The organism is Streptomyces sp. NPDC026589 (assembly GCF_040638385.1).
In the GTDB taxonomy this organism is placed as follows: Bacteria; Actinomycetota; Actinomycetes; order Streptomycetales; family Streptomycetaceae; genus Streptomyces.
In genome coordinates, this window is sequence record NZ_JBEZYG010000020.1 from 57672 (window position 1) to 157149 (window position 99478).

The window sequence follows — 99478 nt, forward strand, 5'->3', positions numbered from 1 at the left end:
GCGACGGCAAGCCGGTGTGGTCCCCGCGCACGCGGGGGTGGTCCCTTTCGCCGCGAGCCGGGCTCTGTGCCCACTCGGTGGTCCCCGCGCACGCGGGGGTGGTCCCGAAGCGGCCCACGCCAGCGGAGCCGGGCTCGCGTGGTCCCCGCGCACGCGGGGGTGGTCCCGTTCGTCCTGACCCCGGTTACCGGCGGCGGCGGTGGTCCCCGCGCACACGGGGGTGGTCCCTCGACGGCGTCCTTCTGCGGGGTCACCGAGGCGTGGTCCCCGCGCACGCGGGGGTGGCCCCGTACGCGGACTCGGACACGTACGTCCTCGGGCACGGTCCCCGCGCGTGCGGGGCCCATGGGAGTCAAGTCGTCCTGCCTCAGCGACGGGGGCTCCCCGCACGCCATGGCACCCCTTCTCCCCCGACCCCCTCCATGGCCGACGCTCCGCGAGTCGTCGACAACCGAGCCCGGCAACCGGACCCACCTTGATAGGCAAGTTGCTACTTGCCTATTGTGGAGTCATGGCGGACGATGTCTTCAAGGCCCTGGCCGATCCCACCCGGCGGCGCATCCTCGACGAGCTGACGGAACGGAACGGTCAGACCCTGTTTGAGATATGCGCGCGGCTGGCCACCAGACACGGTCTCGGCCTGTCCCGGCAAGCGGTCAGCCAGCACCTGGCCGTCCTGGAAGCGGCGGGCCTCGTCGTCACACGCCGCCAGGGTCGCTACAAGTTCCACGACCTCGACACCGAACCCCTTGAGCACATCGTCAGCCGATGGCTCGGGCCAAAAGCACCGGAGAGCACCCCATGAGGATCAACCTGACCAGCGTCTTCGTCGAAGACCAGGAAAAGGCCCTGCGCTTCTACACGGACGTACTGGGCTTCCGGAAGAAGCACGACGTGCCGGTCGGCGGCGAGGACCGCTGGCTGACCGTGGTCTCGCCGGAGGACCCCGACGGCGTCGAGCTCCTCCTGGAGCCGAACAGGCACCCCGCCGTGCGGCCGTACACGACGGCCCTGGTCGAGGACGGCATCCCGGCCACCGCCTTCGCCGTGGACGACGTACAGGCGGAGTTCGACCGGCTGAGCAAGCTCGGCGTGCGGTTCACCCAGGAGCCGACGGAGATGGGTTCCGTCACCACTGCGGTCCTGGACGACACCGTCGGCAACCTCATCCAGATCATGCACACTTCCTGACACCGCGCCCAGGACCGGCGCGGACCGGACCGCCCTCAGGGGTTCGGGTAGGTGAAGCAGACCAGGATCGTGCGGTTGGCTACCACCAGGGACCAGTACGTGCGCCGGTCGGACGAACCCTCCCTGCAATACTTGGAACCGGCGTCCGACGGGGCGCGGTAGACGCCGGAGACGACCAGGACATGGTCGTACGGCTTGGGTACGCGCTTCGCCCGGCAGTCGACGGCGGTGGTGGTGCCCAGCGACATGCCGTCACTGGTGTTGTTGCCGAGGATGCAGTAGCGCTCCACCCAGACCCGTTCCAGGCAGAGCTTCGCGGCCCCCGTGCGGGAGTGGTAGCTCCAGGACGTACGGCCCTTGCCCATCTCGCAGCTGACATCGCTGCCCCCGGTCCGCGTGACACGGAAGAGACCGGCACGCGTGGAGCCGCAGGAGACGGCCTCGGGCGGTACGTCGACATTCCAGGCGCTACCGGGCCCGGTGCGGTGAATGGGCAGACAGCTTCCCACCCGTACGCGCCGGAACGCCTCCGTCGTCGGGTCACTCACGGGCGGCTGCTCCACCGCACTGTCCCCGCCGGAGCCACTGTCCTCGCCGGAGCCGCTGTCTCCGCCGTCACCGCCCGAGCCCTCGTCATCGGCACCCCCGCTCCCGCTCCCGCCGCCGATGCTGACATCCACGCCCAGCTCAACGCCGGGGCCGCCACCCGAGTCTCCCGATTCGTCGCCATCCCTCGCCCCGGAGGAGGCAGGCGGCCGGCCGGAGTCCGCGTCCGGCCCCCCGCCTCCGCCCCCACCCCTGCGCCCGGACGCCCCGCAGCCGGCCACCGCCAGCAACACAGGCACCAGAAGCCATACCAACCACACCCGGAACGGCGCTCGCCGCGCACTCTTCATGGAAGACCCCCGTCTCAGAGCAGTGGCATCCAATATCCCACGTGCGCGTGTCGAACTGGCTTGCATTCGGGGGATGTTGAGCCTTCCGCGCCCGCCTCCTACCCCTCGCCGTCCGGCCGGACAGCTGCCACCTCCGCCCACACCGTCTTCCCGATCGGGTTCCGGGGCTCCCACCCCCACCGCGCTGCCAGGCACTCCACCAGGAACAGGCCGCGCCCCGACTCCTGATCGTCCGGCGGCAACTTCGGGTCCTCGGGCGTCCGGCCGAGCACGGCGTCCGAGACCTCGATGCGGAAGCGGCTGGTTGGACCTTCGTAGTCCACCCGCACATGGAAGTTCCGCCCCCGGAGCCGCCCGTGGCACACCGCGTTGGCGGCCAGCTCCGCCACCACCAGGGCCACCGCGCACGTGGCGTCCGTCATCGGCCCGAACCCCCAGTGACCCAACTGCCGCACGACGGAAAGGCGGGCGAGCCGCGCGCCCCGGGGCGTGGAAGGGAACTGCCGGGACAGGGAGCCGTAGCCGTTGGCTGTCAGCCCGAAGCCGCGCGGAACGGGCCGGACCGCTTCTCGCGTATCGGCCCCCTCCGCCTGCTCCGCTCTCTCCGTCTTCTCCGCCGTGGTCGTCCTCTTGCCGGTCATGCCGACCATCCGTTCACTCGACTCTCCTCACATCACCCACACGTGCGAGTTCCGTGACGTTCTGTACTCAAGAGTCGGCAGTGCGGCCTAGCCTCGGAAGGTGACAGCGCCTTACCTCGAAGGCCGTAAGGAACGGAAGTAGCGCCGTGGCCAAGCCCATTGACCCGCAGTCCTCCATGGCTGCGCTCTTCGGATCGCGCGTACGCAAGTTGCGTACGGCGGCAGGACTCACCCAGACCGACGTGGGCGCGCTCACGCATGTGGTCGGCAGCCGCATCGCCCAGATCGAGCGCGCGACCGGGGCGAAACCGACCTTGGAGCTGACCCGGGCCCTGGACAGGGAGCTGGTGGCGGACGAACTGCTGATCGATCTGTGGCCGTACGTGTACCGGGAGGCGTACCCGGACTGGTTGCAGGCGTTCATCGCGTACGCCGCCCGCGCGACACTGATCCGCGAGTACTCCTCACATGCCGTGCCCGGTCTGCTGCAGACCCCCGAGTACGCGCGGGCCCTGCTGAGCATGGGCCACTCGCTGCGGGACGCAGAACACTTGGAGGAGCGTGTTGCGGCCCGACTCGACCGCCAGGTGCGGCTGACCAGCCCAGACCGGCCGGAACTGTGGATCGTCCTCGACGAGGCCGTGCTCCGCCGATCGGTCGGTGGAGCGACCGTGATGCGCGGCCAGTTGGAGAAGCTGCTCTGCATGGCGGAGAAGCCCGGCATCACCGTCCAAGTACCGCCGTTCGACCAGGGCGCGAACGGCGCGCTGCCTGGTTCCCTCTCCGTACTGGTGATGCCGGACGGCACCGAGATCGCCTACACGGAAGGTGCGCACCACGGCCAGTTGACCGAGGAACCGGACGAGGTCGAACGGTTCGTCCTGATCTACCATCACCTCAGGGCGATGGCACTGCCTCCCCTGATGTCACTCGACCTGATCCGATCCGTGCTGGAGGTTGATTACCGTGCAGCGAGTATCCCGACTCGATCTGACCGCCGCCGCCTGGCGCAAGAGCAGCTACAGCAACGAGGAGGGCGGCAACTGCGTGGAGGTGGCGGACGGATTCCCCGGCGTCGTCCCCGTCCGTGACAGCAAGAACCCCCACGGCCCCGCCCTCGTCCTCCCGGCCGCCGCCTGGACCGCCTTCGTCGAAGCGGTCGCCGCTCACTGAGCATGTGTCCGCAGCCAGGCCCTGGCAAGGTTGTGCGCAACGATGCGGAGCCGCATACGGGAGACAGATCACGGTCGACAGATTTACTGATGGGCTCCTGACACCCACGGAGACCTCCTCGTACCTTGAGATCCCCTACACGACCCTCAAGAGCTGGCTGAACGAGAAGGCGGCGGGGGCCCCGCTCGTCCACGCTGTCGAGCCGACGCGGACGAGGCAGCCCTCCGTACCGTTCATCGCAGTGGCCGAAGCCCACGTGCTGCGGTCCCTGAGGACCTTGGGACTGCGGATGAGCGAGATCAGGGCGGCGGCAGCCGTACGGGAGGCCTTCGACACCCCGTACGGCCTCGTCTCCAAGCACATCGCCACGGACGGCGTGGACATCTTCGTCGAGCACGGTCTCGGGGACCTCCGCCGGGCCAGGGACGGCCAAGCCCCCATCCAGGAGGTCGTGGCGCAATACCTTCGCTACCTGACGTGGGAGGCGGACGACGACTTCCCGTCGAGTCTGCAGCTCAGCCAGTACGGGGAAGCGGTGCCGGTGGTGATCGATCCACGGTTCGGTCGCGGTCTGCCCGTGATCGCCGCCAATCGCGTCCCGGTTCAGGCCATCACTGACCTGTGGGAAGCCGGAGAGACCGTCGAGGACATCGCCTACGACTTCGACATGACCCCCAAGCAGGTGGGCGCACTATGCGAAGCCGTGGTGCGGCTTACCGCCTGAATTCTTCCTCGATTGCAACCTCGGACGCCGGGTCGCGGACGAGGAGTGGATCGACCACCGTTTCCGCCGGTTGTGGGTCCTGTTGTCCAAAGGCGGTCACATCAAGGCCCGCGACATCGAACGAACGTGGCCGTAGGCCGGACTGACCATCGGTAGTCGCCTTCCGTCCCATGGCTCCCAGGTCCGGCGCAGGCCAGGTGACTGACCTTTGGGTAACCACGCACTTCCAAGTCAGTTCTTGTATCGCGTTCCATCCTGCGTGAACAGTGTTCTGCATGAAGACGCGATATGAACGAATCAGCATTCTCGGCCTGGGAGCTATGGGACGAGCGCTGACGAGCGCGCTCCTCGATGCCGGTCGCGAGGTGACGGTCTGGAACCGTACTCCGGGGAAAGCGGGTGAACTGGTTGCACGGGGCGCGCGGGAGGCGTCGAGTCTTGAAGAGGCGATCAGCGTCGGCGATCTGACGGTTGTGTGCCTCCTGGACGACGCCAGTGTCCGCGCGACGCTCGCACCAGCCGTGCGGGAGTTGGGCGGTGGCACCCTGGTCAACCTCACCAGCGGCTCCGTACGGCAGGCGCGAGAGCTTGCCCGATGGCTCAAGGGGTACGGGGTGCACTTCCTGGCCGGCGGGATCATGGCCGTACCCGCGACGGTCGGGACGCAGGGGGCCTTCGTCCTCTACAGCGGTGCGCGAGACGTGTTCGAACGTGTCGCCCCTGTGCTCGGCTCCATCGGCCGTTCTCATTGGGTGGGCGAGGACCCGGGGTTCGCGGCGCTGTACGACATGGCCGCGCTGAGCGGCATGTACGGCCTGGGGGCCGGGGCCGATCACGCCGTGGCGTTGGTCCACGCGGAAGGCGGCGACGTCGAGACGTTCCGGCAGGAGGTGCTCCAGCCATGGATGGAGCAGATGCTGCCGATCAAGGTCGCCGGGGCCGACGCGAGCGAAACCGTTCCGGACGAGTACAACCCGGAGATGCAGGCGACCGGCCTGGAGAACATCCTCTCCGCCTCCGGGGAGGCGGGCGTGCCCGCGGATCTGGCCGGGCACCTGCGCGCCTCGCTGTGGCGGATGCGCCGTGCCGTTGACGCCAGTTGATCCCGCACCAGGAGCATCCACGAACAAGGGGGCAGCCCGGCTACCACGAGGCGGATGCGTAACCCGCCCTGCATCTGTGCCCTCGACGCCGCGATGGATGTCGTCGAGGGCAAGTAGAAAGCGCTGATCCTCTGGGCGCTGGACGAACGGCTTCGTCGATTCGGCGAGTTGCGCCGCAGCCTCCCCGGCATCAGCGAGAAGGTCCTCGCTCAGCAACTTCGCGAGCTCGAGGCGGACGGGATCGTCCGGCGGACCGTGTTCGAGGAGACACCGCCCCGAGTCGAATACGAACTGACCAAGGCAGGCGCCGAGCTCTACTCGGCACTCGAGGGTCTGGGAGATCGGGCGACCGGCGCATGCGCCAGCTCGACATCGTCCCCACCCACGGCAAAGAGCAGCCGAGGCATAAGAAGCTGGTTCTGAACTTCGTGCCGGATCAGGGCCATGGTCGGGGCGTTGGTGATGGGTTCAGGCGGCTTGTGCGAGGTGGTCCTGGGCGGTTTCCTGCGCCGGCGGCGTGGCCGGATGCCGCACAGCCGGCCCACCACGTGGAGCTACACGACGCGCCGCCGTCGCTTGGCCCTCCTCGGTCAGACGCGTGGGCCGAGGAACAGGCCACCGCTCGCGTCGATGATCTGACCAGTGACCCAGCGGGCGGCGTGGGAGGCGAGGAAGGCGACCACATCGGCTACGTCGTCGGGCCCGCCCAGCCGGTTGAGTGCCGTCATACCGGATATCTGTTCGGTGAGGCCCGGCGTGTCGAAGACAGCTCCGTTGGTCGCCGTCCTGGTGGCCCCAGGAGCGACCGCGTTCACCGTGATCCTTCGGGGGCCGAGTTGGACGGCGATGGTTCTGGTCATCGTCTCGATCGCGCCCTTCGTCATGGCGAAGGACGTCTGGGCCGAGTTGGCCATCCGGGTCGCCACCGACGAGACCGAGACGATCCGGGCGCCCTCGCTCAACAGAGGCAGCGCTCGCTCGATGATGAAGTACGGCGCTCGCACGTTCACCGCGAACAAGTGGTCGAACTCTGCCCGGGTCGTCACGCCGAGCGGGCCGGCCGGTGCGGCTGCCGCGTTGTTGACCAGGATGTCGAGCGGCCGACCGGCCAAGCCGGCCTCCACACCGGCGAAAAGTGTCTCGACGTCGCCGTCCACGCCCAGTTCGGCACGGACGGAGAAGGCGGTCCCACCGGCACGTTCGATCGCGTCGACCGTCGCGGCCGCCCCGCTCTCATCCGTGCCGAAGTGCACGATGACCGTGGCCCCTTCGGCTGCGAGCCGAGCGGCGATCGTCTGCCCGATGCCGCGCGACGCGCCCGTCACCAAAGCCGTTCTGCCCGTCAGATCACCCATGTCTTCACTCCATCCAAGTGTTAGTCACTAACATGATGGTAGTGTCTAGCACATGAGTGAGCGGCAACCAACCCTGCGGGAACGACGGCGATCCGAGACGCGGCGTCTGGTCCAAGCGCACGCGGTGCGGCTGTTCACCGACCACGGCTACGACGCGGTGACGGTGGCCGACGTCGCCGAGGCCGCCGGCGTCTCGGCCATGACCGTGTACCGGCACTTTCCCACCAAGGAGGACCTCGTCCTCATCGACCAGCCCGCCCAGCTCATCGCCGAGCAGGTCGCCGCGTCGCCCGCGACGCATCCCCTGGTGCGCCGCGTCGGCGGCGCGCTCATCGACGCGGCCACGGTCTTGACCGGCGACAGCGGGGACGAACCGGGGGCGAACGAGCGGTTCCTGCTGGACTGCCTCCGGCTCATGGTCTCGACGCCCGCGCTGCGGGCCCGGCACCTGGACAGTCAGTACGCGCTGCAACAGGCCATCGTCGACGCCCTCGGGGATGACGCGACCGATCCCGACGCCGCGTTCCGCGCCCAGGCGGCGACCAGCGCCTGCATGGCCGCGATGCACACGGCGCTGACGCGTTGGGCCGAAGACGACGGACACACCAAGCTGCCCGACCTGATCACACGGGCGCTCGCCGCGTCCTTCGGTGATGACGCCGTCGCCCCCTACCGGAAGGACTGAGGCGGCCCACGAACGCCCCTGGGGCAGGTCCGATCCGGCCGACGCCCCTGTTGACGGGGCTGCCGCCACCGAGCGACACGGACCCGGCGCCGTCTCCTGCCTCGACCATCGAACACGGCGCGGTTCCGGTGCCTCCCGGCGTGCTGAACAATCGCTGTCGACACTCGCACTCGTGAACAAAGCCAGACCCGAGGCCACTCAGAAGCGGCGCTGAGAAGCAGCTGCTTACTGGTGTCACTGAGCACTTACCGGTGACATCCCGGATCTACCGATGCCGCCTCGCCCTGTCGAACGGCACGGCGAGGTTTTCCAGATTGACTGAAAAGAATTCCTCCGTAGCTGCCGTCTCCGCTTCGCGGCTTGATTCACGGCTTCGTCCGAGGTCCATCGGTGGGTGCATCGCACACACCTGTGCACCGTCCGGCAGCCAGGTTCGCCCCGGCGCCCGCCCTCACGAGCGCGCCGCCTCGCAAGTACCACAACACCCAAAGCCCACTGGTCACTTCTCGACAAAATTACTCTGCCTACGGACTATGCCGCAGACCGGATCATCCGCCGCACAAGCATGTCTACGATGTGGTCAACCCCTGACAGGAAAGACCGCTTCCGCTTTCCTCCGATGCACCAAGGTGATCTGCACCTTCTCGGAGCGGCGCATACCTTCTGCCCGGTAGAACTGAGGGAACCGCATCCATGCCGAAACCCGCACCAGCCAGTCAGCACCGGCCGAGGAAAGCGCCGAGGGCCGCGATAGCCCCGCTCGTGGCCGTGTTGTCGGCGTGTGCCGTCGCCGGAGCCGTGGCAGCGACCCTGGCGCCCTCGGAAGCGCGCGGCTGGGTCGTGGCGGTGGTGCTCACCGCCTGGGTGGCCCTGGCCGTCACCCTTGCCACCGCTCACGGCGTCACCCGCCGGGCTCGGCGCTCGGCCTCGGCCAAGGGCGCGGAGGCCGAACAGCTCAAGGCCTCGCTGGCCGCTCTCGAAACGGACACGGCGCACACAGCCGACGTGGCGCTGCCCGCGTTGATCCAGCTGGTACGCGGCGGGGTGAAGGCCGCCGACGCCCTCGGCCGGGTCCCGTTGCCGCGCAGCCCGCGCCAGCGCAAGCTGCTGCACGTCCTCGCGACCACGGTCGAAGGGCAGGCGCAGCAGACCGCCGCGCTGCGGACGGAGAGCACCCGGGTCCACGACGAGCTGGGAGCGGAGAACGCACGGCTCCGTGAGGAGCTGCACGCGCTGACATCCGAGGTGGACCGGTTCACGCGTGAGACGCTGCCGGGCGTGGTCGCCAGGCTCCGTGACGGCGAGTCCGGCGCCACCGTGCAGTCCGAGGTATACCTGCCGGAGCAGCCGCTGCTGCGCGCGTCGGTCGAGGCGGTGCTCCGGGAGCTCGCCCTGAGCGAGCGCCGCGCTCTCGCGGCGACGACCGCGTCGGCCAAGGCGCTCAGCCGGGTCCAGGCGAAGTCCGTCAGCATGCTCGCCGATCTCCGGAACATGCAGGAACGTCACGGCGAAGAGGTGTTCGGGGATCTGCTGAAGCTGGACCACAGCACCTCGCAGCTCGGCCTGATGACCGACCGGCTGGCACTGCTGATGGGCGGCCGGCCGAGCCGCGCCTGGAACAGGCCGATCGTCATGGAGAGCATCCTGCGCGGCGCGGTCGGCCGCATCGCCGCCTACCAGCGCGTACGGCTGCACTGCTCCTCCAACGTCTCCATCTCCGGCTTCGCCGCCGAAGGCGTCATGCACCTGCTCGCCGAACTGATGGACAACGCCGCCAACTTCTCCCCGCCCATCGACGAGGTGCACGTCTACGTCGAGGAACGCGGCACCGGCATCGTCGTCACCATCGAGGACAGCGGTCTGAAGATGGCCGACGCGGCGATGCGACGGGCGGCGGACTCCGTCGCCGGCCGGACGACGGACCTCGCGACCCTCCAGGGCACCCGGCTCGGCCTCGCCGTCGTCGGACGGCTCGCGCTCAAGCACCGGATCAGCGTCAATTACCGCCCGTCCTCGCGCGGCGGCACCGGCGTGGTCGTCCTGCTGCCCCGGCATCTGATCGCGCAGGAGCCCCGGGAGAACCACCCGGCTCCGGTTCAGCGGGCGGTCGCCGCACCCGCCTCAGCCGCACAGGCAGAGGCGCCGGCCCCGACGCCGCCTGCGCCCGCCTCCCCGGCACCGGCCACACCGGCTTACCAGGCGCCTCCCGCCGCACCGGCTTCCCCGGCGTCTCCCGCCGCACCGCCTTCCCCGGCGCCTCCGGCCGCACCCGAGCCCACGCCCGTACAGCCGTCACCGTCCTCCACGCCGCCGCCCGTCACTCCCGCGCCCCTGACGCCCTCCGGCCCCGGAGCGGACGCGCCCACCGCCGTAACGCCTCCGGCGCCCGCACCGGCGGAGAACCACCTCGTGGTCCGTCCGCGCGAGCACGGGCGGGAGGCCGCAAGCCCGGCGGTGAGTTCCACCCCCGGCGGTCTGCCCGTACGTACCCCCGGCCGCACCATGGCGGAGGCGGACCGGGAGCGCGGCCGCCACCGCGGCTCGCCCGCGCCCGCTGCTCCGGGGGACCCGCGCGGCAACGCGCCGCGGACCTCACCGCCACGCAGCGCGGGACAGCAGTTCGGCGCCTTCCGGCGCGGCACCAAGCCCGCGAGCAATCCCGGAGGCAGTCCAGGCAGTCCCGGAGGCGCTCCCGGATATCCCGAAGGCAGGGCCGGAGACCCCGACGGCAGAGCCGAAGGACCCGACGGCGGGACCGTACCGCCGACCACCGCTCCGTAACCCGGAACGCCCATCCGTTCGGTGTCCGGTCACCGGACGCGCTCGCTCGAACACCCGAGATTGGAGGTGCGGGCCCTCGCCGCTCCCCCGGCGCCGCGGTCCCGTCACTCGTCATGCAGACCACAGACAACAGCCTCACCTGGCTCCTGCAGAGGCTCCTCGAGCAGACCCCCGGCACCCGGCACGCCCTGGCCCTGTCACGCGACGGGCTCAAGCTCTGCTGGACCGAGCACCTCACCCTCGACCAGGCCGATCAACTGGCGGCCATCTGCTCGGGCATGCAGGCGCTCGCCCAGGGCGCCTCCATCGAGTTCGGCGACAGCACCGGAGGCGTCCGGCACTCGATGACCGAGTTCCACGGCGGCCTGCTCTTCATCGTCGAAGCCGGTGAAGGCGCGCATCTGGCCGTCGTCGCCACGGAGGAGGCCGACCCCAGCGTGGTGGGCCACCAGATGACCGAGATGGTCGAGCAGATCGGCGAGCACCTGCGCGCCGCACCACGCGGCGAGGTGCCGAGGAGCGCGTCATGACCCTTCGCCCCGTCGACACCGGAGCTCCCGACCGGCTCTACACGGTCACCGGCGGACGCAGCCGCTCCGCGGACTCCTTCGACCTGGTGACCCTGGTCGTCAGCGAGTGCCGGCCCACCGCCGGAATGCAGTCGGAGCACGCGCGGATCCTCGACCTGTGCCGCCACCCGACCGCCGTGGTCGAGATCGCCGCCGAACTCTCGCTCCCCGTCACCGTGGTCCGCATCCTGCTGGACGACCTCCACGACATGGGCCGTATCACCGCCCGCCACCCGCGCTCGGCCGCATCGCCCAACGCGCTCCCCGACTCCGACCTGCTGAAGGAGGTGCTCCATGGACTCCGGAAGCTATGAGCTGCCGGACCGGCGCACGCCGCTGGCCGACGCCGCGGAAACCGGCCTGAAGATAGTCGTCGTCGGAGGATTCGGCGTCGGCAAGACCACGCTCGTCCACTCGGTGAGCGAGATCCGGCCGCTGAACACCGAAGAGGTGATGACGCAGGCGGGCGTCGGCGTCGACGAGACGGACGGCGTCGACGGCAAGACGACCACCACGGTCGCCTTCGACTTCGGGCGCATCAGCCTCAACGAGCGCATCGTGCTGTACCTGTTCGGCGCCCCGGGCCAGGAGCGCTTCTGGTTCCTGTGGGACCGCCTGTTCTCCGGCACGCTCGGCGCCGTGGTCCTCGTGGACACCCGCCGCATGGACGACTCCTGGTACGCGATCGACCGGCTGGAACACCACGGCACCCCGTTCGTGGTGGCGGTCAACCGCTTCGACGACGACCTCGCCCACCCCCTCGACGAGATCCGTCAGGCCCTGGCGCTGCCCGAGCACATCCCGATGATCGACTGCGACGCCCGGGTCCGGCGGTCCAGCAAGAACGTCCTGATCACGCTCGTCGACCATCTGCGCACGATGGCCATCGCCCGGGAGACGACACCATGAGCACCTCCAGTCCCTCCAGTCCCTCCTTCGATCCCCGGGCCCCCTCCGGCTGCCCGGTCGGTGCCGGTGGCGGCGCCGGCGCGGTGCGGCTGTCCGGAGCCTCCTACCAGCAGACGCCAACCGAGCTCTACCGCTCGCTGCGACGGGAGCACGGGGCGGTGGCGCCGGTCCTGCTCGACGGTGACGTTCCGGCCTGGCTGGTCCTCGGCTACGCCGAACTGTCCTATGTCACCACGCACGACGAGCTGTTCGCGCGGGACTCGCGCCGCTGGAACCAGTGGGAGACCATCCCCCCGGACTGGCCGCTGATGCCGTTCGTCGGCTACCAGCCGTCGGTGCTCTTCACCGAGGGCGACGAACACCGGCGCAGGGCCGGCGTCATCACCGAAGCCCTCGAAGGCATCGACCAGTTCGAGCTGGCACGCGACTGCCGGCGCATCGCCGACCGGCTCATCGCGGAGTTCGCCGGAAGCGGCCGGACGGAACTGATGAGCAGTTACGTCCACGCCCTGCCGATGCGGGCCGTGGTCCAGATGTGCGGCATGCCGGTGTCGGGCTCCGACACCCAGCAGTTGGTGGACGACCTGCGCATCTCCCTCGACGCCGGCGAGGGCGACGACCCGGTGGCGGCCTACGGGCGCGTCGGCGACCGGCTGCGCCAACTGGTCAAGGACAAGCGGGCGGCGCCCGGCACCGACGTCACCTCCCGCATGGTGACGCACGGGGCCGGCCTCACGGACGAGGAGATCGTCCAGGACCTGATCTCCGTGATCGCCGCCGCCCAGCAGCCCACCGCGAACTGGATCTGCAACACCCTGCGGCTGCTCCTGACGGACGAACGCTTCGCGCTGAACGTCTCCGGCGGGCGGCTCAGCGTCGGCGAGGCGCTCAACGAGGTGCTGTGGCTCGACACCCCGACGCAGAACTTCATCGGCCGCTGGGCCGTACGGGACACCCAGCTCGGCGGCCGGCACATCCGGGCGGGCGACTGCCTGGTCCTCGGGCTCGCCGCGGCCAACACCGACCCGGAGATCTGGCCGGAGAGTTACGTCGGCGCCGAGAACTCCGCGCACCTGTCGTTCAGCGGCGGTGAACACCGCTGCCCCTACCCCGCGCCGCTGCTGGCCGACGTGATGGCCCGTACGGCGGTGGAGACGCTGCTGGAACAGTTGCCGGACCTGATGCTGGCGGTCGAGCCGGCGGAGCTCTCCTGGCGTCCTTCGATCTGGATGCGCGGGCTGTCGACGCTGCCCGTCCAGTTCAGCCCGATGGCCCACTAGGGCGGGTCCGTCGGCACCGATTCGGTGCGAGCGGCCGGAGTCCGTGGCGGATCCGGCCGCTCGGGTCGACGTCGACGTTCCGGTCAGCCGGACAGTCGGACAGCCGACGTTCCGGTCAGCCGGACACCGGCGTGAAGCGGACCGGCAGGCTCTGCGGCCCCCGGGTGAAGACACCCCGCTCCACCGGGTCGAAGCCTTCGGCCAGCCGCAGATCCGGCATCGCGTCCAGCAACTGGCCCACCCCGATCTCCACCTCGGCCTTGGCCAGCAGAGCACCGACGCAGAAGTGCCGGCCGAGCGCGAAGGCGAGATGGTCGGCCGCAGCCGAGAAGGCGTTCGTGGCGGTCAGGTCCTCACGGAAGATGTCGAAGACATCGGGATTCCGGTAGCGGTCCTCGTCACGGTTGGCGGCGCCTATCAGACACGTGACGGTGGAACCCGCCGGTACGGTGCCGCCGCCGAGCGCCACCTCCGTCGCCGACTTGCGCATGATCATGTGGACCGGCGGCGTGTAGCGCAGCGTCTCGGCGAAGGCCCGGGGTATCAGGGTGCGATCGGCGCGGACCGCCTCCAACTGCTCGGGGTGGCTCAGCAGATTGGTGAAGATACCGGCGATGGCCTTGTCGGTGGTCTCGCCCCCGGCGGCCAGCAGCAGACTGCAGAACGCCTTGATGTCCTCGTCGCCCATCCGGACGCCGTCGACCTCCGCGGTGCACAGGGTCGACAGCAGATCGTCGCCCGGCGCCTCCCGCCGCTTCCGGATGATCGGCAGCATGTACTCGGCGAACTCGACGCGCGTACGCTCACCGGCCCGGGTCACCTCCGGATCACCGGAGAGATTGCCGAGAAACGCGATGACGGCCGTGTACCAGCCGTGAAAGCGCTCATAGTCGGACTTGTCCAGTCCGAGCATGTCGGCAATGACGTTGACAGGAAAGCGGGTGGCATAGTCGGCGACCAGATCGACGGAACCCGCATCGCGGAACCTGTCGATCAATTCGCGCGAATTGCGCTCGATGACCGGTAAAAACTTCTCGCGCAGGTCGCTGCCCCGGAAGGCCGGCGCGACCAGGGCCCGACGCACGGCGTGCTCACGCCCGCTGAGCTGGAGAATCGTCCGCCCGTGCACGGGCTCGATCTGCCAGTCGTAGTTCTCCGTGGTGAATTCGCCTTCTTTGTCCTTGAAGACGCGCTCGACGTCCTCGTAACGCGAGACGATGTAACTTCCGGTGGCCTCGTGCCACATCAGAGGCGTGTCCTGACGCATCAGGCGATACGCCCGATACGGATCTTTCTCGAACTCCGGTGACAAAATGTCCGGCGCTGGGACCGACATGCACACTCCCTGCTGAACGGGGAACGGATACGTGGGAACTGAACGCTTCCATCACCTCCTGAGAACACGCGTTCGTCAAGAGTTGCCACCCGTTGCGACTGCCGGGACTTTGCGACCTGCCGGTACCCGTTCAGTCCTCAGTCCTCAGTCCTCCGACGCCACCCGCCCCGTCAGCGCCGCCAGCGAGCTGCGCACATGCGCCATGTGCGCCTGGGCCTCCTCGCGGCCCTCGTCGTGCTCCCGCAGGATCCGCTCCGTCTCCCGCACCACCCGCTCCTCGCGGACCCGGGCCTCGGCCAGCAGCTCCGCCGCCCGCGCCTCCGCGTCCTCCTGGCCGTGCCGGGCCGCCTCCTGCGTGGCGGCGAGGTCCCGGCCCGCCTCCGCGAGCAGCGCCTCCGCCCGCTCGGTCAGCCCCGCGAACCGGGCCTCCGACGCCGCGTCCTCGGCGGCCAGTTCGGCCTCGGCCGCCTTGAGACGCTCCGCCTGCTCCTGCTCCTGGTGGGCCAGCACGCTCGCCGTACGGTCACGGATCGCCGCCATCGCGGAAGCGGCCGCCGCCCGCACCTCCTCGGCGTCCTGCCGGGCCGCGGCGAGCAGGCCCTCCGCCTCCCGGACCGCCCCGGCCACCCGCTCGTCGGCCGCCCGGTCCGCCGCCCCACGCACCTCGCCGGCCGCCTCGCGCGCCGCGTCCCCGGCCGCCCGGCCCGCCGCCTCGGCCGCGTCCCGCAGCGCCTGGCCCGCCGCGACCGCGTCGGCGTGCAGGGCCTCCGCCTCGCTCTCTGCCAGCGCCAGGATCCGCTGCGCCCGCTCCCCCAGCTCCGCGTAGTCCTGCACGGGCAGCGTCGCGACGGTCTCCGCCAGCCGGGCGGACTCGGCGAGCAGCTCCTCCACCCGGCCCGTCAGCCGGGCGAGCTCGGCGAGCGCCCCGTCCCGCTCGGCGATCAGGGTGGCCGTCGCCCGGTCCACCTGCTCCGGGCGGTAACCACGCCCCCGCACACCGACGACGTCGTACGCGGACACCGGTCCAGCACTCATCCCTGAAACCTCTCTCCGACCCGCCGACACGCTCTGCCACGCTCCGACACCCGTAACACGTCAAGGATGCGGCAATTGGTGCCGGAAGTCGGAATCGATCAGCGGCATTCCGGCCGGAAGCGACCGGCATCACAGATCCGGGCGAACCGGTGATCATCGGCCAGGCGTCCCGGTACACATCCCGGTGCACCCCGGTACGCAAGGAGGCGCCCGGGCCCTTCCGGGTCCGGGCGCCTCGTACGCGCTCGCCGCTCAGCTCCGCGTACGGCTCAGATCAGGCCGTCCCACATCTGCTCCAGCAGCACCGACCACCAGCTCTCCGGCGACGCCAGCGCCGCCGGGTCCAGCGCCACCAGCTGTGCCTGGAAATCGACGGTCCAGCGGCCCGCCTGCTCCGGGTTCAGGCCGAACCGCAGCCGCCACATCCGGCCCAGCAACGCCATCGACCGCACGAACTCCGGCAGCCCGGTGTTCACGAACTGCGGCGGCACCGACTGCCCGCCGGGGCCCGCCTCCACCGGCACCGCCACGATGTTCGCCGTCCCGTACTGCACACAGATCGCCCGGCCGAAGTCCGTGCCCATCACCAGATACGACCCCGCGTCCGGCGCGGGCCGCACCTGACGCTGCGCCGCCAGCTCGGCCAGCGTCGGCACCACCGGCTGCCCCGGCTGCGCCCAGAAAAACGGCCCGAAATCGGCGGGCAGCCCCGCCCACACCAGGGTGTGCGCGACGATCTCCGGCACCCCCTGACGGGACACCGCCCGCTGGTCGAACCGCAGGATGCCCTGCGGACCGAACGCCTGCGCCAACTCCTCGGCCACCGCCTCCGGCGGCAGCGCGGGCGCGGGCGGCATCTGCGGCAGCGGCGCCCGCACCGGCGCCGGCCGCGCAGGGCCGTCCGCGACCTGGTGCAGCTCGCCCTGGTGCGTCAGCAGATGCCGCATGCCCTGCTGCCGACTGGCGTGATCCGTGCCGTACGGAGCGACGCTGGTGATCCGCACCTGCGGCCAGGTCTCCCGGATCATCCGGGCGCAGTACCCGCCCGGCAGCTCACAGGACTCCAGCTCCGTGTGCAGCTCGATGACCTGCTGCGGCGGCACGTTCATCGCCCGCAGCTCGTGCAGCATCTGCCACTCGGGGTGCGGGGTGCCCGGCGCCGAACGGCGGATCAGCTGCTGCTCGCTGCCGTCCGGAGCCCGGAACCGCAGCACGGCCTGGTAGCCGGGGCCCACGGTCGGCTGACCGGTGGGCTGCTGCGGATAGCCGTACGCCGCCGGCGGCGGAGTGTGCCCACCGGGCGGCGGACCGGGCGGACCAGGCGGCTGCGGTACGGGACCGGGGGCCCCCACCGGCGAAGCGCCAGGGGCCCCGGGCGGACCAGGAGGACCCGGCGGCCCGACCTTCCCCGGAGCCGCGAACATCGTCTCCGCGTGGTGCACCCCGCCACCGGGAGGCGGCGTGGAACCGGGCGGCGGACCCGGCGGACCGGGAGGCTGCGGCGCACCCGGAACACCGGGCGGACCGGGAGGCTGCGGGACCCCCGGGGCACCGGGCGGACCCGGCGGCCTGGGCGCACCCGCGACGCCCGCACCGATGCTGCTCCCGTCGGCGAACATCGTCGCGGCATGGTGCATCCCCCCGCCCGGAGGCGGCGTGGAACCAGGAGGACCGGGCGGGCCGGGCGGGCCGGGAGGTCCGGGAGGCGGGGTGGAACCCGGCGGCGGACCCGGCGGTGTGGCACCGGGCGGACCGAGCTGGGACACGAGCTGCGTCGGGAGGTACCCGCCCGCCGGAGCACCGGGCGCACCCGGACCCGAAGGCGGCGGCGTCGCACCGGGCGGCATCCCCGGAACCCCCGGGGCACCGGGCGGCGGCGGGGTCGACGAACCGGCCCCACGAGCCCCGCGCGGCGGCGCGACCGCCTTGCTGGTGGCCGCGTCCGCGATGTCACCGGCCCCACCCGGGGGACCCTGGTCCGGGCGGAGCGCCTGCGCCACCTGCGTACGCGGCAGCTGACTGCCCCCGGACATCAGGGCCGTGGGCGCCTCCGCCGGGACGACCGGCGGCGGGGCCTCCTCGTCGTCCGTGCCCGACAGCGGCGGCGCGAACACCGTCGCCGGCAGCGGAACCGCCCCGTCGTCGGAGTCCGAGTTGGTGTCCGTACCCGCCCAGGGGGTCGCCCCCGCGGGCACACCGTCGGAGGCCGTGGGCTCGTGGGCGTCGCCACCACCGGCAGCGGGCCACGAAGCGGCGGAACCCCCGACGGAAGCGGGCGAGGAAGGCGGCGACGACACGTCCGCGACAGCGGAGGACACGGGCCCGCGCTCGGAAACGGGAGCGGAAGCCGGAGCCGGAGCGGAAACGGAAGCGGAAGCGGCAGGGGCGGTCGGCGCACCGGAGGCGGCCGCGGCCGCCTCCGCCGACTCCCGGCGCTCCGCACGATGATCCGGAATCCCCAGCTTGTCCGCCGCCTCCTGGAGCCACTCCGGCGGCGTCAACAGGAACGACGTCTGATTCAGATCCACCCGCTGCGGCGGCTCGGGAGCCGCGAGAGGCACACCGGCCGGAGTCCCGTACTCCTCCTCGTACCGCCGGATCACCTCACCCACCGGCAACCCCGGCCACAACGTCGCCTCACCGCTGTCCCGCGCGATCACCAGCCGCTGACGGCCCCCGTCCGAAACAGGGCCCTCCGCCCGGTCCTCGGCCCACACCACGAAACCCAGCTCGAACTCACGGACCCGCACCTCACGGTGCTGATACGCGGGCACGTCACCGTTGACCCACTCGTCCGCCCGCTCCTGCGCCTGCGCGAAAGTCACCACCGCGCTCACCCCTCCACCGGGACGGCGCGCGCGAAGCCACCGTCCACCATCAGGTTCGCCACGGTCTCCAACTCCGGCGGATTGCCCGCCAACCGCTGGAGGAAGGCGTCGAAGTCCGCACCGCAGGGCAGCAACAGCCGCTCCACACGCTCCTGGACACTCCAGCCGTCCTGGTCCCGGGCATCGTCGTACGGGCAGAACCACACCGAACCAGGGTCCTGGCCGCGCACCTTCACAGCGAGAATCCCGCCCTGGACGAACGCGACGCCCAGGAAATCCTTGGTGAAGTGGTCCCGCAGACACTTGTTCACGTACACCAGATCGTTCACCGCGGCCTCGTCACGCACCGTGAAGAACGGCTGGTCCACCAGCAGCCCCAGCTCCGCGTCCAACGCCGCGCCCACCGGGGCCGAACCGCCCGCCGCCTTCAGGAACGAGCGGTACGCACCCGGCAGCCGGTACCCGAGGTCCTCCTCGACACCCTGGACCTGCTGCTCGCTCACCGCGGCCGCACCCCTGGGCAGCCGGAAGTGCGCCGGGCGGGTCTCCTGCAACGGGCGGGTGCCACGCCGGTCCTGATCCACGTCCGTACCCGCCAGACCGCCGTGATGACGCAGCAGCGCCTTCACCTCGACCGGCACCAGCTCCATCCGCCGACCGCCCGGCACGTGATGCCAGGTCCAGCCGTGCGGGGTCGCCACCGCGGGAATCGTGTCCCACAGGTCGTGACCGCTCGCCGCCAACGCCGCGTTCGCCGACACATAGTCGGTGAGGCGCAGCTCATCGATACCGAAGCCCGGAGGCGGATCGGCGATCTCGGCGGCGGCACGCGCGTACGGCGAAAGAACCGGGTGGCCGCTCCCGTCCATCCGCACCCCTCTGGGGTGACGGGACGCCCGGACCGGGTCCGGGAAGTTCACGACCTGCCCGGCGTAGGCGGCGTTCGGTGGCGCGGCTTGCTGCCCGAGCCGACCTGTCGTCATGGCTGTTGCCCCCTGCTGCGTCCGGTGTTCCGCACAGCCTAAGCGGTGGGGCACCAGCGGATCCCGTCCCGCCGGAACCGTCACGAACGGTCACATTCGCGTGACGGTGAGGCGGCAGCCCCGCACCTCGGGGCGACACGCGGACACGTTTGCCCGACCCAGCTTCCCCACCACCTGGCACATTTGGCAGGCTGTCCCCGCAACTCGGGGGATTGCAGGGAGGGACGTCAGCACGATGCATTCCACACAAACCGTCACATCAGGGGATCCGCGCCTCAGCTGGAGCAGCACCGAAACCAGCCGTACGCCCCGACTGATCCACCGCCGCGACGGGATTCTCCCCGCCGTGGCCGCCGCGCTGTCCGTACGCGGCGAGACGCTGACCTGCACCGCCGGCAAGGGGGACCAGCCACCGGTGCTGCACCCGCTCGTCCAGGACTTCCTCGACACCCTCACCAGCGGCCAGCGCGAACGCTTCACCGGCCGCTGCCCCGAAGCCATACTGCTCTCACGCCAACTCACCGCCGCCGAGAGCGGGCGCTCCAAACGCGCCCAGCGAAAACCCCTGACCAACGGGGAAGCGCGCCGCGCGCTCAAACACTCCCGGCTCACCGCCCGCCGCATCCGCGAGGACGGCGACCCCCTCCACGGCAGCTACGCACCACCCTGCCGCTCCTGCTCCGCACTCCTGTCCCACTTCGGCGTACGCCCCGTCGACCTGACCTCCACCGGCACCGCGACCACCGCCGAGAAGGGCTGACCGCCCACCGATGCCCGACCGCCAGCAGCACTCCTCCACCCGATTCCCCGTCGCCGTCGACGCCGCCCTGCGCGAAGCGGGCTGGCAGCCCGGACGCTGGGACATCCGCCAGGCCGAGGAATGGGCCGACGCCCTGCGCTCCCACGCCTCACCGGCCGGCCACCAGCACGCGGTCTTCCCGGCCGCGGTCGAGGCCTGGGCGGAGTTCGGCGGCCTCCACATCACCGCGTCCGCACCCGGCCGGCAGATCGCGCCCGCCGCCGTGCGCATCGACCCGCTCAGCGGCCTCCACCTGGCGCGGACCCTCGCGGACCTCGGCCGCGCCCTGGAGACGGAGGTCAGCCCGCTCGGGGCGGAGGGCGAGGAGCAGGCCGTCCTGGCGATCGACACGGAGGGCCGGGTGTACAGCATCGACCACACGGGCGACTGGTTCCTGGGCCAGGACATCGACGAGGCCCTGGCCACCCTGGTAACCGGCACCCAACCGGCCCGCCTGACCTCCGCCTGATCCCGGCCTGCCCGGCCACCCCTCCGGCCCGTCCGGCGCTTGACGACGCCCCCGGCCACACCCTCCAGCCCGTCCGGCGCTTGAGGACGGAACCGTCGCCCGGGACGAACGGGCACCATCACTTCCGGGACGCGGAGAGGCACCATCGCTTCCCGGCCCCGGAAGGGTCGCCGCTCCCCACGCCCAGGGTTCCGTCCTCAAACGCCGGACGGGCTGAAATGTGCGGCCCTCCACACAAGCGGGCCGAAGCGGGCAGCCCACGCCGGGCAGGCTGAAAGGTGCGGCCCCACGCAAGCAGGCCGGAGGCAGCCCACACCGGACGAGCTGCAATGTGCGGCCCCACGCAAGCGGGCCGAAGCGGGGGGCCAACGCCGGACGGGCTGAAACGGGCGGCCCTCCACACGAGCGGGCCGAAGCGGGCAGCCCACGCCGGGCAGGCTGAAAGGTGCGGCCCCCACACCTCGGCTTCAGGCGTCGCCCAGCGCGTCCGGGAGCACCGCCGAAACCCGGAAGCCCCCCGCGTCCGTGGGACCGGACACGAACACACCCCCCAGCCCCAGCACCCGCTCCCGCATCCCCACCAGCCCGTTCCCCCCGCTCGGCAGCCCCGCGTCCGCCGCCGCCGAGTCCGAAGGACCGTTCTCCACCTGCATCGCGACCTCGGCCTCCCGATGCGCCAGCCGCACCCACGTCTTCGCGCCCGCCGCATGCTTGTGCACGTTCGTCAACGCCTCCTGCACCACCCGGAACGCCGTCTGCTCCACCTCCGGCGGATACGGCCGCGCCGCACCGTCCACCGACAGCTCCACGACCATCCCCGCCTGCCGCGACTGCGCCACCAACGCCTCCAGCTCATGCAGCCGGGGCCCGTCCTCCGACGCGACGGTGGCGGCGGCCGCGACAGCCGCCTTCCGCACCGACGCCAGCGGAACCGCCCCCGCGGCGGCCGGCGCGGTCAACGCGTCCCCCGTGCGCAACACCCCGAGCATCTCGCGCAACTCCGTCAACGCCTGCCGCCCCATGTCCCCGACCAGCGCCGCATTACGCACGGCCTTCGCCGGATCCTTCGGCGCGACCGCCTGGAGCGCCGCGGCGTGGACCACCATCAGGCTCACCCGGTGGGCCACCACGTCGTGCATCTCCCGGGCGATCCGGGTCCGCTCCTCCGTACGCGCCCACTCGGCCCGCTCCTCGGCCCGGTCCGCGAGCAGCGACAGCTCCCGCTCCAGCGAATCGGCCCGCTCCCGCAGGCTCTCCATCAGACGGCGCCTGGCCCCTGTGTAGAGGCCGAACAACACCGACGGGGCCGTGAGCCCCACCGCCATGAATCCGGACATCAGCGGGACGTACCAGTCCCCCGGCCCGAAGTCGGCCTGCTCGGCCACACTCTGCCGCAACCGCACCCAGGTGACGATGAACGTCCCCACCAACGCCATCCCCGCCAGCACGACGGTGATCCGGCGCGGCACCTCGGACGCCGCCAGCGTGTAGAGGCCCACGAGGGCCATCAGGAAGCCCATCTCGGCGGGCGTCATCGCGATCGTCACGAGCACCACGGCGATCGGCCACCGCCGACGCACCAGCAGCACCGAACCCGCCAGCAGTCCGAACACCACGCCCACCGGCACCGGCATCCCGGTGTTCCGGGCGAACTCCACCCCCTCCAGGCCACACTCCAGCGCCGACACCAGCGCCAGCCCCACGTCCAGGGCGACACCGCGTCGCCGCTCCCACCACCAGTAGCCGCGGGTGGTCGTTCCCGCCGCTTCCCGGTCTGCCCCCGTTGCGGTCATGGCATCCAGCCTACGGGCGGACGCATCCCAATTTCCGGTGACCGGCAACAGCACGTTCCGCGTTCGAACAAGCACGAAACACATGCCGATCGCCTGAAATGGCGAATCGACCGCACTTTCGACCCGGACGTTCGCATTCCGGACGACGATCCCCGTATGACGGAAACCACAAGCAAGTACGCCGACTTCGAGGGCCTGCGCGAGCAGGCGGTGGCGCTGCGCCGGGAGGGGCTCAGCCGCCGCCAGATCCGCGACCGGCTCCACGTCGACAACAACGACATCCTCAACCGGCTCCTCCAGGGCGAACCCGCCCCGGAGTGGACGAAGCGCCCGAACGCCAAGGACGACGTACGGGCGAAGGCCCGGGAACTGCGACTCCAGGGGATGACGTACGACCAGATCCAGGTGGAGCTGGGCTGCTCCAAGGGGTCCATCTCGTTGTGGGTACGGGATCTGCCGAAGCCGGAGCGCAGCCTTGACGCGATCGAGCAGGCGCGCCTTGCGGGGCGGATGCGCTGGGACCACGAACTGGCGGTACGGGACAAGGAGCGGCAGCACACGAAGGCGGTCGCGCGGGACGAGACCGTGACCATGTCGGACCAGGAGCTCTTCTACACCGGCGTTGCCCTGTACTGGGCGGAAGGAAGCAAGGACAAGGTCTACGACCGGCGCGAGAACGTCACGTTCATCAACAGCGACCCGGATGTCATAGCCGTCTATCTGGCCTGGCTGGATCTGCTGGACGTATCCCGGGACCGGCTCTCCTACCGGGTGATGATCCACGAAACCGCAGACGTCCCAGCCGCCGAGAGGTACTGGGCCGACCTGGTCGGCATCGAGGTGTCCGCCCTCCGGAAAACAACCCTCAAGAAGCACAATCCACGAACCATCCGGAAGAATGTGGGCGAGGCGTATCGCGGGTGTCTGGTCATCCGAGTCGCCAAGGGTGCCACCCTCTACCGCCGCATCGAAGGGTGGTGGTCCGGGATCGCCGCAGGGGCCACCTCCAGGCTCAGAAGTGGTGATCGACCCGGTAGGGTTGAGGCGTGATCCGCCGTGGGGTAGCGGCATCCCGCAGGCCTTTGGAGCCTTGAGACGCTGGTTCGAATCCAGCCGGCGGAGCTCACGCATCGGGCCCCGACCACACAGGTCGGGGCCCGCCCCCGTTTCCACCGGAAACACCCCCGGTATCCTGCGGATGACCACCACCCGAAGCCGAAGGGCACATCCGTGAGCGCAACCAGCCCGGCAGCCGTCGTCGTCCTCGCAGCGGGTGAGGGCACCCGCATGAAGTCGAAGACACCCAAGGTTCTGCACGAGATCTCCGGGCGCTCGCTCGTCGGACATGTCGTCGCCGCCTCCCGTGAGCTGGACCCCCAGCACCTCGTCGTGGTCGTCGGCCATGCCAGTGAGCAGGTCACCGCGCACCTGAACGCCGGCGACGCCCCCGTGCGCACCGCCTTCCAGGCCGAGCAGAACGGCACCGGGCACGCCGTCCGCATGGGGCTCGAAGAGCTCGGCGGGGCCGTCGAGGGCACCGTGATCGTCGTCTGCGGGGACACCCCCCTGCTGTCCGGCGAGACGCTCGGCGCGCTCGCCGCCACCCACGCCGCCGACGCCAACGCGGTCACCGTCCTGAGCGCCGAGGTCCCCGACTCCACCGGCTACGGGCGCATCGTGCGCGACCCCGCCACCGGTGCGGTCACCGAGATCGTCGAGCACAAGGACGCCACCGACGAGCAGCGGGCGATCCGGGAGATCAACTCCGGGGTGTTCGCGTTCGACGGGCGGCTGTTGGGCGACGCGCTGGGCAAGGTGCGCACCGACAACAGCCAGGGCGAGGAGTACCTCACCGACGTGCTGTCCATCCTGCGCGAGGCCGGGCACCGGGTCGGGGCCTCCGTGGCGGGCGACCACCGGGAGATCCTCGGCATCAACAACCGGCTCCAGTTGGCGCAGGCGCGCCGGCTGCTCAACGAGCGGCTTCTGGAGCGGGCGATGCTCGCGGGCGTGACCGTGGTGGACCCGTCGTCCACGCTGATCGACGCGACCGTGACGTACGAGCGGGACGCGGTCGTGCACCCGGGGACCCAGCTGCTGGGGACCACGCACCTCGCGGAGGACAGCGAGGTGGGTCCGAACTCGCGGATCGAGAGCACCGTCGTCGGGGCCGGCGCCCGGGTGGACAACTCCGTGACGGACTCGGCCGAGATCGGGGCGGGGGCGCTCGTCGGCCCGTACGCCTATCTGCGGCCGGGCACCCGGCTGGGGACGAAGGCCAAGGCCGGTACGTACGTGGAGATGAAGAACGCGACGATCGGGGAAGGGACCAAGGTCCCGCATCTGAGTTACGTCGGTGACGCGACGATCGGTGATCACACCAACATCGGTGCGGCGAGCGTCTTCGTGAACTACGACGGTGTCGCGAAGCACCACACGACGATCGGCTCTCACTGCCGTACCGGTTCGGACAATATGTTTGTGGCGCCCGTCACGGTCGGGGACGGGGTCTACACCGCCGCCGGGTCCGTCATCACCAAGGACGTGCCCGCCGGTTCGCTGGCCGTGGCGCGGGGCCAGCAGCGGAATATCGAGGGTTGGGTGGCGCGGAAGCGGCCGGGCAGCGCCGCCGCGCAGGCCGCTCAGGCGTCGTCGCAGGAGACCGACGGGCAAAGCTGACCGGAAACAGGTGCGCCGGTGACGGCGTACCGTGATAGATGCTCACCCATTTCGGCTGGCTCGTTGCACATCGGGACCTATGCGTGCAGCGCCAGATACACGTCTGAGGAGACTGTGCTGTGACCGGGATCAAGACGACCGGCGAGAAGAAACTGATGCTCTTCTCCGGCCGCGCCCACCCCGAGCTTGCCGAGGAGGTCGCCCATCAGCTGGGAGTCGGTCTCGTGCCGACGAAGGCCTTCGATTTCGCCAACGGTGAGATCTATGTGCGGTTCCAGGAGTCGGCACGTGGCGCGGACTGCTTCCTGATCCAGAGCCACACGGCTCCGATCAACAAGTGGATCATGGAGCAGTTGATCATGCTGGACGCGCTGAAGCGCGCTTCGGCCCGCTCCATCACGGTGATCGTGCCGTTCTACGGTTATGCCCGCCAGGACAAGAAGCACCGTGGCCGTGAGCCGATCTCGGCGCGCATGGTGGCGGATCTGATGGCGACGGCGGGTGCGGACCGGATCCTCACCGTCGATCTGCACACGGACCAGATCCAGGGCTTCTTCGACGGTCCGGTGGACCACCTGTTCGCGCTGCCGATCCTGGCGGACTACGTGGGCGCGAAGGTCGACCGTTCCAAGCTGACGATCGTGTCGCCGGACGCGGGCCGGGTGCGGGTCGCCGACCGTTGGTGCGACCGGCTGGACGCGCCGCTGGCGATCGTGCACAAGCGTCGTGACAAGGACGTGCCGAACCAGGTCTCGGTCCACGAGGTCGTGGGCAACGTCGAGGGCCGGGTCTGTGTGCTGGTCGACGACATGATCGACACCGGTGGCACGATCTGCGCCGCAGCGGACGCGCTGTTCGCGCACGGTGCGGAGGACGTCATCGTGACGGCGACGCACGGGGTGCTGTCGGGTCCGGCGGCGGACCGGCTGAAGAACTCGAAGGTGAGCGAGTTCGTGTTCACGGACACGCTGCCGACCCCGGGTGAGCTGGAGCTGGACAAGATCACGGTGCTCTCGATCGCGCCGACGATCGCGCGTGCGGTGCGTGAGGTGTTCGAGGACGGTTCGGTGACGAGCCTCTTCGAGGAGCAGGGCTGACAGCGGTGTCGATCACTCTCCGGTGATCCACTTTGGGGTGCGGCCTCCCCGCCGGGTAGACTCAGCGAGTTGCTCGGCGAGGGAGGCCGTACCTGTGTGTACGGCGGTCCGTTATCGACGCGCTCTTCGTAGCAGGCCTGTCGTGGGCCGGGTGACCGTTCGTGTTCCGTCTCCCGACGGCTCACCCACCTGACGAGGAGTGCAACCATGGCTGAGATCAAGCTCGCCACCGAGGTCCGTACCGAGTTCGGCAAGGGCGCCGCCCGCCGTGTGCGTCGCGCCAACCGTGTTCCCGCGGTCGTCTACGGCCACGGCGCCGAGCCGGTTCACGTCACGCTGCCGGGCCACGAGCTGCTGCTGGCGCTGCGTACGGCGAACGTCCTGATCGGTCTGGAGATCGACGGCAAGGACGCGCTGGTCATCCCCAAGGCTGTGCAGCGTCACCCCCTCCGCAGCACCATCGAGCACGTCGACCTGCTGACCGTGAAGCGCGGCGAGAAGGTCAACGTCGAGATCGCGGTGCACGCCGAGGGCGACCTGGCGCCGGGCGCCAACCTGCTCGAGTTCGTGCTGAACACGCTGCTCGTCGAGGCCGAGGCCACCCACATCCCCGAGTCCGTGACGGTCTCCGTCGCGGGTCTGGACGCCGGTGACTCGATCCAGGCGAAGGACATCGCGCTGCCGAAGGGCTCCGTGCTCGCCGGTGACGAGGACGCCATCGTGATCCAGGTCGTCGCCGCGCAGGCCGAGGAGCCGTCCGCGGACGAGGCCGGCGAAGCCGCCGAGGCCTGAGTCGTACCGCTCACCGTTCCACCTGCTTGACTGACGGGGTGGTGGTTCCCTTCCGGGAGCCGCCGCCCCGTTTGCCTGCCATGCCTGCCATGCCTGCATGCCATCCCTGCTGTCCCTGCTGTCCCTGCCATCCCCTGCGTGCGAGGAGACCGAGCGCTGATGTCCGACGCCACCGACCCCTGGCTCATCGTGGGCCTGGGCAATCCCGGCCCCGACTACGCGGCGAACCGGCACAACGTCGGGTTCATGGTCGCCGATCTGCTGGCGACGCGGATCGGCGGGAAGTTCAAGCGGGCGCAGAAGGCGCAGGCGCAGGTCGTCGAGGGGCGGGTGGGTCCGCCGGGTCCGGGGAGCCGCCGGGTGATCCTGGTGAAGCCGATGTCGTACATGAATCTGTCGGGCGGGCCGGTGACGGCGCTGCGGGACTTCTACAAGGTGCCGACGGATCATGTCGTGGCGGTCCATGACGAGCTGGACGTCGATTACGGGATGCTGCGGCTGAAGCTGGGTGGCGGTGACAACGGGCACAACGGGCTGAAGTCGATGACGAAGGCGATGGGTCCGGACTATCACCGGGTGCGGTTCGGGATCGGGCGGCCACCGGGGCGGATGCAGGTCGCGGATTTCGTGCTGAAGGACTTCTCGTCGACCGAGCGCAAGGAGCTGGCGTTCCTGGTGGACCGGTCGGCGGACGCGGTGGAGTGTCTGCTGGCGGAGGGGCTGGAGCGGGCGCAGAGCGCGTACAACTCCTGAGGCGCCACAACTCCTGAGGCGCCCTGTCTCCCCTCCGCAACTCCTGACATTCCCTTCCCTGGTGGGGCGTTTTTCGGCCACAGGTTGACCGCGGGTGGGGGTCTGGCCAAGGATCGGCCCCCATGAAACGGAGCTCTTCGCAGCGTGCGGCGCTCGCGGGCCGTCGGGTGGCCATGGGGCTGGTCGTCCTGGTGCTGCTGGTCGCCGGTGCGTGGTCGTCGTGGAACACGGCGCACCACATCGTTCTGGCCAAGGGGCGTGACCACGGCACGGTGACGGTGACGGGGTGCGGCGAGGAGACGTGCACCGGTTCGTTCGAGCCGGACGCGGTGTCGCGGGAGCGTCCGCGGGTGAGCGTGGACCGGTCCGTCGCGGCGCGGGAGGGGGAGCGTTTCGCTGTCGTGGTGAAGCCCGGTTCCGATGCGGTGGTCCGCACGGGGTTGCCGGGCTTTCTGCATGCGTGGGTGCCGTTGGGCGGGGCGATGGTGCTGGCCGCGTTCGTGATCGGCGGCGGGCTGCGGATGTCGCGGACGGCGTGGGGTGTGGGTACGGCGGGGGCGGTCCTGCTGGTGGCGACGTTCGTCGCGCTGTAGCGGGACCGCCCCGGGGGCCCTTCCGTACGTCCGTACGTCCTCTACGGTCAGCCGGTGTTGCGGAGTCCTGCCGCGACGCCGTTGACGGTGAGGAGCAGGGCGCGGGCGAGCAGCGGGTCGGCTTCCTCGCCGCGCTCGGCCGCCTCGCGCTGGCGGGCCAGCAGGGAGACCTGGAGGTAGGAGATCGGGTCCAGGTAGGCGTCGCGGATGGCGAAGGTCTGCTGGAGTACCGGGCTGGTGCCGAGCAGTTCGGTGGAGCCGGTGACCTTGAGGACTTCCCGTACGGTCAGGGCGTGCTCGGCCTCGATGGCGTCGAAGACGTGCTTCAGTTCGTCGGGGACGAGTGTGTCGACGTAGTGCCGGGCGATGCGCAGGTCGGTCTTGGCGAGCGTCATCTCCACGTTGGAGAGGAAGTTGCGGAAGAAGTGCCAGTGCTCGTGCATCTCGTCGAGGACGGTGTCGAGTCCGGCTTCGCGCAGGGCCTTGAGGCCGGAGCCGACGCCGTACCAGCCGGGCACGATCTGCCGTGACTGGGTCCAGCCGAAGACCCACGGGATGGCGCGCAGGCCGTCGAGGGAGACGCCGGAGCCGGGGCGGCGGGAGGGCCGTGAGCCCAGGTGCAGGTCGGCGAGCTGGTCGACGGGGGTGGAGGCGAGGAAGTACGCGGGCAGGTCGGGGTCCTCGACGAGCTTGCGGTAGGCGTCGTGGGCCGCGTCGGAGACGGTGTCCATGGCCGCGTCCCAGCGGGCGAGGGCTTCGTCGGACTGGCGGGGTGCGGTGTGCAGGGCGGAGGCCTGGAGGGTGGCCGCGACGGTCAGTTCCAGGTTCTCGCGGGCGAGGGCGGGGATGAGGTACTTGTCGGAGATGACCTCGCCCTGTTCGGTGACCTTGATCTCGCCTTCCAGGGTGCCCCAGGGCTGGGCGAGGATCGCGTCGTGGGAGGGGCCGCCGCCTCGGCCGACGGTGCCGCCGCGGCCGTGGAAGAGGCGCAGGCGTACGCCGTAGCGGTGGGCGACGTCGCGGAGGCGTCGCTGGGCGCGGTGGATCTCCCACTGGGAGGTGGTGATGCCGCCGAACTTGGAGGAGTCGCTGTAGCCGAGCATGACCTCCTGGACGTCGCCGCGCAGGGAGACGAGACGGCGGTAGGAGGGGTCGGCGAGCATGGCGTCGAGGATGACGTCGGCGGCCTTGAGCTCGTCGGTGGTCTCCAGGAGCGGGACGATGCCGATCTTGGCCCAGCCGGCGTGGAGGTCGACGAGTCCGGCCTCGCGGGCGAGGACGGCGGCGGCGAAGACGTCGTCGGCTCCCTGGCACATGGAGATGATGTAGGACTCGATGACTTCGGGGCCGAAGCGTTCGAAGGCCTGCTTGATGGTGTGGAAGACGCCGAGGGTCTTCTCGCCGGCCGCGTCGAGCGGGGCGGGGGTGGGGGCGAGCGGCCGGCGGGAGCGGAGTTCCTTGGCGAGGAGCTTCTGCCGGTAGTCGCGGGGCATGTCGGTGTAGCGCCAGGACTCCTCGCCGAGCCGGTCGAAGAGCTGGCCGAGGGCGTGGTGGTGGGCGTCGGCGTGTTCGCGTACGTCCATGGTGGCGAGCTGGAGGCCGAAGGCGCCGAGGGTGCGGATGGTGCGGTCCATCCGGCCGTCGGCGAAGAGGCCGCCCTTGTGTGCGCGCAGGGAGGTCTGGATGAGTTCCAGGTCGGCGATGAGCCCGGCGGTGCCGAGGTAGTCGCAGCCGGGGCGGTGGGGGGTGCCTTCGGCGAGGCGCTCGCGGGTGTTGACGAGCTTCTGGCGGATGCAGGTGGCCTTGAGGCGGTAGGGCTCTTCGGCGTTCAGCCGCTTGTAGCGGGGGCTGATGCCGGGGAGGTTCTCCAGGTCGGTCTGGAGGGAGGTGAGGAGTTCCTCGGTGGCTCCGGCGTAGCGGATGGAGTTGGAGAGGAGGCCGCGGAGGTGGTCGATCATCTCCAGGGCGTCGGTGATGCCGTGCTCGTGCTGGAGGATCAGGACGTCCCAGGTGACGGCGGGGGTCACGTTGGGGTTGCCGTCGCGGTCGCCGCCGATCCAGGTGCCGAAGGTGAGGGGGCGGGTGCCGGCGGGCAGTTCGACGCCGACGCGTTCGAGTTCGGCGGCGAGGTCCTCCAGGACGTCTCCGACGGCGCCCGCGTGGAGTTCGTCGAGGTAGTAGATGGCGTTGCGGGCCTCGTCGGCGGGCTCCGGGCGGACGACGCGGAGTTCGTCGGTCTGCCAGATGAGGTCGATGTTCTCGGCGAGGCGGAGGTCCAGGCGGCGGCGGTCGGCCTCGATGACCGGGGTCTCCAGGAGGGCCCCGATGCGGCGGAGCTTGTTGAGGACCGAGCGGCGGGCGGCCTCGGTGGGGTGTGCGGTGAAGACGGGCCGGACGTTGAGGTTCTTGACCGTCTCGCGGAGGTGCTCGGGGTCGGCGTCCTTGAGCCGGTCGGCGGTGCGGGCGAGCAGGCCGCCCTCGGCCGCGCGGCGGTCGCGCATCTCGTGGGCGCGGTGGACCTGCTCGGTGACGTTGGCGAGGTGGAAGTAGGTGGAGAAGGCGCGCACGAGCTGTGCCGCGGTCTCCAGGTCCGTGTCGCCGAGGAGTTCGGCGGCGGCTTCGCCGTCGGTGCGGGTCAGGGCGCGGACCCGCTCGACGAGGTCGAGGAGCTCCTGGCCCTCCTGGCGGACGAGGGTCTCGCCGAGGAGGTCGCCGAGGCGGCGGATGTCGGCGCGCAGCGCGGGGCTGGCGGCAGGGGTCTGGTCGGCACTGCTCACAGTGTGCGGCTCCTTGCAGTGAATGAGGAGGTGCGTTCGCTTCGCCGTCCCCCGTGGGTGGTGGTGGGGGCGGGTGGCGGGGTCCGGGGCCCTGCGGCTGGCAGCGGTGCTGTCGCCACGCCCCGACGAGCGGGTGCGGACCGCGCTGTCCGACGCTCCCAGGATAGGTGTCGTCGCAGGCGGCGTGTCCGTTGCCCCGACGGGGGGCGCGGTCGCCGCCCGGTACACCCGGGCCTCTGTCCCCTTACCCAGCGGGCGGGCGGGGTATCGCGGGTGACGGGTCCGGGCGGCCTCTCGTGTTGTGGTGCCCGTCACTGCCATACTTACCAAGCCGTAGGTTACGGAACCGTAGCCACGGCCGTCCGAGTCTTCTCCCTCACCCTCAGAGGTATCCCCCCATGGCGAGCACCCCCCATGTGATCGACGAGACCGAGCCTCCCGGTGCGGCCGGGGCCTCGTTGCCGCCCGGCACGCTGGGCGGCGACAACAAGCGGTCGATCGAGCAGTTCGCGCTGCTGGCGTTCATCGTGGTGCCGTTCGTGGCCCTGGTCGCGGCGGTGCCGTTGGCGTGGGGCCGGGGGGTGAGCTGGCTGGATCTGGGGCTGCTGGTGGCGATGTACTTCATCGGCTGTCACGGGATCACGATCGGCTTCCACCGGTATTTCACGCACGGTTCGTTCAAGGCGAAGCGGCCGTTGCGGATCGCGCTGGCCGTGATGGGTTCGCTGGCGGTGGAGGGGCCCCTGGTGCGGTGGGTGGCCGATCACCGCAAGCACCACCGGTTCTCGGACGCGGAGGGTGATCCGCATTCGCCGTGGCGGTTCGGGGAGAGCCTGCCGGCTCTGATGAAGGGGCTGTGGTGGGCGCACATCGCGTGGATGTTCGACGAGGAGCAGACGCCGCAGCAGAAGTACGCCCCCGACCTGATCAAGGACCCGGCGATCCGGGGCATCTCGCGCCACTTCCTCTCCTTCACGATCGTCTCGCTGGCGATTCCGCCGCTGGTCGGCGGCCTCGTGACGATGTCGTGGTGGGGTGCGGCGACGGCGTTCTTCTGGGGTTCGCTGGTGCGGGTGGCGCTGCTGCACCATGTGACCTGGTCGATCAACTCGATCTGCCACGCGGTGGGCAAGCGGCCCTTCAGGTCCCGTGACCGGTCGGGGAACGTGTGGTGGCTGGCGGTGCTGTCGTGCGGCGAGTCGTGGCACAACCTGCACCACGCGGACCCGACGAGTGCCCGGCACGGGGTGATGCGGGGGCAGATCGACTCCAGTGCCCGGCTGATCCGCTGGTTCGAGGTGCTGGGCTGGGCCACGGATGTGCGGTGGCCGGACGCCGAGCGTATCGACTCCCGGCGCACGTCCGTTCCGGCCGACGCGGCATGATTGACGACGTGGCGACCGACGGCAGCACGAGCAGCGAGCAGAGCAGGACCTCCCCCTCCCGCCGGGCCCGGCGGGTCCGGATGACGGGCAAGGAACGCCGCGAGCAGCTGCTGGACATCGGGCGCGCCCTCTTCGCCGACAAGGGTTTCGAGGGCACGTCGGTGGAGGAGATCGCGGCGCGTGCCGGGGTGTCCAAGCCGGTGGTGTACGAGCACTTCGGCGGCAAGGAGGGCCTGTACGCGGTGGTGGTCGACCGCGAGATGCGCCGGCTGCTGGACATGGTGACGGGGGCGCTGACGGCGGGCCATCCGCGCGAGCTGCTGGAGCAGGCGGCGTTCGCGCTGCTGGATTACATCGAGTCGTACACGGACGGTTTCCGGATCCTGGTGCGGGATTCGCCGGTGGCGCAGTCGACGGGCACGTTCGCGTCGCTGATCAGTGATATCGCCACGCAGGTGGAGGACATCCTGGGTCTGGAGTTCAAGGCCCGGGGCTTCGATCCGAAGCTGGCCCCGCTGTACGCGCAGGCGCTGGTGGGGATGGTGGCGCTGACGGGCCAGTGGTGGCTGGACGTGCGCAAGCCGAAGAAGGCCGAGGTGGCCGCCCATCTGGTGAATCTGTGCTGGCACGGGCTGGAGAACCTGGAGGCGAAGCCTCGGCTGATAGGGCACCGGAAGAGCTGACCGCGCGACCCTTCCGTACGTCGTCACCCGTTGTGATGACGGGTGCGGATTTCCCGCCGTAGTGTGGTCGTGAGGGCAGAGGATTCGTCCATGGGAGGAACCATGACCGCCGAGCCGACCACCGCGCACAGCTCCCGCTGGCCGGTGCCCCCGCAGGACGGATACACCGTGGACGATCTGTTCACGCTGCCCGATCTCCCGCCGCACACAGAGCTGATCGACGGGAGCCTGGTTTTCGTGAGTCCGCAGCGAGACTTTCACAGCACGATGATCGATCTGCTGGTGACGGGACTGCGCAGTACGGCCCCGCCGGAGGTGAAGGTCCGCCGTGAGATGACCGTGGTGCTGGACCGGCGCAATGGTCCCGAGCCGGATGTCTCCGTCGTTCGGGCCGAGGCCGTCACCGGACCGGAAGTGACCCGGTACCAGGCCGCCGACGTCCTCCTCGCCGTAGAGGTCGTCTCCCCCGACTCCGAGGCCCGCGACCGTGAGGCCAAGCCGCACAAGTACGCGACCGCCGGCATCCCGCACTTCTGGCTCGTGGAGATGACCGGCACCGACCAGCACCCCGTCGTGCGGGTCTATGAGCTGGACCCGGTGACGAAGGCGTACGCGCTGACCGGGATCCATCACGACCGGCTGAAGACGGGTGTGCCGTTCCCGGTGGACATCGACGTCTCGGCGGACGCGCTCAAGGAGCTGTAGGGCGCCGGTTACGCTGCCGGCTCCTTGCGGGCGACCGCGAAGATGCGGCGGAACGGGAAGACCGTGCCGTACGGGCCGGGCGGGTAGGCCTCGCGGAGCAGGTCGCGGTATTCGGTGAGGAACGCGTCGCGGGCCGCCGGGTCGTCGGCGAGGGCGGTGAGGACGGGGCGCAGTGCGGTGCCCTTGACCCAGTCGAGGACCGCGTCGTCGCCGTGGAGGGTCTGTAGGTAGGTGGTCTCCCAGACGTCGGCCGTGCAGCCGAGGTCGCGGAGGCGGGTGAGGTAGTCGGCGGGGTCCAGGGCGGAGGCGGTGCGGTCGCCGATGCCGTGGAGCAGGGGGCGCCAGCGGTCGGATGCGCGGAGGGCGGCCAGGAGGGCGTGGCTGGGGGCGGTGAAGTTGCCGGGGAGCTGGAAGGCGAGGGTTCCGCCGGGGGCGAGGGCGTCGAGCCAGCGGGGGAAGTGGTCGGCGTGGCCGGGGATCCACTGGAGTGCGGAGGTGGAGACGATCAGGCCGTACGTCTCGGTCGGCGTCCAGGTCGCGGCGTCGGCCTCGGCGAAGTCGAGCAGGGGCGGCCGGGCGTGGGCGGCGGCCTCGGCGAGCATCTCGCGCGAGGTGTCGTAGCCGGTGATCCGGGCATCCGGCCAGCGGTCCGCGAGGAGGGCGGTGACGTTGCCCGCGCCGCAGCCGAGGTCGGCGATGCGGGGTGCGGGGTGGCCGGGGAGGTCGCCGATGCGGGCCAGGAGGTCGTGGAAGGGGCGGGTGCGGTGGTCGGCGTGGCGCAGGTACTGCTGCGGGTCCCAGGAGGGCTGGTCGGGTGCGGTCATGGGGAACAGGATCACGCCGAGAATCTCTTGATGTCAAGACACTTGAATTCAAGAGACTTCATGTCGAGGGACCCTCTACACTGATCGCTATGGAGGACGAGGTCGACCGACTGGTCGCTGCATGGCGCCGCGAGCGCCCCGACCTCGACGTGGAACCACTCGAGGTGCTCAGCCGCGTCTCCCGCCTGGCACGCCACCTCGACCGGGCCCGCCGCATAGCCTTCTCCGAGCACAACCTGGAGCCGTGGGAGTTCGACGTGCTGACGTCGTTGCGCCGGGCCGGCGCCCCGTACCAGCTCTCCCCCGGGCAACTGCTCACCCAGACCCTGGTCACCTCGGGCACGATGACCAACCGCATCGACCGGCTGACCAAGAAGAACCTCGTCGAGCGGCTGCCCGACCCGAGCGACCGGCGCGGCGTCCTCGTCCGGCTCACGGCCGAGGGACGGGACAGGGCCGACCAGTCGCTGGCCGGACTGCTCGACCAGGAACGCGCCATCCTCGGCGAGCTCTCCCGCCACCAGCGCGGCGAACTGGCCCGGCTACTGCGCCAGTTGACCGCCCCGTTCGACAACATTCCCACTTAGGGGACGCATCGTCGGCTCCGCGGGGCCGACCCCCGCCCGGCGGGCCAGCGCCACCGCGGCCAGCGTCGAGTGCACTCCGAGCTTGCCCAGCACGTTCTGCATATGGGTGCGCACCGTGTGCGGGGAGAGGAACAGCCGCTCGGCGACCGCCTTGCGGCCGAGTCCCGCCACCATGCAGCGCAGCACCTCCCGCTCACGCGGCGTCAGCGACTCCACCAGCCGCTCGCTCTCGGTACGGTGCTTGCGGGTGGCGGTCAGCTCCCGCAGTACGCCGGTGAGCAGCGCGGGCGGCAGATGCGTCTCGTCGCGCAGCACGCCCCGTATCACCGCCAGCAGCCGCTGCAACGAGCAGTCCTTGGCCACCCAGCCCGAGGCGCCCGCCTGGAGCGCCCGTGCGGCGGCCCGCGGATCGTCCTTCTCGGCGAGCACCACCGACCGGACGGCGGGCCGGCCCGAACTGACCCCGGCGACCAGGGAGATGCCGTCGACGACGCCCGTCTCCTCCTGCCGGGGGACGGGAACGGCGTGCGCGCCGCCGGCCGTCGTGGCGCCCAACTCGGCGTCCACCAGCAGCACGTCGTATCCGCGCCCCTCGGCGGCGGCGCGCTCCAGGGCGCGCAGCGCGGCCGGGCCGCTGCCCGCAGCGGACACGTCCACGTCGGGCTCGGCCGCGAGGGCCGCCGCGAGCGACTCGGCGAAGATGCGGTGGTCATCGACCACCAGAACCCGGATACGCGCCACAGAACCCCCATCGGTGGGGGCGGACAGCTGCGGGTACGGCGTCCGGAGGGATCGGCGCGGCCCACTGTGCTCCGGCCGCCGCCTTCGCACCGCCTGCCGCCCCGCCCCCGGGCGCCGTACCCGGCTCTCTCGCTCCCCTGAATGAGCACCGGCCCCCACCGGTGCTGAGCATCAGCGTACGGGTGGGGGCCACGAGGGGAAGGCGATTCGCCGAACTGGTCGCCCAGGGTGTTTAGGGTGTGCTTCATGTTCCGTCTTGAGACAGAAGTAGACAAAGAACGTCGCATTCTGCTGAGCGGGCGTCTGCACGAGGACAACATCGCGGCCGCGGCCGGCCTGCGTGCCCTGCTCTCCACCCCCGCCGAGCACGAAGTTCCGCTGGAGGTCTGGGCGTTGGACGAGCACGGGGCCCTGGCGGGCGGACTGACCGGGCGGACCTGGGCGTACTGGCTGCATGTCGATCTGCTCTGGGTCGACGCCCCGCACCGGGGCTCCGGCCTCGGCGCGCGGCTGCTCGCCGAGGCCGAACGGACCGCCCGCACCGAGCGCGCCTGCACCCGTTCGCGGTTGGAGACCTGGGACTTCCAGGCCCCCGGCTTCTACCGCGGACAGGGGTACGAGGAGATCGGCCGGGTCGCGGACTACCCGCCGGGCGTCACCGAGTTCATCCTGGTCAAGGACCTGTGAACGTGGGGCTCCGCGTTCGTCCTGGTCAAGGACCTGTGAACGCGGGGCTCCGCGGCGGGGTCAGCGCAGTCGGCGCGCCCCGGCCGACGGGATGGCGTCGAAGATCCCCGGGGCCGTGTGTCCGGCCGCCGCGAACGCCTCACTGACGGCCTTGGCCACGGTGCCGGCCGCCGCCGCCTCCACCAGGACGACCGCCGAGCCGCCGAAGCCGCCGCCGGTCATCCGCGCACCGAGCGCCCCGGCCTCGTTCGCCGCCTCGACCACCAGGTCCAGTTCAGGGCAGGAGACCCGCAGATCGTCGCGGAGCGAGCGGTGGCCCTCGTTGAGGACGGGGCCCGCGGCGCGGACGTCGCCCGCGTCGAGCAGGGCGATGACCTGCTCGACCCGGCGGTTGTCGCCGACGACATGGCGTACGTAGCGGATCACGGACTCGTCCGCCCCGGCGTCGGCGAAGGTGGCGAGCGCCGCGTCGAGACCGGCGTACGGCAGGTCGCGCAGCATCGGTATGCCGAGCAGCCGGGCGCCCTCCTCGCAGCCGGCCCGGCGCTCCGCGTACGCCCCGTCGCCGAGCGCGTGCTTGACCCGGGTGTCGACGACCAGCAGCGTCAGGCCCTGGGCGGCCAGGTCGAAGGGCACCTGGCGCAGGGAGAGGTCGCGGGTGTCCAGGTGGAGGGCGTGGCCCTCGACGCAGCAGGCCGAGGCCATCTGGTCCATGATCCCGCAGGGCACGCCGACGAAGTCGTTCTCGGCGCGGCGGCCGACGACGGCGAGTTCGGGTCCGGTGAGGCCGAGGTGGAAGAGGTCGTTCAGGGCCAGCGCGGTGACGACTTCGAGGGCGGCGGAGGAGGAGAGCCCGGCGCCCGTGGGCACGGTGGAGGTCAGGGCGATGTCCGCCCCGGTGACCGGGTGCCCGGCCTCGCGCAGCGCCCAGAGCACCCCGGCGGGGTAGGCGGCCCAGCCGTGGCCGGAGTGCGGGGCGAGTTCGTCGACGCGCAGGGAGACGACGCCGCCGGGGACGTCGGAGGAGTACAGGCGCAGGACGCCGTCGTCGCGGCGGGAGACGGCCGCGACGGCGGTGTGCGGGAGGGCGAGCGGCATGACGAAGCCGTCGTTGAAGTCGGTGTACTCGCCGATCAGGTTCACTCGTCCGGGTGCCGCCCAGACGCCGTCGGGCTCGCCCCCGTACAGCTCGGAGAAGGTGGCGGCGGGGTCGGTCCCGTCCGGCTCCGCGAAAGTGGCGGCGGGGACGGCCCCGTCCGGCTCCGTAAGGGGCGTGGGCGGGGCGGTGGTCTCGGTCATGGGGTGGTCGTGTCCTCTCGGCGGGCGAACTGCCAGGCGTCGGCGATGATTCCGGCCAGGTCGGCGCGGGAGGGCTGCCAGCCGAGGCGCTCGACGGCGGTGGTGGCGGAGGCGACGAGGACGGCCGGGTCGCCGCCGCGGCGGGGGGCGGCGGTCTCGGGGACGGGGTGGCCGGTGACCTTGCGGGCGGTCTCGATGACCTCGCGGACCGAGAAGCCGTTGCCGTTGCCGAGGTTGCAGATGAGGTGCTCGCCGGGGGCGGCGGCCCGAAGGGCCAGCAGGTGGGCGTCGGCGAGGTCGGCGACGTGGATGTAGTCGCGGACGCAGGTGCCGTCGGGGGTGGGGTAGTCGTCGCCGTACACGGAGATCGACTCGCGCTGTCCCAGGGCCACTTGGAGGACCAGCGGGATGAGGTGGGACTCGGGCGCGTGGCGTTCGCCGCAACTGCCGTAGGCCCCGGCCACGTTGAAGTAGCGCAGCGAGACGGCGGCCAGGCCGTGGGCGGTGGCCTCGCCGCTGATCATGTGGTCGACGGCGAGTTTGGACGCGCCGTAGGGGCTGGTGGGGGCGGTGGGGTCGGTCTCGGTGATGGGGCTGGAGACCGGTTCGCCGTAGGTGGCGGCGGTGGAGGAGAAGACGAGGGTGCGCACGCCGTGCTCGCGCATCGCGGCGAGCAGGGCGGTGGTGCCGCCGACGTTGTTGACCCAGTACTTCTCCGGGTCGACGACGGATTCGCCGACCTGGGAGAAGGCGGCGAAGTGCAGGACGCCGTCGTAGGAGGGGTCCAGGTGGCGGGCGGCGTCCTGGACGCGGCCCTCGATGAACGCGGCTCCGGCCGGGACGCCCGCGCGGAAGCCGGTGGAGAGGTCGTCCAGGACGGTCACGGTGTGCCCGGCCTCCAGCAGGTGCTGGGCGACGACGCTCCCGACGTAGCCGGCGCCGCCGGTGACCAGGTACTTCTTCGGGAGCTTGCCGGCCTTCGGGGAATCGCTCACTTGCTCGCTACCTCTCGCAGTCGCTCGGCCGCGGCCTCCGGCGGCACGTCGTTGATGAACACGCTCATGCCGGACTCGGACCCCGCGAGGAACTTCAGCTTGCCGGAGGTCCGGCGAATGGTGAAAAGCTCCAGGTGCAGCGCGAAGTCGTCCCGTCCGGGGACCTCGAACGGCGCCTGGTGCCAGGCGGAGATGTACGGGGTCGGCGGCTGACCGGGTCCGAAGATCCGGTCGAAGCGCCTCAAGAGTTCCAGATAGACCTGTGGGAACTCCGTCCGCGCCCGCTCGTCCAGCTCCCGCAGGTCGGGGACGCGGCGGCGGGGGTACAGGTGGACCTCGTAGGGCCAGTGGGCCGCGTACGGGACGAAGGCGGCCCAGTGGTCGGTGGCGAGGACGATGCGCGAGCCGTCCCCCTCCTCGCGGGCGACCACGTCGTCGAAGAGGTTGCGGCCGGTCTCCTCCCGGTGGCGGGCGGCCGAGCGGAGCATCAGTTCGGTGCGCGGGGTGACGAAGGGATAGCCGTAGATCTGGCCGTGCGGGTGGCCGAGGGTCACGCCGATCTCGGCGCCCCGGTTCTCGAAGCAGAAGACCTGGGTGACCTGGCCGAGTGCGGCGAGTTCGGCGGTGCGGTCGGTCCAGGCGGCGAGGACGAGGGCGGCCTGTTCCTCGGTGAGGTCGGCGAAGGACGCTTCGTGGTCGGCGGTGAAGCAGACGACCTCGCAGCGGCCGGAGTCACCGGCGAGGGAGGGGAAGCGGTTCTCGAAGACGGCGACGTCGTAGTCGCTGTCGGGGATCTCGCCGACCCGTCCGTCGCGCGTGGGGCAGAGCGGGCAGGCGTCGGCCGGCGGGTGATAGGTGCGCGCCTGGCGGTGCGAGGCGACGGCGACCGCGTCACCGAGCAGAGGGTCGCGACGGATCTCGGACGAGGTCGATACCGGATCCAGCGGGCGGTGATCGACGGCGTCGCGGACGGTGTCGTCGGCGGAGTCGTAATAGATCAGCTCACGGCCGTCGGCGAGGGTCGTAACCGTCTTCTTCACCAGGGTCCTCCACCAGATCCTCCCAACATAATCGCACATAACAAATCACAAGCAAACACGCGCGTCAATGACCGCGCGCATCTGCGAGCGTTCCGCGATCCCGGACGGCATACCCGGACATTCACCCACGCCCGATCACGATCAAACAAAGAACCCCAACGAGACTGTTCATTTCTCGAACACAGAGGCGTAAGTTCCGACGGGTTCAGTTCGCGCAACGAAGCGAGTACCCCCCATGCACACACTTGCCGAAGGGCTCCGGCTCCCCACGAACGGGCTCGACTACGCCATCCTGGCGATCTACTTCGTCGTCGTGCTCGGCATCGGCTTCGCGGCCCGTGCCAGTGTGAGGACGAGCCTCGACTTCTTCCTCTCCGGACGGTCGCTGCCCGCCTGGGTGACCGGGCTCGCCTTCGTCGCGGCCAACCTCGGCGCCACCGAGATCCTCGGCATGGCGGCCACCGGCGCGCAGTACGGCGTCGCGGTGGTGCACTGGTACTGGATCGGCGCGATCCCGGCCATGGTCTTCCTCGGCCTGGTGATGATGCCGTTCTACTACCGCTCCAAGGTGCGCTCCGTGCCGGAGTTCCTGCTCCAGCGGTTCGACAGGTCCGCGCACCTGCTCAGCTCCGTGCTCTTCGCCTTCGCGGCGATCCTCATCGCGGGCGTCAACCTCTACGCCCTGTCGATCGTCGTGGAGGCGCTCCTCGGCTGGCCCCAGTGGGTCGCGATCGTCGTCGCGGGCCTGTTCGTGCTGGTCTACATCACGATCGGCGGACTCTCGTCGGCGATCTACAACGAGGTGCTCCAGTTCTTCGTCATCCTCGCCGCGCTGATCCCCCTCACCGTCCTCGGCCTGAAGCGGGTCGGCGGCTGGGACGCGATGAGCGACTCGTTGACCAAGCAGCACGGCGGGGACTTCATGACCGCCTGGGGCGGCACCGGCATCGGTGACGCCAACCCGCTGGGCGCCAACTGGCTGACGATCATCCTGGGCCTCGGCTTCGTGCTGTCCTTCGGCTACTGGACGACGAACTTCGCCGAGGTGCAGCGCGCCCTGTCCGCGAAGAACCTCTCCGCCGCCAAGCGCACCCCGCTGATCGCCGCCTTCCCGAAGATCTTCATCGTCTTCGCGGTGATGATCCCGGGCCTGGTCGCCGCCGTGATCGTGCCCAAGATCGGCACCCCGGACTCCGACCTCACCTACAACGACGCGATACCCCTGCTGATGCAGGAGCTGCTGCCCAACGGCGTGCTCGGCATCGCGGTGACCGGTCTGCTCGCCGCGTTCATGGCGGGCATGGCGGCCAACGTGTCCTCGTTCAACACGGTGTTCACCACCGACATCTGGCAGCGGTACGTGGTGAAGGACAAGCCGGACGCCTACTACCTGCGCTTCGGGCGGCTGATCACGGCGATCGGTGTGCTGGCCTCGATCGGCACGGCGTTCATCGCCGCCAGCTTCTCGAACATCATGAGCTACCTCCAGACGCTGTTCTCGTTCTTCAACGTCCCGATGTTCGTCGTCTTCATCATCGGCATGTTCTGGAAGCGGGCCTCGATGAAGTCCGGTGTCTGGGGCCTGGTCGCGGGCACCGGGGCCGCGATGGTCAACTACTTCTGGATCTACAAGGGCGGGATCATCGACATCCCGTCCGACCAGGGCGCCAACTTCGTCTCCGCGATCGTCGGATTCGTCGCCGGAGCCGTCGTCATGGTCGCCGTCACCCTCTTCACCGCGCCGAAGCCCGAAGCGGAACTGGCCGGTCTGGTGTACGGGACCGAATCGCCGGACCCCGACGAGGCGCTCGACGAGGCCGACAGCGCCTGGTACCGCAAGCCCGCCCTGCTCGGCTGGGGCGCGGTCGTCCTCGCCGCCGCCTGCTACATCCCCTACTCGTTCTGATCGGAGGCACTCACCATGTCCGACCCGCACATGTCCGACCCGCGCACATCCGGCCCGCGCACGTCCGACCTGCACAAGGAAGTCTCCGAGCTGGAGCGCAAGTCCGCCACCGCCGCCCGTCTCTTCGACATCCGGCGGATCATCGGCGGCCTGTTCGTGGTTTACGGAGTGATCGTCACCATCGCCGGCGTCAGCCCGTCCGACGCCGACCTGAAGAAGGCCGAGGGCGTCCACATCAACCTGTGGACGGGCCTCGCCATGCTGGCGCTCGGCCTGTTCTTCCTGGTCTGGATGAAGCTGCGCCCGGCCGAGGCCCCGGCGGCCCCGGAAACCGACCCGGGCCCGGGCCCGACGCCGGAGTCCGGCGCGGGCTGACCGGCCCCACCGCTCGTCCGCCGTGCCCGCAGGGGCCGTACGTCACCCGCGCTGTCCGGGGATGTACGGCCCCTGCGGCGTGCCGCCGTCGTCCGCGGCCCTCTCCAGCAGTCCCGTACGGGCCGCGAGGGCGGCCGCCTCCAGGCGGGAGCCGACGCCGAGCTTCATCAGGACCCGCTGGACGTGGGTGCGGGCGGTGCTCGGGGCGATGTCCATGCCGGCCGCGATCAGCCGGGTGCCCTCGCCCTCGGCGACCCGCACCAGCACCTCCGCCTCGCGCGGCGTCAGCATCCGCAGCAGCCGCCGCCCCTCGTCGTCGGGCTGGGCCGTCGGGTTGAGCAGTTCGGCGAAGGCCCCCCGCAGCAGCTGCGGGGCGATGGCGCTCTCCCCCGCCCGCGCCTTGAGCATGGCCCGCTCGACGCCCTCGATGCGCTCGTCGTGCCGGACGTACCCCGCGGCCCCGGCGGCGAACGCCGCGGCGATCCCGCGCGGGCTGGGCACCGGTCCGAGGACCACCACCGCCACCTGCGGGCGTTCCCGGCCGATGCGCGTGATCGGGTCGAAGACCCCGGGGGCGGCGGGCGAGGCCGTACCGAACAGACAGACCTCCGGGGCCCTGCTGACGACCAGCTCCGCTGCCCCGGACGTCGGCGCCGCCGCCGCGAGCACCCGGTGCCCGCGCAGTTTCAGCGCCGAGGCGAGTGCCTCGGCGAGCAGCCGGTGGTCGTCGACCACCATGAGCCGCACACCCACGGTCCTCACCCCCAAAGCCCCTGTACGCCCGGCCCCCGGACTCCTGCCCCGGCAAGTTACACGCTTGTTCGACGCCGCGCGGCCGTTACGTGGGAGAAGCCCCCCGGAATGCCGAATTCTGCGCCATTCGGCCCCAGTTGACCTGCGTTCATGGCTCGTTGACCGGCAGTTCGCGGTCACTTCACGGGCGGAAAGCGATCGGCCCCGCCGGCGAGGTGATCGACCGGCGGGGCCTGGCACTGCGGGACGCTCCCCGGGGAGAGCGCGGTGATCAGTCGGTGCGGTAGGCGACGACGAGGTAGCGCTTCTCGTCGGGGTTGACGGTGCTGGGCTTGTGGACCGACCTGCCCGCCATGTAGAACCGGCCGTCGCTGTAGAGGAGTTCGGCCGAGCCGATGTTGAACCGCTTCTCCGCCTCCCGGACGGTCTCGTCGCTCGGGTTCTCCATCAGCAGGGTCTGCTTGAAGGTCTCGCCGTCGATGGAGACGACCTGGCCGCCCTTGTCGTACGGGCCCTCCTTGTAGGCGATGATGCTGGTGCCGTCCATCCGGAGCGGCGTCAGGGTGTGGCGGTCGCCCGCGTCCGCCCGGCCGCCGAGGAGCTTTCCGGTGGCCAGGTCGAAGGCGACGATCTCGTTCGTGTCGCCGTACTCGCTGGTTCCGTCGTGCCTCTCGGTCGGCAGGTAGAGCCGGTTGTTGCCGACGGCCATGTTCGTGCACTGCTCGACATCGGTGGAGCCGCACTCCGCCGCGTACTTGTCCGCGTCGGCGGGAATGCGGACGATCAGCTTGCCGGTGGCCGCGTCGATCGAGAAGAAGTCGGAGATGCTGCTGCCGTCGCCGGCGGTGTCGCCGACGTCGGCCGCGACCACCAGCGGCTTGGTGGAGACGATGCTCGCGTAGTCGACGCCCGCGGGCATCTGGAACGAGGACAGCGGCGCGCCGGTCTTCGGGTTCAGCGCCTGCACGGTGAGCTGCGGGCTGTCGGACGTGCCGCACCTGCGGACCACGGCGAGGGCGTCGCCTCCCGCGTAGCCGCGGTCGTAACAGCCGTCCGCGCCGACCTTCGGCTTCCAGAGCGAGGCGCCGTCGGCCAGGTTGAAGGCCGCGCCGCCGGAGGTTCCGCCCGCGGCGACGGTGGTTCCGCTGAGCGTGACCTCGTCGAAGCGGATCGGCCGGTCACCGCCGGTGGCGGAGGTGACGCTCTTGCTCCACAGGAGCTTGCCGGCGCTCAGGTCGATCGCGCCGACCTGGTTGCACGACGGGTACTTGTTCTCCTTGGTCGCCTTCGTCTCCTGGAAGACGATGGCCGCCTTGTAGTCCTTGCTCATGTGCCGGGACACGGAGCAGATCTCGCCGGCCAGCGGGAAGGACCAGAGTTTGGTGCCCTTGTCGCGGTCGTAGCCGGTGACCTCGGCGATGCCGGACTTGACGTACGCCTTGTCGGTGACCCAGGAGCCCGCGACCGTGGTGATGTCGGTGACCACCGGCTCCGGGAACTGGAAGGCGACCTTGGACTTGGTGTTGGCGGGCGCCTTCTCCTCGCCGCCGGCCAGGCCGCCCTCGCCGCCCTTGGCCTCGCCTCCGGTGGCGCCGGACGAGGAGGCCTCGTCCGTGCCGCCCTTCTCGTCGCCGGTGGAGGCGTAGATGATCCCGCCGCCGATGATCAGCACCACGGCGACGGCCGCGGCGACGATGATCTGCATCTGGGTGGAGAACTTCTTGCCGCCGTCGCCGGCCGGCTGCGGGGCCCCGTACTGCGGCTGCATCGGCTGGGTCGGGTAGCCGTAACCCTGCTGGGGCATCCCGGGCTGCCCGGGCTGCCCGGGATGCCCGGCGGGCCCCTGCGGGTAGCCGTAACCCTGCTGCGGGGCCTGGGGGTAGCCGTACCCGTTGGGCTGCGGCGCGGGCGGGGTGGGGTAGCCACCGGCCGGCGGCGGGGTGCCGTAGCCTCCCGGCGGCGGGTCCTGCGGCGCGCCGAACCCACCGGAGGGCGGACCGGAAGGCGGGGGCGTGTTCGGCGGCTGCTGCGGTGGCTGGGGCGGCTGGGTCATGGCGTGCGTACCTCGGGAGACGAGTGGGTGTGGGGGCGCGTGGGGCCGGGAGGGGCCGACCGCGGCCGGATGCCGTGGCGGACCGTCACTTGGTGAACACCAGCATCGTCGACTGCTCCAGCTCTTCCTTGTCGTTGCTCGCGCTCACGCGCTTGCTGAAGATGTAGGAGCGGCCGTCCTGGTAGAGGACCTTGGACGAGAAGAAGCCGTTCTCGATCCGGCCGGCCGACGCCGGGTGCTGGAGCAGCGTCTTGGGAGTGCCGCCGGTCGGCGGCAGGGTCACGAGTGCGCCGGCGGTGTCGTACTTCGGCCGCATGTAGAGCAGCACGTCGCCGCCCTCCATGCCCAGCGGCTTCAGAACGCGCTCGGCCGGGGCGGGCGCCTCCCACTTGGGCTTCCCGGTGTTCAGGTCGAACGCGATGACCTTGTTGGTCCGCGAGGTCCCGCTGCTGTCGTCCTCGGTCGCGATGTAGAAGGTGTTGGCGTCGGCGGCGACGCCGCTGCACCCTTCGAGCTTCTCGCCGAAGACCGCGAAACTGCCCCCGCAGTCGACGGTGAGCTTGTCGCCCTGCGCGGGTGCGAGCTGCGAGCGGAGCTTGCCGCTCTCGGTGAGCGCCGCGATGCCGTACTGCTTCTTCGCCTCGTTGTCGAACCTGACGACGAGCGGGCTGACCGAGTAGACCTTGCTGACCTCCCAGCCGCGCGCGGGCTGGTACGTCCACTTGGCCTTGCCGGTGACCGGGTCCAGCTCCTGGACCTGGTGCTGCGGGTTCTTGGCGTCGTCGGTGCGGCAGCTGGCGGCGGCGATCAGCTTCGCGCCGCCGGCGAAGGCGAAGGGCTTGCAGTTGCCCTCAGGGGTGCCGAACAGCTCCTTGCCGTCGCTGACGCGGTAGGCGTTGGAGTTGCCGGTGCGCCCGACCGTGACGGTGTCTCCGCTGATCGCCAGACCGATGTCCGACAGGAAGTCCCAGGTGCCGTTCTTCTTGATCGTCTTCTTCCAGCCGGCCTTGCCGGTGTTGAGGTCGATCATCTGGAGGACGGAGCACTTGGCCCGGTCGGTGGTGCCGTCCTTCACACCGATGACGAGCTTGCCGTCGGCGGTCGCGCTGTTGGGCGCGGCGCACACGTCGGCGGGGAGCGCCAGGGTCCACTTCTGCTTGCCGTCGGCGACGGAGTAGCCGGAGACGCCGCGGTACATGGCCTTGGCGACCAGGTCGCCGGTGAACCAGGGGCCCTCGACGGACGCGCCGTTGCGCGGCAGGTCGACGTCGTTCTTCTGGAGCCAGGCGACCTTGGCCTCGCCCGGCTTGCGCCCGGCGTTGAGGTCGTCGTTGCCCTCGCGGCCGTCGCCGGTGCCGTCGCCCTCGTCGACCGTCGGCGACTCACTGGGGGGCTTGGGGTCGTTGGTCGTGCCGGCGACCGGCTTCTTGGGGTCGTCCCCGCCGTCGCTCACGAGGAACCAGGTGCCCGCCCCGGCGACCAGGACCACGGCGAGCGCCGCGGCGACCACGATGCCGGTCTTGTTCTTGAGGAACCCGCCGGGGCCGGAGCCCGGTCCGCCGGGGGCGGGGGCGCCGGGGTGCTGCTGCGTCGGGTAGCCGTAGCCGGGCTGGGGCTGCTGACCGTACGGACCGGGAGCCTGCTGACCGTACGGGCCCGGGGCCTGCTGACCGTAGGGGCCGGGCTGCTGGCCGTACGGTCCGGGAGCCTGCTGGCCGTACGGTCCGGGGGCCTGGCCGGGCTGCTGCGGATAGCCGTAGCCGGGCCCGGCCTGGGGCTGCTGCTGCGGATAGCCGTACGCCGGGGTGCCCGGCGGGGACGTCTGCGGCGGGCCGGCCGGGGGCCCGGGCGGCTGCGCGGGGGGCGGCCCCTGGGGCGGCTGACCCGGCGGCGTCTGCGGCGGCTTCGCCAGGTCCGGCTGGTCCTGGGGCTGCTGAAAAGCTCCGTTCGGCGGCTCCTGCGGAGCCCCGAAGCCTCCCTGCGGCGGTTGCTGGCTGGGCGGCTGGCTCATATCAGCACGTCCCCCTTCGTGCGGACCGGTGCGCGAATCGGTCTCCCCCGCATTCCCAAGAGGGTCAATTCCCCTCGGAAAGGAGCGAATCGGGCATGGCTTCCGCGGTGTTACGACAGTCGGGCGGGGCTTCTTTGTACCACCCGCCCGCCACCGGGCACCGGTTCGGGCCAACCCCTGTTCCCAAGGGAGAACCGCCTTGTGATGCCTCCGTTACGCCCCGGCGGGAGGTGATGGTCAGTCACCGAAGGCGATCATCGCCGGAAGCTCCATCTCCTCCTCGTCGGTGGCCCCGGAGACGTACGGGAGCATGAGCAGCGAGCGGCCGCCGGTGTAGAGGACGAGCGGGTCGGTGAAGGTGCGCTCGGTCCCGGCGGCCGACACCGGGTGGCGCAGGACCTGCCGCGGTGCGCCGCCGTCCGGCCCGAGCGCCACGATGCCGCCGCCGACGCCCTTGGTCCCGCTCTTCGCGCCGGGCGGGCCGAGGTAGACCAGCGCCTTGCCGCCTTCGACGCGCAGCGGCATCAGGGTCTGGCCGGCGGGTGCGGGGACCTTCCACTTCTTCCTGCCGGTGCTCATGTCGAAGGCGACGACGTCGTTGGTCAGCACCCCGTCCGCGAACCGGTGCTTCGTGGCGGCGTAGAGCGTGTCGGCGTCGGCGGTCACTCCGACGCAGGTGTCGAGGTTCGCGCCCACGTTCCGCCGCATGCCGGTGCACCGGGCCTCGGGGACGTCGTCGCCGGCGGCGGGCCGGGAGCGGAAGGTTCCGTCGGCGTTCAGGACCGTGATCGCCCACTCGCCCTCCACCGCCCCGCCCTTGCGGAGCGAGATCACCGGTGGGTCGACGGAGTGGACTTCGTCGATCAGCCAGCCCTTCCCGGCCTCGTACGTCCACAGGGTCCGGCCGGTGGACGGGTCGACGCGCCGCACTTCCTCGATGACATCGCCGGATTCGGACCCGGACCCGGACTCGGACCCGGACTCACCGGCCGGCTGGTCGCGGCAGCTGACAGCGGCGAGCAGGACGGCTCCGCCGGCGAGACCGTACGACTGGCAGGGGCCGGGCAGCTTGTCCCACAGGTGCTTGCCGTCGCTGACCCGGTAGGCATCGGTGCGGCCGACGCGCCCGATCGTCAGGACGTCGCCGCTGATCGCCATGACGATGTTGGCGAGGCCGTCCTGCGTCGGCGCGCGTTCGAAGGTCGCGGACCAGCCCGCCTCGCCGGTGGCCAGATCGATCATCTGGAGCTTGTCGCAGACCGAGTTCTCCGTGGATGTGTCGGTCAGGAGCCCGATGACGATCTTCCCGTCCGCGGTCGGCCGGGTGGGCGCCGCGCAGACGTCGGAGGGCAGCCGCAGGCTCCACTTCCGCGCTCCGTCATCGAGGGAGTAGCCGGACGCCGTGCGGTACATGGCCTTGGCCACGACATCGCCGACGACCCAGGGGCCGAGGGCGGAGGCGCCGCCCCCCGGCAGGTCCACGCCGTTCCGCTGGACCCAGCGGACCTTCGCCTCGCCCTCCTTGCGGCCCTTGTTGATCTCCGCGGCCCCCGGGGCGGACGTCGCCTTCGGACCCGGCTCGGCGCCGGGCTCCTTCGGGGAGGTGCTCTCCTTCGCGAGGGGCTTCCCGTCGTCGGCGCCGTCATCGCCGCCCACCGCGAACCAGACGCCGGCCCCGATGACGAGGACCCCGGCGAGCACGGCGGCGACGAGACCCGCGGCCCGGCCCCGCGAGCGCCCGCCCGGACGCGAGGGCCGGGGCCCGGGGTGGCCGTACGACGCGGTGGGCGGCGGGCCGTACGGACCGGGATGGTGCTGCGGCTGCGGGTAGCCGTACGGCGCCGTGGGCGGCTGACCGTACGGGCCGGGCTGGGGCTGCGGCTGGTGCTGGTGCTCAGGCGGCACGGGGTTCCCGTACGCGCCGGGCCGCGGTTCGTACGGAGCGCCGAAGCCCTCCTGCTCCCCCGGCCCGCCCTGCGGCGGCTGCGGCGGCTGCGACATCGGTGTGGTCCCCCTCGAACGTACGGTCCCTGCCGTCCCGTTCTACCACCTGCCGCGTCGCCGTCCGTCAGGCGTCCTCGGCCAGTTCCAGCCAGCGCATCTCCAACTCGTCCCGCTCGGTGACGAGTTCGCGTAGTTCGGCGTCGAGCCCCGCCACCTTCTCGAAGTCGGTGGCGTTGTCGGCGATCTGCTTGTGCAGCGTGGTCTCCCGGGTGGAGAGCTTGTCGAGCTGCCGCTCGACCTTCTGGAGCTCCTTCTTCGCGGCGCGGGCCTCCTGCGCCGAGACGGCCGGGGCCGCGGCGGCCGCGTTGGCCGTACGGGGCACGGCGGCGGAGGGGGTGGACTCCTCCTCCATCCGCTGCCGGCGCTCCAGGTACTCGTCGATCCCGCGCGGCAGCATGCGCAGGGCGCGGTCGCCGAGGAGCGCCATGACCCGGTCGGTGGTCCGCTCGATGAAGAACCGGTCGTGGGAGATCACGATCATCGACCCGGGCCAGCTGTCGAGGAGGTCCTCCAGCTGCGTCAGGGTCTCGATGTCGAGGTCGTTGGTGGGCTCGTCGAGGAAGAGGACGTTGGGCTCGTCCATCAGCAGCCGCAGGATCTGGAGCCGGCGGCGCTCACCGCCGGAGAGGTCGCCGACGGGCGTCCACTGCTTCTCCTTGGTGAAGCCGAACTGTTCGCAGAGCTGGCCGGCGGTCAGCTCGCGGCCGTTGCCGAGGTCGACGCGGTCGCGCACCTGCTGGACGGCCTCCAGGACCCGGAGGTTCGGGTTGAGCTCGGTGACCTCCTGGGAGAGGTAGGCGAGCTTGACGGTCTTGCCGACGACGACCTTCCCGGCGGCGGGCTGCTCGTCGCCCTGGGTGCGGGCGGCCTCGGCGAGCGCGCGCAGCAGCGAGGTCTTGCCCGCGCCGTTGACGCCGACCAGGCCGATGCGGTCGCCGGGGCCGAGCTGCCAGGTGAGGTGGGTGAGCAGGGTCTTGGGGCCGGCCTGGACGGTCACGTCCTCCAGGTCGAACACGGTCTTGCCGAGGCGGGCGTTGGCGAACTTCATCAGCGCGCTGGTGTCGCGCGGCGGCGGCACGTCGGCGATGAGTTCGTTGGCGGCCTCGATGCGGTAGCGCGGCTTGGAGGTGCGGGCGGGGGCGCCGCGGCGCAGCCAGGCCAGCTCCTTGCGCATGAGGTTCTGCCGCTTGGACTCCTCGGTCGCGGCGATCCGCTCCCGCTCGGCGCGGGCGAACACGTAGTCGCTGTAGCCGCCCTCGTACTCGTGGACGGTGCCGCGCTGGACGTCCCACATGCGGGTGCAGACCTGGTCGAGGAACCACCGGTCGTGGGTGACGCAGACGAGGGCGGAGCGCCGGGTCCGCAGATGGCCGGCCAGCCAGGAGATGCCCTCGACGTCGAGGTGGTTGGTGGGCTCGTCGAGGACGATCAGGTCCTGCTCGTCGATGAGGAGCTTGGCCAGCGCGATCCGGCGGCGCTCGCCACCGGAGAGCGGGGCGATGACCGTGTCGAGACCGTGCTCGAAGCCGGGGAGGGCTAGGCCGCCGAAGAGCCCGGTGAGCACGTCGCGGATCTTGGCGCTGCCCGCCCACTCGTGGTCGGCGAGATCACCGATGACCTCCTGGCGGATGGTCTTCTCCGGGTCCAGGGAGTCGTGCTGGGTGAGGACGCCGAGTCGCAGCCCGCCGTTGTGGGTGACGCGGCCGGTGTCCGCGTCCTCCAGCTTGGCGAGCATCCGGATGAGGGTGGTCTTGCCGTCGCCGTTGCGGCCCACGACACCGATCCGGTCGCCCTCGGAGACCCCGAGGGATACACCGTCGAGCAGGGCACGGGTGCCGTACACCTTGCTGACCTGCTCGACATTGACCAGATTGACGGCCATTTCACTCCTGTCCCGGGGGTCCCTGCGGTGAGGACCGCTCGACGTACCAGAGTAGTCGCCGCGCGGAGCGCGATAACGTGCCGCGATCGATCATGGGGAGCAGCCCCGGTCGGGGCGGTGCGGAAGACATGCGGGGTGGGGGCTTCATGACGAGGGCGCGTGGAACGGTACGGGGTCTGATACCGGCGGTCCTGGCGGCGGTGACGCTGGCCGGCTGTTCGTCGTCGACCGGGGCGGGCGACGGGAGCCCGGGTGGACCCGCGGCGAGCAGCACACCCGCGAAGCCGGCGGCCGGGGCCGGGGCGGAGAAGACCGGGGCGGGCACGGCCGGGACCGACAGGACCGGGGCCGACGCCACTAAGGCGGCGGAGCAGGGCGGCCGGGTCGGAGGCGCGGGTTCGGCGTGCGAACTGCCGGTGACCTTCGGCATCGCCGCGCACTGGAAGCCGCGGGGGGCCTCGACGGATCTGGGCGCCGACCTGGACCCCGAGCTGGCCGAGGCACTGGCCGGCCTCGCCGAGCAGGGCACGGTGAAGGTGGTCTGCGAGATCGACGCCAAGCCGGCGGGGAACATCGGCTTCCTCCGGGTGTGGCAGGGCGAGCCGTCCGAGGACGACCCGCGCGCGGTTCTGAAGGCGTTCGTGGCGAATTCCCCGAACGCGAGCGAGACCGTGAGCGATGCCGTCTACACGCGGGTGACGGCCGGCGCTCTCGCGGCCGCCGAGGTCGGATACACCGGCCACAGCGAACTGCTGGACGAGCCGAAGAAGGAGCGCGCCTTCGCCGTCGCGACGCCCGACGGTCCGGTCGTGGTGCACCTGGGCGGGATGGACTCCGAGGAGCACATGGCGATGCTTCCGGCGTTCGAACTGGCGAAGAAGACCCTGGAGCTCCGTCGATGACGGGTCGGCGACGCCCATGACGCCGGCGCGCTGGACTCGGCGTGCGGGGGTGTCCTGCCGCGCGAGGCGGTACGTGCTGCCCGGGGGCGAGACCTGGGAGTTCCGCGACGACCTGACCCTGGCCGGGCCGTCCGGGCGGGGACCGCGCACCCTGCTGCGGTGGCTCGCTGAACTGGGGCGAGGACGGGACGCTGGATCTCGCGGCGGTGCCGGTGCTGGACGTTCCGCTGTCCCTTGCCGCCACGTCTCGGGGAGCCGTACACTTTCCCGTACGTACAGGATGTTGTACAGATAGCACGGGAGGCGATCATGCGCACGATGACCTACACCGAGTCCCGAGCGAAGTACGCCGAGACGCTGAGCGCCGTCGTGGACGACCGCGAGGAGGTCGTGGTCACGCGTGCCGGGCATGAGCCCGTGGTGATAGTGGCGCTCGATGAGTACGAGTCCCTCAAGGAGACCGCGTACCAGCTCCGGAGCCCGGAGAACGCCCGTCGGCTGCTCTCCTCGATCGACCGTCTGGAGAACGGCGGCGGCACGGTGCGGGAGCTCGCGGAGTGAAGTTCGTGTGGGACCAGTCGTCCTGGGACGACTACGTCTGGTGGCAGAACCAGGATCGGAAGATCCTCAAGAGGATCAACGCGCTGCTCCAGGACATCGCCCGCAACGGCAACGAGGGAATGGGCAAGCCGGAGCCGCTCAAGCACGGCTTCCAGGGGTACTGGTCGCGCCGCATCACCGACGAGCACCGGCTCATCTACAAAGTGGCCGCCGACGAGGTCCGTATCGCCGCCTGCCGGTACCACTACGGCCGCTGAAGCCCACCGCGCCCCGGCCCCCGCCCCGCCCGCTCCACCAGCAGCCAGCCGCCCAGGGTCATCGCGACGGCGGCCGGGGCGCTGACGGGGATCGCGATCAGCAGGGCGGTACGGCCGTCCAGCAGGCCGCCGAAGCCAACCATCGACAGGCCCAGCACGCCGAGCAGGCAGAGCGTCGCGCCGAGGGCGGCGAGGGGGCCGGCTCCCGGGGCCCCGGTGGCTCCGGGTGTCCCGGAGACCGGGCGTTCGAAGGCGCGGAAGGCGGCGACGAGCCCGGCGGTGAGGGCCGCCGCGAGGGCGAGCCGCAGCGGGACCTGGGCCCACCAGGCGGCCGACGCCGGCTCGGGCAGCTCGACGTCGAGGACGAGCAGCGCCCCGTACACCCCGAACATCGCCGTGAGGTGCCAGAGGAACGCGGTCATCGCCACCCCGTTGGCCGCCACCACCGTGCGCCAGACCCGGGGGCGCTCCAGCAGGCGGGCGGCCGGGGCGCGGAGGAGTTCGACCGCGCCGACGAGCCAGAGGCCGTGGCAGAGCAGGGCGAGGGTGGGCGGGGCCATGTTGCTGACCTTCTCGCCGGGCATCCCGACCATGGACAGCGGGTACGGCCCGAACGCCACCAGCGCGCCGGCGGTGACCAGGCCGCCACCGGCGAGGAGCGCGGGGCGGTGGAGGCCGAGGTGGCCGTCGGCGCGCAGGAAGCCGAGCTGGTGGACGGCCAGCCAGACGAACGCGAAGTTCAGGAACTCGACGTACGGGACTCCGGCCGCGAAGCGCAGCACGTCCACCGCGAGCGCCGCCCCGGCCAGTCCGGCGAAGGCCCCCCAGCCGTAGCGCTCGTGCAACTTCAGCAGCGGCGGGGTGAACGCGACCATCGCCAGGTAGATCCCGATGAACCAGAGCGGCTGGGTCACCATGCGCAGGGTGACGCCGGTCAGTCCGCCGCCCCCGCCGAGGAGTTGGACCAGGAGCGCCGCCGCACCCCACACCAGGACGAAGACCATGGTCGGGCGCAGCAGCCGCTGGAGGCGGGCGCGCAGAAAGACCGAGTAGACGGAGTCCGTGGAGACCTCCGAGGCGGCCTCGGGGCGCTTGCGGAGCAGGGAGCGGTAGGACAGCGCGTGGGAGAAGCCGCCGACGAAGAAGAACACCGGCATGACCTGGAGCAGCCAGGTCAGCGGCTGGAGCTCCGGGACGACGGCGAGGAGGTTGCCCACCCCGTCCGGGGTGACGGCGGCCATCAGCCAGTGGCCGAGCACGACCGCGCCGAGCGAGGCGACCCGCAGGAGGTCGACGTAGCGGTCCCGGGTGGCGGGCGTCGCCCCGGCCAGTTCACGAACACTTGATCCCATGGGCGTACGGTCGCGCGGGCCGGGCGGGGCGCGGCAGCGCGGCCGTACTCAGATCCTGGGTGAGTACGAGGGGGCCGGGAGCTCAGATGACGTGTGCCCCCGGCGCGGGCGAGGCCGCCACGCGCGTGTCGCGGCAGGTCCCGGACGTCAGCAGTGCGGCCGCCACCTTCTCGGCCGCCGACTCGTCCGCCACCAGGAACGCCGTCGTCGGCCCGGACCCGGAGACCAGGGCGGCCAGGGCCCCCGCCCCGGTGCCCGCGGCCAGGGTCTCGGCGAGGGAGGGGCGCAGGGAGAGCGCGGCGGGCTGGAGGCCGTTGCCCAGGGCCTGCGCGAGTGCGCCGGAGTCGCCGGAGCGCAGAGCGGCGAGGAGGGCGGGGGACGCGGTCGGCTCCGGGACCTCGGTGCCGGCCGTGAGGCGGTCGAACTCCCCGTACACGGCGGGCGTGGAGAGGCCGCCGTCCGCCACCGCGAAGACCCAGTGGAAGGTTCCGCCGACCTCGATCGGGGTCAGCTTCTCGCCGCGTCCGGTGCCGAGCGCGGCCCCGCCGACCAGGCTGAACGGCACGTCGCTGCCCAGCTCCGCACAGATGGCCAGCAGCTCGTCGCGGCTCGCACCGGTCCCCCACAGGGCGTCGCAGGCTACGAGCGCTGCGGCCCCGTCGGCGCTGCCGCCCGCCATGCCGCCCGCGACCGGGATGTCCTTGGCGATGTGCAGGTGGACGGCGGGCTCGACGCCGTACCGCTCGGCCAGCGCGAGGGCGGCGCGGGCGGCGAGGTTGGTGGTGTCCAGCGGGACCTGGGCGGCGTCCGGGCCCGCGCAGGTGATCCGCAGTCGGTCGGCGGGGGCCGCGGTGACCTCGTCGTACAGGCCGACGGCGAGGAAGACGTTGGCCAGGTCGTGGAAGCCGTCGGGGCGGGCGGCGCCCACGGCGAGCTGGACGTTGACCTTGGCGGGGACGCGGACGGTGACGGCCGTACCCACGGGATTCACCGGGCCGCCTCCGGTGTGCGAGGTGTGCGAGGTGTGCGAGGTGTGCGAGCTGCTCATGCGGACGCCTCCGGCTTGTTCTCGGCGATCGCCGCGAACTCCTCCACCGTCAGCGCCTCGCCGCGCGCCTGCGGGGAGATCCCGGCGGCGACGAGCGCCGCCTCGGCGGCGGGCGCGGAGCCTGCCCAGCCGGAGAGCGCGGCGCGCAGGGTCTTGCGGCGCTGGGCGAAGGCGGCGTCCACGACGGCGAAGACCTCGGCGCGGCTCGCGGTGGTGGCGATGGGCTCGGTGCGCCGCACCAGGGAGACGAGCCCGGAGTCGACGTTCGGGGCGGGCCAGAAGACGGTGCGGCCGATGGACCCGGCGCGCTTGACCTCGGCGTACCAGTTGGCCTTCACCGACGGCACGCCGTAGACCTTGTTGCCGGGGCGGGCGGCCAGCCGGTCGGCGACCTCGGCCTGGACCATGACGAGGGTCCGTTCGATGCTGGGGAAGCGCTCCAGCATCGTCAGCAGGACGGGCACGGCCACGTTGTACGGGAGGTTCGCCACGAGCGCGGTCGGCGCGGGGCCCGGCAGTTCGGTGACCTGCATCGCGTCGGAGTGGACCAGGGCGAAGCGGTCGGCGCGCTCCGGCATCCGGGCCCGGACCGTGGCGGGCAGCGCGGCGGCGAGCACGTCGTCGATCTCGACCGCGACGACCCGGTCCGCCGCCTCCAGCAGCGCCAGAGTCAGCGAGCCGAGCCCGGGGCCGACCTCGACGACGGTGTCGTCCGGGCGGACCTCGGCCGTGCGCACGATGCGGCGGACGGTGTTGGCGTCGATGACGAAGTTCTGACCGCGCTGCTTGGTGGGGCGTACGCCCAGCTTCGCGGCCAGGTCGCGGATGTCTGCGGGGCCCAGGAGGGCGTCGGGCTCTGTGCTGCTCACCCGGTAAGCCTACGGCCGCGGCGCGACCCGGCCGCCAAGCGTGCCCGCGGGGGCCGGCCCGGCGGTCCGAAGCGGCGCCCGCCCGAGCGGCGGAAGCCGGGCCGGCCCGGCGGTCGGAAGCCGGGCCCGCCCGAGGGCCAGAACCCGAGGGCCAGAACCCAAGAGTCGGAACCCGAGGATCAGAACCCGAGGATCAAAAATCGAACGCGCGTGCGGTGTTGTCGTAGATCGCGGCGGCCAGTACGTCCTCGTCCAGACCCTTCACCTCGGCCATGGCGCGGAGCGTGACCGGGATGAGGTAGGGCGCGTTGGGCCGCCCGCGGTACGGGGCGGGCGTGAGGAAAGGGGCGTCCGTCTCGACGAGGACCAGCTCGGTCGGGGCGACGGCCAGGGCGTCCCGCAGGGGCTGGGCGTTCTTGAAGGTCACGTTGCCCGCGAAGGACATGAAGTACCCGGCCCGCGCGCAGATCCGGGCCATGTCGGCGTCGCCGGAGTAGCAGTGGAACACGGTCCGCTCGGGCGCGCCCGCGTCGAGCAGGACCCGCAGGACGTCCTCGTGCGCGTCGCGGTCGTGGATGACCAGGGCCTTGCCGTGCCGCTTGGCGATCTCGATGTGGGCCCGGAAGGACTCCTCCTGGGCGGCGACGCCCTCGGGTCCGGTGCGGAAGAAGTCCAGGCCCGTCTCGCCGACCCCGCGCACGTGGTCGAGGGCGGCCAGTGCGTCGATCTCCGCCAGCGCCTCGTCCAGCGCCGCCCTGCCGCCGGGCTCCCTCGCGCCCTGCCGTGCGGTGCCCGCGGTTCCCTCGACGTGCCCGTGGACGATGCGCGGGGCCTCGTTGGGGTGCAGGGCGACCGAGGCGTGGACGGCGGGGTGCGCGGCCGCGGTGTCGGCGGCCCAGCGGGAGCCGGTCACGTCGCAGCCGACCTGGACGACGGCCGTCACGTTCACCGCGGCGGCCCGGGCGAGGGCCTCCTCGACGGTGGCGTCCTGCATGTCCAGGTGCGTGTGGGAGTCGGCGACCGGAACCCGCAGGGGCTCGGGCAGCGGCGGGGCTTCGGTACGGCTCATGCCGACGATCGTACGAGGGCCCCACCCTCGTACGACCGTCGGCTGCGGAAGCCACCCGGGTACGTCATCCGCGACGGAAGGCCCCACCCCATCCGCGCTGGGAGGATCACGTCACCCGCAGTGGTTGGTATGTGTCACCTGCGGTGGCCGGCCCTTTCACCGGGGGTGACAGCCGGTCTCACCCCCGGTGAAAGGGGCGGCTCACCTGCGGTGGAACAGGTCGGACAGGCGCCAGTGGCGGGCCGGGACGGCGGCGACCGACACCGTCCGGTCCTTCGCGGCGGCCTCGGATGCCGCGCGCGGCATCCGCTGCTTCCGCAGCAGCTCCTGGACGCCGGCGACCCGTCCCGCCCGCATGATGCGCACCACGTGTCCGCCGCAGTTCGTGCAGGTGGGCGTGGAGAGCGGGGACGGCACCCGCTCGCCGTCCGCCGTGTAGACGACGAAGGCGTGACCGTGGACGTCGACATGGTGCTCTATCTCGTAGGACTGCTCCCAGCCGTACCCGCACTTCATGCAGGCGAAGGCGTACGCCTCATGGACAGTGGTGGCTGCGATCTCGCTCATGCCTGCTCCTCTTGGCCGCGGGTCACGCGCTCCGGGGGCGGGCGGCCCGCCCGAGGGTTTTCGAGCAGGTGGCCCGTCCCTTCCAGTGGACACCTGCACCCGTACGGACGCACCAGCCCGGCGCCAATATTGGTGCGTTCTTGGCCTCCTTTGGAGGTCCTTTGCCGACGCATGGCAGTGGACTGGCCCCAGGGAGGGCGGCGTGTGACCGCCGGACCACCGAGCGCCCCCGAGCACGCCGTGCGCCGGTCCTGAATGCGCCCGGCGCACCACCCCCGTCCGCCCACCTCCCTTCCCTTAATCCCCGGGCTTTTCCACTCCCCGCCTCCCATGAATTCACCATTCAATTGAAATCGCGATTTCCCCGGACGCCGAACGCCGATTTGCGGCGCACCCATTCGTCCTTTTCACTCATTACGTCAACCCCATTTCCCACAGGACGGGGAACAACCCATGTTCACCACGGACACCACTGCCACCGACGTCGAGCTCGACCTCGACGCCGCCCTCAACCCGGGCGAGGTCGAAGGCCTGTACCGCGACTCCCGTGAATGCGCCTATCTCGCGCTTCTCGCGGGCGGCGGCGCGCTGCTGCTCTCGCCCCCGACCCCGCGCCCGAAGAAGAGCTAGTCGACGGCACATGGACCAGACACATGCTTCGTCGCCCCTCGCGGGCGCCGTGCATGACCTGGCGACAGAGGTGGTCCTCGCTCTTCGGAGCGGGGACCACCTCGCCACGGTGTGCGGCGCGGCGGGAATCGACGAGGGGAATCGGACCGGAATCGCGGCGGCACGGGTCATCGGGGCGGACCTGCTGCTGCCCAGTGTTCTCTACGGACGTCATCCGCATCCGGGTGACGTCGCCGTGCTCGACCGGGCGGTGCGGGAGTTCCCGCCGAAGCCCGACGCTCCGGCCGCGACGGCCTGGAGCCACTGGCACATGATCTCCACGCTCCAGCGGATGGCGCCGTCTCCCCCGGGTGCGGCCGCTCCCGTGACGTACGCGGAGCCCGACGCGGCCTGGCTGGAGGAGGCCCCCTGGCAGGCGTTCACCCACCAGCTCTCGGTCCTCGCGCCGCTGGCCGTCCCGGCGGCCCCCTCGGCCGTGCGGCGCGCCGCGACGGACCGGGCCGTCGACCTGTCGCGCGGCTTCGTCCGCGCGATCCGGCGGCGCGACTGGCTCCAGGCGGCGGGCGCGGGGCGCTGGCTCGCGGCGATCGGCGGCGAACCGGCGACGCTGGGCCTGGAACGCGGCCTGGACTTCGTCGAGCTGATGGGCGGCCACGACCCCCGGGTCGCCCTCCATGTGCGGGCCGCCCGGCTGATGGCCGAAGCGAGGGCACGGTGACGACGACCGCGACCGAGGGCTCCTCCCAGGACCGCCCGGCCGAGAGCACCCGGGGACGCCCGGCCCCGCGGGAGCACCCGGCCCCCGGCGCCGCGCTCGCGGTCCTCCCCGGCGTCCTGCGCGGAGCCCTCGCCTGGACCGACGCGCACCGGGCGCACTTCACGCTCCCCGACGACGTCCTGGAACCCCACACCCAGGTCAACGCCACGCTGAAGCCCCTGGGCGAACTGGCCCAGCTCGGCTCCACGATCCGTCGCACCACCGCCCCCGGCACCCCGGAGCACGAGCTGGCCGGGGAGCTCGTCACGTACGCCTGGGAGCAGGTCGCGGCGGGCGAGCTGCTGCTGGAGCTGCTGCGCGCCGAGCCGTTCGCCGCGTACCCGTACGAGATCTACGCCGCCTTCGCCGGGTACGGGCTGCGCCACGAGGGCTTCGAGGCCCTGGCCCGCCCGCTCACCGCGACCCGCGCCTGGGCCCACACCGAGCAGCACGCCAACCGGCAGCTGGGCCTGGTCAACTCCGAGCGGCGGGTCGGCGTGGTGACCCACACCGACGCGGGGGCGGTCCTGTCCCGGACCTGGCTGGGCGGCCTGTCGGAGCCGTGGATGTTCGAGGGCCCCTCCGGCTACGCGCTGACCCACACCGTCTTCCACCTCACGGACTGGGGCCGGATGCCCGACCGGGTCCCCGCGGGGATCGACGGCTATCTGCGGACCTGGCTGCCCGCGTGGGCCGACGGCTGCCTGGAGAGCGCCCAGTGGGACCTGACGGGCGAACTGCTGGCGGTGGCGGCGTCACTGCCGGGCCACGCGCCCGCGGAGTTGCTGGACGGGGTCTGGCCGGTGCTCGCCGACGTGCAGCACGGGACAGGCTGTGTCCCGGAGACCGGCTCTCCGGTGCGGGACACGACGGCCCCGGACCCGTACCCCTTCATCGACTGCTACCACTCCACGCTCGTGACGGCCTTCGCCGCGGCCCTGTCCCTGAGGTCGCTGCGGTCACCGGGACAGACGGACGGGTCCGTGCCCGGCCGGGAAAGGCGGACCGCATGAGCAGCGGCATCCAGCAGATCCACGACGTGGGGGCGAAGGCCCTGGGCTGGCTGTACGAACACCGGGAGGGGTTCCGGCTGGATGCCGATCCGTCCCCGGAGGCGGGGATGCTGGACCGCTTCAAGCCGCTGGGCGAGCTGGCGCTGATCGGCAAGGTCATCTTCCGGGAGGGTGTGGCCGGCTCGCAGCAGTCCTCCCTGGCCCACAAGCTCCTGGACCACGCCTGGCACGAACTGCTGGACTCCGGTGCGCGGCTGCTGGAGGGCCAGCGGCGCGAACCGCTGTCGCCGGTTCCGCTGGAGGTCTACGTACCGTTCCGGGAGCTGGGCTACCGGCAGCCGGATCTGGAGTCCGCGATCCGGCTCAACCACCGGCTGGCCAGCTGGGCGGCGCTGGAGGTGCTGCCGGTGCGACGGCTCGGCCTGAGCGCGATCGAGCGGCGCTTCGGGGTGGAGCCGAGCATCCCGGAGACGGCGGCGCTGGCCCACACCTGGCTGGCGCGGCGGGCCGAGCCGTGGACGGTCGAGGGCCACATCGGCTACGACATCACGCACACGGTCTTCCACCTCACCGACTGGGGCGAGGAGCCGGCCGGGCTGCCCGCCGACATCGCGGAGTACCTGGCGCTGTGGCTGCCGGTCTGGCTGGACGACTGGCTGGACCTGAAGCGCTGGGACCTGCTGGGCGAGCTGCTGGTCGTCGACGCGTGCCTCCCCGGACCGACGCTGGACCCGGCGGCCTGGCAGGGGTTCGCGCAGGCCCAGCAGCCGGACGGGGCGATGCCGGTGGTCGGCGGGATGCCGGAGGGCGACGAGGAGTCGGTGTTCGACCTCGTCTACCACCCGACGCTGGTCGCCGCGTTCGCTTCGGCGCTCGCGATGTCCCGGGCCCTGTCCGACCTCTCCGCCGCCCCGGCCCCGGCATGACGGACACGACAGCGGTCCTCGCGGACACCCCCGGCTCCCCGGCCACCGCACGCCTCCTGGCCGAGGCCGCCGGTGCGGTCGACGCGCCCGACCTGGTGCTCGCGGTCAGCCGGAACGGGGCGCGCACCGTCCACACCGGGGGCAGCGGGGAGCCCGGCCCGGTCCCCCGTGAGCTGCTGGGCTACGAGCTGGGCTCTGCGTCGAAGCCGTTCGCGGGGCTGCTGCTGGCCCGGCTGGTGGCGCAGGGCCGGGTGCGGTACGCGGACCGGGCGGCGGACCTGCTGGCCCCGGGACTCCCGGTGCACCCGGCGGTGCGCCGGATCACCCTGCGCCATCTGCTCACCCACACCTCGGGGCTGCCGGGCCTGCCCGCCGACTTCTACCCGCAGGCGGTGCCCCGCTGGTCCACCGACCCGTACGGCGGCTACCCGGCCGACCGGGTGGTCCGGGCCTTCCTGCGGGCCCGCCCGCGCCACCGGCCCGGGACCCGCTGGCACTACTCGAACTTCGCCGTCTCGGTCCTCGGCCACACCCTGGCGGCGGCCACCGGAACCCCGTGGGAGGTCCTGCTGCACCAGCAGGTGCTGGCCCCGCTGCGCCTGGCGGCGACCCGGGTGCGCCCGGGGCCGGAGGGCACGGATGCGGTCGGCCACGGCCGCGACGGGACGCCGGTGCCCGCGCTGGACACGGGGGGCTTCACGGCGGCGGGCGCGGTCCGGGCGACCCCGCTGGACCTGCTGACGTTCCTGGAGGCGCACCTGGAGGCACATGTGGAGGACCGTCCGTGCGGGCCTCCGGCCCCCTTGGACCCGACGCTGGGCGCCGCGCTCGCCGACATATCCCGCCCCCTGCTGCGGCGGGGCCTGCGGCACGCGCACACCCATACGCTCACGTGGTTCCACCACCCGTCCCCGTACGGCCCGGTCCTCTTCCACGCGGGAGCGACCCTCGGCCAGCAGGCGTTCCTGGGCTTCCGCCCGGACACGGGTCTCGCGGTGGCGGCGACGGCGACACGGCGGGTGCACCGGGCGGACACGTTCGTGGCGACGGCGTACGGCCTGCTGACGGAGACGCCGTAGCCGCTACGGCTTCGGCGGAGCGGCCTCCTCCGGCTTCTTCTCCGAGGCCTCCTCCGCGCCCTTCTCCGCGCCCTTCTCCGCGTTCTTGGCGGCCACCACCGCGTCGAAGACGTCCCGCTTGGGGAGCCCCGCGGCGGCGGCGACGGCGGCGATCGCCTCCTTGCGCCGCTCCCCCGCCTCCTCGCGCACGCGCACGCGCCGCACCAGCTCCTCGGCGTCCAGCCCCTCGTCGCCGGAGTCGGTTGCGCCCTCCACGACGACGGTGATCTCCCCGCGTACGCCGTCGGCGGCCCACACGGCCAGCTCGCCGAGCGGACCGCGCTTGACCTCCTCGTACGTCTTGGTCAGCTCCCGGCACACGGCGGCGCGGCGCCCGTCGCCGAAGACCTCCGCCATCGCGGCGAGGGTGTCGTCGAGCCGGTGCGGGGCCTCGAAGAAGACCATGGTGCGCCGCTCGTCCCCGACCTCGCGGAGCTTGGAGAGCCGTTCACCGGCCTTACGGGGCAGGAACCCCTCGAAGCAGAACCGGTCCACGGGCAGTCCGGAGAGGGCGAGCGCGGTGAGTACGGCGCTGGGCCCCGGGACGGCGGTGACGCGGATGTCCTTCTCCACGGCGGCGGCGACGAGCCGGTAGCCGGGGTCGGAGACGGACGGCATGCCCGCGTCCGTGACGAGCAGGACACGCGCGCCGCTGGTCAGGGCTTCGACGAGTTCCGGCGTACGGGCCGACTCGTTCCCCTCGAAGTAGGAGACGACACGCCCCGAGGTGTGGATGCCGAGCGCCTGGGTGAGCCGGCGCAGCCGCCGGGTGTCCTCGGCGGCGACGACGTCGGCCCGCTCCAGTTCGGCGGCGAGGCGTGGCGGGGCGTCCGACACGTCACCGATGGGGGTCCCTGCGAGCACGAGCGTTCCAGTCGTTCCAGTCACATCAGCCATCCTCGCAGCACGGGCAGCGCCCTTCCTACAGATGCGTTCCCTACGATGGCGCGGTGACGAGTACCGCACCCGAGACCCAGCGGGGCCAAGACGCCGGGGACCCGCTCGGCGAACAGCCGACCTCCTGGCAACGGCGGCTGCGCCGCTTCGGCCATGTTCCCCGCCCGGAGACCTCTCTCCGCGACCGGCTGGACCCGCCGTACACCCGGCCCGGGCGGCAGGTGTGGTCGGTGCTCGCGATCCCGCCGCACGTGGCGGACCGGCTGGTGCGGTGGTCCGGCTGGGGCGGGCCGCTGCTGGTGACGCTGGTCGCCGGGCTGTTGCGCTTCTGGCGGCTGGACCAGCCGCACGCGGTGATATTCGACGAGACGTATTACGCGAAGGACGCGTGGGCGCTGGTCAACCAGGGGTATGAGGGGTCCTGGCCCAAGGACGTCGACAAGCTGATCCTGAAGGACCCCTCGTCCGTCCCGATCCCGACCGACCCGGGCTATGTGGTGCATCCGCCGGTCGGCAAGTGGATCATCGGGCTGGGCGAGCAGCTGTTCGGCTTCACGCCGTTCGGCTGGCGCTTCATGGTGGCGGTGCTGGGCACGATCTCCGTGCTCCTCCTCTGCCGGATCGGCCGACGGCTGTTCCGCTCCACGTTCCTGGGGTGCCTCGCGGGGCTGCTGCTCGCGGTGGACGGGCTGCACTTCGTGATGAGCCGGACCGCGCTGCTCGACCTGATCGTCATGTTCTTCGTGCTGGCCGCGTTCGGCTGCCTGGTGGCCGACCGTGACCATGCCCGCCGCCGACTGGCCGACGCGCTGCCGGTCGACGAGGAGGGGGTGCTGCGCCCGGACGCCCGGATCGCGGAGACCCTGCGCCTGGGGTGGCGGCCGTGGCGGCTGGCGGCGGGCGTGATGCTGGGCCTGGCCTTCGCCACGAAGTGGAACGGCCTGTACGTCCTGGCGGCGTTCGGCCTGATGACGGTCCTGTGGGACGTCGGGGCACGCCGCACGGCAGGGGCCGTGCACCCGTACCAGGCGGTGCTGCGCCGCGACCTGATCCCCGCGTTCCTCTCCACGGTGCCGGTGGCGATCGTCACGTACGTCGTGTCGTGGACCGGCTGGATCGTCACGGACAAGGGCTACTACCGGAACTGGGCGGCCACCGAGGGCAAGGACTCCTCCTGGAGCTGGCTGTTCCCGGACTGGCTGCGCAGTCTGTGGCACTACGAGAACCAGGTGTACGACTTCCACGTCGGCCTGACCTCGGGCCACACGTACGAGTCCAACCCGTGGAGCTGGCTCGTGCTGGGCCGGCCCGTGTCGTACTACTACGAGGAGCAGGCGGGCTGCGAGGAGTCGGCGACCGGCAAGTGCGCCAGCGAGGTCCTCGCCATCGGCACCCCGCTGCTGTGGTGGCTGGCCTGCTTCGCCCTCGCGTACGTGCTCTGGCGCTGGTTCTTCCGCCGCGACTGGCGGGCGGGCGCGATCGCCTGCGGTGTGGTGGCGGGCTGGCTGCCCTGGTTCTTCTACCAGGAGCGGACGATCTTCCTCTTCTACGCGGTGGTCTTCGTCCCGTTCCTGTGTCTGGCCGTGACGATGATGCTGGGCGCGATCGCGGGCCCGGCGGCGGGCACGGGCGCCCGGGCCGAACTGGGCCTCACCACCCAGGACCCCACCGGCGAACGCCGCCGCACGCTGGGGGCGATCGCGGTGGGCGTGCTGGTGCTCCTGATCGTCTGGAACTTCATCTACTTCCACCCCCTGTTCACGGGGACGCAGATCCCGGACGACCTGTGGCGGGACCGGATGTGGCTGGACACGTGGGTGTAGACGCCACGGCGTGACCGGGGCGGGCGGGCAGGAAGCCGAAACGCGGGCGGGCCGCGACGAATCATCGTCGCGGCCCGCCCGCGTTTCACTTCTGGACCCGAAGTTTAGAAGAAGTGCTTTCGCCCGCCCACCGCGCGGCCGGTCGCACCCAGGATCCACAGGATGGCGCCCACCAGAATGAGGATTCCGCCGATGGTCGTCAGGATCCCCATGCCGACGAGCAGGCCGATGATCAGCAGAATAAGTCCAAGGACGATCATTTTCGTTTCCCATCGTCAAGTCGGTTCAGACGCGTATGCGCCTGCACTTCACAACGGCCTCAGTGCACCTCACCGGTACCGCCCGGTTCCGAATGTCGCCAGAACCTCGTTGCGAAGGTCCTGGTGCCCGGCAATTCGGCATTCACACATCGCTCTCACATCATCGCAAGGACGTGCGCCGCTGTCGCGCCAGATAGATCGCGGCCGCCCCCGAAAGCACCAGGAAGAGCGCGGCGGTCCCGCCCGACATCCACGCCAGCAGGGCCGCGCCGCCGCCCCCGACGTCCTCCTCGCGGGCGACCACCTGCGGGTCGTCCGCCTGGTACCGGACGGTCATGGGTGCGCCGACGGACTGCCTGCCGCCTCCGCTGCCCACCGGCAGGTCCGCCACCACGGTCTGCCCGCCGGCCTTAAACGTGACCTCGCACTGGCCCGACATGCACGCGCCACTGGTGTGCAAGGTCGCCTGGGCCCGCTCGCCGTCCTGGAGAGAGCGCAGGTGCTCTGCCGCCGGAAACATCACCAGCGCCGACAGCGCCCCCAGCAGCAGGCCGAGAGCCAAGGACATCAGCATGGACGCACGGGGCCCCAGCCCGTTCGCTCCGCCGCCGGCCGCACCGGTCTTCGCCGGGGCGCGCACTCCGGACCCGCCCCCGTTCGCCTCGCCGTCCACGTGGCTCTCCCCCCTTGCCCGTCGGCGTCGAGCCGACGTTCCGCTTCCTCGTGTCCGAGCAGGGTAAGCGGGTGACCGAGAGGGTTTCACGGGGTGAAGTCGGCACACCCGGACCGGCCCCGGCTGCCTGTTGTCGGCAACCACGGCCGGGGTGTCAGAGCCCTCGCGTAGGTTGAGCGCCGTCGCAGTCGAACGGAAGGCACACAGTGAAGGCGTACGAACTGGCGTTCGGGGAATCCGCCGACAAGTTGACGGTCCTCCCCGGCAAGCCCATCGAGACCGATCTGCCCGGTGCCCGCGTCGCCGGGTGGTGCGGCGGTCGTGCGCCCGGCATCGGGACGGCCGCGTGGCCGCGGAGCCCCGTCACCGGACTGCCGATGATTCACGTCATCACCCTCGAACTGCCGGAGGACTACCGGCGCAAGGGCGAGGACCTGGTGGCCATCTCCTTCTTCCAGGCCGACGACCATGTCGCCGACGACATCGAAGGCGTCACCGAGCTGCTGGAGGGCACCGCGCCCACCGCCGAGCAGGCCGCCGATCCCTTCCTCGCCGCGGTGGCCGCGACGGCCGCGGCGCGCCATCCCCAGCAGCGGGACCTGGAAGACCTCATCGGCGGCGCGCACGCGCTCCTGTGGCTCACCGCCGAGGAGTTCGCCGCGCCCCGCACCGGTCCTCCGGCCGACATCCGCCCGGCCGGCCTCGGCGATCACTACAGCCGCGGCCAGAACGCCTGGGACGACAGCGCGCCCGAGACCACCGTCTGGCTCGGCGAGCGCACCGGCGACGCCAACACCGGCGTCGCCCCGGCGGAGGACGGCGCGGGCGGCTATGTGGCCGCCTGGTCCTCCGAGGACGAGCAGCTCCAGGAGTTCTGGTCGTGCATCGAGGGAACCTCGCACCTGGGCGGAACGATCATGCCCTGCCAAGGGATGCCCGAGGGGCTGACCCCGTACGTCTTCGAGCTGGAGGACGGCGTCGGCGGGTTCAACCTCGGCGGCGGCACCGCGCAGATCGACCTGGAGTCGGACGTCTTCGACTGGGCGCAGTAGGCCGGCAGCACGGTAGGACGCCAAGTCGGCACGACGCCGGCGCGCGGCAGCGCGGTAGTCGGCACGACGGGCTGCCGGCACAACAGGTTGCTGGCACGACGGGCTGCCGGCACGACGGGCTGCCGCCCAGGGCTCAGCCGGGGCTCAGTCGCCCCCGCAACCGCCTCCGCAGCTGGACCCGCAAGTCGACCCGCAGCCGCCCCCGTTGTCCCGGTTGCCGGAGCCGCTCCCGCTCGACCCGCGCGACGGGCGGGGCGGTGGGTTCCTGCGGCGCTCCTCCGCCTCGCGCTGTGCCCTCCGTTGGCGCTCCGCCCGCTCCCGGCCCTCGCGCAGCCGCTCCTGCTGCCGGGCGGCGCCGTCCGCCGGTTCCCACGGGCCCAGCCGGTGGCGGCGGTCCGGCCGGAGCGGGGCCGTGGTCACGGTCGCGTACATCCGCCCCATCTCCTGGTAGCGGTGGTACTCCGCGCAGGCGTAGGCGAGGACGACCTCGTCGCCCTCCGCGAGGGTGCCGTACAGGACCGCTTCGAAGGGCTCGTGCTTCGGGTCGATGTCGTGGTGCCCGTTCCCCACCCCGTACGCCGAGCCGCTGCCCAGGAGCCGCGTCCGGTCGCGGGTGTCTCTCGCGCGCGGGATGTACGCGATCAGGGGCGGTGCGGTGCGGGTGCGGGCGTCCGCGCAGATCCAGTGGCGCCCGTCCGCTCCGGCGCGCACGCCCACGATCAGGGCCGGCTGCTCCTTCTCGTGCAGCCGCCGCGCCGCCCGGTAGGCGAGCTGGCCCCAGCCGCCGAAGGTCGTGCCGGCGACGAGGAGCACCAGGGCGACGCGCTGCTGCCCGACAGCGTCGTACCCGGCGCCACCCGAGGTCAGGTCCTCGACCAGGCCGTCGGTGAGGATCCCCGCGGCGACGAGGCAGAGCGCCAGCCCGAGGTACACCTGGGCGTGACCGCGACGGCCGTCCGATTCCGGGACGCGGTCGGGCAGCGGGAAGCGACGCTTCCCGGCCGCTTCGAGGGCCAGGGCCCGCTGCCGGCTGCGGGCCCGCAGCCGGAGGCAGCTTCCCGCGAGCACCACGGCGCAGAGGGCGAGGACGACCAGGTGGCCGGCTGTCGCCGGCCGGTCGGAGTCTCCGGGCCGGGCCAGGGACAGCCCCGCCCCCACGGCGACGTACAGCGCGGCCGGAACCGCCGCGACCGGAACGTACCGGTACCAGAACGGCAGGGCGGTCAGCAGGACCACGCCCGGGTACCTCAGCCAGTCCGTCCCGCCCCCGGCCCCGCCGACCCAGGCCGCGGAGCCGGACGAGATCCCGAACAGGAGGACGTACGCCGCCGCCACCAGGGCGGCGAGGATCCAGCCGCCCGCGACCGGGGCGAGCACGGCCGGGACCCCCGCTCTCCGCCACCGTTCGGCATCGGCGGCGGGCCAGACGGCGACGCCGCCGGACAGCCGGGAGACCGTGCCGCCCCCGGTCACGGACCAGGTGACGGAGGCTCCGTCGGGCAGGATCTCGGGTGGCAGACGCTTGATGTGATACGCCGTCACCGGTCCACCGCCACACGCCCGCGTATGCGCCCACGTATGCCCATGCCGCACGCCCCCCGACGCTCACTCCCCCGTGCATTCCCGGCCAGTCTGCCCACCACGGACCACCGCCACACGGCGGAGAGCGCTTTCCGGCCAAGCATTCCGGTCCGGTAACAACGCCCGCACCGCTCGCCACAAGCCTTTAGGGTTCCTCACGGTTGCCCCTTGAACGTGTTCAGGGGGCTCTCCTGGGGAGGGGGACTGCGAGATGCGCAGTGGAGCGAAGGTCGCCGTGATCGGCGGAGCGTTCGTCCTGGTGGCCGGAGGGATCGGTTACGGGGCGTACAGCATGCTCGGGGACACGGGCGGCGGGGACGGCGGTACGCGGAGCGCGTCCGAGTCGTCGAAGGTGCAGACGGGGCCGCCGAGCGCGGAGGAGATAGCGGAGACGTCGAAGGGCTTCCTCGACGCGTGGGCATCCGGTGACGCGACGGCCGCGTCGCTCCTCACCAACAACGAGGCGGGCTCGGAGCCGGTGCTCGCCTCGTACGGCGAGGACGCCCGCATCGGCAAGGTGAAGATCACCCCGGGCCCGGCGGTGGGCACGAAGGTGCCCTACACGGTGAAGGCGACCGTCTCGTACGACGGGAAGTCCAAGCCCCTGTCCTACGCCTCCGAGCTGACCGTGGTGCGCGGCCTGACGACGGGCAAGGCGCTGGTCGACTGGGCCCCGACGGTCGTGCACCCGCAGCTGACGGAGGGCGCGACGCTGAGGACGGGCGAGTCCTCGACGCCGACGATCGAGGCCGTCGACCACAACGGGAAGGTACTGACCAAGGAGGAGTACCCCTCGCTCGGACCGATCCTGGACACGCTGCGCGAGAAGTACGGGGAGAGCGCGGGCGGTTCGCCCGGCATCGAGACGTGGATCGAGCCCACCGACGAGACCCAGCCGGACGTCAACCTGCTGACGCTGGCCAAGGGCAAGCCCGGCAAGGTGCAGACGACGATCGACGCGGACGCGCAGGCGGCGGCCGAGCGGGCGGTGAAGAAGTTCCCGGAGGCGTCCGTGGTCGCGGTGAGGCCGTCCACCGGGGCGATCCGCGCGGTGGCCAACAACCCGGCGACCGGGTTCAACGCGGCGATGCAGGGGAAGCAGGCGCCCGGCTCCACGCTGAAGATCATGACGGCGGCGATGCTGCTGGAGAAAGGCCTGGTCACGGCGAACGGGGCGGCGGAGTGCCCCAAGGAGGCCAGGTACTACACCCGCACGATCCACAACCTGAAGCACTTCTCGCTGCCCGACGGCTCGACGTTCACGCAGAGTTTCGCCAGGTCGTGCAACACCGCCTTCGTCAAGCTGATCGACGACGTCGACGACGACTCGGCGCTCGCCAAGGAGGCGCGGGAGGTCTTCGGGATCGGCCTGGACTGGAAGTCCGGTGTCGTCACGACCGACGGCAGCGTGCCGGAGGAAGTGCAGGGTGAGGCCGCCGCCCAGTACATCGGTCAGGGCACGGTCCAGATGAACGCCCTCAACATGGCGTCCATCACCGCCACCGCCATGACCGGCACCTTCAACCAGCCGGTCATCGTCCCGAAGTCCCTGGACAACCGGCAGTTGGCCGAGGCCTCGCGCTCGCTGTCCCCCTCCGTCACCCAGCAGCTCAAGACGATGATGCGCGCCACGGCCGCCTGGGGCACCGGCGCGGAGGCGATGGCCTCGGTGGGCGGTGACAAGGGAGCCAAGACCGGTTCGGCGGAGGTCGACGGACAGGACACCTCCAACAGCTGGTTCACCGGCTTCAGCGACGACCTCGCCGCGGCGGCGGTCGTCCAGACCGGCGGCCATGGCGGCGACGCGGCGGGCCCGGTCGTGGCGGAGGTGCTGAAGGCGGGCCGCTGAGCCGCGGCCGAAGCCTTACCCCGCCGGCCAGTCCCCCCGCCCCACCAGGTCCAGCACCAGGGCGGCGATGTTCCACGCGTCGTCGTCGCCCCGGTGGTGGCGGCCCTCCAGCGGGAGACCGGCCACCTCCAGCGCCTGGGCCATGCCGGGGCGGCGGCGCAGCCCGTACGCGGCGGTGAAGGTGACCTTGGCATTCGTGTGCCGCTGCCCGAAGGGGTACTCCGCGCCCGCCGCCCGGCACTGGCGCGTGAACTGGTTACGGTCGTAGTCGCCCCAACTAGCCCACGGCAGAAGCCCCGTACGGTGTTCGGCCGCCAGCACCCGGCAGGCCTGGGCGAAGGGCAGGCCGCCGTCGACCTCCGCCTGCGTCAGCCCGGTCAGCTCCGTGCAGAACGGGCTGACCTTCGAGCGCGTGGGCCGGACCGACAGCCGGTGCTTGGCCAGCCGTCGGCCCGCCCGCAGGTCGACGACGGTGAGGCCGATCTCGATGATCTCGCTCACCTGGCCGGGCGGCGGCTGCCCGTCCCAGCAGGTCGCCTCGACGTCGACCACGTTCAGCAGGTGCTCGCCCTGCCCGCCCATGCCCATGCCCATGGGGTGAGCGTAGGAGCACCCCCGCCCCGGGTCATCCGGGTTTCGCCGCCCCGCTCCCGGAGCGCGCGGCGGCGACGGCCCCGGGCAAATCCGCCCCCGGCAGACCCGGTTCGGGCAGGGTGCGGAAGAACAGCCAGCTCAGCAGGGGCATCGCCACGAGCGGCGCCAGGGCGGTCTGCAGGGACGTCGCGTCGGCGAGCGCCCCGACGGCGGGGCTGGCCAGGCCGCCGATGCTGACGGTCAGGCCGAGGGTGATACCGCTGGCGGTGCCGGGCCGGGAGGGCAGGTAGTCCTGGCCGAGGGTGACCTGGAGCGAGAAGGGCACGTACAGGCCGGCCGAGGTCACCGCGAGGAACAGGAAGACGGCCGGGCCGGGCGCCCACACCACGCCCGCGACGGCCGCGACCGTGACCAGGTACGACCAGCGCGCGACCGCCACCCGGTCCCACCGGTCGGCCAGGGACCCGCCGAGCACCGCGCCCACCGTGCTGCCGAGGTAGAGCACGAACAGGGCCGCGGTCCCCACGGCGATGCCGCCGCCCAGGCGCTGGCGGACGTACAGCGAGATGAAGGTGCTCAGGCCGATGAACGCGATCGACCGGAAGACCACGGCCAGGGACAGCCGCACGAAGGAGGCGACGTCGTCGCTCCCGGCCGGCGGCGCCGTCGTCCGGGGCCCGGCGGCCTGCCGCTGCTGAAGGGCGCGCACGACCGGCAGGCACAACGCGGCGCCGACGAGGGCCGGCAGCACCAACAGCGGCGTCCAGCGCAGCCCTCCGACGCTCATCACGGCGGCGACCATGAGCGGGGCGAGCGCGAAGCCGACCGTGCCGCCCGTGGAGAACCAGCCCATCGCCCGGTGGCTGCCCCGGCCGGCGATCCGGGCGACCCGGGCGGATTCCGGGTGGTAGGCGGCCACCCCGATACCCGACAGCGCGACGAACACCAGGGTGAGCGCATAGGAGCCGCTCAGCCCGCTGAGCGCGATGCCGACACCACCGAGCAGCGTGCTGACGGGCAGAAGCCACGGCATGGCCCAGCGGTCGGTGAGTACGCCGAACAGCGGCTGCGCCACGGAGGACAGCAGCGAGGCGGCCAGCACGATGCCCGAGGCGACCGCGAGGGAGTAGGAGCGCTCGGCGATGAAGAACGGCACCAGGGCCGCGACGGAGCCCTGGTAGATGTCGACACAGGCATGGCCCACGGACAGCAGGACGATCGGCGTGTTCCTTCGCATCCCGCCATGTTCCGGCCCGGGGCCGCTGTCGCGCTTTCGATAAACTGCCACATGATGCCGAACATCCGCCAGGCTTCCATCGGCCGACCTCCCGTAAGGCAGCCTTCCGTCCGGCAGCCTTCCGTCAGGCAGCCTTCCGCCCGGCAGGCCGCCACCCCGCAGGCTTCCACCCCGCAGGCCGCCGTCCGGCACGATCCGGTGGCTCCGACCCGCACCCGGCGGTTGGCTCCCGGCGGCTCGATCGACGCCCACCGGCACGACGACCACCAGATCGTCTACGCGGGCCGCGGGGTGCTGACCGTCACGACCAGCGCGGGGTCCTGGGTCGCCCCGGCCACGCGCGCGATCTGGGTGCCCGCCGGCACCGTGCACGCGCACCGGGCCTACGGCGAACTCGACCTGCATCTGGTGGGGTTGCCCGTCACCGAGAATCCGCTAGGCCTGGACACACCGACCGTGCTGGCCGTCAGCCCGCTGCTGCGCGAACTGCTCATCGCCTACACCCGCGCCGAGGGCGACGACCGCCCCGAACGGGCCCGTCTCCGCGCCGTGCTCCTCGACCAACTGCGGGCCTCGGCCCAGCAGCCGTTGCACCTGCCGACGCCCGGCGCCCCGCTGCTGCGCGACCTGTGCGACATCCTCCGGGCCGACCCGGGCGACAGCCGTACGCTCGCCGAACTCGGCCGCCGGGTCGGGGCGAGCGACCGGACCCTGTCCCGGCTGTTCCGCAGCGACCTCGGCATGACCTTCCCGCAGTGGCGCACCCAGCTCCGTCTCCACCACGCCCTGATCCTCCTGACCGAGCGGACGCCGGTGACCGCGGTGGCGCACCAGTGCGGCTGGTCGTCCACCAGCGCCTTCATCGAGGTGTTCCGCCGCACGTTCGGCCACACCCCGGGCTCCCACCGGGCAGAGTGAGGGCGTCTGCCCGTCCGAGGGGAACGGCGTGCGCGTCCGCCCGTCCGAGAGGAACGGCGTGCGCGGTTGCCCGTCCGAGAGGAACGGCGTACGCGGTTGCCCGTCCGAGGGGAACGGCGTACGCCCGGCAGGGCACGACCGCCTCGCGCCCACCCCCCGGAACCCTCTCGCATGCATACTGCACCGACCGCTAGCGTGCAGCCATGAGCACTCCCGAACCCCTCGAAACCACTCCCGCCGCCCCCGTCTCCCACGCCCACCCCCGGTTCGCCGAGGCGCTGGCCGAGCTGGGCCTCCAGGTCGAGGTGCGCCGCTTCCCCGACGCGACCCGTACGGCGGCGGAGGCCGCCGCCGCGATCGGCTGCTCGCTGAGCGAGATCGTCAAGTCCCTGGTCTTCACGGCGGACGGCGCCCCGGTGCTGGTCCTGATGGACGGCTCCTCGCGGGTGGACGTCGAGCTGGTACGGCGCGAACTCGGCGCGCGGAAGGTCAAGCGGGCGGACGCGGACCTGGTCCGGGAGACGACCGGGTACGCGATCGGCGGCGTACCGCCCTTCGGCCACGCCACCAGAACCCGTGTCCTGGCCGACCGGCGCCTCCTGGACCACGCGGTGGTGTGGGCGGCGGCGGGCACCCCGCACACGGTGTTCCCGCTCGACCCGAAAACGCTGATCGCCCACGCGGGCGCGACAGTTGTGGATGTGCGCGAGCCCGCCAAGTGACCCCTCTGGTCGCTCTCGCGGTCCTCATAGCCGCTGTCACGCATGCCAGTTGGAACGCCATCGCGCATCCGGACACTGGCAAGTATCAACAGAGGAGATCCAGTGAGCCGACCACTACGAGGATTGCGCGTCATCAGGCTGTCAGTCCTGACTGACGAGACGACATCCCCGGAGCGTCAGCGCGCATCCATCGACGGAACAGCCGCAGCGCTGGGCATCGACTGCGCCGACCGTGACGCTGTCGACCTGGGAGTCAGCGCAAGCCGCACAACTCCCTTCGAGCGGCCGGAACTTGGCCCATGGCTGGAACGGCCCGACGACTTCGACGCGCTCATCTGCTGGCGGTTTGATCGCCTTGTTCGGTCCATGGACGATATTCACGCGCTGAGTACATGGGCGCGGGATCACCGGAAGATGATTGTCTTCGCGGAGGGACCCGGGGGCAGGCTCGTTCTCGACTTCCGCAATCCGTTGGACCCCATGGCCCAACTGATGGTCACGGTCTTTGCGTTCGCCGCGCAAATGGAGGCCCAGGCCATCAAAGAGCGAGTCCAGGGCGCGCAGGCAGCAATGCGGGTAATGCCCTTTCGCTGGCGCGGATCTCGTCCGCCGTTCGGCTATGAGCCTGCTCCTCTGGAGTCGGGAGGATGGACGCTCGTACCCGATCAGAGCGCGATCATCGTTCTTGAACGCGTCATCCGTGATCTGAAAAAGGGCATGACGATTGCAGCCATCGCCATTGAGCTGAACAAGGAAGGCGTTCCCAGCCCGCGCGATCACTGGGCAATCAAGAAGGGCAGGGAGACCGGGGGAAAGACCGGCGGAAAGACTGGCACTACTCGCGATCGCTTCGGCTGGTCATTCGACGTCATCAAGCGGCTACTAAAATCTGAAACCCTCATGGGCTGGAAAGTTTCCAACGGAGTTCCGGTGCGGGACAACGAAGGTGCGCCGGTCATGTGCACAGCGGATCCCATCCTGAGCCGTGCCGAATGGGATGCCGTGCAACTCCTTCTCCCGAATCAGGAGACTGAGCGCAGCCCCCGCCGGGACACAAAAGCGCTGCTTCTGGGAGTCATTCATTGCACCTGCGGGGCACGCATGTACCTGAATGAGCAGACACGAGCCGGCCGCCGGTCCGCCATCTACAAATGCGCCGCACGGGCCAGGGGCCAGTTCTGCGAATACCCTTCGCACGTCCGTGCCGACTGGATCGAAGAGCACGTTACGGAACGATTCCTGCGCACCGTTGGCGGACTGCTGATTTCGGTTACGAGAGTCGTCCCCGGCTATGACCCTCAACCTGAAATTGATGCCACGGCAGCGGAGTTCTCCGCCCACCAGGAACAAGAGGGGCGGCAGCGTAGCAAGGCGGCCCGGGATGCCTGGCAGCGTCGCGCTGATGCCTTGGACAAGCGCCTGGCCGAACTTGAGTCGAGAGAGCGAGTGGAGCCCCGCACAGAGGTGACACACACCGGCCGCATCTACGCGAACAAGTGGGAAGATACGAAAGATGTAACGAAGAGGCGCGCAATGCTCCTCGAAGCGGGGACACACGTCACGGTGGCAAAGGCGACGACCATCCGGGATAAGGCGCTGGACACATCCCGGGTCGCCTTCGAACTAGCAGAGCCGTTCTTCTCAGACGCGGAGGTCGCGTTGGAAGCTGTTGCACGGCAAGAGAACGAGCCCCACTAATGCAGCGCACCCCTAACGGGAACTGCGCCTAGTTCTCGCCAGTAGATCAATGGCACCGGTCCGGAACCGACTTGGCAGAAAGGCCGGACCGGTGCCCCCTCGAAAGGGAGATGCCATTATGGCACACCGCACATTCCTCGACGGCCCACTTACTGAGGGCGAGCGCTTCGCCTTTCTGGCAGACGAGTACGACACCATAACGCGGCGGCTGGAAGCCCTGTACGACGCCCAAGGTGCGGGCGATGACACCGTACTGACCGCTCAGCGGATCCAGCGGTTGAAGTCTCTGCAATATGCGCTCCTGGGCCGTCCGGAGGCCATGGCCCGACGCGAAGCACTCCCCGACCCCGTCAGGCTCCCCCGCTACCGTGAGGCACTGGCGGCCCTGTAGTGGCCCCTGGCAGCCTTTCAGCCCCGTTCGGTCTCCCAAGGCCGGGCGGGGCTTCTTCGTGCCATCAGGCGACCTCCTACGGTTGCGACGACCCCCTGCCTGAAGGGCCTGTAGCCGCCCCTGAGCGGTTCGCCAGGCGCGCAAGCCACGGGCGGGATACGGAAGTGGCCTGCTGGGCCGTCAGGCAGGCGTACAGGCCCGCTCCCGGGTGGCGCTGCGCCGACTGGGCTGGCCCGCCCTGGCCACCCCCTGCCCGACTTGTCCGCTGGCGCTACAGCGGAAGTGGCGCAGCGAACGGATTCACAAGTTCACAGACTGCCTCTGACCTGCCCAGAGTGACGTAGTGACGATTTAGGCCCTCCCACAGATCAGTCCTATACGCATACAGAAGTTACCGGGGCAGCCCACTTTCCGTCACTCCGTCACCCCTGGCTCAATTACCGTGGGATTTCCTCCGCTGAGGTCACAGCTTGATCACGACATTCAGCTCGCTATTCACATAAGTGCAGGTCAGGGACTTGCGGGCGTTTCGCGACAGGCGACCGACGCAACTGATACAGGGTGCAGGGGGTAATCCACTCCCTAGACACATAGTGAAGGCGCTTTGTTCGCCTGGACGCTTTGCAGGGCAGCCCGCCAGTTAGTGCCCTCAGCGGAACCACCCACATTCCAACCCCCTGGTTAGTCTTACCTGATATGCGCTCTGGCGGGCCGCATTGGGTAGGGCCCCCAGGGGGTTTTTGCATTCCGCGCGCCGAGTGCATCTCGCGCCCTTCCTTCTAAGGATCCCGCATGAAGCCCGCCAGGCTCGATTACCTAGCAGCCCACCGCCGCGTCGTCGATGTAAAGGGTCCAGCAAGTGCGAAGCCCTGCGACGTTTGCGGGCTATTCGCAGCTGAATGGGCCTACACGCACCTGGACGACTCGGAAATATCCCGCGACGGGTACCTGTGGAGCGATAACACCATGCACTATTCGCCATTGTGCGTCCGCTGTCACCGGGGCTACGACCGCGCTTTCCGCCGCAGAGGCAGGGAGCACATGGTCGGGCTTCTGGCAAAACTGCGCGTAGAGGCGCACGCCAAACGCCCAGAATCCCAGCGGGAAACCGTGCGCGCCGCGTGTACCGACGCATGGCGCATGCGGGAAACGGCGCTAGGGCACATCAACCCTGAGGAGCGAGATTGAGTCAAGCGCTGAGCATCGTGGAACGCCATCTAGTGGTTCCGCGAGACGCCCGAGAGCGCGCAGAGGTGTTTGCCGCTCTCAACCAACTTCACCACCTATCCGCCGTGTCAGTCCCGGCCGGCCGGAACATCGAAAGGGGTTTCACCCATGAGTGACGCATTGCCGTGGTACCTGAAGCTGGACAGCACGATCAACCACAACCCTGCTAATCGGGAACGCTATCTACGAGATCTCGCATCCCAGGCAAGCCCCGACGCGGACAAGTACGTGACGAGCCTGAAGGCTGCGGAGGCCCGGGGCGTTCAGATCGATGGTTCCAGCAGGATGGCCGCTGGGTATGCGCAAAACGCGCGCCGGGCTGAGGCGATTCTCGAAGCGGGTATCCCCCAGAGCAATGGCCCTGCCATTTCTTCTGACGACCTGACGCCGGAGCAGCGTATTTCGCGCGGGTACGGGGGTAACACCTGATGACTCAGAATTCGATGGAGAAGGCCCGCGCTGCCAAGGCTGCTGCGGATGCCAAGCTCGCTGAGCTGGAAGCGGCGGAGGCTCATCGCGCGGCAGAGGCCGAAGCGGTCAAGCAGGCGGAGCGTAAGCGCCAGGCCGAGAGGTTCCTGACCGATCTGCCGGAGCTCGAACAGCGGATCAAGGGCGAGACTGTCACCTCGAAGCGCAAGGCGGAGGCACTGGAAGCCGGAACGTTGGGAGTCCTGGTGGCCAACTTCTTGGCCCGCCGTGATGCTCTCCAGATGCTCCGCAACTATGCGCAGGGATGCCGCCGCCTGCTGAACCAGGACCCGTACGTGGGCATTGCTGAGGTTCGGCACGTGGACCCCGGCGACGAACTGCGCCGCTGGAATGAAGCGGCTATGGCGTATCTGCGGGACCGTGACGCGCAGGCGCTGGCAGGTGAGGCGCTGGACGCCTACCGGGTCGACTGATTGCAGGGGGCAGGATGACTAGCTATTTCGACAGCGCATACCCGGTTGACGAGACGCTGTTGCAGCCGGGGCCGCTTTGGAACTACCCAAACTTGCCGCGTGATGCTGAGACTGGCGAGCCGCTGACACCGCCTGCGAAGTATGCCAGGGGTGTCACTGGTGAGCTGTACCGAATAGAGGGTACCAAGGCGTATCCGCTGGATAGCGGCATTGCCATGATCTTCCCTGCGGTAGTTCCCCCAGAGGCGTAGTTGCCTCTTCCCTGAGAACCCAGAGGCACGCTGCACATCTCGCGTCTGGCCGTTTTGCCATGGGCGGCCAGATAGCCGATGTGCAGCGTGCCTCTGTTCGTTCTTGACTCAACTCCCTTACATCGATAGCACATACGAAAGTGGTAGGTGGTCATGCCCAGCAAGCCCCGGGCCGCCTGCCCCATCCCCGGATGCCCCCGCCTGACCCCCGGCGGGAGATGTCCGGCCCACCGCGCTGAGGATGACGTGAGGCGTCGCCAGTCGAACAGGACCAAGGATTACGGAACGGCGCGCTGGCAGCGGATACGCAAGGCGTACCTGTACGCGAACCCCTGGTGTCTCCTGTGTGCCCGGCCGGCCACAGTTGCGGACCATCATCCGCTGAGTCGTAGGCAGTTGATGGAGAGGGGCGAGGCAAACCCTGACGCACCAAAGCACCTTCGCCCGCTCTGCGTGCGCTGCCACAATACGGGGACAGCTAAGAACCAGCCTGGCGGATGGGCAGCGGAGAACAAGGCAACACCTGTTCGCGGTGCGGGGGACTTCAGTCGCTTTGACGGCTGACCAGGGGTGGGGGGCCACCCCCTAACCCTCCTGAGATCGAACGACAGGGAGGGAAAACTTTAGCGCCGCAACTGGGACCGTTTGCGCGGAGATTTAGCCTAGTCATATTGCCGCCAGCCTGCGCATGTTGGTTCTGCAAAAAGACCCGCGTCAGATTCAGTCGTTTGCGCGGAGATATTGAGTACATCAGACACGGCCCGGTCCTCGCCGATCGGGCCTTGTTCATGCCCTGAAGGGGGCCCAATGCATCCCGATTACCGCGCCAAGGTGGCCGCCTTCCTGGCGCTGTCTACCGAGGAACTTGCGCGCCCTCTCTGGGAGATCCCGCCCGCTGACCGAACGGCATTCCTGGCCGCCCGTGCCCGGAAGCGACCTGAGCGCAACCCCGACGATGACCAGCGCGTGACAGAGTGGGCGGAGACCGAGTGATGAAGAGGATTTCGGTAACAGCAACTGTCCGGTACGCGGCCTTGCTGCGGCCATGGTGATCAGCTTTGCCACTCAGCGAGACCTAGCGATTTCCCACGGCGTACCTGTGGCCGTCGCTCCGGCCGTCCCCGTGGCCATCGATCTCTATTTGGTCTGGGCCGTCCGGTCAGGCCGGGACGTGGCGCTGAGCGTGGCCGTTGCTGTGTCCGCCAACGTGGCCGGAGTGCTGACGACTGAGTCCCTGTCCGCTGTCGGTACCTGGGTGTCAGCAGGACTTCACGGCGTCTTCCCGTTCTCTATCTGGCGGATGCACAGGCACAGCGAGCCGGACAGCGAAGCCAGCGGCGGGGAGCCTGTCCGGAAGGCTGGCAGCGACTGGCCGCCGGCTGACCTCTGGGCCGATTTTGAGGACAGCGCACCGGACGTTGCCCCGGCCGTCCCGCCTACCGCTGATGAGATCCGTTCGGCCATGGCCGCGCTGAGTTCGAAGCATGACCGCCCCGTGACCGGCCGCATGCTTGCTGATCACTTTTCTGTGTCGGACCGGACCGGCCGCCGATATCTCGCCATGGCCGTCTGAGCGCTTGCCCCGTACCCGCTGCCTGCCGGTGACTGGTACGGGGCCTTTCTGCGTTCTCGCTCGCTGCTATTTCTCTTCGTGGGGGCTGCTCCCCCCTTCAATCTCAGCCCTCAATACTTCCTTTGCCTCACTGGCCATCGTTACGCGAGTTCTTCGTTCGGTCAGAGCACGCTTCACAGCGACGGTGGCGACTGCAACCCCGCCCACTGTGAGCGCACATGCTCCGATTCCCAGGCCAAATGCCTTCGGGAACGCTTTCGACGCGGCTGCCGCTTCAATGCTACTGATCAGTTTATCGACACCCCCCGCTTCCTTTGCGGCTGTCGTGATCTCCTGATAGTGACCCAGATTCCCTGCCATGCGCCCCCCTCGATTCCACGTCTGCTGCTGCGTGGCGCTTCAATCATGCCCCCCTGCTGATGCCGGGGTGCCATGCTTCCGGAATTGAGTGATCCGCTTCCGTTCGGAGCTGCATAACTGACGCATCGTCAGAACAGTGGATCCGCACCGCTCCGCTAGACGGGGACATACGCTGGACGTGAGGTGATGCCGCGATGTCCACAGGGTTGGCCGACAACATCAGGCGATTCCGCCGCGCGGCGGGGCTGAGCCAAGAGGGCCTTGCCGCCAAGTCGCACCTGTCGCTCTCTACCGTGCGCAAGGTTGAGCAGGGCGGCCGAGTCAGCATGGACACGCTGGCGGCATTGGCCCGTGCGCTGGATGTATCGACGGCGGCCTTATTTGCCAGTGAGGCACCGGAGCCCACCATCGGCGCGGAGGACGAAGCTAACCGGCGAGGCATGGCGGAGATGCGACGGGCCCTGATGCCCCCTGTGGGACTCTTCGCGCCCCTGTCGGAGCCTGGGGAGGCCGGAGAGCCCCGGGCTGTCCTCCGTGGCGTACAGGACGGGCACGCGCTGTATCAGGCGGACCGCTATACGTCCGTGGCCCGCGCCTTGCCCAGCCTGCTGCGGTCCTCAGAGGCCGCCGTGGCGACCCTGGAAGGCGTGGAGCAGCAACAGGCCATGATTGCTCGCGCTCATGCGCTTCTGCTGACCGGCAAGTACCTAACCCAGGTCCGGCATTACGACATGGCTTACTTCGCCCTGGCAGAGGCCATCCGACTGGCGCGAGAAACCTGCCAAACACAACTGGCGGCAACCGGAGTTGTTGGCATGGGCTGGCTGCTGCTGCGACAGGACCGGTTCGACGAGAGTGAACAACTCGCATCCCAGACGGCAGCGGATATCGAGCCGCGCATTTCCCGGGCGACTGCCGCTGAACTGGCCGTCTGGGGGGAGTTGTGGCTACGGGTTGCCGCTGCCGCACGGAGGAACAACCGGCAAGACGTGGCGGACCATGCTCGACGGATGGCTGCCACAGCGGGCGGTGCGCTGGGGCGTGAACATACTGAATTCCCAGCCCACTGGAGTGCGTTCGGACCCGCCACTGCGGAAGCTAAGGCTGTTGAGGACCTGGCCCTGATCGGGGACCACCGGGGCGTGCTCCGGAGGGCCGACGATGGGCCGCTGAGTCCGAAGGCGGCGAAGAGCCTAGGGCGGCTTTCTCCGAACAACTGGAACCGGCATCGCCTGGACGTCGCCAGTGCCTATGTCTCGCTGGGATCCCATCAGGACGCGATGGATGAACTGATCTCCCTGCGGGAAACCGCAGATACCTGGATCGTCCATCAGCCGATGGCCCGCCGCGTCATGGCCGATATTCTCCGCACTCGCAAGCGGACTCTGACAGCGGACATGCGCCAGATGGCCGCCCACCTGGGCGTTGCGGGCTAGGTACCGCGTAGCGAAGTACATTGGAGACCCTGCACGGCGAACTACCGTGCTCTGCGACTGGGTTGCGATTCTGATGGGTCGTAAATTTCCTCTGCAAGCCGGACGGCGGAGGGATGATTCGTATGCACGCAAACGGCCGGCCCCGATTGCTTCCGTGGGCCACAGACGACGGTAAGGCGTGCCTACTGAGCGCCCCTGATGGCGGGGGATTCCTGTCCCGCCTCGCTGACGAGTTCGAGACTGCCCAGGTGGCCATCAGCGAGGAAACGCTGAGCGAGGCCAAGAGGGTTCTGGGCGACGTTATGTCGCCCCACGCGGAAGTGCGGTACGTCGGGATCCGCCTCGCTGAGTGCCTGGCCGATCTGCTGAGAATCGCGGAAAGCCGGAGGTTACGCCTGCCCAGCGGCAGCGACGGCCCGGAGGACTCCCCATGAGTGCCCGAGTATTCGGATTCGTAGACCTCACCATCCGCCACGCTCCTGAAGGCGGGTTCATCTTCGAAGCGTTCTGTGTGACAGCGGATTGCAATCAGGGCTCAGGTGCGCAGGACAGCCAGGGAGCCGCGCAGGACTGGTGTCTGCGCCATTCGGGGCTGAAGCCCGAACACGACCTTTTCCGCCGAGTGGCAACGGACCATGCGCGCGTCACGAAAGCGCAGCCCTGAACTTCCGCCCCTGTCGGATTTCTGGCGGCCGGCGGCAAGGACCACCCGTTCCGGCTGTTCTAACCCCTGGACAGGACGACAACCGGAACGGGCCAACCCAACAGGAAGGCACAGCAATGCGAGATGCACGCGCCTTATTGACCCCCGCAGGGTTCGAGGCTGTCACCGCAACAGTTCTCGACAACAACCCCGGCATGGACCACCCTACGGCGGAACGCATCGTCGTTGAAGCACTCAAGTTCGTCGATGCCGCAGCTCAGTTCCCCGCCGTCAGGATCGCCCCTTCCAAGGTGGTCGATGAGGGGTGGCACGCGATGATCCTGCGCACGGAGCTGTACGCCAAGCTGTGTGAGGGCTTGGGCCGCTTCGTGCATCACTACCCCGAGCGTCCCGACCCGGAGCGCTTCGACCAGCACGTCATCACCCGCACCGTGGCGACCATCGAACAGGCGGGATATCAGGTCGACTTCGAGCTGTGGACGGCCCCCGCGAAGAGCCTGGTGTCCGTGGCGGCGCAGTGCCAGCACACGCCCCCTGGCGGCTGCGGGCCTATCCGTCCGGGCAACTGCGCGACCACAGGCGAGTAGCTAGGCTGCCCGCACACAACGGAAGGTGACCCCGATGGACGCGGAGCAGGCCCGGCAGGTCGACAGCGTGTTGCGGCAGTTGGGCATCCCGGGTGTCGTCGCGCCGGAGGACCCGGAGAACCTGACGGGACCGTGGCGCGTGTATAACCAGGCCGACCCGGCGACCCGCACGGACACCACCGCTGATGTGCTGGTAGCCCTGGCGGCAGAGTTCGAACCGTCTACGCCCAAGCGGCGAAGCGGGCCGACCCGGGGGTTCGTGCTGCCACCCAAGAAGGTAGACGAGTAGTACCCGCACACCGGCCCCGGTCAGCGTTCTCTCTCGGATGCTGACCGGGGCTTCCGCGTGTCCGGGCGCATGGCGTACCTTGTTGGAAGTCGTAAGTGTTCGGACACGCGATCAAGGATCAGCTGCTCTCGTTCACGCTGATCTCCGGCGGCGGTCTGCTGATCGGCGCGGCGATGGCCCTCTTCGCCCCGTTCCCGGCGGCGGAGGCCTGGCCGTACCTGGTGGCGTCGGCCGCCCTGCACGTGCTGTACATGCTGCTGCTGATGCGCTCGTTCACGCTCGGCGACTTCGGGCAGATGTACCCGATCGCCCGGGGCACCGCCCCGCTGGTGGTGACGGTCCTGGCTGCGGTGTTCGTCGGCGAGCGCCCGGACGGCTGGGCCACGGCGGGCGTCGCGGTGGCCTCGGCCGGGCTGGTCGGGCTGGCGCTGTGGGGCATCCGGGGCTCCGGCAAGCGCCCGCACTGGCCCGCGATCGTGGCGGCCCTCGGTACCGGCCTGGCCATCGCCGGGTACACCACGGTCGACGGCGTCGGCGTGCGCGCCTCGGGCACCCCGCTGGGTTACGTCGCCTGGCTGATGGTCCTGGAGGGCCTGGCGATCCCGGCGTACGCGTACTACCGCCACCGCGCCGAACTCCTCCCGCGGCTACGGCCCTACGCGGTACGCGGCCTGCTCGGCGCGGCCCTCTCGGTGGCCGCGTACGGGCTGGTCCTCTGGGCCCAGACGAAGGCCCCGCTCGCCCCGATCGCGGCGCTGCGCGAGTCGTCGATCATCGTCGGCGCGGCGATCGGCACGCTGTTCTTCAAGGAGCGTTTCGGGGCCCCGAGGATCGCGGCGGCGGGGCTGATGGTGGTGGGCATCGGCCTGATGCTGCACACGAGTTGATGCCCCCCGCCCTGCGTCCCGGCAGGGGCGAGGGGCACCGATCGCCGATCGTGAGAGGCCGGCCTCAGACGGTGGCCTTGGACGGCTCGTCGTTCCTGTCCTCGTCCGTTCCGCCGGCCTTCCGGGTGCGGACGTATTCGAGGAAGGTGTTCAGCTCGCGCTTGACGACGGGCGCGAGGAGGTAGAGGCCGATGATGTTGACGACGGCCAGGGAGAAGAGCACCGCGTCGGCCAGGTCGATGAGGGTCTGCAGGGTGAGCAGGGACCCGGAGACGGCGAGCAGGGTGTAGAGGGACTTGAAGACGGTCTCGCTGGTGCGGCTGCGGCCGAAGAGGTAGGTCCAGGCCTTGAGGCCGTAGTAACCCCAGGTGAGAACCGTGGAGATCGCGAAGAGCAGCACGGCGACGGTCAGGACGTACGGGAACCAGGGCAGCACGGTCTCGAAGGCGTCCGAGGTGATCGTCACGCCGCCGATCGACGCACCGTCGCGCGCCTCGCCCCAGCTCGCCGGGTTGGCGATGACGATGGTCAGCGCGGTCATGGTGCAGATGACGACCGTGTCGATGAACGGCTCCAGCAGGGCCACCAGGCCCTCGCTGGCCGGGTGCCTGGTCTTGACCGCGGAGTGGGCGATCGGCGCGGAGCCGAGGCCGGCCTCGTTGGAGAACGCGGCGCGCTGGAAGCCGATGATCAGTGCGCCCAGCACACCGCCCGCGACGCCTTCGGGGTTGAAGGCGCCATCGATGATCGCGCCGATCGCGGCGGGCACGGCGGTGACGTTGACGAGGATGACGACGAGGCAGGCGGCGATGTAGATCCCGGCCATCGCGGGGATGAGCCGGCTGGTGACCGAGGCGATGGAGCGGATGCCGCCGAGGAGCACGATGCCGACGAGGGCGGCGACGAGGATGCCGAAGAAGAGCGCCCCGGCGGAGGAGCCCAGCGCCCCGTCCTCGCCACCGGTGACGGAGACGAGCTGGGCGTAGGACTGGTTGACCTGGAAGAGGTTGCCGCCGAAGAGCCCGAAGAACAGGATCATGATCGAGGCGAGGACGGCGAGGACCTTGCCCAAGGTCTTGCCGTTCTTCCCGAAGCGTTCGGCGAGCCCCTTGGGCAGGTAGTGCATCGGTCCGCCGGAGACGGTGCCGTCGGCGTGGACCTCGCGGTACTTCACGCCGAGGGTGACCTCGACGAACTTGGTGGCCATGCCGAGGAGACCGCAGAGGATCATCCAGAACGTGGCTCCGGCACCGCCGATGGAGACGGCGACGGCCACACCGGCGATGTTGCCGAGGCCGACCGTGCCGGAGACGGCGGCGGTCAGGGCCTGGAAGTGGTTGACCTCGCCCGCCGAGTCCTTGTCGTCGTACTTGCCGCGCACCACGTCGATGGCGAGGCGGAACTTGCGCAGCTGGATGAATCCGAACCAGCCGGTGAAGACGAGGCCCGCCACCACCAGCCAGGCGACGATGAGCGGGAGGTCCGTCCCGCCGACGGGGACGGCGTAGAAGACGATCTTGCCGAGCCATTCGGCTATCGGTTCGAAGAACCCGCTGACGGCTTCGTCGACGTTCTCGGTTATGGATTCGAGTGACACGTTGGCTACCTCGATGACGCGGGAACGGCGGACAAGTGGGGTGCTTCGCCGGTCGGTGTGCGATGGGGGGAACGTCGGGGACGTTTCTGGAGGGATGAGCGAACGTCGTCGTCCGGTCGGCGATCCGGCATGTCCCATGGAGTGGACGACGGCGACGGTCGCTCTGGCCTGCCACCGGGGCGGTCCCGGCGCTCCGCTTCGGCGAGGGTTCCGCCTACGAAGTTGGGCATTTGTACCACGCGATTTACCCGATCTTTAGTGATGCAGGTCACATTTTCGGCGTGCGGATGTGAAGATGCTGGGCGGGTGACATCACCGTTACGCGGGATCGCGGATACGTTTATCGGACACCTATCGGCAGGTCGGAGGGCACACCTCCGGACTGAGGGAATGCCTCTGACCGGAGGGGGAACCCCCGGACCAGAGAGGTCTTCCCGCCTCGCTTACCCCGCCGTGCGCCGCGTAGACAGACCGGCGCATAGACAGGCCGCCGCGCGGACAGACCGGCGCGACTCATCACCCCGTCGCGACGGCCGCGCAGAGCTCCCGCACCGCGACGAGGACCGCCTCCGGCGACTCGTCCAGCAGAAGGTGCCCCGCCCCCTCGATCACCCTGAACTCCGCCCCGAGCCGGCGCCGGGCGGCCGGCCCCAGGTGGCGCGGGGGCAGAAAGGGGTCCAATTCCCCCGTGACGACCAACGTGGGTACAGAGCGCCGCAGTTCGAGCAGACCGGACGGAAGGGGAGGCGGAGCGAGACTGGTACGGCAGCAGCGCCCGACCAGATCCATCCACTCCCCCAGGCCGTCGGCCACATGCCCTTCCTCTTCTCCTTGCCCCGACCCTCGCCCCGGAGCCGCCATGTGACGCACCAGCACCGTCGAACGGGCGACCGTGGGCCGCAGGAGCCAGGGAACGGTGGCGGCCAGCAGAGAGGCGGGAACCCTCAGCCGGACCATGCCGGCGCTGGAGAGCAGCACCCGGCCGACGATCTGCGGGGCGTCGCAGGCGAGGGCGACCGCGCCGCCCAGGGAATGCCCCACGACGACGACCGGCCCGGGCACCGCCCGCGCAAGAGCCTCGGTCAGCCATGTCCCGTACCAGGACGAGCGCTTGGCACGAGGCCGTCGGTCGGCGCTGAGCCCCGGCTGGCCGGGCAGGTCGAGGATGACCACCCGCCGTTCCCGGGCGATCGCCTCCGCCACCGGCAGACAGAGAGCGGCGTTCATGTTCGTCCCCGGCAGCAGGACGACACTCGGCTCCCCGCCGCGCGGCTCCGGCCCCGCGGTCACGACTCCGGTGACCCCGGCCGAGGTGACCACCTCGCTGCGGGCAGCGGCCAGGCCCGAACCGTCGATCCGGTTCACGCACCAGCGCCGCACTTCCGCTCGCGCCTGTTCACTCCGGTACACGGAAATCATGAGGCTGTCCTGGTCGGGGGCGATATCGGCATCGGAGGGCGCGCACCTCGCGATCGGGGCGGTGAGGTCAGTGCGCCGCGGCGTACGCGACGAAGCCTGCCCACGCGGCGGGGGCGACCGCCAGGCGTGGGCCCCGCGCGTTCTTGGAATCGCGCACGTGAACGGCGTCGGGGGCGGCGGCGACCTCGACGCAGTCGTTGGGGTTGCTGCTGTCGCTGTAGCTGCTCTTCTGCCAGCGCAGCTCGGACACTTCCCCGGCAGCAGGATCCTGAATCGCGTCGCTCACGGAGAGGTCAGCGCCCTGCTGCGTACGCGACAAAGCCCGCCCACGCGGCGGGGGCGACGGCGAAACGAGGACCCCGCGCGTTCTTGGAATCGCGTACGTGGACGGCGTCCGGGGCGGTCGCGACCTCGACGCACTCGCTGCCGTTGCTGCTGTCGCTGTAACTGCTCCGGAACCACCGCAGGTCGGACGCTTCCCCGGCGAACGGCTTGCACATCATGTCTCTCCCAGCACTTTCTCAATGAAGGCCGTCGACTCCGGAGGGGTGAGAGCCTGGGCACGGATCATTCCACACCGCAGATCAAGGATTCGGACCTGCTTCGGATCCGAGACCGGGCGACCGCCGAACGCCCCCTCGGAACGCCCTACCGCCGTGCCGTCCTTGAACTTCAGCACCTGGATCTCCCCATCGATTCCTGCGTGCTCTTCCCGATCCATCGGCATCACCTGCACGGTCACATTACGCAACTCACTCATGATCAGCAGGTGTTCGAGCTGGCGACGCAACACCATCTTGCCTCCGAGGGGACGCCGGAGCACCACCTCTTCCAGGACGAATCCGAGCGTCGGGGCGGGTGACCGCTCGAAGATGGCCTGCCGAGCCATACGCGCGACAACTCCACGTTCGATCTCCTCCTGCGGGTAGGCAGGTTGGCGCATCGAGAACAACGCTCGCGCATACTCGGTCGTCTGCAACAGCCCATGGACGCTGCTGTTGCCGTACGCAAGCACCTCCACCGCTGCGGCCTCCAGCTTCGCCAGCTCCCGGATCTTCTTCGGGTACCGCACCTCCGCCAGATCGGACTTCATCGCCGCGAGCTTTCCGTCCGCGCCCACCGCAAGGTCCGCCGCGTCCATGAACTCAGGACGGGGGATGCGCCGACCGCCCTCGACCTTGTAGACGAGGTCCTCGCCGTACCCCATGGCGGAGCCCAGCTCGCACGCCCGCAGGCCCGCCGCCTCGCGCCAGGCCTTGATCTGGCGGCCCACCGCCGCGACCACCGCCGCACCCGGCTCGTCATCGGGGTCGACGTCCCAGCCAGGCTCGTCCACCCCGCCGTCCCCACGCTCCGTACCGTCACCGACCACACTCATGCGAGCCCCGTTTCCAACGCGCCTGTCGTCCTTTTCCCAACCGCGCCCCTGCCCCGTACGTCACGGGGGACAGCCGGGACAAGGCTGGACAAGCCCCGGACACTCACCGTACGCAAGGGCTCGGTCACTGGGCACAGTACGCAGAGGCGGCCACGCTGAGTGACATGAATCGAGAAACCGCCCGCACCCAACACCTCCCCGTCGACCGTGCGTTCACCGTGCTGCTCTCCCCCACCCGCCGAGGGGCCCGGCTGGCCCGACTGCTCACCGCAGCCCATCTCGGCGCGTGGGGACTCCCGGCGGAAGCGGAGACGGCGGCACACATCGTGGCCGAGCTGGCGGCGAACGCCACGGTGCACGGGCGCGTGAAGGGCCGGGACTTCCAACTCGGCCTCACCGTCAGCGGAGGCACGCTGCGGATCGAGGTCACCGACACGCGCGGCGACAGCATTCCGCCCGGGCCGGGAGCGGTGAAGCCGCCCGAGGACGACGACTCGGAGACAGGGCGGGGCCTGATCATCGTGGAGGCGCTGGCCGACCACTGGGGCATCACACCCGGACCCGTTCCCCGTAAGACCGTATGGGCGGAGATCGACCTCGTACGGTGACGGCTTCCGCCGGGTCGCGCGCCGCCGCGACCCGGTGCGTCCCGATGGCCCCCGACCGGATCGTTCTCGGCCGCGACCTGGTGAAGCGCGACATCAACTACTCAAAGAAACAAGAGAAAGAACCCCACCCGACCCACCCCCGGCGACCACCTGACGCATCCCAGGGGCTCGTCACCCACACGGGTGAGGTTTGCCAACTCAGCTCGCTTTCGGGCGGGTTGTCCGGCATATGCTCACGCCAGCAACACCCCACCCGACATACGTCGGCCCCCGACCGGGACTGCAATCCCAACCGAGGGCCTGACCACCAAGGAAGAAAGCCGCTTCCCGATGGATACCCAGCAGAATACTGCGCTCACGCGCGCCCTGGCAGAGATTCCCGGACCCCTGCCCGCCTCCGGCGTGATCCACATCGTCATCCCGCACACCGACCGCTTCACCGTCGTCGGCAACCACCTCGCGCAGCACCCCGACCTCAGCTGCACCGCGATCGGCATCGCCGTACGCATCCAGTCACTGCCCCAGGGCGTGGAAGTCAGCATCAAGGCGCTCGCCGCCCACTGCCGGGAAGGCGAGAAGCGCATCGCCGCCGCCCTGCGCGAACTGGAAGCCCTCGGCTACCTGCAACGCCTCCGGGATCGGCTCCCCAGCGGCCGGGTCATCACCCGCACGGTCTTCTGCAACCAGCCCACAGCGCTGTTACGCCCCCGCCGTCAGGCAGCAGCACCCCCTCACGCCCAGGCACCGGCCCAGGCCCAGGCACCAACACAGGCACCGGACCCGGCCCCCGCACCGGCGGCGAGGCCCGAACAGCCCAGGCCGCCCGCCCAGCCCGAGCCGCCCGCACCCGAGACGCTCGCAGCTCCGCCCGCACCGCCGCCGCCGCCCTCCTTCGTAACGCCCACGGCCCCGCCCCCACTCTTCGTACCGCTGGTCCCGCCCCCGACCGCACCCAAGCCGCCGCCCCGCCCCCTCCCCCGCCCCAGCGAGCCCACCCCGGAACTCGACCGCGCGGCCACCGCGTTCCTCAGCGACCTGCACCGCCACGCGCCCCAGTTCACGCTCTCCGAGGACGACGTCCGTCGCCTGGTCCCCGGTGTCGCGGCCTGGCTCGAACGCGCCGCCCGCCCCGAGGCGATGCGCCACGCCCTCACCGACGACCCGCCCCACCCCCTCAAGCACCCCGCCAAACTCCTCAAGTACCGGCTCACCGAACTGCTCCCGCCACCGCCGCCGGGCATCCACGACCTCGCCGCACTCGCCCGCCCCCGCATCACGGTCACGCCCTTCCAGACCTGCGACGACTGCGACCGAGCCTTCCGCTCCCCCACCCCCGGCCGCTGCCGCGACTGCCGCGAACACCGCACGCACCAGGCGCACCGAACCGAAGAGGTGCGGACCGCCGCGTGAGGGCCTTGCTCCACGGTGCTGATGGAAGCGCGAGAGGTGTCATGGTCGAGGCAGTCGTCGGACCGCCCGACAGCCAGGTGATCACCGTCGGGCGGCTTGGCGGCTGGAACCTAGTCCTGGAGCGCGGAGACCAGGCTGGCGACGGTGACCGTGTTGAAGACGAAGGCGATGACCGCGTTCGCCGAGATGGTCCGCCGCATGGCGCGGGAGGTCACGTTGACGTCGGTGGTGCCGAAGGTCGTCATGACGGCCACGGCGAAGTAGACGTAGTCGGCCCAAGCCGCAGACCCCGCTCCGGGGAAGTCGAGCGCCGCTTCGTTCTCCACCAGATTGTCGGCCTGGAAGGCAACGGCGAACGCGACGACGACGCAGGTCCAGGCGATGACGACGAGCGACAGCGCCATCAGCGCGCGCGGCCCCTCGGCGAAGGTGGTGCTGAGGTGGCCGGGCAGCCACACGACAGCCACGGCCAACGCGGCTGCCGCGATGAGAATGGACGCCCCAGGACCGGGCGCGGTGCCCAGGACGTACCGCTGAAGGAACGTGCCTCGGGCTTCGCGGTCCGCCCAGGTACGGATCTGCTCCGGCGAGGCGCTCAGGAAGGCGGTCAAGGTGAGGGCCAGGTACGGGAACAGGTAGGCGAAGAGCACCAGCACGCCGACGTCGTAAGCCGAGATCCGCACGACACTGTCGAGGGGCAGCACCAGGGCCGCGCTCACCGAGATGAGCAGGCACGCGAGTGAGCGGCGTCGTTCGGGCAGCCAGGAATTCACGGACGGGCTCCTCCGGGCATTCACGGTGCGGATGGCGGCGACGCTAGACGAGTCGGCTCCCGCCGGGGCCGTGGGCTCTCGCGGCGTCCACGAGGTGGTGCGTACCGTCCCCCGAACGGCGCACGGAGGTCCGCTGACGTGTCGCCTCACACGTCGGGAGTGCCGAGTGGCGGGTGCCGCATAGTCTGCCGAACTGTGGACACCCGACGCGCTGGTCAGCAGCTCCGACTCATTGCCGAGGTCATGGAGGTCGCCGAGGCGAACGACGTCGCCGTGTGGCTTCGCGGTGGCTGGGCGATGGACTTCTTCCTCGGCGAGATCACGCGGGACCACGGGGACATCGACTGGTTCGCGTGGGAGGACGGCGCGGGGAAGCTGGCCGCCGCCCTGGCGCGGAGCGGCTATGAGCCGGTCGCCGGACCACCACCACAGCAGCAGCTCGACTTCGTCAAAGCCGGTCTGGAGATCAGCGTCACGCTCCTGGCCGAGGACGAGGCCGGCCGCACCTGCGTCGCCGGCGGCCCGTGGGCCGGCACCCTGTGGCCCGAGGCCATGCCCGCTGCCGCCCCTGGTCGCCTCGCCGGCCTGGAGGCCTCCATCGTCAGCCCACAAGGACAGATCGAGATCAAGCGAATGACTCCGGTCTGGGTGCCCGGTATGCCGCGCCGGGCCAAGGACGCCGAAGACATCGCCCGCCTGGAGGCGGCGCTGTCCCAACGCGGCGCGCGACACGCCTGAACCCCTCGGGGGCAATCATCCGGTCCGGCCGTGCGCGCCCATCAGCCGGGCCGCCTCGTCGTACGGTCCGGCCAACACGCGCGGACGCCACCGGTGCCGCGGGCCGCGGGCCGCGGCTACGATCCCAGCCCATGACGTCCATAACGCGCGACGAAGACGAGAACGGGAACGGGACTGGGAACGGGACTGGGAACGGGACTGGGATCCAGGGCGCCGACCAGTACGAGATCGACACCGACCCGGACCGCATCGACATCGGCCTGGTGCACCACTGGCTCTCCACCGACGCCTTCTGGGCACTCGGCCGCAGCCGTGACCTCGTCGAGCGGTCCATGCGCGGGTCGCTCAACTTCGGTGTCTACGGCCCCGACGGGGCCCAGGTCGCCTACGCCCGGGTCGTCACGGACCGGGCGACCTTCGCCTGGCTGTGCGACGTCTACGTGGACCCGGCGCATCGCGGCCGGGGCCTGGGCGTACGGCTGGCGACCGCCGTACGCGACCACCTCGCCCCGTACGAGCTCAAGCGGACTCTCCTCGCCACGCTCGACGCCCACGAGCTGTACGCCAAGGTCGGGTTCGTCCCCGTGACCGACCCCACGATGCTGATGGCCCTGAGCGCCGAGCGGTAGTTGGGCACCGTGCCGGACAGAGACAGGACCCCGCCCCGCGAGGCCGGCCCGCACCACGCCCTTGCCGCCCTGCTCACACGGGAGTTGGGGGTGGAGTTCGAGGCAGCCCACGACCCGGAGACGGGACGGTGGACGCTGGAATGGACGGACGGCGAGACGGTCGAGGGCGTGGAGCGGGCGGTCCGGGCGGTCGGCGGCCCGGAGGCTGCGCCGGGTCTCCACCACGGTCTCCTCCAGGGGCTCGACTACCGGCGGCGGCTCTCCGAGACCGCCGTCGCCCTCGGAGCCGTACGGCTGACGACCTCCACGGGCGGGTCAGGGCCACGGCCCCTGGTGGACGCGACCGCCGTCGAGGCGTTCTGGCGGGACGTCCGGCTGCCCAGCCCGCTCACCGAACGCGAGGCGCTGCTCGTGTACGGCCTGATCTACCAGGTCCACGACGACCACCGCCGCAACGAGGCCGAGCCCGAGCAGATCTGCCGTCTCGTCCGGCAGGCGGGACTCGCGGTGATCCTTCTCCGCAGGCCGGAGGCGCTGACCCCCGCCGAGCTGCTGACCGCCCGCTACGCCAGGTCGCACGGCCACCCGGCCTGGCGGTACTGGCTGGTCCCGATGGACAACGCGCGGCTCGTACAGGCGGTGCACGAGGACCGGACCGCCACGGCCGAACACCTGAGGGCCGCCCTCACACTCACGGCGGCGCTGCCCGGCACCCCGGAGACGGTCACGTCCCGACTCCGGGCGCGGCTGCGGCGTTGCGGCTGAGTCGTCGGGGTGGGCAGGCGGTCAGTGAGCGATGCCGTCGATCAGTTCCCTCGCCCCCTGGCGCAGCAGGCTGACCGCGACGGAGGTCCCCAGGGTGGCCGGGTCCAGCGCTCCGGCCCACTCATGGGCGTTGAGGACGGTCTTGCCATCGGGGGTGAACATACGGGTTCCGACGAGAAGCGCCGATGCCCATGTTGCGGTGGTTCCAAGCATGTTGGACCGCCCGGGCAGGTGTGCGAGGACGTCGTCGACCCGTGCCTGGTGGCCGCCGGGCCCGCTACCCCCACTCCGCCACCACCTCCCCGTCCTCCTCCACCCCCGTCGGGCGGAAGCCGAGCGAGGTGTACAGGTGTGCGGGCGGCCTGGTTCTCCGGGGCGTAGGAGAGGCGCACCGCCGTGCCGTCCTCGCGGGTGGAGAGCCAGGACGCCAGGGTCCGTACGGCGGCCCGGCCGATGCCCGCGCCCTGGTGGGCGGCGTCGATCAGCATGCCGCCGATCCAGTGCGAACCGTCCTCGTCCCGGGCCCACATGAGGTGCCCGGCCACCTCGTCGCCCGCGCAGACGGCGAGCGAGGTCCAGGTGTCCTCGCGGCTGCTCAGTACCAGGTAGCGGGCGGCCAGGGCCGGGACCCAGTCGCGCTGGTCGTCGCGGGGCGCGCTGTCGGCGACCGCCCGCCAGTTGTCCGCGTCCACCTCGTGGAGGGTGACGGGGCGGCCGGTGTTGTCGGAGTGTCCGTGGTCGATCATCCGCGCAGGGTAGGTTCCCCGGGCGACGCTCGACCACGGGTTTACGGCTGCGGCCGCGTCCTTACGGCTGCGCCATCGCCTGCCGGAAGCCCGTGTTCACCGCGAGGATCCCGCCGTCCACGCGCAGCGTCGTCCCGGTGATCCAGGCCGCGTCGCTGGAGGCGAGGAAGGCGACGGCGGACGCGATGTCCTCGGGGGTGCCGACGCGTCCCAGCGGGTAGAGGGCGGCGGCCCGGTCCAGTTCGGCGTCGCGGCCCGCCCAGGCGTCGGTGCGGATCGTGCCGGGGGCGACCAGGTTGACGCGTACACCGCGCGGTCCGGCGTGGCCCGCCAGCGTACGGGTGAGGCTGTTCAGGCCCGCCTTGGCGGCACTGTACGCGTGGCCGCCGAAGTCCTGTTCGCCGTTGACCGAGCCGATGGTGACGATCGCGCCCCGGCCCGAGGCGACCAGGTGCGGCAGCGCGGCGCGGGCGCAGCGGAACGGGCCGGAGAGGGTGATGTCCAGGTCGCGTTCCCAGACCTCGTCCGTCTCGTCCTCGAAGAGCGGCTCGTCCTCGCCCGCCGCGTAGGCGTTGTTGACCAGGACGTCGAGCCGGCCGAAGGCGGCGACCGCGTGGGCGACGGCCGCCTCGACCGCCGCCCGGTCGGCCACGTCGCAGACGAGGGATTCGGCGGTGCCGCCCGCCTCGCGTATCGCCGCCGCCGTGTGGGCGGCGCGCTTCGCGTCGAGGTCGGTGACGAGGACGGAGGCCCCTTCCGCCGCCAGGCGACGGGCCGTTGCCGCGCCGATGCCCTGGCCGGCGGCGGTGATCAGGACGCTGTATCCGGCGAAGCGGGCGGCCGGTGTCCGGTCGGATGCTGGAGTCATAGCGCCGACCGTACTGCCCTGACCAAGGCCTGGGCACGGGGGTCGGCGGTGACTCCCTTCTGGAGGCCGTTGGTGACATAGCCCAGCGCGATGCCCGACTCCGGGTCCGCGAAGCCCAGCGAGCCGCCCCGGCCCGGGTGCCCGAACGATCCGGGGCCCAGCAGCGGCGCCGCCGGGCCGTGCAGCATGTAGCCCAGGCCGAAGCGGGTGTTGACGACCAGCACCCGGTCCGGGCCCGCCGACTCCTCCGTGCGGGCCAGGGTGAGCGTGGCGGGGGCGAACAGGCGGCGGTGGCCGTCGACGGGGCCGATCATCGCGGCGTAACAGCGGGCCAGGCCCCGGGCGGTCGCGATGCCGCCCGATGCGGGGAGTTCGGCCGCACGGTAGGCAGGGTCGTTCTCGTCGGGGAACGGGTCGATCGCGCCGAACGCCCTGCGGGTGAGGGAGTCCGGGTCCCGGTAGGCCTCGACGACGGAGCGCTTGGCGCGTACGCGCAGGGCGCCCGACGCGGTGGCCGCCGCCGGGGGCTCCACCGGGCCGATGCGGCCGATGCGATGGGCCTCGTCGGCCGGGAGCCCGAACCAGAAGTCGAGGCCGAGCGGGCGGGCGATCTCCTCGGCGATCCAGCGGCCGATGGTGCGGCCGGTGGCGCGGCGGACCAGTTCGCCGATCAGCCAGCTGTAGGTCTGGGCGTGGTAGCCGTGGTCGGTGCCGGGCTCCCACTGCGGGCGCTGGGCGGCGACGGCGGCGGGTCCGGAGACCCCGTCGGCGGCCTCGGCGGGGGTGAGGGCGGTGTCCAGGGCGGGGACCCCGGCCCGGTGGGCGAGGAGGTCGCGGACGAGGACGCGTTCCTTGCCGTTCGCCTTGAACTCCGGCCAGTAGGTGGAGACCGGGGCGTCCAGGTCGACCTGCCCGCGCTGGTGGAGCAGCAGGGGGACGGCGGCGGCGATGCCCTTGCCCGCCGAGCGGACGATCTGGACGGTGTCGACGGCCCACGGTTCGGGACCGTCGACGTCACGCGTACCGGCCCACAGGTCGACGACCTTGCGCCCGTGGCGGTAGACGGCGACGGCCGCTCCGCGCTCCCCGCGCTGCTCGAAGTTGCGGACGAACGCCTCCGCGACCGGTTCGAACCCGGGCGCGACCGTGCCCCGTACGTCCACGGTGACGGCTTGGACCACGGCTTCTGTCACGGCTTCGGTCCCGGTCACGTCCCCTCCCGTGTGTGGTTCGGTTCCCGCGCCTGATCCCGATACCGTGCCTGGTTCAGCCCCCGGGCCCGGTTCTGCTCCCTTGCCTGATCCCGATCCCGATCCCGCTTCCGCGCCCGCCGTCGTGCTCACTCCCGCGCTCCCGCTCATCCCCCCATGGTGCACGTCCCGGCAGGGTGTTCGGGGAGCGGGTCGCCGCGGCCACCGTGCCGTCACGACCTGTTTACGCCGACGGAACCAGAGCTCAAGGGGCGTACGGCAGATCGTGGGTGACCGTCAGCGCGGTGACGTCGGCAGGTGCATCGATCAAATCATCGGGTACACGAAGGGGAGACTCCGTCTCCCGCCTGGTCCGCACGGTCTCCACGCCCGTGCGGACCAGGTCCTGCGGACGGGGCCATGAACCCATCAGTAGTAGTGCCCTCCTGCGAACTGCGCGCAAGGGCGGAAGCCCGGCAGGTAGATCGGGCCTATCGTGCCACTTACGTAAAATATGGGACATTAGAGGGCAGAGCTACGCATATATAGGAGGAGCCGGCCCATGTCCCCTGTGATCGAAGTACATGCGCGCGCCCGGCTCATCACCGATGGTCCCCTGACCCGCCCGGTCCCCGTCGACCTGCGCTACGACCCCGCCGACGAGCGGCGCGCCGTCCACATAGGGCTGCCCGACGGCACCGACTGGTCGTTCGGCCGCGACCTCCTGGAGCGCGGCCTGCGGACCCCGATCGAGCGCGGCGACGTCCGCGTCTGGCCGTGCGGCCGTACGCAGCTGATCGTGGAGCTGCACTCGACGGACGGGGTCGAGGTGTTCCAGTTCGAGATCCGGACGCTGATCCGCTTCCTCGCCCGCACCCGTGCCCAGACACCGACCACCCCACCGGACGCCGACCGGGAATCCCAGCCGCAGCCGCCGTCCCGCACCGCTCGCCCGGAGCGCAGCACGCAAACGGAACGCGGCGCACGGACGGAACGGGGCGCGCAACCCGAGCGGGGCGCGCAACCCGCCCGCGGCTGAGCGCCGCCGGCAAGGGCCGCCAGGACGAGCGCCGGGAGAGTTGCTCAGCCGCGGCCTGCAACCGGTCCGGCAGGGCCGCCCGACGTCGCGTCCGGTGCCGCAGCCGACGTCGCGCCCGGCGCCACAGCCGACGTCGCGCCCGGCGCCACAGCCGACGTCGCGCCCGGCGCCACAGCCGACGTCGTGCCCGGCGCCACGGCCGGCGCCGGCGCCGGTGCCACATCCGACGCCGCATCCGGCGCGGGCACCGTGTGGAGAATGTCGCGGGCCTGCTCGGCGGCGCGCGCTATGCCCTCGGAGACGAAGTCGAGGAAGCGGGCGACGTTCTCCATGCGGATGGCGGCCGGAGTGCCGGGGCCGAGGACACCCACACCCTGCCGCGCGGTGTCGACCAGTTGGGCGGTGGCCCGGGCGCTGACCATCATCGACTGGTACCAGATGTCGTCGTCGACGATGTAGCGCTCGCGCCGGCGCTCGTCGCGTTCCCGGCGGACCATGCCCTGACTGTCGAGGAACGCGATCGCCTTGGAGATGGACGCCGGGCTGACCTGGAGGCGCTGGGCGAGTTCAGGGGCGGTGAGGCTGCCCGAGTCGGTGAGGGTGAGGCAGGCCAGCACCCGGGACATCATCAACGGCATGCCCGAACTCATGATGCTGGTGGTGAACTGCTCCTCGTACTCCCGCACGGCCTCGGCATCGCGCCCGTAGGGCTGCGCCGACGCCTGCGGCTCCCGGGGGGCGGCCTGCTTCCGCCGGTGCGCACGGTGTTCGGTGGCACGGTGAGCCAGGTCGGCGCGGTAGGCGGTGGGGCCGCCGTTGCGCATCACCTCACGCGTGATGGTCGAGGTCGGACGGTCCAGACGCCTGGCGATCTCCGCATAGGCGAGGCCGTCGGCCAGCCCCAGCGCGATCTGCTGACGTTCCTGCTGAGTGAGCCTGCCTCCCGGCATCGGGTTCTCCTTCGTGGTCCACGGAGCCCCCATCCTAGCGTTCACCGTCAATCTATTGCAACGCACCACTAGCTGACGTTGCGTTAAACGCGAAGCGCATTGCAACGAATTTGCGGCTTTGACCTGCGAATACATAGGCCACCTGCAACGAACCTGTTGAGCAATCTGTAAATGCAACGTAGCTTTTCCCTCATCGGAAACGACGAGCGCAAGGAGAGCACGATGCAGAAGTTCGACACCACCGCCCCGGTCACCGCCGTCCTCGACATCCCCGCCGGACGCGTCCAGTTCATCGCCGCCGACCGAGGCGACGCCACCGTCGAGGTCCGGCCCGCCGACGCCTCCAGGAGCCGGGATGTGAAGGCCGCCGACCGGATCGAGGTCGCCTACGGCGACGGCGTCCTGCGCATCGCGGTCCCGGCGGCCGGAAACCGGCTCCTCGGCGACTCGGGTTCCGTCGAGGTGACCGTCCAACTGCCCACCGGGTCCCACGTCGAGGCGCGCTCGGGCGCCGCCGAACTCCGCGGCGTCGGACGCCTCGGCGATGTCGCCTTCGACGGCGCCTACCGCCGGATCAAGATCGACGAGGCGGCGAGCCTCCGCCTCACCGCGGTCGAGGGTGACGTCGAGGTCGGCCGGCTGGGCGGCCCTTCGGAGATCAGCACCACACGGGGCGACATCCGGATCGCCGAAGCCATGCGCGGCGCGGTCGTGCTCCGTACCCGGTCCGGCGACATCTCGGTCACCGCCGCCGCCGGTGTCTCGGCCGCCCTGGACGCGGGCACCGACCACGGCCGCGTCAGCAACGCCCTCAAGAACGACGGCACCGCCGGACTCGACATCCGCGCCACCACCTCCCACGGCGACATCACCGCCCGCAGCCTCTGACCGCGCGCAGTCTCGGACCGCCCGCCTCGCTCCCCGAACGCACCCCGCGAACACACCCCGCGAACGCCCCCCAATGCACCCCCGAACGCACCCGCCCGAACGCACTCTTCGAGGAGCAACGACCATGACTCATCCGGCCATCGCGGCAAGCGGGCTGCGGAAGTCCTACGGCGACAAGTCCGTCCTCGACGGCATCGACCTGACCGTCCCCGCAGGCACGGTCTTCGCCCTGCTCGGCCCCAACGGCGCCGGCAAGACCACCGCCGTCAAGATCCTCTCCACCCTCATCTCCCCCGGCGCCGGCTCCGGCGCGATCCGCGTCGGCGGGCACGACCTCGCCACCGACGCCCAGGCCATCCGCGCCACCAT

The 99478-nt window shown here is 70.8% G+C and carries 101 protein-coding genes, 1 tRNA gene, 2 pseudogenes and 1 CRISPR repeat array (1 of these 105 running past the window's edge); of the genes and pseudogenes, 62 read left to right on the plus strand and 42 right to left on the minus strand.

All coding sequences use genetic code 11. The features are described 5' to 3' along the window. Positions 1 to 289: a CRISPR direct-repeat array (repeat unit 28 nt) (it extends 1022 nt beyond the left edge of the window). A 222-nt stretch (positions 290 to 511) separates the two neighbouring features. Beyond that, positions 512 to 805, plus strand: coding sequence for a metalloregulator ArsR/SmtB family transcription factor (locus AB0F29_RS29490; protein ID WP_007447021.1), 294 nt, complete (start codon positions 512 to 514; stop codon positions 803 to 805). Next, entirely contained in the window at positions 802 to 1191 is a 390-nt protein-coding gene (locus AB0F29_RS29495; RefSeq protein WP_361878161.1) for a VOC family protein, read from the plus strand. The genes AB0F29_RS29490 and AB0F29_RS29495 overlap by 4 nt, the downstream gene beginning before the upstream one ends. 35 nt (positions 1192 to 1226) lie before the next feature. Here AB0F29_RS29495 and AB0F29_RS29500 read toward each other — a convergent pair whose 3' ends face one another. Together AB0F29_RS29500 and AB0F29_RS29505 are read right to left on the minus strand one after the other, a co-directional pair. Beyond that, on the minus strand, positions 1227 to 1871 hold the full coding sequence (locus AB0F29_RS29500) for a hypothetical protein (protein ID WP_361878164.1): 645 nt from the start codon (positions 1869 to 1871) through the stop codon (positions 1227 to 1229). Positions 1872 to 2185: 314 nt separating this feature from the next. Next, complete coding sequence (locus AB0F29_RS29505) at positions 2186 to 2737, minus strand: ATP-binding protein (protein WP_361878167.1); 552 nt, start codon at positions 2735 to 2737, stop codon at positions 2186 to 2188. 167 nt (positions 2738 to 2904) lie between these two features. Here AB0F29_RS29505 and AB0F29_RS29510 point away from each other — a divergent pair, with 167 nt between their 5' ends. From AB0F29_RS29510 to AB0F29_RS29530, 5 genes are all read left to right on the plus strand, one after another. Continuing rightward, positions 2905 to 3819, plus strand: a complete 915-nt coding sequence (locus AB0F29_RS29510) for a helix-turn-helix transcriptional regulator (protein ID WP_361878417.1) — start codon at positions 2905 to 2907, stop codon at positions 3817 to 3819. After that, a complete protein-coding gene (locus AB0F29_RS29515; protein ID WP_228925705.1) occupies positions 3782 to 3901 on the plus strand; it encodes a DUF397 domain-containing protein in 120 nt (39 codons plus the stop codon). Before AB0F29_RS29510 ends, AB0F29_RS29515 begins: the two co-directional genes overlap by 38 nt. A gap of 4 nt (positions 3902 to 3905) precedes the next feature. Beyond that, the gene (locus tag AB0F29_RS29520; protein WP_361878170.1) at positions 3906 to 4625 is read left to right on the plus strand and encodes a DUF433 domain-containing protein; all 720 of its coding nucleotides are present in this window, start codon (positions 3906 to 3908) and stop codon (positions 4623 to 4625) included. Positions 4626 to 4900: 275 nt separating this feature from the next. Continuing rightward, a complete protein-coding gene (locus tag AB0F29_RS29525) occupies positions 4901 to 5728 on the plus strand; it encodes an NAD(P)-binding domain-containing protein (RefSeq protein WP_361878173.1) in 828 nt (275 codons plus the stop codon). Positions 5729 to 5851: 123 nt separating this feature from the next. Next, positions 5852 to 6151, plus strand: coding sequence for a helix-turn-helix domain-containing protein (locus tag AB0F29_RS29530; protein ID WP_361878419.1), 300 nt, complete (start codon positions 5852 to 5854; stop codon positions 6149 to 6151). Positions 6152 to 6318: 167 nt separating this feature from the next. Here AB0F29_RS29530 and AB0F29_RS29535 read toward each other — a convergent pair whose 3' ends face one another. Then, positions 6319 to 7083 carry an SDR family oxidoreductase gene (locus AB0F29_RS29535; protein ID WP_361878176.1) on the minus strand — a complete coding sequence of 255 codons (765 nt, stop codon included), beginning with the start codon at positions 7081 to 7083 and terminating at the stop codon, positions 6319 to 6321. Between the two features lie 52 nt (positions 7084 to 7135). On the opposite strand from AB0F29_RS29535, the gene AB0F29_RS29540 reads away from it, so the two are divergent. The 6 genes from AB0F29_RS29540 (at position 7136) to AB0F29_RS29565 (ending at position 13307) form a co-directional block, all read left to right on the plus strand. Continuing rightward, positions 7136 to 7768 carry a TetR family transcriptional regulator gene (locus AB0F29_RS29540; protein WP_361878179.1) on the plus strand — a complete coding sequence of 211 codons (633 nt, stop codon included), beginning with the start codon at positions 7136 to 7138 and terminating at the stop codon, positions 7766 to 7768. Between the two features lie 693 nt (positions 7769 to 8461). After that, entirely contained in the window at positions 8462 to 10549 is a 2088-nt protein-coding gene (locus AB0F29_RS29545) for an ATP-binding protein (RefSeq protein WP_361878182.1), read from the plus strand. 113 nt (positions 10550 to 10662) lie between these two features. Next, the gene (locus tag AB0F29_RS29550) at positions 10663 to 11079 is read left to right on the plus strand and encodes a roadblock/LC7 domain-containing protein (protein WP_007447032.1); all 417 of its coding nucleotides are present in this window, start codon (positions 10663 to 10665) and stop codon (positions 11077 to 11079) included. Then, positions 11076 to 11432, plus strand: coding sequence for a DUF742 domain-containing protein (locus tag AB0F29_RS29555; RefSeq protein WP_361878185.1), 357 nt, complete (start codon positions 11076 to 11078; stop codon positions 11430 to 11432). The genes AB0F29_RS29550 and AB0F29_RS29555 overlap by 4 nt, the downstream gene beginning before the upstream one ends. Then, positions 11413 to 12027, plus strand: a complete 615-nt coding sequence (locus tag AB0F29_RS29560; RefSeq protein ID WP_361878188.1) for an ATP/GTP-binding protein — start codon at positions 11413 to 11415, stop codon at positions 12025 to 12027. Before AB0F29_RS29555 ends, AB0F29_RS29560 begins: the two co-directional genes overlap by 20 nt. Next, positions 12024 to 13307, plus strand: coding sequence for a cytochrome P450 (locus tag AB0F29_RS29565; protein ID WP_361878191.1), 1284 nt, complete (start codon positions 12024 to 12026; stop codon positions 13305 to 13307). Before AB0F29_RS29560 ends, AB0F29_RS29565 begins: the two co-directional genes overlap by 4 nt. A gap of 115 nt (positions 13308 to 13422) precedes the next feature. Here AB0F29_RS29565 and AB0F29_RS29570 read toward each other — a convergent pair whose 3' ends face one another. The 4 genes from AB0F29_RS29570 to AB0F29_RS29585 form a co-directional block, all read right to left on the minus strand. Next, the gene (locus tag AB0F29_RS29570) at positions 13423 to 14574 is read right to left on the minus strand and encodes a cytochrome P450 (RefSeq protein ID WP_361878422.1); all 1152 of its coding nucleotides are present in this window, start codon (positions 14572 to 14574) and stop codon (positions 13423 to 13425) included. Between the two features lie 213 nt (positions 14575 to 14787). Further along, positions 14788 to 15678: a cellulose-binding protein gene (locus tag AB0F29_RS29575; protein WP_361878194.1), complete on the minus strand. Its 891-nt coding sequence runs from the start codon at positions 15676 to 15678 to the stop codon at positions 14788 to 14790. Between the two features lie 269 nt (positions 15679 to 15947). Then, entirely contained in the window at positions 15948 to 18515 is a 2568-nt protein-coding gene (locus AB0F29_RS29580; RefSeq protein ID WP_361878197.1) for an SUKH-4 family immunity protein, read from the minus strand. After that, on the minus strand, positions 18512 to 19489 hold the full coding sequence (locus AB0F29_RS29585; RefSeq protein WP_361878199.1) for an SMI1/KNR4 family protein: 978 nt from the start codon (positions 19487 to 19489) through the stop codon (positions 18512 to 18514). The genes AB0F29_RS29580 and AB0F29_RS29585 overlap by 4 nt, the downstream gene beginning before the upstream one ends. Before the next feature lie 235 nt (positions 19490 to 19724). Here AB0F29_RS29585 and AB0F29_RS29590 point away from each other — a divergent pair, with 235 nt between their 5' ends. Then, positions 19725 to 20249, plus strand: a complete 525-nt coding sequence (locus tag AB0F29_RS29590; RefSeq protein WP_047177049.1) for a YwqJ-related putative deaminase — start codon at positions 19725 to 19727, stop codon at positions 20247 to 20249. Positions 20250 to 20259: 10 nt separating this feature from the next. After that, on the plus strand, positions 20260 to 20757 hold the full coding sequence (locus tag AB0F29_RS29595; protein WP_361878203.1) for an SUKH-3 domain-containing protein: 498 nt from the start codon (positions 20260 to 20262) through the stop codon (positions 20755 to 20757). A 467-nt stretch (positions 20758 to 21224) separates the two neighbouring features. Here the strand turns inward: AB0F29_RS29595 and AB0F29_RS29600 are convergent, their stop codons facing one another. Continuing rightward, on the minus strand, positions 21225 to 22550 hold the full coding sequence (locus AB0F29_RS29600; RefSeq protein WP_361878206.1) for a histidine kinase: 1326 nt from the start codon (positions 22548 to 22550) through the stop codon (positions 21225 to 21227). Between the two features lie 156 nt (positions 22551 to 22706). On the opposite strand from AB0F29_RS29600, the gene AB0F29_RS29605 reads away from it, so the two are divergent. The 7 genes from AB0F29_RS29605 to AB0F29_RS29635 all read left to right on the plus strand — a co-directional run bounded on the left by AB0F29_RS29605 (position 22707) and on the right by AB0F29_RS29635 (position 28464). Next, positions 22707 to 23600 (plus strand): hypothetical protein, encoded by an 894-nt coding sequence (locus AB0F29_RS29605; protein ID WP_361878209.1) that lies wholly within the window; start codon positions 22707 to 22709, stop codon positions 23598 to 23600. Beyond that, a tRNA-Gln gene (locus AB0F29_RS29610) sits at positions 23601 to 23672 on the plus strand. A 108-nt stretch (positions 23673 to 23780) separates the two neighbouring features. Further along, positions 23781 to 25229 (plus strand): bifunctional UDP-N-acetylglucosamine diphosphorylase/glucosamine-1-phosphate N-acetyltransferase GlmU, encoded by a 1449-nt coding sequence (gene glmU, locus AB0F29_RS29615; RefSeq protein ID WP_361878212.1) that lies wholly within the window; start codon positions 23781 to 23783, stop codon positions 25227 to 25229. Positions 25230 to 25348: 119 nt separating this feature from the next. Then, a complete protein-coding gene (locus AB0F29_RS29620; protein WP_015609053.1) occupies positions 25349 to 26326 on the plus strand; it encodes a ribose-phosphate diphosphokinase in 978 nt (325 codons plus the stop codon). A 207-nt stretch (positions 26327 to 26533) separates the two neighbouring features. Next, the gene (locus tag AB0F29_RS29625; RefSeq protein ID WP_361878215.1) at positions 26534 to 27118 is read left to right on the plus strand and encodes a 50S ribosomal protein L25/general stress protein Ctc; all 585 of its coding nucleotides are present in this window, start codon (positions 26534 to 26536) and stop codon (positions 27116 to 27118) included. Positions 27119 to 27277: 159 nt separating this feature from the next. Next, positions 27278 to 27871, plus strand: a complete 594-nt coding sequence (gene pth, locus AB0F29_RS29630) for an aminoacyl-tRNA hydrolase (protein ID WP_361878219.1) — start codon at positions 27278 to 27280, stop codon at positions 27869 to 27871. 122 nt (positions 27872 to 27993) lie between these two features. Then, positions 27994 to 28464 (plus strand): hypothetical protein, encoded by a 471-nt coding sequence (locus tag AB0F29_RS29635; protein WP_018961720.1) that lies wholly within the window; start codon positions 27994 to 27996, stop codon positions 28462 to 28464. A gap of 47 nt (positions 28465 to 28511) precedes the next feature. Here the strand turns inward: AB0F29_RS29635 and ppc are convergent, their stop codons facing one another. Continuing rightward, a complete protein-coding gene (gene ppc, locus AB0F29_RS29640; RefSeq protein WP_361878222.1) occupies positions 28512 to 31241 on the minus strand; it encodes a phosphoenolpyruvate carboxylase in 2730 nt (909 codons plus the stop codon). A 398-nt stretch (positions 31242 to 31639) separates the two neighbouring features. On the opposite strand from ppc, the gene AB0F29_RS29645 reads away from it, so the two are divergent. From AB0F29_RS29645 to AB0F29_RS29655, 3 genes are all read left to right on the plus strand, one after another. Further along, positions 31640 to 32626, plus strand: a complete 987-nt coding sequence (locus AB0F29_RS29645; RefSeq protein WP_361878225.1) for a fatty acid desaturase — start codon at positions 31640 to 31642, stop codon at positions 32624 to 32626. Continuing rightward, positions 32623 to 33309, plus strand: a complete 687-nt coding sequence (locus AB0F29_RS29650) for a TetR/AcrR family transcriptional regulator (RefSeq protein WP_026291172.1) — start codon at positions 32623 to 32625, stop codon at positions 33307 to 33309. Before AB0F29_RS29645 ends, AB0F29_RS29650 begins: the two co-directional genes overlap by 4 nt. Positions 33310 to 33411: 102 nt before the next feature. Then, on the plus strand, positions 33412 to 34014 hold the full coding sequence (locus AB0F29_RS29655) for a Uma2 family endonuclease (protein ID WP_361878425.1): 603 nt from the start codon (positions 33412 to 33414) through the stop codon (positions 34012 to 34014). Positions 34015 to 34022: 8 nt separating this feature from the next. Here the strand turns inward: AB0F29_RS29655 and AB0F29_RS29660 are convergent, their stop codons facing one another. Next, the gene (locus AB0F29_RS29660) at positions 34023 to 34838 is read right to left on the minus strand and encodes a trans-aconitate 2-methyltransferase (protein ID WP_361878228.1); all 816 of its coding nucleotides are present in this window, start codon (positions 34836 to 34838) and stop codon (positions 34023 to 34025) included. 89 nt (positions 34839 to 34927) lie between these two features. On the opposite strand from AB0F29_RS29660, the gene AB0F29_RS29665 reads away from it, so the two are divergent. After that, the gene (locus AB0F29_RS29665) at positions 34928 to 35425 is read left to right on the plus strand and encodes a MarR family transcriptional regulator (RefSeq protein ID WP_361878231.1); all 498 of its coding nucleotides are present in this window, start codon (positions 34928 to 34930) and stop codon (positions 35423 to 35425) included. On the opposite strand, the gene AB0F29_RS29670 is transcribed toward AB0F29_RS29665, so the two are convergent. Continuing rightward, positions 35381 to 36166, minus strand: a complete 786-nt coding sequence (locus AB0F29_RS29670; protein ID WP_361878234.1) for a response regulator transcription factor — start codon at positions 36164 to 36166, stop codon at positions 35381 to 35383. The two genes, AB0F29_RS29665 and AB0F29_RS29670, sit on opposite strands and share 45 nt — an antisense overlap. 246 nt (positions 36167 to 36412) lie before the next feature. Between AB0F29_RS29670 and AB0F29_RS29675 the strand changes: the two genes are divergently transcribed. Beyond that, entirely contained in the window at positions 36413 to 36853 is a 441-nt protein-coding gene (locus AB0F29_RS29675) for a GNAT family N-acetyltransferase (protein WP_018961712.1), read from the plus strand. A gap of 60 nt (positions 36854 to 36913) precedes the next feature. Here AB0F29_RS29675 and galK read toward each other — a convergent pair whose 3' ends face one another. From galK to galT, 3 genes are read right to left on the minus strand one after another with little or no spacing between them, the layout of a single operon-like run. Then, positions 36914 to 38152, minus strand: a complete 1239-nt coding sequence (gene galK, locus AB0F29_RS29680; RefSeq protein ID WP_361878238.1) for a galactokinase — start codon at positions 38150 to 38152, stop codon at positions 36914 to 36916. After that, on the minus strand, positions 38149 to 39147 hold the full coding sequence (galE, locus tag AB0F29_RS29685) for a UDP-glucose 4-epimerase GalE (RefSeq protein ID WP_361878241.1): 999 nt from the start codon (positions 39145 to 39147) through the stop codon (positions 38149 to 38151). Before galE ends, galK begins: the two co-directional genes overlap by 4 nt. Further along, the gene (galT, locus tag AB0F29_RS29690; RefSeq protein WP_361878244.1) at positions 39144 to 40187 is read right to left on the minus strand and encodes a galactose-1-phosphate uridylyltransferase; all 1044 of its coding nucleotides are present in this window, start codon (positions 40185 to 40187) and stop codon (positions 39144 to 39146) included. The genes galE and galT overlap by 4 nt, the downstream gene beginning before the upstream one ends. Before the next feature lie 235 nt (positions 40188 to 40422). Here galT and AB0F29_RS29695 point away from each other — a divergent pair, with 235 nt between their 5' ends. Next, a complete protein-coding gene (locus tag AB0F29_RS29695; RefSeq protein ID WP_265601151.1) occupies positions 40423 to 42093 on the plus strand; it encodes a sodium:solute symporter family protein in 1671 nt (556 codons plus the stop codon). 15 nt (positions 42094 to 42108) lie between these two features. Further along, the gene (locus tag AB0F29_RS29700; RefSeq protein ID WP_361878247.1) at positions 42109 to 42468 is read left to right on the plus strand and encodes a hypothetical protein; all 360 of its coding nucleotides are present in this window, start codon (positions 42109 to 42111) and stop codon (positions 42466 to 42468) included. Positions 42469 to 42510: 42 nt separating this feature from the next. Here AB0F29_RS29700 and AB0F29_RS29705 read toward each other — a convergent pair whose 3' ends face one another. The 5 genes from AB0F29_RS29705 to AB0F29_RS29725 form a co-directional block, all read right to left on the minus strand. Beyond that, the gene (locus tag AB0F29_RS29705; protein WP_361878250.1) at positions 42511 to 43221 is read right to left on the minus strand and encodes a LuxR C-terminal-related transcriptional regulator; all 711 of its coding nucleotides are present in this window, start codon (positions 43219 to 43221) and stop codon (positions 42511 to 42513) included. 271 nt (positions 43222 to 43492) lie between these two features. Beyond that, positions 43493 to 45274 (minus strand): PQQ-binding-like beta-propeller repeat protein, encoded by a 1782-nt coding sequence (locus AB0F29_RS29710; protein ID WP_361878253.1) that lies wholly within the window; start codon positions 45272 to 45274, stop codon positions 43493 to 43495. 85 nt (positions 45275 to 45359) lie between these two features. Beyond that, positions 45360 to 47285 carry a PQQ-binding-like beta-propeller repeat protein gene (locus tag AB0F29_RS29715; protein ID WP_361878256.1) on the minus strand — a complete coding sequence of 642 codons (1926 nt, stop codon included), beginning with the start codon at positions 47283 to 47285 and terminating at the stop codon, positions 45360 to 45362. 237 nt (positions 47286 to 47522) lie between these two features. Continuing rightward, on the minus strand, positions 47523 to 49286 hold the full coding sequence (locus AB0F29_RS29720; protein WP_361878259.1) for a PQQ-binding-like beta-propeller repeat protein: 1764 nt from the start codon (positions 49284 to 49286) through the stop codon (positions 47523 to 47525). 67 nt (positions 49287 to 49353) lie between these two features. Next, positions 49354 to 51171 carry an ABC-F family ATP-binding cassette domain-containing protein gene (locus AB0F29_RS29725; protein WP_361878262.1) on the minus strand — a complete coding sequence of 606 codons (1818 nt, stop codon included), beginning with the start codon at positions 51169 to 51171 and terminating at the stop codon, positions 49354 to 49356. Between the two features lie 146 nt (positions 51172 to 51317). Here AB0F29_RS29725 and AB0F29_RS29730 point away from each other — a divergent pair, with 146 nt between their 5' ends. The 3 genes from AB0F29_RS29730 to AB0F29_RS29740 all read left to right on the plus strand — a co-directional run bounded on the left by AB0F29_RS29730 (position 51318) and on the right by AB0F29_RS29740 (position 52891). Further along, positions 51318 to 52073, plus strand: coding sequence for a lipoprotein (locus tag AB0F29_RS29730; RefSeq protein WP_361878265.1), 756 nt, complete (start codon positions 51318 to 51320; stop codon positions 52071 to 52073). Between the two features lie 309 nt (positions 52074 to 52382). Further along, positions 52383 to 52634, plus strand: a complete 252-nt coding sequence (locus tag AB0F29_RS29735) for a type II toxin-antitoxin system prevent-host-death family antitoxin (protein ID WP_361878268.1) — start codon at positions 52383 to 52385, stop codon at positions 52632 to 52634. Then, positions 52631 to 52891 (plus strand): Txe/YoeB family addiction module toxin, encoded by a 261-nt coding sequence (locus AB0F29_RS29740; RefSeq protein WP_361878271.1) that lies wholly within the window; start codon positions 52631 to 52633, stop codon positions 52889 to 52891. Before AB0F29_RS29735 ends, AB0F29_RS29740 begins: the two co-directional genes overlap by 4 nt. On the opposite strand, the gene AB0F29_RS29745 is transcribed toward AB0F29_RS29740, so the two are convergent. The 5 genes from AB0F29_RS29745 to AB0F29_RS29765 form a co-directional block, all read right to left on the minus strand. Beyond that, positions 52879 to 54243: an acyltransferase gene (locus AB0F29_RS29745; RefSeq protein ID WP_361878274.1), complete on the minus strand. Its 1365-nt coding sequence runs from the start codon at positions 54241 to 54243 to the stop codon at positions 52879 to 52881. The genes AB0F29_RS29740 and AB0F29_RS29745 overlap by 13 nt on opposite strands. 82 nt (positions 54244 to 54325) lie before the next feature. Next, complete coding sequence (locus AB0F29_RS29750; protein WP_361878427.1) at positions 54326 to 55225, minus strand: 4-(cytidine 5'-diphospho)-2-C-methyl-D-erythritol kinase; 900 nt, start codon at positions 55223 to 55225, stop codon at positions 54326 to 54328. A gap of 62 nt (positions 55226 to 55287) precedes the next feature. Continuing rightward, a complete protein-coding gene (gene rsmA, locus AB0F29_RS29755; protein ID WP_361878277.1) occupies positions 55288 to 56160 on the minus strand; it encodes a 16S rRNA (adenine(1518)-N(6)/adenine(1519)-N(6))-dimethyltransferase RsmA in 873 nt (290 codons plus the stop codon). Between the two features lie 193 nt (positions 56161 to 56353). After that, positions 56354 to 57229, minus strand: coding sequence for a TatD family hydrolase (locus tag AB0F29_RS29760; RefSeq protein ID WP_361878280.1), 876 nt, complete (start codon positions 57227 to 57229; stop codon positions 56354 to 56356). Between the two features lie 201 nt (positions 57230 to 57430). After that, positions 57431 to 57796 carry a hypothetical protein gene (locus AB0F29_RS29765; protein WP_361878283.1) on the minus strand — a complete coding sequence of 122 codons (366 nt, stop codon included), beginning with the start codon at positions 57794 to 57796 and terminating at the stop codon, positions 57431 to 57433. Between the two features lie 453 nt (positions 57797 to 58249). Between AB0F29_RS29765 and AB0F29_RS29770 the strand changes: the two genes are divergently transcribed. The 5 genes from AB0F29_RS29770 to AB0F29_RS29790 are packed head-to-tail and all read left to right on the plus strand — an operon-like array spanning position 58250 to position 62201. Further along, positions 58250 to 58426: a hypothetical protein gene (locus AB0F29_RS29770; protein ID WP_361878286.1), complete on the plus strand. Its 177-nt coding sequence runs from the start codon at positions 58250 to 58252 to the stop codon at positions 58424 to 58426. A 10-nt stretch (positions 58427 to 58436) separates the two neighbouring features. Continuing rightward, positions 58437 to 59144 (plus strand): hypothetical protein, encoded by a 708-nt coding sequence (locus AB0F29_RS29775; RefSeq protein WP_361878289.1) that lies wholly within the window; start codon positions 58437 to 58439, stop codon positions 59142 to 59144. Then, positions 59141 to 60196, plus strand: a complete 1056-nt coding sequence (locus AB0F29_RS29780) for a hypothetical protein (RefSeq protein ID WP_361878291.1) — start codon at positions 59141 to 59143, stop codon at positions 60194 to 60196. Before AB0F29_RS29775 ends, AB0F29_RS29780 begins: the two co-directional genes overlap by 4 nt. Further along, positions 60193 to 61122, plus strand: a complete 930-nt coding sequence (locus AB0F29_RS29785; RefSeq protein ID WP_361878294.1) for a hypothetical protein — start codon at positions 60193 to 60195, stop codon at positions 61120 to 61122. The genes AB0F29_RS29780 and AB0F29_RS29785 overlap by 4 nt, the downstream gene beginning before the upstream one ends. After that, positions 61119 to 62201 carry a serine hydrolase domain-containing protein gene (locus AB0F29_RS29790; protein ID WP_361878298.1) on the plus strand — a complete coding sequence of 361 codons (1083 nt, stop codon included), beginning with the start codon at positions 61119 to 61121 and terminating at the stop codon, positions 62199 to 62201. The genes AB0F29_RS29785 and AB0F29_RS29790 overlap by 4 nt, the downstream gene beginning before the upstream one ends. A gap of 3 nt (positions 62202 to 62204) precedes the next feature. Here the strand turns inward: AB0F29_RS29790 and rsmI are convergent, their stop codons facing one another. Continuing rightward, complete coding sequence (gene rsmI, locus AB0F29_RS29795; RefSeq protein WP_361878301.1) at positions 62205 to 63137, minus strand: 16S rRNA (cytidine(1402)-2'-O)-methyltransferase; 933 nt, start codon at positions 63135 to 63137, stop codon at positions 62205 to 62207. 53 nt (positions 63138 to 63190) lie between these two features. On the opposite strand from rsmI, the gene AB0F29_RS29800 reads away from it, so the two are divergent. After that, entirely contained in the window at positions 63191 to 64960 is a 1770-nt protein-coding gene (locus AB0F29_RS29800; protein ID WP_361878304.1) for a phospholipid carrier-dependent glycosyltransferase, read from the plus strand. Positions 64961 to 65064: 104 nt separating this feature from the next. Here the strand turns inward: AB0F29_RS29800 and AB0F29_RS29805 are convergent, their stop codons facing one another. Both AB0F29_RS29805 and AB0F29_RS29810 read right to left on the minus strand, forming a co-directional pair. Beyond that, on the minus strand, positions 65065 to 65220 hold the full coding sequence (locus AB0F29_RS29805; RefSeq protein ID WP_018961044.1) for a hypothetical protein: 156 nt from the start codon (positions 65218 to 65220) through the stop codon (positions 65065 to 65067). Between the two features lie 160 nt (positions 65221 to 65380). Then, positions 65381 to 65794: a hypothetical protein gene (locus AB0F29_RS29810; RefSeq protein ID WP_361878430.1), complete on the minus strand. Its 414-nt coding sequence runs from the start codon at positions 65792 to 65794 to the stop codon at positions 65381 to 65383. A gap of 305 nt (positions 65795 to 66099) precedes the next feature. On the opposite strand from AB0F29_RS29810, the gene AB0F29_RS29815 reads away from it, so the two are divergent. Continuing rightward, complete coding sequence (locus AB0F29_RS29815) at positions 66100 to 66945, plus strand: hypothetical protein (RefSeq protein WP_361878307.1); 846 nt, start codon at positions 66100 to 66102, stop codon at positions 66943 to 66945. Positions 66946 to 67089: 144 nt separating this feature from the next. Here AB0F29_RS29815 and AB0F29_RS29820 read toward each other — a convergent pair whose 3' ends face one another. Beyond that, positions 67090 to 68487 (minus strand): hypothetical protein, encoded by a 1398-nt coding sequence (locus tag AB0F29_RS29820; RefSeq protein WP_361878310.1) that lies wholly within the window; start codon positions 68485 to 68487, stop codon positions 67090 to 67092. 250 nt (positions 68488 to 68737) lie between these two features. On the opposite strand from AB0F29_RS29820, the gene AB0F29_RS29825 reads away from it, so the two are divergent. Next, positions 68738 to 70375: a penicillin-binding transpeptidase domain-containing protein gene (locus AB0F29_RS29825; protein WP_361878313.1), complete on the plus strand. Its 1638-nt coding sequence runs from the start codon at positions 68738 to 68740 to the stop codon at positions 70373 to 70375. 15 nt (positions 70376 to 70390) lie between these two features. Here the strand turns inward: AB0F29_RS29825 and AB0F29_RS29830 are convergent, their stop codons facing one another. Both AB0F29_RS29830 and AB0F29_RS29835 read right to left on the minus strand, forming a co-directional pair. Continuing rightward, on the minus strand, positions 70391 to 70963 hold the full coding sequence (locus AB0F29_RS29830) for a 3'-5' exonuclease (protein ID WP_361878432.1): 573 nt from the start codon (positions 70961 to 70963) through the stop codon (positions 70391 to 70393). Positions 70964 to 71000: 37 nt separating this feature from the next. After that, entirely contained in the window at positions 71001 to 72206 is a 1206-nt protein-coding gene (locus AB0F29_RS29835) for an MFS transporter (protein WP_361878315.1), read from the minus strand. 198 nt (positions 72207 to 72404) lie between these two features. Here AB0F29_RS29835 and AB0F29_RS29840 point away from each other — a divergent pair, with 198 nt between their 5' ends. The 8 genes from AB0F29_RS29840 (at position 72405) to AB0F29_RS29875 (ending at position 79888) form a co-directional block, all read left to right on the plus strand. Continuing rightward, a complete protein-coding gene (locus tag AB0F29_RS29840; protein WP_361878318.1) occupies positions 72405 to 73124 on the plus strand; it encodes a helix-turn-helix transcriptional regulator in 720 nt (239 codons plus the stop codon). A 203-nt stretch (positions 73125 to 73327) separates the two neighbouring features. Next, entirely contained in the window at positions 73328 to 73846 is a 519-nt protein-coding gene (locus tag AB0F29_RS29845) for a YbaK/EbsC family protein (protein WP_361878321.1), read from the plus strand. A 102-nt stretch (positions 73847 to 73948) separates the two neighbouring features. Beyond that, positions 73949 to 75544 (plus strand): recombinase family protein, encoded by a 1596-nt coding sequence (locus tag AB0F29_RS29850; RefSeq protein ID WP_361878324.1) that lies wholly within the window; start codon positions 73949 to 73951, stop codon positions 75542 to 75544. Positions 75545 to 75662: 118 nt separating this feature from the next. Beyond that, entirely contained in the window at positions 75663 to 75935 is a 273-nt protein-coding gene (locus AB0F29_RS29855) for a hypothetical protein (RefSeq protein ID WP_361878327.1), read from the plus strand. Between the two features lie 1335 nt (positions 75936 to 77270). Then, positions 77271 to 77591: a hypothetical protein gene (locus AB0F29_RS29860; RefSeq protein ID WP_361878330.1), complete on the plus strand. Its 321-nt coding sequence runs from the start codon at positions 77271 to 77273 to the stop codon at positions 77589 to 77591. Further along, positions 77591 to 78064 (plus strand): hypothetical protein, encoded by a 474-nt coding sequence (locus AB0F29_RS29865; protein ID WP_361878333.1) that lies wholly within the window; start codon positions 77591 to 77593, stop codon positions 78062 to 78064. Before AB0F29_RS29860 ends, AB0F29_RS29865 begins: the two co-directional genes overlap by 1 nt. A gap of 1058 nt (positions 78065 to 79122) precedes the next feature. Beyond that, positions 79123 to 79308, plus strand: a complete 186-nt coding sequence (locus AB0F29_RS29870) for a hypothetical protein (protein WP_361878336.1) — start codon at positions 79123 to 79125, stop codon at positions 79306 to 79308. Between the two features lie 130 nt (positions 79309 to 79438). Further along, positions 79439 to 79888, plus strand: coding sequence for a hypothetical protein (locus tag AB0F29_RS29875; RefSeq protein ID WP_361878339.1), 450 nt, complete (start codon positions 79439 to 79441; stop codon positions 79886 to 79888). 66 nt (positions 79889 to 79954) lie between these two features. Here AB0F29_RS29875 and AB0F29_RS29880 read toward each other — a convergent pair whose 3' ends face one another. Continuing rightward, complete coding sequence (locus AB0F29_RS29880; protein WP_361878342.1) at positions 79955 to 80248, minus strand: hypothetical protein; 294 nt, start codon at positions 80246 to 80248, stop codon at positions 79955 to 79957. A 194-nt stretch (positions 80249 to 80442) separates the two neighbouring features. Between AB0F29_RS29880 and AB0F29_RS29885 the strand changes: the two genes are divergently transcribed. The 6 genes from AB0F29_RS29885 to AB0F29_RS29910 all read left to right on the plus strand — a co-directional run bounded on the left by AB0F29_RS29885 (position 80443) and on the right by AB0F29_RS29910 (position 84111). Continuing rightward, the gene (locus AB0F29_RS29885) at positions 80443 to 81684 is read left to right on the plus strand and encodes a helix-turn-helix transcriptional regulator (RefSeq protein ID WP_361878345.1); all 1242 of its coding nucleotides are present in this window, start codon (positions 80443 to 80445) and stop codon (positions 81682 to 81684) included. Positions 81685 to 81932: 248 nt separating this feature from the next. Further along, positions 81933 to 82118: a hypothetical protein gene (locus AB0F29_RS29890; RefSeq protein WP_361878348.1), complete on the plus strand. Its 186-nt coding sequence runs from the start codon at positions 81933 to 81935 to the stop codon at positions 82116 to 82118. Beyond that, entirely contained in the window at positions 82115 to 82348 is a 234-nt protein-coding gene (locus AB0F29_RS29895) for a hypothetical protein (RefSeq protein WP_361878351.1), read from the plus strand. Before AB0F29_RS29890 ends, AB0F29_RS29895 begins: the two co-directional genes overlap by 4 nt. A 116-nt stretch (positions 82349 to 82464) precedes the next feature. Next, positions 82465 to 82935, plus strand: coding sequence for a hypothetical protein (locus AB0F29_RS29900; protein WP_361878354.1), 471 nt, complete (start codon positions 82465 to 82467; stop codon positions 82933 to 82935). 34 nt (positions 82936 to 82969) lie between these two features. After that, positions 82970 to 83224 carry a hypothetical protein gene (locus AB0F29_RS29905; RefSeq protein WP_361878357.1) on the plus strand — a complete coding sequence of 85 codons (255 nt, stop codon included), beginning with the start codon at positions 82970 to 82972 and terminating at the stop codon, positions 83222 to 83224. A 95-nt stretch (positions 83225 to 83319) separates the two neighbouring features. Further along, positions 83320 to 84111, plus strand: a complete 792-nt coding sequence (locus AB0F29_RS29910; protein WP_361878360.1) for a DMT family transporter — start codon at positions 83320 to 83322, stop codon at positions 84109 to 84111. A gap of 64 nt (positions 84112 to 84175) precedes the next feature. Here AB0F29_RS29910 and AB0F29_RS29915 read toward each other — a convergent pair whose 3' ends face one another. The 5 genes from AB0F29_RS29915 to AB0F29_RS29935 all read right to left on the minus strand — a co-directional run bounded on the left by AB0F29_RS29915 (position 84176) and on the right by AB0F29_RS29935 (position 88505). Next, positions 84176 to 85708: an alanine/glycine:cation symporter family protein gene (locus tag AB0F29_RS29915; protein ID WP_361878363.1), complete on the minus strand. Its 1533-nt coding sequence runs from the start codon at positions 85706 to 85708 to the stop codon at positions 84176 to 84178. A gap of 516 nt (positions 85709 to 86224) precedes the next feature. Further along, the gene (locus AB0F29_RS29920) at positions 86225 to 87127 is read right to left on the minus strand and encodes an alpha/beta fold hydrolase (RefSeq protein WP_361878366.1); all 903 of its coding nucleotides are present in this window, start codon (positions 87125 to 87127) and stop codon (positions 86225 to 86227) included. A 67-nt stretch (positions 87128 to 87194) separates the two neighbouring features. Next, entirely contained in the window at positions 87195 to 87413 is a 219-nt protein-coding gene (locus AB0F29_RS29925; RefSeq protein ID WP_361878369.1) for a DUF397 domain-containing protein, read from the minus strand. A gap of 7 nt (positions 87414 to 87420) precedes the next feature. Next, entirely contained in the window at positions 87421 to 87630 is a 210-nt protein-coding gene (locus AB0F29_RS29930; RefSeq protein WP_361878372.1) for a DUF397 domain-containing protein, read from the minus strand. Beyond that, the gene (locus AB0F29_RS29935; protein ID WP_361878375.1) at positions 87627 to 88505 is read right to left on the minus strand and encodes a helix-turn-helix transcriptional regulator; all 879 of its coding nucleotides are present in this window, start codon (positions 88503 to 88505) and stop codon (positions 87627 to 87629) included. The genes AB0F29_RS29930 and AB0F29_RS29935 overlap by 4 nt, the downstream gene beginning before the upstream one ends. A 164-nt stretch (positions 88506 to 88669) precedes the next feature. Between AB0F29_RS29935 and AB0F29_RS29940 the strand changes: the two genes are divergently transcribed. Next, a complete protein-coding gene (locus tag AB0F29_RS29940) occupies positions 88670 to 89113 on the plus strand; it encodes an ATP-binding protein (RefSeq protein ID WP_361878378.1) in 444 nt (147 codons plus the stop codon). 330 nt (positions 89114 to 89443) lie between these two features. Beyond that, a complete protein-coding gene (locus AB0F29_RS29945; RefSeq protein WP_361878381.1) occupies positions 89444 to 90523 on the plus strand; it encodes a hypothetical protein in 1080 nt (359 codons plus the stop codon). 110 nt (positions 90524 to 90633) lie between these two features. Here AB0F29_RS29945 and AB0F29_RS29950 read toward each other — a convergent pair whose 3' ends face one another. Further along, entirely contained in the window at positions 90634 to 91296 is a 663-nt protein-coding gene (locus AB0F29_RS29950; protein ID WP_361878384.1) for a DUF1345 domain-containing protein, read from the minus strand. A gap of 195 nt (positions 91297 to 91491) precedes the next feature. Between AB0F29_RS29950 and AB0F29_RS29955 the strand changes: the two genes are divergently transcribed. The 3 genes from AB0F29_RS29955 to AB0F29_RS29965 all read left to right on the plus strand — a co-directional run bounded on the left by AB0F29_RS29955 (position 91492) and on the right by AB0F29_RS29965 (position 93428). Continuing rightward, positions 91492 to 92034 carry an aminoglycoside adenylyltransferase gene (locus AB0F29_RS29955; RefSeq protein WP_361878386.1) on the plus strand — a complete coding sequence of 181 codons (543 nt, stop codon included), beginning with the start codon at positions 91492 to 91494 and terminating at the stop codon, positions 92032 to 92034. A 131-nt stretch (positions 92035 to 92165) separates the two neighbouring features. Further along, positions 92166 to 92663 carry a GNAT family N-acetyltransferase gene (locus tag AB0F29_RS29960; protein ID WP_361878389.1) on the plus strand — a complete coding sequence of 166 codons (498 nt, stop codon included), beginning with the start codon at positions 92166 to 92168 and terminating at the stop codon, positions 92661 to 92663. Between the two features lie 9 nt (positions 92664 to 92672). Continuing rightward, positions 92673 to 93428, plus strand: coding sequence for a hypothetical protein (locus AB0F29_RS29965; RefSeq protein ID WP_361878392.1), 756 nt, complete (start codon positions 92673 to 92675; stop codon positions 93426 to 93428). Between the two features lie 21 nt (positions 93429 to 93449). On the opposite strand, the pseudogene AB0F29_RS29970 reads toward AB0F29_RS29965, so the two are convergent. The 4 genes and pseudogenes from AB0F29_RS29970 to AB0F29_RS29985 form a co-directional block, all read right to left on the minus strand. Then, positions 93450 to 93590, minus strand: a pseudogene (locus AB0F29_RS29970) (hydroxymethylbilane synthase); the annotation flags it as partial. A gap of 115 nt (positions 93591 to 93705) precedes the next feature. After that, positions 93706 to 94174 (minus strand): annotated as a pseudogene (locus AB0F29_RS29975) (GNAT family N-acetyltransferase). Between the two features lie 61 nt (positions 94175 to 94235). Beyond that, positions 94236 to 95042: an SDR family NAD(P)-dependent oxidoreductase gene (locus AB0F29_RS29980; RefSeq protein WP_361878395.1), complete on the minus strand. Its 807-nt coding sequence runs from the start codon at positions 95040 to 95042 to the stop codon at positions 94236 to 94238. Further along, positions 95039 to 96205, minus strand: coding sequence for a serine hydrolase domain-containing protein (locus tag AB0F29_RS29985; RefSeq protein ID WP_361878435.1), 1167 nt, complete (start codon positions 96203 to 96205; stop codon positions 95039 to 95041). The genes AB0F29_RS29980 and AB0F29_RS29985 overlap by 4 nt, the downstream gene beginning before the upstream one ends. A 589-nt stretch (positions 96206 to 96794) precedes the next feature. Between AB0F29_RS29985 and AB0F29_RS29990 the strand changes: the two genes are divergently transcribed. Beyond that, positions 96795 to 97271, plus strand: a complete 477-nt coding sequence (locus tag AB0F29_RS29990) for an SsgA family sporulation/cell division regulator (RefSeq protein WP_361878398.1) — start codon at positions 96795 to 96797, stop codon at positions 97269 to 97271. Positions 97272 to 97315: 44 nt separating this feature from the next. On the opposite strand, the gene AB0F29_RS29995 is transcribed toward AB0F29_RS29990, so the two are convergent. Further along, on the minus strand, positions 97316 to 98221 hold the full coding sequence (locus AB0F29_RS29995) for a helix-turn-helix domain-containing protein (protein WP_361878401.1): 906 nt from the start codon (positions 98219 to 98221) through the stop codon (positions 97316 to 97318). A gap of 222 nt (positions 98222 to 98443) precedes the next feature. On the opposite strand from AB0F29_RS29995, the gene AB0F29_RS30000 reads away from it, so the two are divergent. Beyond that, entirely contained in the window at positions 98444 to 99109 is a 666-nt protein-coding gene (locus AB0F29_RS30000) for a DUF4097 family beta strand repeat-containing protein (RefSeq protein WP_361878403.1), read from the plus strand. 124 nt (positions 99110 to 99233) lie between these two features. Continuing rightward, positions 99234 to 99478: ATP-binding cassette domain-containing protein (locus AB0F29_RS30005; RefSeq protein WP_361878406.1), on the plus strand; the 245-nt coding region annotated here is incomplete at its 3' end.

Excerpts from the sequence above, each read along its gene's own strand:
- AB0F29_RS29490 (WP_007447021.1), top strand. The coding sequence starts at position 512 with ATGGCGGACGATGTCTTCAAGGCCCTGGCCGATCCCACCCGGCGGCGC.
- AB0F29_RS29495 (WP_361878161.1), top strand. The coding sequence starts at position 802 with ATGAGGATCAACCTGACCAGCGTCTTCGTCGAAGACCAGGAAAAGGCC.
- AB0F29_RS29505 (WP_361878167.1), bottom strand. The coding sequence starts at position 2,737 with ATGGTCGGCATGACCGGCAAGAGGACGACCACGGCGGAGAAGACGGAG.
- AB0F29_RS29510 (WP_361878417.1), top strand. The coding sequence starts at position 2,905 with ATGGCTGCGCTCTTCGGATCGCGCGTACGCAAGTTGCGTACGGCGGCA.
- AB0F29_RS29525 (WP_361878173.1), top strand. The coding sequence starts at position 4,901 with ATGAAGACGCGATATGAACGAATCAGCATTCTCGGCCTGGGAGCTATG.
- AB0F29_RS29535 (WP_361878176.1), bottom strand. The coding sequence starts at position 7,083 with ATGGGTGATCTGACGGGCAGAACGGCTTTGGTGACGGGCGCGTCGCGC.
- AB0F29_RS29540 (WP_361878179.1), top strand. The coding sequence starts at position 7,136 with ATGAGTGAGCGGCAACCAACCCTGCGGGAACGACGGCGATCCGAGACG.
- AB0F29_RS29545 (WP_361878182.1), top strand. The coding sequence starts at position 8,462 with ATGCCGAAACCCGCACCAGCCAGTCAGCACCGGCCGAGGAAAGCGCCG.
- AB0F29_RS29550 (WP_007447032.1), top strand. The coding sequence starts at position 10,663 with ATGCAGACCACAGACAACAGCCTCACCTGGCTCCTGCAGAGGCTCCTC.
- AB0F29_RS29555 (WP_361878185.1), top strand. The coding sequence starts at position 11,076 with ATGACCCTTCGCCCCGTCGACACCGGAGCTCCCGACCGGCTCTACACG.
- AB0F29_RS29560 (WP_361878188.1), top strand. The coding sequence starts at position 11,413 with ATGGACTCCGGAAGCTATGAGCTGCCGGACCGGCGCACGCCGCTGGCC.
- AB0F29_RS29565 (WP_361878191.1), top strand. The coding sequence starts at position 12,024 with ATGAGCACCTCCAGTCCCTCCAGTCCCTCCTTCGATCCCCGGGCCCCC.
- AB0F29_RS29570 (WP_361878422.1), bottom strand. The coding sequence starts at position 14,574 with ATGCGTCAGGACACGCCTCTGATGTGGCACGAGGCCACCGGAAGTTAC.
- AB0F29_RS29575 (WP_361878194.1), bottom strand. The coding sequence starts at position 15,678 with ATGAGTGCTGGACCGGTGTCCGCGTACGACGTCGTCGGTGTGCGGGGG.
- AB0F29_RS29585 (WP_361878199.1), bottom strand. The coding sequence starts at position 19,489 with ATGACGACAGGTCGGCTCGGGCAGCAAGCCGCGCCACCGAACGCCGCC.
- AB0F29_RS29590 (WP_047177049.1), top strand. The coding sequence starts at position 19,725 with ATGCATTCCACACAAACCGTCACATCAGGGGATCCGCGCCTCAGCTGG.
- AB0F29_RS29595 (WP_361878203.1), top strand. The coding sequence starts at position 20,260 with ATGCCCGACCGCCAGCAGCACTCCTCCACCCGATTCCCCGTCGCCGTC.
- AB0F29_RS29600 (WP_361878206.1), bottom strand. The coding sequence starts at position 22,550 with ATGACCGCAACGGGGGCAGACCGGGAAGCGGCGGGAACGACCACCCGC.
- AB0F29_RS29605 (WP_361878209.1), top strand. The coding sequence starts at position 22,707 with ATGACGGAAACCACAAGCAAGTACGCCGACTTCGAGGGCCTGCGCGAG.
- AB0F29_RS29625 (WP_361878215.1), top strand. The coding sequence starts at position 26,534 with ATGGCTGAGATCAAGCTCGCCACCGAGGTCCGTACCGAGTTCGGCAAG.
- pth (WP_361878219.1), top strand. The coding sequence starts at position 27,278 with ATGTCCGACGCCACCGACCCCTGGCTCATCGTGGGCCTGGGCAATCCC.
- AB0F29_RS29635 (WP_018961720.1), top strand. The coding sequence starts at position 27,994 with ATGAAACGGAGCTCTTCGCAGCGTGCGGCGCTCGCGGGCCGTCGGGTG.
- AB0F29_RS29645 (WP_361878225.1), top strand. The coding sequence starts at position 31,640 with ATGGCGAGCACCCCCCATGTGATCGACGAGACCGAGCCTCCCGGTGCG.
- AB0F29_RS29650 (WP_026291172.1), top strand. The coding sequence starts at position 32,623 with ATGATTGACGACGTGGCGACCGACGGCAGCACGAGCAGCGAGCAGAGC.
- AB0F29_RS29655 (WP_361878425.1), top strand. The coding sequence starts at position 33,412 with ATGACCGCCGAGCCGACCACCGCGCACAGCTCCCGCTGGCCGGTGCCC.
- AB0F29_RS29660 (WP_361878228.1), bottom strand. The coding sequence starts at position 34,838 with ATGACCGCACCCGACCAGCCCTCCTGGGACCCGCAGCAGTACCTGCGC.
- AB0F29_RS29665 (WP_361878231.1), top strand. The coding sequence starts at position 34,928 with ATGGAGGACGAGGTCGACCGACTGGTCGCTGCATGGCGCCGCGAGCGC.
- AB0F29_RS29675 (WP_018961712.1), top strand. The coding sequence starts at position 36,413 with ATGTTCCGTCTTGAGACAGAAGTAGACAAAGAACGTCGCATTCTGCTG.
- galK (WP_361878238.1), bottom strand. The coding sequence starts at position 38,152 with ATGACCGAGACCACCGCCCCGCCCACGCCCCTTACGGAGCCGGACGGG.
- AB0F29_RS29695 (WP_265601151.1), top strand. The coding sequence starts at position 40,423 with ATGCACACACTTGCCGAAGGGCTCCGGCTCCCCACGAACGGGCTCGAC.
- AB0F29_RS29700 (WP_361878247.1), top strand. The coding sequence starts at position 42,109 with ATGTCCGACCCGCACATGTCCGACCCGCGCACATCCGGCCCGCGCACG.
- AB0F29_RS29710 (WP_361878253.1), bottom strand. The coding sequence starts at position 45,274 with ATGACCCAGCCGCCCCAGCCACCGCAGCAGCCGCCGAACACGCCCCCG.
- AB0F29_RS29715 (WP_361878256.1), bottom strand. The coding sequence starts at position 47,285 with ATGAGCCAGCCGCCCAGCCAGCAACCGCCGCAGGGAGGCTTCGGGGCT.
- AB0F29_RS29720 (WP_361878259.1), bottom strand. The coding sequence starts at position 49,286 with ATGTCGCAGCCGCCGCAGCCGCCGCAGGGCGGGCCGGGGGAGCAGGAG.
- AB0F29_RS29725 (WP_361878262.1), bottom strand. The coding sequence starts at position 51,171 with ATGGCCGTCAATCTGGTCAATGTCGAGCAGGTCAGCAAGGTGTACGGC.
- AB0F29_RS29730 (WP_361878265.1), top strand. The coding sequence starts at position 51,318 with ATGACGAGGGCGCGTGGAACGGTACGGGGTCTGATACCGGCGGTCCTG.
- AB0F29_RS29735 (WP_361878268.1), top strand. The coding sequence starts at position 52,383 with ATGCGCACGATGACCTACACCGAGTCCCGAGCGAAGTACGCCGAGACG.
- AB0F29_RS29745 (WP_361878274.1), bottom strand. The coding sequence starts at position 54,243 with ATGGGATCAAGTGTTCGTGAACTGGCCGGGGCGACGCCCGCCACCCGG.
- AB0F29_RS29760 (WP_361878280.1), bottom strand. The coding sequence starts at position 57,229 with ATGAGCCGTACCGAAGCCCCGCCGCTGCCCGAGCCCCTGCGGGTTCCG.
- AB0F29_RS29765 (WP_361878283.1), bottom strand. The coding sequence starts at position 57,796 with ATGAGCGAGATCGCAGCCACCACTGTCCATGAGGCGTACGCCTTCGCC.
- AB0F29_RS29770 (WP_361878286.1), top strand. The coding sequence starts at position 58,250 with ATGTTCACCACGGACACCACTGCCACCGACGTCGAGCTCGACCTCGAC.
- AB0F29_RS29775 (WP_361878289.1), top strand. The coding sequence starts at position 58,437 with ATGGACCAGACACATGCTTCGTCGCCCCTCGCGGGCGCCGTGCATGAC.
- AB0F29_RS29785 (WP_361878294.1), top strand. The coding sequence starts at position 60,193 with ATGAGCAGCGGCATCCAGCAGATCCACGACGTGGGGGCGAAGGCCCTG.
- AB0F29_RS29790 (WP_361878298.1), top strand. The coding sequence starts at position 61,119 with ATGACGGACACGACAGCGGTCCTCGCGGACACCCCCGGCTCCCCGGCC.
- rsmI (WP_361878301.1), bottom strand. The coding sequence starts at position 63,137 with ATGGCTGATGTGACTGGAACGACTGGAACGCTCGTGCTCGCAGGGACC.
- AB0F29_RS29805 (WP_018961044.1), bottom strand. The coding sequence starts at position 65,220 with ATGATCGTCCTTGGACTTATTCTGCTGATCATCGGCCTGCTCGTCGGC.
- AB0F29_RS29810 (WP_361878430.1), bottom strand. The coding sequence starts at position 65,794 with ATGCTGATGTCCTTGGCTCTCGGCCTGCTGCTGGGGGCGCTGTCGGCG.
- AB0F29_RS29825 (WP_361878313.1), top strand. The coding sequence starts at position 68,738 with ATGCGCAGTGGAGCGAAGGTCGCCGTGATCGGCGGAGCGTTCGTCCTG.
- AB0F29_RS29830 (WP_361878432.1), bottom strand. The coding sequence starts at position 70,963 with ATGGGCATGGGCGGGCAGGGCGAGCACCTGCTGAACGTGGTCGACGTC.
- AB0F29_RS29835 (WP_361878315.1), bottom strand. The coding sequence starts at position 72,206 with ATGCGAAGGAACACGCCGATCGTCCTGCTGTCCGTGGGCCATGCCTGT.
- AB0F29_RS29845 (WP_361878321.1), top strand. The coding sequence starts at position 73,328 with ATGAGCACTCCCGAACCCCTCGAAACCACTCCCGCCGCCCCCGTCTCC.
- AB0F29_RS29855 (WP_361878327.1), top strand. The coding sequence starts at position 75,663 with ATGGCACACCGCACATTCCTCGACGGCCCACTTACTGAGGGCGAGCGC.
- AB0F29_RS29860 (WP_361878330.1), top strand. The coding sequence starts at position 77,271 with ATGAGTGACGCATTGCCGTGGTACCTGAAGCTGGACAGCACGATCAAC.
- AB0F29_RS29865 (WP_361878333.1), top strand. The coding sequence starts at position 77,591 with ATGACTCAGAATTCGATGGAGAAGGCCCGCGCTGCCAAGGCTGCTGCG.
- AB0F29_RS29870 (WP_361878336.1), top strand. The coding sequence starts at position 79,123 with ATGCATCCCGATTACCGCGCCAAGGTGGCCGCCTTCCTGGCGCTGTCT.
- AB0F29_RS29880 (WP_361878342.1), bottom strand. The coding sequence starts at position 80,248 with ATGGCAGGGAATCTGGGTCACTATCAGGAGATCACGACAGCCGCAAAG.
- AB0F29_RS29885 (WP_361878345.1), top strand. The coding sequence starts at position 80,443 with ATGTCCACAGGGTTGGCCGACAACATCAGGCGATTCCGCCGCGCGGCG.
- AB0F29_RS29895 (WP_361878351.1), top strand. The coding sequence starts at position 82,115 with ATGAGTGCCCGAGTATTCGGATTCGTAGACCTCACCATCCGCCACGCT.
- AB0F29_RS29900 (WP_361878354.1), top strand. The coding sequence starts at position 82,465 with ATGCGAGATGCACGCGCCTTATTGACCCCCGCAGGGTTCGAGGCTGTC.
- AB0F29_RS29905 (WP_361878357.1), top strand. The coding sequence starts at position 82,970 with ATGGACGCGGAGCAGGCCCGGCAGGTCGACAGCGTGTTGCGGCAGTTG.
- AB0F29_RS29920 (WP_361878366.1), bottom strand. The coding sequence starts at position 87,127 with ATGATTTCCGTGTACCGGAGTGAACAGGCGCGAGCGGAAGTGCGGCGC.
- AB0F29_RS29930 (WP_361878372.1), bottom strand. The coding sequence starts at position 87,630 with ATGATGTGCAAGCCGTTCGCCGGGGAAGCGTCCGACCTGCGGTGGTTC.
- AB0F29_RS29935 (WP_361878375.1), bottom strand. The coding sequence starts at position 88,505 with ATGAGTGTGGTCGGTGACGGTACGGAGCGTGGGGACGGCGGGGTGGAC.
- AB0F29_RS29940 (WP_361878378.1), top strand. The coding sequence starts at position 88,670 with ATGAATCGAGAAACCGCCCGCACCCAACACCTCCCCGTCGACCGTGCG.
- AB0F29_RS29945 (WP_361878381.1), top strand. The coding sequence starts at position 89,444 with ATGGATACCCAGCAGAATACTGCGCTCACGCGCGCCCTGGCAGAGATT.
- AB0F29_RS29960 (WP_361878389.1), top strand. The coding sequence starts at position 92,166 with ATGACGTCCATAACGCGCGACGAAGACGAGAACGGGAACGGGACTGGG.
- AB0F29_RS29980 (WP_361878395.1), bottom strand. The coding sequence starts at position 95,042 with ATGACTCCAGCATCCGACCGGACACCGGCCGCCCGCTTCGCCGGATAC.
- AB0F29_RS29990 (WP_361878398.1), top strand. The coding sequence starts at position 96,795 with ATGTCCCCTGTGATCGAAGTACATGCGCGCGCCCGGCTCATCACCGAT.
- AB0F29_RS29995 (WP_361878401.1), bottom strand. The coding sequence starts at position 98,221 with ATGCCGGGAGGCAGGCTCACTCAGCAGGAACGTCAGCAGATCGCGCTG.
- AB0F29_RS30000 (WP_361878403.1), top strand. The coding sequence starts at position 98,444 with ATGCAGAAGTTCGACACCACCGCCCCGGTCACCGCCGTCCTCGACATC.